Annotated in this window: 102 protein-coding genes, 2 tRNA genes, 1 pseudogene and 2 riboswitches (2 of these 107 cut by a window edge); of the genes and pseudogenes, 64 read left to right on the top strand and 41 right to left on the bottom strand. The window is 46.4% G+C overall.

The features are described from left to right. The 3 genes in view from ACM1ND_RS21125 to efeO are tightly spaced (at most 24 nt apart) and all read right to left on the bottom strand, a layout consistent with a single transcriptional unit that may run on beyond the window. Window positions 1–1758 carry the 5' portion of an FTR1 family iron permease gene (locus tag ACM1ND_RS21125; RefSeq protein WP_418026536.1) on the bottom strand. 72 nt of this gene lie to the left of the window's left edge, so the window shows 1758 of its 1830 coding nt (coding positions 1–1758); the start codon lies at window positions 1756–1758; its stop codon lies off the left edge, out of view. Between the two features lie 24 nt (window positions 1759–1782). Further along, window positions 1783–3147 carry an iron uptake transporter deferrochelatase/peroxidase subunit gene (gene efeB, locus ACM1ND_RS21120; protein WP_023990052.1) on the bottom strand — a complete coding sequence of 455 codons (1365 nt, stop codon included), beginning with the start codon at window positions 3145–3147 and terminating at the stop codon, window positions 1783–1785. Between the two features lie 4 nt (window positions 3148–3151). Continuing rightward, complete coding sequence (efeO, locus tag ACM1ND_RS21115) at window positions 3152–4030, bottom strand: iron uptake system protein EfeO (protein WP_023990051.1); 879 nt, start codon at window positions 4028–4030, stop codon at window positions 3152–3154. Between the two features lie 305 nt (window positions 4031–4335). On the opposite strand from efeO, the gene ACM1ND_RS21110 reads away from it, so the two are divergent. Then, window positions 4336–4563 (top strand): helix-turn-helix domain-containing protein, encoded by a 228-nt coding sequence (locus tag ACM1ND_RS21110; RefSeq protein WP_007431813.1) that lies wholly within the window; start codon window positions 4336–4338, stop codon window positions 4561–4563. Between the two features lie 216 nt (window positions 4564–4779). Here the strand turns inward: ACM1ND_RS21110 and ACM1ND_RS21105 are convergent, their stop codons facing one another. From ACM1ND_RS21105 to ACM1ND_RS21095, 3 genes are all read right to left on the bottom strand, one after another. Next, entirely contained in the window at window positions 4780–5028 is a 249-nt protein-coding gene (locus tag ACM1ND_RS21105; RefSeq protein WP_075154672.1) for a hypothetical protein, read from the bottom strand. A 304-nt stretch (window positions 5029–5332) separates the two neighbouring features. Then, window positions 5333–5554: a hypothetical protein gene (locus tag ACM1ND_RS21100; protein WP_235322313.1), complete on the bottom strand. Its 222-nt coding sequence runs from the start codon at window positions 5552–5554 to the stop codon at window positions 5333–5335. Then, complete coding sequence (locus ACM1ND_RS21095; protein WP_023990050.1) at window positions 5551–5811, bottom strand: hypothetical protein; 261 nt, start codon at window positions 5809–5811, stop codon at window positions 5551–5553. Before ACM1ND_RS21095 ends, ACM1ND_RS21100 begins: the two co-directional genes overlap by 4 nt. 491 nt (window positions 5812–6302) lie before the next feature. Here ACM1ND_RS21095 and ACM1ND_RS21090 point away from each other — a divergent pair, with 491 nt between their 5' ends. The 4 genes from ACM1ND_RS21090 (at window position 6303) to ACM1ND_RS21075 (ending at window position 8219) form a co-directional block, all read left to right on the top strand. After that, complete coding sequence (locus ACM1ND_RS21090) at window positions 6303–6785, top strand: hypothetical protein (protein ID WP_023990049.1); 483 nt, start codon at window positions 6303–6305, stop codon at window positions 6783–6785. 141 nt (window positions 6786–6926) lie between these two features. Next, on the top strand, window positions 6927–7418 hold the full coding sequence (locus tag ACM1ND_RS21085) for a hypothetical protein (RefSeq protein WP_013311697.1): 492 nt from the start codon (window positions 6927–6929) through the stop codon (window positions 7416–7418). 87 nt (window positions 7419–7505) lie between these two features. Then, entirely contained in the window at window positions 7506–7769 is a 264-nt protein-coding gene (locus ACM1ND_RS21080) for a hypothetical protein (RefSeq protein WP_023990048.1), read from the top strand. A 63-nt stretch (window positions 7770–7832) separates the two neighbouring features. Then, window positions 7833–8219, top strand: a complete 387-nt coding sequence (locus ACM1ND_RS21075; protein ID WP_176716863.1) for a hypothetical protein — start codon at window positions 7833–7835, stop codon at window positions 8217–8219. 73 nt (window positions 8220–8292) lie between these two features. Here the strand turns inward: ACM1ND_RS21075 and ACM1ND_RS21070 are convergent, their stop codons facing one another. The 5 genes and pseudogenes from ACM1ND_RS21070 to ACM1ND_RS21050 form a co-directional block, all read right to left on the bottom strand. Continuing rightward, window positions 8293–8907: a methyltransferase domain-containing protein gene (locus ACM1ND_RS21070; protein ID WP_226887829.1), complete on the bottom strand. Its 615-nt coding sequence runs from the start codon at window positions 8905–8907 to the stop codon at window positions 8293–8295. Window positions 8908–9030: 123 nt separating this feature from the next. Continuing rightward, window positions 9031–9162: pseudogene (locus tag ACM1ND_RS21065) on the bottom strand (putative RNA methyltransferase); the annotation flags it as partial. 243 nt (window positions 9163–9405) lie between these two features. Further along, window positions 9406–10761 (bottom strand): dipeptidase, encoded by a 1356-nt coding sequence (locus ACM1ND_RS21060; protein WP_418026535.1) that lies wholly within the window; start codon window positions 10759–10761, stop codon window positions 9406–9408. A gap of 189 nt (window positions 10762–10950) precedes the next feature. After that, on the bottom strand, window positions 10951–11127 hold the full coding sequence (locus ACM1ND_RS21055; protein WP_023990044.1) for a YjfB family protein: 177 nt from the start codon (window positions 11125–11127) through the stop codon (window positions 10951–10953). A 56-nt stretch (window positions 11128–11183) separates the two neighbouring features. After that, window positions 11184–13163 (bottom strand): methyl-accepting chemotaxis protein, encoded by a 1980-nt coding sequence (locus ACM1ND_RS21050; protein WP_418026534.1) that lies wholly within the window; start codon window positions 13161–13163, stop codon window positions 11184–11186. A 164-nt stretch (window positions 13164–13327) separates the two neighbouring features. On the opposite strand from ACM1ND_RS21050, the gene ACM1ND_RS21045 reads away from it, so the two are divergent. Next, window positions 13328–13744, top strand: coding sequence for a hypothetical protein (locus ACM1ND_RS21045; RefSeq protein WP_023990042.1), 417 nt, complete (start codon window positions 13328–13330; stop codon window positions 13742–13744). A gap of 215 nt (window positions 13745–13959) precedes the next feature. Here ACM1ND_RS21045 and ACM1ND_RS21040 read toward each other — a convergent pair whose 3' ends face one another. Then, complete coding sequence (locus ACM1ND_RS21040; RefSeq protein ID WP_340959534.1) at window positions 13960–15087, bottom strand: SGNH/GDSL hydrolase family protein; 1128 nt, start codon at window positions 15085–15087, stop codon at window positions 13960–13962. Window positions 15088–15344: 257 nt separating this feature from the next. Then, window positions 15345–16058, bottom strand: a complete 714-nt coding sequence (locus ACM1ND_RS21035; RefSeq protein WP_341057152.1) for a GT-D fold domain-containing glycosyltransferase — start codon at window positions 16056–16058, stop codon at window positions 15345–15347. A gap of 215 nt (window positions 16059–16273) precedes the next feature. On the opposite strand from ACM1ND_RS21035, the gene ACM1ND_RS21030 reads away from it, so the two are divergent. From ACM1ND_RS21030 to ACM1ND_RS21010, 5 genes are read left to right on the top strand one after another with little or no spacing between them, the layout of a single operon-like run. Then, entirely contained in the window at window positions 16274–16981 is a 708-nt protein-coding gene (locus ACM1ND_RS21030; RefSeq protein WP_068941740.1) for a glycosyltransferase family A protein, read from the top strand. Window positions 16982–17000: 19 nt separating this feature from the next. Beyond that, window positions 17001–17981 (top strand): polysaccharide biosynthesis protein, encoded by a 981-nt coding sequence (locus ACM1ND_RS21025; protein ID WP_341057154.1) that lies wholly within the window; start codon window positions 17001–17003, stop codon window positions 17979–17981. 2 nt (window positions 17982–17983) lie between these two features. Continuing rightward, complete coding sequence (locus tag ACM1ND_RS21020) at window positions 17984–19333, top strand: nucleotide sugar dehydrogenase (protein ID WP_418026533.1); 1350 nt, start codon at window positions 17984–17986, stop codon at window positions 19331–19333. Continuing rightward, window positions 19326–20201, top strand: coding sequence for a class I SAM-dependent methyltransferase (locus ACM1ND_RS21015; protein WP_418026532.1), 876 nt, complete (start codon window positions 19326–19328; stop codon window positions 20199–20201). Before ACM1ND_RS21020 ends, ACM1ND_RS21015 begins: the two co-directional genes overlap by 8 nt. Next, window positions 20198–21316, top strand: a complete 1119-nt coding sequence (locus ACM1ND_RS21010) for a glycosyltransferase (protein WP_418026531.1) — start codon at window positions 20198–20200, stop codon at window positions 21314–21316. Before ACM1ND_RS21015 ends, ACM1ND_RS21010 begins: the two co-directional genes overlap by 4 nt. On the opposite strand, the gene ACM1ND_RS21005 is transcribed toward ACM1ND_RS21010, so the two are convergent. Next, window positions 21308–22186 carry a DUF72 domain-containing protein gene (locus ACM1ND_RS21005; protein WP_418026530.1) on the bottom strand — a complete coding sequence of 293 codons (879 nt, stop codon included), beginning with the start codon at window positions 22184–22186 and terminating at the stop codon, window positions 21308–21310. The two genes, ACM1ND_RS21010 and ACM1ND_RS21005, sit on opposite strands and share 9 nt — an antisense overlap. Before the next feature lie 259 nt (window positions 22187–22445). Here ACM1ND_RS21005 and ACM1ND_RS21000 point away from each other — a divergent pair, with 259 nt between their 5' ends. From ACM1ND_RS21000 to ACM1ND_RS20980, 5 genes are all read left to right on the top strand, one after another. Continuing rightward, window positions 22446–23231 (top strand): class I SAM-dependent methyltransferase, encoded by a 786-nt coding sequence (locus ACM1ND_RS21000; protein ID WP_418026529.1) that lies wholly within the window; start codon window positions 22446–22448, stop codon window positions 23229–23231. A gap of 23 nt (window positions 23232–23254) precedes the next feature. Next, complete coding sequence (locus ACM1ND_RS20995; protein WP_418026528.1) at window positions 23255–24265, top strand: MBL fold metallo-hydrolase; 1011 nt, start codon at window positions 23255–23257, stop codon at window positions 24263–24265. Between the two features lie 75 nt (window positions 24266–24340). After that, a complete protein-coding gene (locus ACM1ND_RS20990; protein ID WP_418026527.1) occupies window positions 24341–24976 on the top strand; it encodes an NAD(P)-dependent oxidoreductase in 636 nt (211 codons plus the stop codon). Between the two features lie 218 nt (window positions 24977–25194). Next, window positions 25195–25833 carry a TetR/AcrR family transcriptional regulator gene (locus ACM1ND_RS20985; RefSeq protein ID WP_023990031.1) on the top strand — a complete coding sequence of 213 codons (639 nt, stop codon included), beginning with the start codon at window positions 25195–25197 and terminating at the stop codon, window positions 25831–25833. A gap of 105 nt (window positions 25834–25938) precedes the next feature. Continuing rightward, window positions 25939–26730, top strand: coding sequence for an SDR family oxidoreductase (locus ACM1ND_RS20980; protein WP_338532766.1), 792 nt, complete (start codon window positions 25939–25941; stop codon window positions 26728–26730). Between the two features lie 128 nt (window positions 26731–26858). Here ACM1ND_RS20980 and ACM1ND_RS20975 read toward each other — a convergent pair whose 3' ends face one another. Continuing rightward, the gene (locus tag ACM1ND_RS20975; RefSeq protein WP_023990029.1) at window positions 26859–27311 is read right to left on the bottom strand and encodes a GNAT family N-acetyltransferase; all 453 of its coding nucleotides are present in this window, start codon (window positions 27309–27311) and stop codon (window positions 26859–26861) included. Between the two features lie 57 nt (window positions 27312–27368). Beyond that, complete coding sequence (locus ACM1ND_RS20970; RefSeq protein ID WP_418026526.1) at window positions 27369–27926, bottom strand: phosphatidylglycerophosphatase A; 558 nt, start codon at window positions 27924–27926, stop codon at window positions 27369–27371. Between the two features lie 152 nt (window positions 27927–28078). On the opposite strand from ACM1ND_RS20970, the gene ACM1ND_RS20965 reads away from it, so the two are divergent. From ACM1ND_RS20965 to ACM1ND_RS20955, 3 genes are all read left to right on the top strand, one after another. After that, window positions 28079–29137 carry a GerMN domain-containing protein gene (locus ACM1ND_RS20965; protein WP_418026525.1) on the top strand — a complete coding sequence of 353 codons (1059 nt, stop codon included), beginning with the start codon at window positions 28079–28081 and terminating at the stop codon, window positions 29135–29137. Between the two features lie 92 nt (window positions 29138–29229). Further along, window positions 29230–29991 carry a ribonuclease PH gene (gene rph, locus ACM1ND_RS20960; RefSeq protein ID WP_013311675.1) on the top strand — a complete coding sequence of 254 codons (762 nt, stop codon included), beginning with the start codon at window positions 29230–29232 and terminating at the stop codon, window positions 29989–29991. Next, window positions 29991–30623: an XTP/dITP diphosphatase gene (locus tag ACM1ND_RS20955; protein WP_013311674.1), complete on the top strand. Its 633-nt coding sequence runs from the start codon at window positions 29991–29993 to the stop codon at window positions 30621–30623. Before rph ends, ACM1ND_RS20955 begins: the two co-directional genes overlap by 1 nt. 170 nt (window positions 30624–30793) lie before the next feature. Here ACM1ND_RS20955 and asnB read toward each other — a convergent pair whose 3' ends face one another. Beyond that, window positions 30794–32638, bottom strand: coding sequence for an asparagine synthase (glutamine-hydrolyzing) (gene asnB, locus ACM1ND_RS20950; RefSeq protein WP_028541532.1), 1845 nt, complete (start codon window positions 32636–32638; stop codon window positions 30794–30796). Between the two features lie 163 nt (window positions 32639–32801). On the opposite strand from asnB, the gene ACM1ND_RS20945 reads away from it, so the two are divergent. Continuing rightward, on the top strand, window positions 32802–33161 hold the full coding sequence (locus ACM1ND_RS20945) for a hypothetical protein (protein WP_013311672.1): 360 nt from the start codon (window positions 32802–32804) through the stop codon (window positions 33159–33161). A gap of 319 nt (window positions 33162–33480) precedes the next feature. Here ACM1ND_RS20945 and ACM1ND_RS20940 read toward each other — a convergent pair whose 3' ends face one another. Then, window positions 33481–33774 (bottom strand): DUF4870 domain-containing protein, encoded by a 294-nt coding sequence (locus tag ACM1ND_RS20940; protein ID WP_016324668.1) that lies wholly within the window; start codon window positions 33772–33774, stop codon window positions 33481–33483. Window positions 33775–33948: 174 nt separating this feature from the next. Between ACM1ND_RS20940 and ACM1ND_RS20935 the strand changes: the two genes are divergently transcribed. Continuing rightward, window positions 33949–34022: transfer RNA gene (locus tag ACM1ND_RS20935), tRNA-Arg, on the top strand. A gap of 122 nt (window positions 34023–34144) precedes the next feature. Here ACM1ND_RS20935 and ACM1ND_RS20930 read toward each other — a convergent pair. Beyond that, window positions 34145–34753, bottom strand: coding sequence for a TetR family transcriptional regulator (locus ACM1ND_RS20930; protein WP_069080426.1), 609 nt, complete (start codon window positions 34751–34753; stop codon window positions 34145–34147). Window positions 34754–34943: 190 nt separating this feature from the next. On the opposite strand from ACM1ND_RS20930, the gene ACM1ND_RS20925 reads away from it, so the two are divergent. Further along, window positions 34944–35918: a nitronate monooxygenase gene (locus ACM1ND_RS20925; RefSeq protein ID WP_023990023.1), complete on the top strand. Its 975-nt coding sequence runs from the start codon at window positions 34944–34946 to the stop codon at window positions 35916–35918. A gap of 95 nt (window positions 35919–36013) precedes the next feature. Here ACM1ND_RS20925 and ACM1ND_RS20920 read toward each other — a convergent pair whose 3' ends face one another. Continuing rightward, a complete protein-coding gene (locus tag ACM1ND_RS20920; RefSeq protein WP_076160797.1) occupies window positions 36014–37357 on the bottom strand; it encodes a 6-phospho-beta-glucosidase in 1344 nt (447 codons plus the stop codon). Between the two features lie 186 nt (window positions 37358–37543). On the opposite strand from ACM1ND_RS20920, the gene ACM1ND_RS20915 reads away from it, so the two are divergent. The 3 genes from ACM1ND_RS20915 to ACM1ND_RS20905 all read left to right on the top strand — a co-directional run bounded on the left by ACM1ND_RS20915 (window position 37544) and on the right by ACM1ND_RS20905 (window position 40655). Continuing rightward, on the top strand, window positions 37544–38518 hold the full coding sequence (locus tag ACM1ND_RS20915) for a LacI family DNA-binding transcriptional regulator (protein WP_075154663.1): 975 nt from the start codon (window positions 37544–37546) through the stop codon (window positions 38516–38518). Window positions 38519–38676: 158 nt separating this feature from the next. Beyond that, window positions 38677–40095: a helix-turn-helix domain-containing protein gene (locus tag ACM1ND_RS20910; RefSeq protein ID WP_069080422.1), complete on the top strand. Its 1419-nt coding sequence runs from the start codon at window positions 38677–38679 to the stop codon at window positions 40093–40095. Between the two features lie 392 nt (window positions 40096–40487). Continuing rightward, the gene (locus ACM1ND_RS20905) at window positions 40488–40655 is read left to right on the top strand and encodes an aspartyl-phosphate phosphatase Spo0E family protein (protein WP_071558335.1); all 168 of its coding nucleotides are present in this window, start codon (window positions 40488–40490) and stop codon (window positions 40653–40655) included. On the opposite strand, the gene thiE is transcribed toward ACM1ND_RS20905, so the two are convergent. The 5 genes from thiE to ACM1ND_RS20880 all read right to left on the bottom strand — a co-directional run bounded on the left by thiE (window position 40600) and on the right by ACM1ND_RS20880 (window position 45796). Beyond that, window positions 40600–41313: a thiamine phosphate synthase gene (thiE, locus tag ACM1ND_RS20900; protein WP_069080421.1), complete on the bottom strand. Its 714-nt coding sequence runs from the start codon at window positions 41311–41313 to the stop codon at window positions 40600–40602. The two genes, ACM1ND_RS20905 and thiE, sit on opposite strands and share 56 nt — an antisense overlap. Next, entirely contained in the window at window positions 41310–42140 is an 831-nt protein-coding gene (gene thiD, locus ACM1ND_RS20895; protein WP_069080420.1) for a bifunctional hydroxymethylpyrimidine kinase/phosphomethylpyrimidine kinase, read from the bottom strand. Before thiD ends, thiE begins: the two co-directional genes overlap by 4 nt. Then, the gene (thiM, locus tag ACM1ND_RS20890; protein WP_179086212.1) at window positions 42137–42979 is read right to left on the bottom strand and encodes a hydroxyethylthiazole kinase; all 843 of its coding nucleotides are present in this window, start codon (window positions 42977–42979) and stop codon (window positions 42137–42139) included. Before thiM ends, thiD begins: the two co-directional genes overlap by 4 nt. A 74-nt stretch (window positions 42980–43053) precedes the next feature. Next, the gene (tenA, locus tag ACM1ND_RS20885; protein WP_341062722.1) at window positions 43054–43743 is read right to left on the bottom strand and encodes a thiaminase II; all 690 of its coding nucleotides are present in this window, start codon (window positions 43741–43743) and stop codon (window positions 43054–43056) included. Window positions 43744–43879: 136 nt separating this feature from the next. Continuing rightward, a riboswitch (TPP riboswitch) is annotated at window positions 43880–43982 on the bottom strand. A gap of 92 nt (window positions 43983–44074) precedes the next feature. Beyond that, entirely contained in the window at window positions 44075–45796 is a 1722-nt protein-coding gene (locus tag ACM1ND_RS20880) for an NAD-dependent malic enzyme (protein WP_023990014.1), read from the bottom strand. Window positions 45797–46301: 505 nt separating this feature from the next. On the opposite strand from ACM1ND_RS20880, the gene ACM1ND_RS20875 reads away from it, so the two are divergent. Genes ACM1ND_RS20875 through ACM1ND_RS20860 form a run of 4 tightly spaced genes read left to right on the top strand, consistent with a single transcriptional unit; the run spans window position 46302 to window position 50774 of the window. Beyond that, complete coding sequence (locus tag ACM1ND_RS20875) at window positions 46302–47423, top strand: glycosyltransferase (RefSeq protein ID WP_028541542.1); 1122 nt, start codon at window positions 46302–46304, stop codon at window positions 47421–47423. A gap of 4 nt (window positions 47424–47427) precedes the next feature. Continuing rightward, on the top strand, window positions 47428–48693 hold the full coding sequence (locus ACM1ND_RS20870; RefSeq protein ID WP_418026524.1) for a transporter: 1266 nt from the start codon (window positions 47428–47430) through the stop codon (window positions 48691–48693). Then, on the top strand, window positions 48677–49903 hold the full coding sequence (locus ACM1ND_RS20865; RefSeq protein WP_104497869.1) for a glycosyltransferase family 4 protein: 1227 nt from the start codon (window positions 48677–48679) through the stop codon (window positions 49901–49903). Before ACM1ND_RS20870 ends, ACM1ND_RS20865 begins: the two co-directional genes overlap by 17 nt. Next, window positions 49863–50774, top strand: coding sequence for a glycosyltransferase family 2 protein (locus ACM1ND_RS20860; protein WP_023990010.1), 912 nt, complete (start codon window positions 49863–49865; stop codon window positions 50772–50774). Before ACM1ND_RS20865 ends, ACM1ND_RS20860 begins: the two co-directional genes overlap by 41 nt. Here the strand turns inward: ACM1ND_RS20860 and ACM1ND_RS20855 are convergent. Beyond that, complete coding sequence (locus ACM1ND_RS20855; protein WP_418026523.1) at window positions 50742–51446, bottom strand: response regulator; 705 nt, start codon at window positions 51444–51446, stop codon at window positions 50742–50744. The two genes, ACM1ND_RS20860 and ACM1ND_RS20855, sit on opposite strands and share 33 nt — an antisense overlap. Window positions 51447–51491: 45 nt before the next feature. Here ACM1ND_RS20855 and ACM1ND_RS20850 point away from each other — a divergent pair, with 45 nt between their 5' ends. From ACM1ND_RS20850 to ACM1ND_RS20840, 3 genes are read left to right on the top strand one after another with little or no spacing between them, the layout of a single operon-like run. Further along, window positions 51492–51941: a hypothetical protein gene (locus tag ACM1ND_RS20850; RefSeq protein ID WP_028541546.1), complete on the top strand. Its 450-nt coding sequence runs from the start codon at window positions 51492–51494 to the stop codon at window positions 51939–51941. Then, window positions 51938–53674, top strand: a complete 1737-nt coding sequence (locus ACM1ND_RS20845; protein ID WP_076264937.1) for an ATP-binding protein — start codon at window positions 51938–51940, stop codon at window positions 53672–53674. Before ACM1ND_RS20850 ends, ACM1ND_RS20845 begins: the two co-directional genes overlap by 4 nt. A 50-nt stretch (window positions 53675–53724) precedes the next feature. Beyond that, window positions 53725–58155 (top strand): hypothetical protein, encoded by a 4431-nt coding sequence (locus ACM1ND_RS20840; protein ID WP_075154657.1) that lies wholly within the window; start codon window positions 53725–53727, stop codon window positions 58153–58155. 42 nt (window positions 58156–58197) lie between these two features. Here the strand turns inward: ACM1ND_RS20840 and ACM1ND_RS20835 are convergent, their stop codons facing one another. After that, window positions 58198–58893, bottom strand: coding sequence for a response regulator transcription factor (locus ACM1ND_RS20835; protein WP_023990005.1), 696 nt, complete (start codon window positions 58891–58893; stop codon window positions 58198–58200). Between the two features lie 160 nt (window positions 58894–59053). On the opposite strand from ACM1ND_RS20835, the gene ACM1ND_RS20830 reads away from it, so the two are divergent. Continuing rightward, a complete protein-coding gene (locus ACM1ND_RS20830) occupies window positions 59054–60412 on the top strand; it encodes a sugar phosphate nucleotidyltransferase (protein WP_049827706.1) in 1359 nt (452 codons plus the stop codon). A 196-nt stretch (window positions 60413–60608) separates the two neighbouring features. Here the strand turns inward: ACM1ND_RS20830 and ACM1ND_RS20825 are convergent, their stop codons facing one another. From ACM1ND_RS20825 to ACM1ND_RS20810, 4 genes are all read right to left on the bottom strand, one after another. After that, the gene (locus ACM1ND_RS20825; RefSeq protein ID WP_023990003.1) at window positions 60609–61124 is read right to left on the bottom strand and encodes a thioredoxin family protein; all 516 of its coding nucleotides are present in this window, start codon (window positions 61122–61124) and stop codon (window positions 60609–60611) included. Window positions 61125–61380: 256 nt separating this feature from the next. Continuing rightward, the gene (locus ACM1ND_RS20820; protein WP_023990002.1) at window positions 61381–63237 is read right to left on the bottom strand and encodes a beta-glucoside-specific PTS transporter subunit IIABC; all 1857 of its coding nucleotides are present in this window, start codon (window positions 63235–63237) and stop codon (window positions 61381–61383) included. 230 nt (window positions 63238–63467) lie between these two features. Continuing rightward, window positions 63468–64310 carry a BglG family transcription antiterminator LicT gene (gene licT, locus ACM1ND_RS20815; protein WP_023990001.1) on the bottom strand — a complete coding sequence of 281 codons (843 nt, stop codon included), beginning with the start codon at window positions 64308–64310 and terminating at the stop codon, window positions 63468–63470. Between the two features lie 233 nt (window positions 64311–64543). Beyond that, on the bottom strand, window positions 64544–65515 hold the full coding sequence (locus ACM1ND_RS20810) for a LacI family DNA-binding transcriptional regulator (RefSeq protein WP_023990000.1): 972 nt from the start codon (window positions 65513–65515) through the stop codon (window positions 64544–64546). Window positions 65516–65727: 212 nt separating this feature from the next. Here ACM1ND_RS20810 and ACM1ND_RS20805 point away from each other — a divergent pair, with 212 nt between their 5' ends. Then, window positions 65728–67185, top strand: a complete 1458-nt coding sequence (locus tag ACM1ND_RS20805; protein ID WP_071558341.1) for a glycoside hydrolase family 1 protein — start codon at window positions 65728–65730, stop codon at window positions 67183–67185. 264 nt (window positions 67186–67449) lie between these two features. Beyond that, window positions 67450–67544: riboswitch (glycine riboswitch) on the top strand. Window positions 67545–67703: 159 nt separating this feature from the next. Continuing rightward, complete coding sequence (locus ACM1ND_RS20800) at window positions 67704–69122, top strand: alanine/glycine:cation symporter family protein (RefSeq protein ID WP_023989998.1); 1419 nt, start codon at window positions 67704–67706, stop codon at window positions 69120–69122. Between the two features lie 57 nt (window positions 69123–69179). Here the strand turns inward: ACM1ND_RS20800 and ACM1ND_RS20795 are convergent, their stop codons facing one another. From ACM1ND_RS20795 to ACM1ND_RS20775, 5 genes are all read right to left on the bottom strand, one after another. After that, window positions 69180–70352 carry an iron-containing alcohol dehydrogenase gene (locus ACM1ND_RS20795; RefSeq protein ID WP_053325982.1) on the bottom strand — a complete coding sequence of 391 codons (1173 nt, stop codon included), beginning with the start codon at window positions 70350–70352 and terminating at the stop codon, window positions 69180–69182. 151 nt (window positions 70353–70503) lie between these two features. Further along, window positions 70504–71331, bottom strand: coding sequence for a carbohydrate ABC transporter permease (locus tag ACM1ND_RS20790; protein WP_023989996.1), 828 nt, complete (start codon window positions 71329–71331; stop codon window positions 70504–70506). Between the two features lie 22 nt (window positions 71332–71353). Then, a complete protein-coding gene (locus ACM1ND_RS20785) occupies window positions 71354–72229 on the bottom strand; it encodes a carbohydrate ABC transporter permease (protein WP_034095207.1) in 876 nt (291 codons plus the stop codon). 31 nt (window positions 72230–72260) lie between these two features. Next, window positions 72261–73544: an ABC transporter substrate-binding protein gene (locus ACM1ND_RS20780; RefSeq protein ID WP_023989994.1), complete on the bottom strand. Its 1284-nt coding sequence runs from the start codon at window positions 73542–73544 to the stop codon at window positions 72261–72263. Between the two features lie 229 nt (window positions 73545–73773). Continuing rightward, window positions 73774–74646 carry a LysR family transcriptional regulator gene (locus ACM1ND_RS20775; RefSeq protein WP_023989993.1) on the bottom strand — a complete coding sequence of 291 codons (873 nt, stop codon included), beginning with the start codon at window positions 74644–74646 and terminating at the stop codon, window positions 73774–73776. Window positions 74647–74821: 175 nt separating this feature from the next. On the opposite strand from ACM1ND_RS20775, the gene ACM1ND_RS20770 reads away from it, so the two are divergent. The 7 genes from ACM1ND_RS20770 (at window position 74822) to ACM1ND_RS20740 (ending at window position 81971) form a co-directional block, all read left to right on the top strand. After that, window positions 74822–75685: an ACP S-malonyltransferase gene (locus ACM1ND_RS20770; protein WP_023989992.1), complete on the top strand. Its 864-nt coding sequence runs from the start codon at window positions 74822–74824 to the stop codon at window positions 75683–75685. Next, window positions 75682–77328, top strand: coding sequence for a malonate decarboxylase subunit alpha (mdcA, locus tag ACM1ND_RS20765; RefSeq protein ID WP_023989991.1), 1647 nt, complete (start codon window positions 75682–75684; stop codon window positions 77326–77328). Before ACM1ND_RS20770 ends, mdcA begins: the two co-directional genes overlap by 4 nt. A 4-nt stretch (window positions 77329–77332) precedes the next feature. Continuing rightward, window positions 77333–78157: a triphosphoribosyl-dephospho-CoA synthase gene (locus tag ACM1ND_RS20760; RefSeq protein ID WP_023989990.1), complete on the top strand. Its 825-nt coding sequence runs from the start codon at window positions 77333–77335 to the stop codon at window positions 78155–78157. Window positions 78158–78184: 27 nt separating this feature from the next. After that, window positions 78185–78484 carry a malonate decarboxylase subunit delta gene (locus ACM1ND_RS20755; RefSeq protein WP_023989989.1) on the top strand — a complete coding sequence of 100 codons (300 nt, stop codon included), beginning with the start codon at window positions 78185–78187 and terminating at the stop codon, window positions 78482–78484. Next, entirely contained in the window at window positions 78474–80147 is a 1674-nt protein-coding gene (gene mdcD / locus ACM1ND_RS20750) for a biotin-independent malonate decarboxylase subunit beta (protein WP_068941704.1), read from the top strand. Before ACM1ND_RS20755 ends, mdcD begins: the two co-directional genes overlap by 11 nt. Next, a complete protein-coding gene (locus ACM1ND_RS20745) occupies window positions 80141–80761 on the top strand; it encodes a malonate decarboxylase holo-ACP synthase (protein ID WP_068941702.1) in 621 nt (206 codons plus the stop codon). The genes mdcD and ACM1ND_RS20745 overlap by 7 nt, the downstream gene beginning before the upstream one ends. A gap of 79 nt (window positions 80762–80840) precedes the next feature. Next, window positions 80841–81971, top strand: a complete 1131-nt coding sequence (locus ACM1ND_RS20740; RefSeq protein WP_068941700.1) for an acyltransferase — start codon at window positions 80841–80843, stop codon at window positions 81969–81971. Window positions 81972–82112: 141 nt separating this feature from the next. Here the strand turns inward: ACM1ND_RS20740 and ACM1ND_RS20735 are convergent, their stop codons facing one another. Further along, a complete protein-coding gene (locus tag ACM1ND_RS20735; RefSeq protein ID WP_068941698.1) occupies window positions 82113–83591 on the bottom strand; it encodes a PTS transporter subunit EIIC in 1479 nt (492 codons plus the stop codon). A 316-nt stretch (window positions 83592–83907) separates the two neighbouring features. Here ACM1ND_RS20735 and ACM1ND_RS20730 point away from each other — a divergent pair, with 316 nt between their 5' ends. Both ACM1ND_RS20730 and glpK read left to right on the top strand, forming a co-directional pair. Continuing rightward, a complete protein-coding gene (locus ACM1ND_RS20730) occupies window positions 83908–84732 on the top strand; it encodes an MIP/aquaporin family protein (protein ID WP_053325980.1) in 825 nt (274 codons plus the stop codon). Between the two features lie 32 nt (window positions 84733–84764). Further along, complete coding sequence (gene glpK, locus ACM1ND_RS20725) at window positions 84765–86258, top strand: glycerol kinase GlpK (RefSeq protein WP_053325979.1); 1494 nt, start codon at window positions 84765–84767, stop codon at window positions 86256–86258. An 85-nt stretch (window positions 86259–86343) separates the two neighbouring features. Here the strand turns inward: glpK and ACM1ND_RS20720 are convergent, their stop codons facing one another. Beyond that, window positions 86344–87384 (bottom strand): LacI family DNA-binding transcriptional regulator, encoded by a 1041-nt coding sequence (locus ACM1ND_RS20720; protein WP_341057181.1) that lies wholly within the window; start codon window positions 87382–87384, stop codon window positions 86344–86346. Window positions 87385–87668: 284 nt separating this feature from the next. Between ACM1ND_RS20720 and ACM1ND_RS20715 the strand changes: the two genes are divergently transcribed. From ACM1ND_RS20715 to ACM1ND_RS20695, 5 genes are all read left to right on the top strand, one after another. Continuing rightward, window positions 87669–88997, top strand: coding sequence for an ABC transporter substrate-binding protein (locus ACM1ND_RS20715; RefSeq protein ID WP_028541562.1), 1329 nt, complete (start codon window positions 87669–87671; stop codon window positions 88995–88997). A 70-nt stretch (window positions 88998–89067) separates the two neighbouring features. Further along, window positions 89068–89961, top strand: a complete 894-nt coding sequence (locus ACM1ND_RS20710) for a carbohydrate ABC transporter permease (RefSeq protein WP_028541563.1) — start codon at window positions 89068–89070, stop codon at window positions 89959–89961. After that, entirely contained in the window at window positions 89961–90779 is an 819-nt protein-coding gene (locus tag ACM1ND_RS20705; RefSeq protein WP_028541564.1) for a carbohydrate ABC transporter permease, read from the top strand. The genes ACM1ND_RS20710 and ACM1ND_RS20705 overlap by 1 nt, the downstream gene beginning before the upstream one ends. Window positions 90780–90802: 23 nt before the next feature. Then, window positions 90803–92149, top strand: coding sequence for a GH1 family beta-glucosidase (locus ACM1ND_RS20700; protein ID WP_028541565.1), 1347 nt, complete (start codon window positions 90803–90805; stop codon window positions 92147–92149). Between the two features lie 18 nt (window positions 92150–92167). Continuing rightward, the gene (locus tag ACM1ND_RS20695) at window positions 92168–95401 is read left to right on the top strand and encodes a cellobiose phosphorylase (RefSeq protein WP_418026522.1); all 3234 of its coding nucleotides are present in this window, start codon (window positions 92168–92170) and stop codon (window positions 95399–95401) included. 88 nt (window positions 95402–95489) lie between these two features. Here ACM1ND_RS20695 and ACM1ND_RS20690 read toward each other — a convergent pair whose 3' ends face one another. The 3 genes from ACM1ND_RS20690 to ACM1ND_RS20680 all read right to left on the bottom strand — a co-directional run bounded on the left by ACM1ND_RS20690 (window position 95490) and on the right by ACM1ND_RS20680 (window position 97735). After that, on the bottom strand, window positions 95490–96254 hold the full coding sequence (locus ACM1ND_RS20690; protein ID WP_023989976.1) for an exodeoxyribonuclease III: 765 nt from the start codon (window positions 96252–96254) through the stop codon (window positions 95490–95492). A gap of 16 nt (window positions 96255–96270) precedes the next feature. Further along, on the bottom strand, window positions 96271–97350 hold the full coding sequence (locus ACM1ND_RS20685; protein ID WP_418026521.1) for a hypothetical protein: 1080 nt from the start codon (window positions 97348–97350) through the stop codon (window positions 96271–96273). 311 nt (window positions 97351–97661) lie between these two features. Further along, window positions 97662–97735 (bottom strand) — tRNA-Arg (locus ACM1ND_RS20680). A 257-nt stretch (window positions 97736–97992) separates the two neighbouring features. Here ACM1ND_RS20680 and ACM1ND_RS20675 point away from each other — a divergent pair. The 15 genes from ACM1ND_RS20675 to cobA all read left to right on the top strand — a co-directional run. After that, entirely contained in the window at window positions 97993–98901 is a 909-nt protein-coding gene (locus ACM1ND_RS20675; protein WP_023989974.1) for a hypothetical protein, read from the top strand. 143 nt (window positions 98902–99044) lie between these two features. After that, window positions 99045–100358 carry a trigger factor gene (gene tig, locus ACM1ND_RS20670; RefSeq protein ID WP_028541569.1) on the top strand — a complete coding sequence of 438 codons (1314 nt, stop codon included), beginning with the start codon at window positions 99045–99047 and terminating at the stop codon, window positions 100356–100358. 410 nt (window positions 100359–100768) lie between these two features. Further along, entirely contained in the window at window positions 100769–101359 is a 591-nt protein-coding gene (clpP, locus tag ACM1ND_RS20665; protein ID WP_016324659.1) for an ATP-dependent Clp endopeptidase proteolytic subunit ClpP, read from the top strand. A gap of 12 nt (window positions 101360–101371) precedes the next feature. Beyond that, window positions 101372–102628 (top strand): ATP-dependent protease ATP-binding subunit ClpX, encoded by a 1257-nt coding sequence (gene clpX / locus ACM1ND_RS20660; protein WP_023989972.1) that lies wholly within the window; start codon window positions 101372–101374, stop codon window positions 102626–102628. A gap of 110 nt (window positions 102629–102738) precedes the next feature. Then, on the top strand, window positions 102739–103857 hold the full coding sequence (ispG, locus tag ACM1ND_RS20655) for a flavodoxin-dependent (E)-4-hydroxy-3-methylbut-2-enyl-diphosphate synthase (RefSeq protein ID WP_023989971.1): 1119 nt from the start codon (window positions 102739–102741) through the stop codon (window positions 103855–103857). A gap of 217 nt (window positions 103858–104074) precedes the next feature. Continuing rightward, the gene (gene lonB, locus ACM1ND_RS20650) at window positions 104075–105802 is read left to right on the top strand and encodes an ATP-dependent protease LonB (protein ID WP_023989970.1); all 1728 of its coding nucleotides are present in this window, start codon (window positions 104075–104077) and stop codon (window positions 105800–105802) included. A gap of 110 nt (window positions 105803–105912) precedes the next feature. Then, complete coding sequence (gene lon, locus ACM1ND_RS20645) at window positions 105913–108249, top strand: endopeptidase La (RefSeq protein WP_023989969.1); 2337 nt, start codon at window positions 105913–105915, stop codon at window positions 108247–108249. Between the two features lie 18 nt (window positions 108250–108267). Next, window positions 108268–108879 carry a ribosome biogenesis GTP-binding protein YihA/YsxC gene (gene yihA, locus ACM1ND_RS20640; RefSeq protein WP_013311619.1) on the top strand — a complete coding sequence of 204 codons (612 nt, stop codon included), beginning with the start codon at window positions 108268–108270 and terminating at the stop codon, window positions 108877–108879. A 288-nt stretch (window positions 108880–109167) separates the two neighbouring features. Next, window positions 109168–109755: a hypothetical protein gene (locus ACM1ND_RS20635; protein WP_023989968.1), complete on the top strand. Its 588-nt coding sequence runs from the start codon at window positions 109168–109170 to the stop codon at window positions 109753–109755. 267 nt (window positions 109756–110022) lie between these two features. Beyond that, window positions 110023–110421 carry an adenosylmethionine decarboxylase gene (speD, locus tag ACM1ND_RS20630; RefSeq protein WP_053326605.1) on the top strand — a complete coding sequence of 133 codons (399 nt, stop codon included), beginning with the start codon at window positions 110023–110025 and terminating at the stop codon, window positions 110419–110421. A gap of 248 nt (window positions 110422–110669) precedes the next feature. Continuing rightward, entirely contained in the window at window positions 110670–112064 is a 1395-nt protein-coding gene (hemA, locus tag ACM1ND_RS20625; protein WP_013311616.1) for a glutamyl-tRNA reductase, read from the top strand. Window positions 112065–112080: 16 nt separating this feature from the next. Further along, on the top strand, window positions 112081–112908 hold the full coding sequence (gene ccsA / locus ACM1ND_RS20620) for a cytochrome c biogenesis protein CcsA (protein ID WP_023989966.1): 828 nt from the start codon (window positions 112081–112083) through the stop codon (window positions 112906–112908). Window positions 112909–112916: 8 nt separating this feature from the next. Then, the gene (locus ACM1ND_RS20615; RefSeq protein WP_028541572.1) at window positions 112917–113564 is read left to right on the top strand and encodes a precorrin-2 dehydrogenase/sirohydrochlorin ferrochelatase family protein; all 648 of its coding nucleotides are present in this window, start codon (window positions 112917–112919) and stop codon (window positions 113562–113564) included. 1 nt (window position 113565) lies between these two features. After that, window positions 113566–114492, top strand: a complete 927-nt coding sequence (gene hemC, locus ACM1ND_RS20610; RefSeq protein WP_023989964.1) for a hydroxymethylbilane synthase — start codon at window positions 113566–113568, stop codon at window positions 114490–114492. A gap of 4 nt (window positions 114493–114496) precedes the next feature. Continuing rightward, window positions 114497–115343: the 5' portion of a uroporphyrinogen-III C-methyltransferase gene (gene cobA, locus ACM1ND_RS20605; protein WP_023989963.1), read on the top strand. It continues 710 nt past the right edge of the window; the window shows 847 of its 1557 coding nt (coding positions 1–847); its start codon is at window positions 114497–114499; the stop codon falls past the right edge of the window.

Genomic DNA, 115343 nt, shown 5'->3' with positions numbered 1-115343 from the left:
TGGGACAAATGTTTCCCACGTTGGATACATTCCCAGCCAGCTAATGGACGGAAGCGAGGAGGCAGTGTGCCCCGGAAGCTTACCGGCCACCTGAAGCGAATGAATACTTTCGCCCAGGAATCGGAATACGAGATAGTAAATCAGTACAGTGGCAGTCAGGAAAAAGGCGCGAATTGGCAATCGTACACTGAATTTAATGATCGCAAACGCCAGAATGACCAGAATAATCGTCGCTGAGCCAATGCCGATCAGCAATTGTGAGGTTTCGATGGCTGGAGCCATACCGACATAAAAGATAGCTGTCTCGGCTCCTTCACGCAGAATTGCGAGCGCAGAAACCGCAAATAGCGACCACAGGCTTCCTCGTGCCAGTGCGTTGCCCACGCTGTTTTCCACAAAGCGGTTCCATGCGGCAGCGTTGGATTTGCTATGCAACCAGCTACCCACGGTCAGCATCAGCACGACCGCCACCAGCCCGGTGACACCTTCCAGCAGCTCACGCATGCTGCCTGATGCGGCAGCTGCCACCAGTGTGGTGAACAGCACTGCCAGAATTCCGCTCAGCACCAGCCCCGTTCCGGCTCCTGCCCATATCCAACGTCCAGCCACGGCTTCGCCGCTTTTTTTGGCATACGCCAGCAGAGCTGCGAGCACGAGGATGGCCTCCAGGCCCTCACGCAGCAAAATCAGCGCGGCATCCCACGCAGTGTAAGAACGTTCTTCCGTCAACGGACGGAGCCTGTTCAGCATCTGATCAAGAGTCTGAATGGCTTTGTCCGTATTCGGTGGAGAAGACAGCAGATATCCGGAAGTTTCGGTCATTTCATTTTCAATCGCAGTGTAAGACGTCGGATCGGAAATTTGTACATGTCCTTCGACGGAAGGCCACAGAGCGATAAACTGCACTACCTTATCAGCCGCTTGCTCTGATTGATTAGCTACAGCATCTTGGCGTGCGGATTCGAGCAAGGTGACTGCATCGGTCAGAGAAGCTGCCGAACCATTCGCCGTTCCCGTAGCCGTATTGCCTGTATCTGTTCCTTGGCCTGTGTTCGCAGACTTGCCCTGACTATAATCAGACAGCAGAGTCGTTAATTCCTGCATTTCCTTAAGAGCCTGTTCTTGGCGAATGGGCTCAGCTTGCATGGAGATGCGAATGAGACTGATTTTAGTTTCGAGCGAACTGTATACCGGAAAATTGTCCAAACGGATCGGTGTTTCTACCTGATACCAGGCTTTGACGATTCGATCGTAATCCACCCGGGCAGCAGCCCAATCGCCTTTTTGCATGGCGGCCAGACTGCCCTTCGCCATAGGAAGCAATTTTTCCGCTGCTTTGGCTCCAGCCGGGGCTGGTTTGTCCCCTTCGGCCGCAGTGACGTACTCATTGACCGAGCGCGCCAGCACGGATAAGGCAGCTTTCGCTGGTTCCCCGCCGCCACTGGCGAGTGTCTGCTCCGCATCGGTGAGTGCTTGATCTACAGCCGCGATGTGAGCTGAATCTCCGCCATTCGTTTTGGCGGCCTCCCACAGCGTGCGGAATTCTTTCAGATCCTTGGAGGCTTCCGTCCATTGAGCTTGTCCCGCCTCCACCAGCGCTCCGCCCACCACAGGCATTAGCTGATCATTGGTGACAGCTTTGGCATCCGTTTGTGCAAAAGCGACCGACCCGGAGCCGGACATGAACGGAGTGACGGTCAGCAGCAGAGCCGCCACCAGCACAAACACCCATCCCAAGCTTTTATTGCGCCGATTCATATAAATCCCCTTCCTTGCCTGCTGCTAAAATAACGTATCCCCGATGTAGCCGCCTTGCGATACACCCGGGAAGCAGGCGAACACCGCACTGCCTTTGTGTACAATGTATTCGTTCAGCTTGTCATTGCGTGCAAGCTTCTCCTGAATATGAACGAACTGCTTGAACAGATCACGCTGGTAGCTGATGAACAGCAGCCCGGCATCCAGCTGCCCTGTTTGCTTGTCCAATCCGCTTGAATACGAATAAGACCTCCGCAAAATATTAATGCTCCCGTCCCCATGAGCCAAAGCCACATGAGAGGTGGGAGGTGTAACTGGCTTGCCTTCCGGATTTTTGGCCGCCAGATCAAGCTTGTCGAACTCCTTGACCTTGCCGAGTGGGGCCCCGCTGCTGCGATGACGTCCAAAAGTATCCTCCTGGTCGCCCAATGTTGAGCGATCCCACACCTCTACCCGCATGCGTACACGGCGTACAGCCATATAACTGCCGTCGCCCATCCATGCTGGTCCGTCACTGGTCTGAGTCCACACCAGCCGATTCATCTCGTCTGCCTTGGAGGTGTCCGGGTTCCCCGTACCGTCCTTGAAGCCCAGCAAATTGCGTGGTGTGCTTCCCGCAGGATCGGCCTGTGCTGTTCGCTGGAAGCCTTCCTGCGTCCAGCGAAGCACCGCCGTTCCTCTGGCGATACGCGCCAAATTACGCAGGGCATGGAAAGCTACCTGCAAGTCATTGGCACATACCTGCACTCCGATATCGCCGCCGCACCATTGCTCCTCCAGGGCATCCCCTTGAAAACGGGGCAGCTCACGGAACTCGGCAGGTTTAAGCCCTGCCAGGCCGTATCGTCCATCAAAAAAGGATGGGCCCACACCAAAGGTGATCGTCGTGCGGGATGGCGACAATCCTGCCGCCTCGCCCGTATCGGAAGGAGGGAGGTTGAGATTTTCATTATCGTTGCCAAGGAGCACGCCAGAAGTCATTGTAGCGCTTGCTTCCGTCCAGGCTTTGAAGAGGCTACGCATCTGTTCCTTGTCGCTGGTTGTTAGATCGAAAGCGGCGAAGCAGATGAAATCCTGCGCCGGAGTCACAATACCTGCCTGATGCTTACCGTAAAAAGGGATTACATCTTTGGTATCCGCATCCGTCATCATGCTTTCGAGGCGTTGACCGGCTGACAGCACGGCTCCCACGCCCCCGCCGCCAAGCAGGAGGCCTAGTCCACCTACCCCGGCCAGCTTCAATAGGTCTCGGCGTGATACGGATTTGCTTTTTCCTGACGACTCATCTTCCACTAGCTTCGCATCCTTTTTTACCAGATCAGCCTGTTCATTATGGGATTCCGCATACTGCGGCTTTTCTTGCCCTTTTTGCCGCTTAAAGCCTTTCATATCATTACACTCCTAACAATTTCCCCATTTGGGACAACGGTTCTGCCAAGGCATCGAGGTTTTGGCTCAGCTTTTTAACTTCTTCCGGTTTCAGTTTTGTATACGATACATAGCCTTCTCCGTCTTTAAAAGGAGCCAACTCCTGCTGTAAGGCCGCAAAGCGCTCACCGATTTGTTTTTCCAATGCCGCATCTTTTTGGTTCAGATCTGTTTTCAAAATGTCATATATCTTTTGCGCGCCTTCTACATTGGCAGCAAAATCGTACAAATCCGTATGAGAATATCGCTCCTCTTCACCCGTCACCTTCGAGGTAGATACTTCATTCAACAACTCGACTGCACCCGTTACCATCAGGCTGGCGTCAATATTAACTGTTTCTACTTTGGCACGCAGCAGCTTGGCATCACTCAGCAGTCGGTCGGAAAACTCGTCCATTCCTTTGGTTGTGTTTTCTTCCCATAATGTTTTTTCAATACGGTGAAAGCCGCGCCAATCCGCTGCATCCACATCACCGTCACGTGCATCAATATTCGGGTCAAGATCACCCAGCGCTTCTGCAATCGGTTCAATCCGTTCATAGTACATACGTGCAGGGGCATATAGCGCCTTGGCTTTATCCAGTTCGCCAGCTTTGACCGCGTTCGTGAATTCTTCTGTCTTCTTCACAAATGTATCGCATTGCTCGATGGCATAGGTGCGGTAAGCTGTTACCGCTTGATCAAAATTGGGGGCAGAAGCGGCAGGAGTCGTTGTCTGTGTTGTGGCTCCTGCATCTTTGGTCGTTGCGGCAGGCTGCTGAGTAGCAGTTCCGGTTTGTCCGCAACCTGCGAACAGAATAGAAGAGACCAGCACTCCGGCCGGTACGGCATAACGTAGTTTCATAATCAATGAACACCCTTTCTGGCCAAACTGGCCCTGAACCATAGTCTGTTGCGCGATATCTATATCGAATTTTTATTTTGATAATGATTATCAGTCGCGGTTTTTCTTATCATAAGGCTGGCCCATATGCCTGTCAATACATAATTTAGACACAAAGTCCAACCCATCATTAAAGCAGCAAGTAAGGTGCCTATGCCCATTTTTATCCGCATATTGAACCATACCCGAGCACATGACATAAAATGTGTTGACTGTATCCCTTAACCTTGTTACACCACACAAAACCCGAGCAAGGAGGGGTGAAATTGACGAAGGGTAACGACCACAAAAACAAGTTTTTGTTAACTCACCGTGAACGTGAAGTATTTGAACTGCTCGTGCAGGACAAAACAACACGTGACATCGCCGGACAGCTATTTATTAGCGAAAAAACGGTCCGAAACCATATTTCCAATGTGATGCAAAAATTGAACGTAAAAGGTCGTTCACAGGCGGTCGTAGAATTAATCAGGCTTGGCGAATTAAAAATCTGACCTCTCGTTCCTTGCGGGGTACAAAGTCTTCTCGATGATCCTTCGACAGTGAAGGGTGGTCGGGAAGGCTTTTGTTTTGTGGTATGTTAGCTGATCAAACCTAGTAAGTTTATTCTATATTTCAAATTGAGGAGAGAAGCTGGGAAATCTATTGTAAACGTAAAACAAGCGAGTGTCATAGCAATGGACATTCGCTTGTTTTGATCGTTTTTTAGTTTAGAAACGATAATCCTGAAGCTGTTCCTGGCAGTTATCTATTCTTGCTAGCTCTGATTTGGGATAGCCCAGTCGTTTTGTTTTATTACTGCACATCCAGCAGGAACAATGGATTTTTCCTTTGGAGAATACACCATCAAATTTGACGACCCATCCCCGGTGTGCTGAAAGCCGTTTTTTACGCTGAATAACACGTTTTCTGTGGTGCCTAAAATAAGCTCGATACCGATTTTTTTGATTAGGTTTCATTACCATCACGCTCCCTTGGGCAAAGGCTCAGCCCGCAGGAGAAACCAAGGGTATAAGTAATACTTCTACGGGCTGAGCATGATGGTAATCAGATTTAAAGGAAGAGACATGTGGCCACCTGCTTGGAATTATTTTAAAGGTGAAAGTGGGGAGTGGATGTTCATTAAATCAAAGTCAACAATTAATTTTGTTTTTAGCATAAAATCAATGCCTAATATGCCATCAAATCCATACGGCTCTTGAATAGAGCTTAGTTGAATTGGAAATGTATCTAATTGAATATGCCCGATTTTTAGATGAGGAATTACCTGTTCGTAGCAAATTTTGTGCCGCCCACCCCGTACATCCGCTTTGCTCTCCCGTTAATGAAATCAATGTGAATGCCGATTTGGGCTAGTAAATCCGTATCAAACACTGTTGCAGCGCACCCTGTATCGAACAATACGTTTGGTAATAGAGCAGTTTGGTTGTGATGTCTCAAAGTTAAGGAAACAATTGGCAAACCATTATGGAGGTTAATCTTCATGTACGCTGCCGTACTCCTGAGAAAAACTCTTCTACAACCTCGACATCGGATCGACTGGTATGGAACACATACAGTTCGCGTGACGGATACAGTTTGTGAAAATGTTTATACCCGCTCCAAGCATCTTTCGGGTTGTCGTAATCCTGAATAACCGCCATGTCTTCAAGATTGCGCACGCGATTATTGGAACTGGCTTTTATAGCCTCAACCAACACAAATCGCCTCGGATGTGATTCGGCAATTTCTTCCCATTTCATCGACTTCACCTCGCTCTTTTTGCTTTATTTTATTATAACATAATCGGGGGGACGGCAAGGAAGCAGTAACCTCTACCATGTGATCAGTCCCGTAACCCTTTTAAAAAGGATGAAGGCTTTTGTTTTACAGAATAACCGCTGAAATATGTGGGAATTTGCGTGTAAATGATGTACTATATATAGAAGGAAGAAACTACCATTAGAGATCATAGTGCAACTAACAGGAGTGATCAAAACATAAGACTGTACCACAAAGTTATACTAAGATAGAAATGCATCTGGTGATAGTCTAAGAATATAAATCCCTACAAAGCAGTATTCAGCATGACGACAGGATGGAAGATGGATCAGGTTTTGAGCTATACTTTTATATATAGGTGTTGAAGAAGAATCACAAGGCAGAAAAAGCTCATTGCTTCAGGTAGTAGGAAGTAGCTTTTGCCTAGAGCTACCTGTGGTATATTCTTGATCGGAGGTGAACGTTAAGACATATGACACCCAACCAACACTTGATGACTTATACGCTGAACAGCGGTATAAAGGGAACTGTCGACCTAACCAGTAAGCAGGTGCAGGAATGGATCAAAGCATATCGAATTGGCAGCAAGTTTGTAACGGTTGTGGGGAAACAGTATTTTGGTTTAAACCCTGAGTTGGTAGCAGATTTCAAGGTACATAATGAATACTCGGAGCAGAGAGAACACATATCCATAATACAGCCTGTAATGGAACGCAAAGCTGTAGAGCTGGACCCACTGGTAGAGGCGTACAGCCAGTATAAAACATTAATTCAGGTAGAATGTAAATGTGGTGCTTCCTATATAGAAGAGTCACCGCATAAAAGAACCAAGTGGTCATGCAAGGAGTGTAATAACATTGTGTTCCTAGATCGTAAAAAGGGCATGGTGGATACGGATAAAGGCAAGGCGTGGTACATGACCAACAAATACTATGTGGAAAGACAAAGCAACTGACAGATTGTCAGTTGCTTTCTAACCATACACTCACACCTCTTATGTGCTTACCGAGCTATATTAAGTCTTTTGCCAAATAATAAAATTGATGTTTTTTGCGCTTTGTAGTACATTATCAAGTGTATTATAAGGAGGCTTCTCATGTACGGACATAGACAAGATGATACTTTATACATCATGACTTACACATTAAATAGTGGTATCAAGGGCACAGTGCCTTTGTCTAATCAACAGATACAGGAATGGCTTGAGTGTTACAGAATTGGCAAAAAATTCGTAACCGAGATCGGCAAAGAGTACTTTGGACTGCATGCGGAACTGGTGGCTGATTTTAAAGTTCATAATCAGTATTCAAGCTATCAGGAGGTTATTATCCCGATTCAACAGCCGGACACTGGCCTAAAAGAGTTGTCCCAGGCTTACAAATCAACAGAAACCTTAATTAAAGTAGATTGCAAATGTGGTACATCGTATGTAACAGAATCTCCCTTTAAGCGGACCAAGTGGTACTGCACCAAATGCCGGGAGATTGTTTTTCTCGACAACAAAAAGGGAATGGTGGATACCTCCAGAGGCAAGGCCCATTATATGACCAATAAGTATTTTGTGGAACGGGAAACAACTGGCGTATAAGCCGGTTGTTTTTTTGTTCGTAAGGTTTGTACATGTCCTGACTTTTCAAAGCCGATTGCGCTATAGTGAAAAAGGGGGCTTATGGAAATGTGGAGTATTTTGCTGAATCACGTTTTGTTGATAGGATTCCTGGCTGTTTTGATTCAACGGATTTACAAGCATCGCTTTCATCAGCAAAATGGTAGCAATTTTCTGCTATGCTTGTGGGGGATCTTGCTTAATCGGTACAATAGTTTGTTTGAACTGACAACGTTATATACGGTGTATACCGTTATTTTTGCAGTAGGAGCATTGTTGTTTGGAGGTTACTGGCTTGTGCAGCTATTGGAAAAGGGGAAAGATAAATCTTAATATAACGATAGTCAGGTGGTGAACGTCATCCGGGAAGATCATACGAATGGTACAAGAAACCGCATGAGCACGAACCATGTGTACATAAACGAAACGCTTCATTTGGAACAAATCATAAGTGACCTGCGGGTGATGGGCTATGTGGCTTTTCATCATCATCCGCAAATCACAGGTGAGATTGATGAGCTGGAGGCGTTAAAAAAGCAACTATTATCGTTTTTTCAACAGCATCATGTATTGTGGATTGAGCTTGATCCGCTAACGCAATATGTGGTGGTGAATAACATGGGGAAGGCAACGGTGCTCAAACTCATGGGTCGGAAATTGAACCCGCTACGGGATCTGAGAGCAAACGCTGCTTTGGCTGGACAGCCGCTGCATGAGTTGGATCGGGAGATAGAACGGCTCAATCGGCTAGCTCACCTGTTGCGCTACACCCGTTTTTCTTAAGCGACGGGACTAACGTAAAAAAAAGCATTCACGAAGCATGGATGGTTCCATGCTGTGAATGCTTTTTAGTATTCTATTTTTTACCGCATAAGATGAGCAAATCTACTGTGACATACGGTAAATTTATTTCCTGCACTTGCTGCCAGTCTGCTTCCGTAGCTCCCCACGATAAGGGAGTCATATGGAGCAAAGGTTTCATGAGGTCGGCATTTAACATAAAACGATAGGTTAACCGTTCGGCGGATAGAAGTTTAAAATGATCTTTAAATCGGCTTAATATATTGTCATTCGAATAAGCAGGCTTATTCTTTTTCTGTTCATACAAGCATCTCAATTCCCGAAGATAATATTGTTCGGGAATGACTTTCAGGACGCAGCCGTCCTCCGAAAGGATTCTTGTAAATTCAGCATAATTAGAAGGGGATAAAATATTGAATACACCGTCAAATTGTTGATTTGAAAACGGACAATGAGCCAGATCCGCAACACACCAGAGGGTATGAGGATATTCTTTGGCTGCGGCCACAATACCTTCTTTAGACAGATCCATACCTACGCTTGTAAGCTCAGTGATTCCCTTCCAGGTCAGCTTATCCTGAATGTGGCTCAAATGAGTGCCTTCCCCGCAACCTGCATCGAGCAAGTAAAGGTGTGATTTTTGATCAAACAGTGGCTTCATAAATTTCATTATAGTGCTGCTTATCGCTTCATTTAAGGGATCGAAAAATCCGTTATTGCACATCATTCTTCTGGAGGAAAATAGTTGTTTATCATATTTAGTCTTATAGGACCGGGCGGCTAAATGTAAATACCCGTATTTTGAGAGATCATAGCAATGCTGATTCGTACATAGGAGGCTTTTACCTTCCACCATACGCATCGGTTGAGAGCATAGAGGACACCTAAAGAGATGTTGATGCTTTCCAATCAGGTCAGCCTTCATCTCGTGTTTATTCCATTTGGACACAGAAAAGCACCCCGTTCATTCGTATTTGGTGAATGAAAAAAGGCACAGCCAAATAGACCCAACCCATTTTCGGAAAAATGGTTGAGTTTTCATGAACTGTACCTCACATTACCGTAAACGAATAAACTGAATAATCATATTATGTAGCGCTCCTCAAAAAAAATAGAAAGGGCTTTCGCCCTCTCTATTGTAACTTAGTCATAAGAAGTTGTCATGTGCTTACACCGATTTCAAAAACTCTACAATCGTCAGCAGACCCTTGTCAAAATTGTCCAAGTTAAAATGCTCGTTTGGCGCATGCAGGTTCTCATCTGGCAAGCCGAAGCCCATCAGCACGACTGGGGCAGTCAGCACACGGGAGAAGGTCTCCACGATTGGGATAGAGCCTCCATCCTTGGTAAAGAGGGCACGCACACCGTATACCTTCTCAAAAGCATCGGCCGCCGCTTGCAGAAACGCGTGTGACGGGTCGATGTTAAAGGCGTTCGCTTTTTCACCCTGTTGAATATCCAGGGTAGCTCCTGCCTGAACATGGGCGCGCAAATGGCGCTCGATTTTGTCCAGAATGTCTTGCGGATTCTGGTTAGCCACCAAGCGGCACGTGATTTTAGCATGAGCTTCTTTTGGAATGACCGTTTTCGTGCCTTCCCCTTGGAAGCCACCGTATACGCCGTTCAGCTCCAGTGTCGGACGTGCCCCAACACGCTCAACGAAGCTGAATCCTTCTTCGCCATAGAGAGAATCAAGTGCAAGATCTTGTTGCAGCTTGCTCTCATTGAAGCCTTGCTTCACGAATTCTTCTCTCATCTCTGCCGATAATGGAGCAACATCGTCGTAGAATCCTTCGACGCTTACGCCGCCTTTGTCGTCATGCAGGGTTGCCAGCAAGGACACCAGAGCATGCAGGGCATTCGGCACGCCGCCACCGAAAGAGCCGGAATGTAGATCTGTGTTCGCCGTGTGAATGGCGACTTCCAGTGAACATAGTCCACGCAAACCTGTGCAAATGGCAGGCTTCCCTTTTTCGATCAAGGAAGTGTCGGACACCAGTACAGCATCCGCGGCCAGACGTTCAGCTCCAGTTTGCAAAAACTCAAGCAAGTTCGGACTGGACACTTCTTCCTCACCTTCAATGCAGAATTTGATGTTCAGCGGCAATGTGCCTTCCTGCTTCAAAATGGCCTCAACTGCCTTAATGTGCAAGAAAACCTGCCCTTTATCATCTGTCGCTCCGCGCGCATACAATTTTCCATCACGGATGGATGGCTCAAACGGTGGCGTTTCCCACAGGTGAAGCGGATCTACGGGTTGTACATCATAGTGTCCATACACGAGGATCGTTGGTTTACCATGTGCGTGCAAATGATCCGCATATACCAGCGGGTGCCCTTTGGTTGGAATGATTTCAACGTTTTCCAGACCGGCAGCAGTCAGTTTGGCAGCGAGCCAATCAGCTGCTTGGTTAATGTCCTTTTTGTGCTCCGATAATGCTGAGATACTCGGAATGGACAACCACTCCTGTAACTCGCCCAGTTGTTGCTCTCTGGCTTTTTCAAAATAATCAGAATAACTCATATACTATGTATCCTCCTTTTTCAATGTAAATCGTGTGAATGTTGCGCTATCCTCCGAACGAGGTCGTGGACGATATGTCTAGTTTACTACGTTTTGTGCTGAACGAAAAATAGGGAGATAAAAAAACGATTCTACCCGGGTCTGTCCAGACCTGAGCAGAATCGCCCTTAACCAAGCATATGGATGTACTTATGCGCGAATGTCCAGTTGACCGCCAAGATGAGGCTGTACGCTTTTTTCCATCATCTGCACTAAAGCCTGTCCTTGTTCACTGGCCTGATCCTTAGCCATACTTAATACCTTCACACTTACGGCTTGAGCTAAGCTGGCCTGACTCATACCTGTTGATAATGCTGCGATATCCATGTTCCAACCCTCCCTCATTGTGAAGACTCTTTCTCTGTATTTATCGGTTGGAACGGTTATTTTGTTTCATCTAATTGGAATTGTGTCAGTAAATCTTGAAGCTGCTCCGCCAGACGGGTCAAATCTGCGGCAGACGAACCGATCTCTTCCATGGAGGCGAGCTGCTCCTCTGCGGCTGCGGACACGGTCTCCGTATGGGATGCCGCTTCTTCAGCGATGCGTGTAATTTCCTCCATGCTGCTGACGACTGAACTCGTTCCATCTGCGACTCCAGCGGTAGAAGCTGCGACGTTATCGAGCTGCTTCGCTGATTTGGCTACCGCTCTACGGATGCGAGAGAAGGAGCGACCGGATAGGTCAATGGAATTAATACCATCACTTACGCGTTCCTTGGCGGATTCCATAGCGACCAGGGCTTCAGATACACCGCTCTGTATCCCTTGAATCTGTTCACGAATTTGTTGTGCGGAATAAGCTGAGTTTTCAGCCAGCTTGCGGACCTCTGTCGCCACGACAGCAAAACCTTTGCCATGCTCCCCTGCGCGTGCTGCCTCAATAGAAGCGTTCAATGCGAGCAGATTAGTCTGGCTGGCGATTTCCGTAATGACGGTGACAATCGTTCCGATTCGTCCAGAGCGGTCACTCAAAGCACTGATGATGGTATCCAGTTCTTCCACGGTAGTGCGAATGCCATCAATGGAAACGACGCTGTTGCCGATATGCTCGCTGCCTGCATCCGACGCCTGAATGGCCTGTGCGGAGTAAGTGGTCATTTCAGCCATGGTTTCGGTCATAGCGGTAATGTCTGTTGCCATGCCGCTAATCCGTTCCTGATTATCTTTAGCGCTGCCCACTTGGCGTTCGCTGCCTGCAGCCACATCTTGAATGGCTATGGTCACATGCTCGATAGCCCGGGTCGTTTGTTCTGCACCTGCTGCAAGCTCTTGCGAGGATGCCGACAAATTGCCTGTCATCGCTTGAATTTCTTTAATCATGTTACGCAGGTTATCTACCATTTGTTGAAAATATCTTGATAATTCACCAATTTCATCTGTACTGGTCGTAGCCACGTTTATCGAAAGATTACCTTGGCTGATGGCATCCATAGAATTACGTAATCTTTGGATGGGCTTAAGTATACTGCTGATTAGCCACATTGCGAGCACACCAATGATGATGGCTGCAATCACCAACACGATGATCGTCGTGATAAGAATCGGTTGGGCGGAGGCACTGGTTTCTGCTTTGTCCATCGTTCCAGCAATTCTCCAGCCTGTCAGCGTATTGGTTTTGAAAATCAGGTGTTTATCTACGCCATTAATATCGTAACTAAAGCTACCTTCTTTGGAGGCAAATAATTCAGGTATCGTTTCCCCCATTTTGGTACTTCCGCTGACTTCTGTCGGGTGGGTAACGATACGTTTGGTACCATCTAATATCATAATATAGCCATTTTGTCCGATTTTTAAATTTGTGATTTCTTTTAAATTATTTAGGTTCAGCGAAAGACCGAGAACACCACTGTTGTCAGGAAGTGTACGTGAAATATATACAACGGGGACCTTAGCCGTATTGAGTCCGACAGGGCTGATTACGGTTTGTCCGGGTTTCTCCATGGCCTGTTTGTACCACGGACGTTCACGAGGATCGTTTGTGGAGCCTACGGCTTTGCCAATAATGAGTTTTCCTTCGGGAGTTCCTACAAACATATCAACAGCTTCCGCATGCATTTTTAAATACACTTGTAACCTTTTCAGGATGTCTTCATCTGCTTCGGCACTGTTATCACTAGCCGTCATCGTCGTAGAGTAATATTCGAGATCAGCGATTTTGGCTTGAATCGTTTGAGTAACTGCACGATCGGATGCGGTAACGCTAGTTGTCGCACTATCGAGTAATTGGCGGTCCGTCTGTTTATATGCTGCTTGATAAGAAAAAGAACTTACAATAATGCTTGGAACAAGCATGACCAGTAGAAATGCTGCTGTCAATTTCTTGCGTAGTGTTAATGTTTTGAGTCGTCTCAGTTGTTTCATCAAACCCCTGCTTTCTATCTACATATTCATTTCTAATATTTATACCATATGTATTTACTATCGGTTATTTTGAGCTGAATTGATAGATTTATTACTAATTTGTCCAATACGCTAAAGAATTTCTTGCATAGCATGGAGTATCTTGCAATTTGGAGGGATAAGGTATGGGTTTTTTTCTGGATATGAGAAGCTCCACCAATTCATCAAAAACAGGTGAGGGTCCCGATATACAGCTGGGTCCTATACCGGAGCGGTTCGGTTTGATCACCCTGCGGACCTTTCTTGTGCCGGGTCCGATTGTAACTTTTAGTGGTTCCATTGGCCTAATCGGTGAGCTTGGCGATACGTATGCGGTTGAAATCGTGCGTGGAGCCGACTATGATCCGAGTGAGGTAGTCTACCGCGCCGAGGGGGTACTGGGCGTGACTGGGGCTAATGAAACGCAAGCTTTTAATGCACAGGATCTATCTGCTCCCTGGGCAATACAAACAGTATATTCTTCTTATATTTCTGGTGTATCGACCACTGTTCGTAATGGTCCAGAGGTATTCACGGGCATTGCTTCGACTCCGTTTTTGTAAATATATCAGGTGATTATTTCTATAGTAAATGCTCGCTGCCTGTTCGTGGTTCTCCTAGGATAGTCCGCTGCGCTAACTAGCCACGAGCATAGACAGACATCTGCTGCAGACTCGTGGCTATAATTCTCAACAACAACACCCAGAGCACAAATGACCTAGTTGTTGTAATTTCCTTTATGAGCGTGTTCTACAGAGTTGATTGTGCTTCTCGGATTCTATTTCTTTAGAATCTCTCGCAAATACACTGTCAACTCATCTGCTGCTTTGGCATGGGCGGAGAGCCCGGGATGGCTGCGAGATCCTATCGTTTCTTCCGTCGTGTTAGGCAGTTGGAATACAGACACATTCCGATCCCTCGTTTTTTTCTTGTACGCGTCTACCGCTCGGTAGATTGAGGGCATCATCGGAGTACCCAGCATCCCATAGGCCCACACAATATGGGCAGCAGGATTGCAGGTCCGAAGCTTGACAAGAAAACGTACGATAGCGCTTTCAAAAGATTGTAAATCTTCTTCATTGAATGTGCCGTCCTCGTTCAAGCGTTGCTTGTACACTTTCCCGCTTGCTGGGTCCGTCCATGCAGGAGAATAAAAGGCTCCCCCGTCATTAGTCCCCAAATTCACTACGACCACGTCCGGCTGCCATGAGGTAAAATCATAATCTGAAAATGCCCCTAATGCTTCATTTCTCTCACCGGTCAGCACACCACATATCTGCTCATAATATGCCGGTATGTTCGCATGCGGATTATTATCCCAGCTTGTTAGGACACCCCATCCGCTTTGTGATAACACTCGGTAGTCCGCATTTAGTGCTTCGGCTGTTATGGCTGTATAATTGCGTAGTGCTGTGAACAGCATGGGAACCCAGTCTGTCTCCTCCTTCGCTCCAATCGTTCCTTCTCCCGAGGTAATGCTGTCACCGATAAATTCCACCTTGAGGGGCTTATCAGTGACTGGCAGCAATTCCCCATCAACCTTCAGGGCATGAATTTGCAACAAGCAGCGCGAGTCCGAACTCATAGGCTGGACATCCTTGACCACACGGACATTTTTGACCGTGTCAGGGTTCAACCCTCTCAAAAGACAGATCCAATGTCGTCCTGCGGTCACCATCAGGCGACTCATCGGAACCCCATTGATGACAATACTGATCCAGGGTTCAAACACCTGGTAATCGGCCTCAATTTCAATCCACAGCTCTGAGCCTTTGATATTCAATTCAATGCCACTGCCTGTCCAAAACAGAGTAAGAGGTGTACGTGTTTGCGTAGTTCGACCATGAACCTTTACATGCTTTGCTTTTGTAAGTGGATATGTCTTCAATCTCTTGTTATGTGACATTTCAACATCCTCCTCATAATTTCTAAATGAATGCTAGTTTCTGTAATATTGTAAAAGAAGTGACAGGAAATCTCAAATTCTATTTCTAAACAAGCAAGGGCCCAAGGCTTTATATGGATTATTCTTTTCGATCACGGACTTTAGGAAAATGTATGATAGCAAAAAGCACCAGCAAACTGAAATTTGCTAGTGCTTTTTTGATATACGGAGCAAAGATTACTTGTTAAGTGGATTTTTTCACAAATTATCTTTATTCATTAATTAGCTTTGCCGAACATGACGATATTAATCGCCTTGCCGAAGTCTATACCTACTTTGCCAGTTAGCTCTGCTGTTTTTTGTGCTAACACGACTGCATTGACACCACAAGAGAATAGCGCAATATCAAAGTCATCTTTGTGTGCTGCGATCCATTGGAGTGTTTCAGGCATTTGTTCATATTGATGAAATGCCAGCGTGTGCGCGATATTCAGCCTGTACGGATCGGCCTCAAGAACAGGCTTTACTTCAGTGGCCGTCCGGGTGACCAGCAGAATGCGTCGATTTTTCAGCATGTCCCAGAAAGCGGGTGTCTTAGCCAAATACCGATTCAGGCAGGCGTGGCAGGTCAGCGCGGGGGAAAGAGCATAGTGAGCAAAGACCTGATCGGTCAGCTCCCGCTTCATATAGGATGGTGCTTTAATAGATTCGTCATCATATGGCAAAATGCCAGCAATGCTAGCTTTGCTCACTGCCTCAGCCACCGCGTCCCGTAGTTCCGTATTCGGTAGAAACAGTCCCTTTTGACCGAGATTGGCTTTGACCGCCCAACGTTCCTGTAATACCTTTTCCATCGGCCAGACGGTGTCCTGCGACAACACCAAATTTTCACCATCCCCAATACGAATGAGCGAAAAGGACTGGTGCTGATCGAGTGCCAGCTTCAATCGTTTCAGTACCTCGTCAATCTCCAGATACCTTGGATTCGTCATAACATGTTACCTCCCTGTCGTTCCTGCTTGTTCAACTTTTCAGATGGAGCAAAAAACTTTGTATTCTATCATATGTCGAAAGCAAAAAGGTTTTTGTATGAACGGCTATTATTTTTGGATTCTACCTATTTTTACAAGATTCGTTGCATCTGTACGTGCCGTTTCAGAGGCGTCTTCATAACTTGAGAGAAGACGGTTGAAAGGGAGGAAGATCAATGAATCGCAAGATTGTAATTGAAATTAATTTTAATAACTATGGGATGAATCCCAACCGCCTGACACGTGAGTGGATCAGCGAGCGACTGGATATATTCAGAACCTTTACGCTGCGTAGTTTACTCAGTCAGACAAATACGGATTTCTTATCTGTCGTCAAGCTGGCGGGCGGATGCAGTGACATTGTGGAAGAGGAACTAGCCCGACATGAGCCCATTCCCGACCACATCCGTTTTGGTACGAGCATCGAAAGTAAACGTCGAATTCATGCGTACATCGAAGGCGCGGACGAACTGCTCATTGCTCGAATAGATTCCGACGATTTATACCACCAGTCATTTGTACAACAGTTACATGATTACAAGTTTCAACCGGAGACGGTTGCGCTGGTGAACCAGATGGGTTACCTGTGGGATGCGGTTGAGGGGCAGATGGCACCGGTGTTTCACCGTTCGCCTTCTTTTTATGTGTTTCGCTATCAAGTGGAGGATTTTCTAAATGATTACCGTGTCGTCATTCCTGGGAAGGGTACGCACGGATATGTAACGGAGCTGCCGCATGAGGTCATTCCACTTCGCAACTATGTGAACGTCATTCATGCCGCAAATACTTCGGTAAAAAAAGTGCCGGCGAAGGATCGGCTGTCAGAGAATGAAATGAATGCTGTGCTGGCTGAATTTCTGGGAACAGACATTGCCAATTCGTAACGGTCAGGAGGAGATTATATTGTTTAAAGGAAAAAAACTGCTAGTGACCGGAGGCACGGGATCTTGGGGGCAACGCCTAACGGCTGAATTGCTGAAGGAGGGACCGGCGGAAATCCGGATATTCTCACGCGGTGAATTTGCACAGATTGCCATGCAGCGGCAATTTCAATCTGATCCTCGCCTGAATTTCATGATTGGAGATATTCGCGATCTTCAGGCATTGCAGGAGGCATGTCGCGGAGTGGACTATGTGTTCCATTTGGCGGCATTAAAGCATGTCCCTGTGTGTGAGAGACAGCCAGAGGAGGCTTTCAAGACGAACGTACACGGTACGGAAAATGTGATCCGGGCCAGCATAGAGCAGGGAGTCGCCAAGGTAATTGATGTCTCTACAGACAAGGCGGTAGACCCGGTGAATGTATATGGCATGACGAAGGCGATCGGTGAAAGACTGATGATCCGCGCCAACACTTTAAGTGAGCGTACTCGCTTTGTGTGTATTCGCGGCGGCAACGTGTTGGGGACGAGTGGAAGTGTCGTGCCCCTGTTCAAGCGCCAGATCGCGGAAGGGCAGGAATTAACGCTGACGAGCCCAGATATGACACGCTTCTTCCTCACGCTCGGAGAGGCGATTGGCTTGCTGCTGAAGGCTTCTGTCACGGCAATTGGGGGAGAGACCCTTGTGATGAAAATGAAGGGCTGCAATATTGCAGATCTGGCAGAAGTGATGAAAGAACAGGCGGGACAGCCTGCGTTGAAAGTGAAGGAGATTGGTATACGTGGTGGGGAAAAGCTGCATGAGGTGCTGATTTCGCCCTATGAGGTGCCGCATACGTATCGCTATGATGACCGTTATTTTGTTATTCTTCCCCAGCAAGCAGACGAGCGCTTACTGAGCCAATATGGTGGATTGGAACGAGTGAGCTTCGATCAATATCGCTCGGACGATGAGTTAATGGATCGCGTTGGAATTGCTGAGCTACTGCGAGGCATGGAGTAACGATGAAAGAGGTGGGTATTTTGCAGCTTATGGAAAAAATAACTAAAGGAACTGTAAAGGTTGCGGTAATCGGCCTCGGTTATGTAGGGCTGCCCATGGCAGTGGAAATGGCACAGGCTGGTTATGATGTATATGGTGTAGATTCCGATCCTGTCAAAGTAGCCAAGCTGCTTCAAGGAAAGTCGTACATCATAGACATTGGCGATGATGCATTGGAAGGTCTGATCGGGCAGCAATTGCATCCAGTTACGGATATCAAGGTGCTGGAGCATGCGGATATCGTCGTGATTTGTGTGCCTACGCCGCTGACAGACGGACATCAGCCGGATACGTCCTATATTGAAACGGCTATTGATCAGGCCATACCTCATTTGCGTAGACAAACACTGTTGATTCTGGAAAGCACCACCTATCCGGGAACGACCGAGGAACTGATTCGGCCGGTGATAGAGCAGCGCAGGGGCTGGACGGTAGGTAAGGATTTCTATGTGTGCTTTTCACCAGAACGTGTTGATCCGGGCAGCGTTCATTTTAACATTCGCAACACACCCAAGGTGATCGGCGGTTGCACGCCGGATTGTCTGGCAGCGGGAGTGGGTTTTTATGGCTCCTTTTTGGACCAGATTGTTCCAGTCGGCTCGACAACCGTGGCGGAAGCCGCCAAGCTGTTCGAGAATACGTTCCGTAGTGTCAACATTGGAATGGTCAATGAGCTGACAGCCGCCTGTGAGAAAATTGGCATCAATATATGGGAGGTACTGGATGCAGCGGCAACCAAGCCATTCGGCTATATGCCTTTTTATCCGGGACCTGGCATCGGGGGGCACTGTATCCCGGTTGATCCGCTATACTTGTCATGGAAATCCGAGCAGCATGGTTTTCCACTGGAATTCGTGGACTTGGCAGATCGCATGAATCGGCGTATGCCGCTGTATATTGCGGAGCGAATTGAAGCCATGCTCGCTCATAAAGGTAAAGCCATAAACAAAGCCAAAATCATTCTGGCAGGTGTGGCCTACAAAAAGGACATTGATGATGTTCGGGAATCCCCAGCTCTTGTCCTGTTTGAACATCTAATAAAAATGGGAGCTTCGGTGAGCTTCACCGACCCATATGTATCGAGCTTTAAGCTGAACGGTGAAGCAATCCCATCTCGAACGGCAAATGCTCAGCTATGGGAAAGTGCAGATATCGTAGTCATCACGACAGACCATTCTGTGGTGGATTACCAACAGCTGGTCGACCATGCCCCGCTGGTCTTCGATACACGTAATGCGACCGCACATTGTACAGGTGGACATGTCGTGATCTTGGGGCATCCCGGTGATGGAGGGGGCGCCGCTGTTGGCTAACCGTGATCAGGTAAACGAACGTTATTACGGGCAGATCAATTCGGAGGAATCTCATGAAGCCACCCGCAATAGAATTCACTGGATTTGCCGCCATGTACAGGGGCGTACCGTGCTGGATGTTGGGTGCAGTCAGGGGATAACGTCCATTTTGCTTGGACGGGAAGGCTTTGAGGTAACGGCTATTGATTTGGAAGAGGGCAGCATTTCTTATGCAAAAAAAGAACTTCGTCAGGAATCCGCACCAGTCCGGGGAAGAGTCCACTTTCAGTTAAAGGACATTTCACAATTTGAGCGTCCTCCCGGTGGATTTGATACCATTATTTTAGGGGAGATTTTGGAACATTTTGCGCATCCCGACACCCTGCTGGCTCATGCTTACCGCTTGTTGAATAAAAAGGGAACGCTCGTCTTGTCTGTACCTTATGGATACCATCCTTTCCATGATCACAAGCGGACTTACTATGCTGGGAGCCTCTCCCGTGTGTTGTATCCTTATTTTGATGAAAAAGCGCTGGAGGTACATCACAAATATTTGTGCTTTGCAGGCCGCAAGAAGTCGAAAGAACTGCGTGAGGTCAAACCAGAGGTAGCGCATCTGAATGAGTGGATGAAACTGGACGAGGAACAATTTCGATTGGTGGAGCAGCAGCATGTTCGCAAAATGAATCAGCGAAAGGCCGCACTCGACAAGGCGGTACAGCGAATCCGGCATATGGAGGAACAACTTTTGCCGTTGGAAAGGTATGCACGTGTCGAACAGACAGACAAGACGCAGGCTGAAAGGAGAGGTGCATATACTGATGGCGAGTCTACCGGAAAAACGAACGCAGATTCAGCCAAAGGTAAAGGGGATGACGTGAAGTCATGACTGAGCATCCAATGACGACCATCAGCTTGTGCATGATCGTAAAAAATGAGGAGCAGATACTTGCTCGCTGTCTGGATTCGGTCGCAGACCTAATGGATGAAATCATCATTGTGGACACGGGATCGACGGATCAGACGAAGACAATAGCAGCCTGCTATACGGATCGGCTATATACGTTTGAATGGAAGGATGATTTTGCAGCCGCCCGTAATGAATCGTTTGACAAGGCGACGTGTTCCTACATCATGTGGCTGGATGCGGACGATGTGCTGCTGGAGCCGGACCGCGAGCGCCTGCGTGCCTTGAAGCAGCGTTTGTCTATGGATATCGACGCAGTGGTAATGCCACTTCATTTGGCAGAGGGGGAGCAGGGTGAACTGTTGTTCACCTCACGCCGTATCCGTCTCGTGAAGCGTGAGCGACAATATCGCTGGGAGGGACGTCTGCATGAGGATTTGGTGATACCTCAAGGGCAAATCGTTCATTCGGATGTGGCAGTAACTCACCGCCGAATGCAAGACCACACGCTCCGTAACCAACGTATTCTCGCCAGGTGGATCAGCGAAAGCGGCAAGCTGGAGGGGCGTCTGCTGTATTTGCATGCCAATGAATGTTTTGACCGTAAGGAATATACCGAGGCGGTAGAGGCGTTCAACCATCTGTTGGAGGAGCCGAGCGGCTACCGTGAGGATCGGATTACCGCTTGTGCGCGGTCGGCGGAATGCTATCTTCACCTCGGGAAGTCGGAGCAACAGCTGGATAGTCTGTTGCGCTCCTTTCGATACGGTGTGCCGCAATCAGACTTGTGCTGCATGATCGGTGACTGGTTTTTCACACGAAACGAATGGAGCACTGCCGCATACTGGTATGAAAAGGCATTGGAGCAACAGCATCACCTTCCGGGTATGCGACCTGTTCCGCTGCCATGCTACTCCTGGTTACCTCATTTGCGGCTCAGCCATTGCTACGCCCATGCAGGTAAGCTGAACGCTTCGTATGAGCATAACCAAACCGCTTTACGCTATTTACCTGACGACCCGTATTTACTGGATAATGCACGCAAGCTCAAAAAGGCTATTTCCAACTCCCCACCCTCAGCCTGTTCTTCAAAATAGTTCAAGCTGTTCCGGCCCGTTATCTTCTTCGGGTGGCTTGCGAGGTGGAAAAGGTTTAGGGTCCATGTCAAGCATGGTCATGAGCTGCTTGGCGTTAGCAGCGGCGTCTCCACCTGAGTTGTTGTTGAAAATAACGCACACCTCACGGCTTTGCTGCTCCAGCTCCAGCAATCTGTCTCTCCATTCGGTCAACTCTTGTTCATTGTACCGATACAGATAACGAACCTCCCGCCAATTAGGCGCGGAGCTTTGATTCCAGCCCGATATGTTCCGTCCGTGGAGACGTACGACTGTCAGATTACCATCTGTAGCCAACGGCACAATGGGAACTGACCCCGGTCCCGCCTGCGGCTCGTCGCATACGCTGTGTATCCAACCTTCTTCGCGCATGAATGCCAGCGTTTGTTTCCGAAAATCGGGTGTGAACCAGCTTTGATGTCTGAATTCAAGTACGGATGGGACCTCTCCCATCCTTTTTTTCGTGTCTCGCAGTACAGCGACATTCTCACGTGTACAGTCGAACCAGGGTGGGTACTGAAACAGTACGGCTTTAAGCTTGCCCGCTTCGCGTAGAGGCTGTATGGATGCATGCAGTGCTTCGTACATGGCAAATATTGTTTTGAAGTAAGGCTGCTTGCCGCGGGTATGTCCAGTCATGCCTTGATAGGCTTTGACGAGAAATGAAAAAGAGTCTGGGGTTTCCGCCGCCCAGCGTGCCATACGATCTGTGGGCTGCACCGCATAGAAAGAACTATCCATCTCTACTACCGGAAAATGGCTTCCATAGATGCTTAGTTTTTGGTTAGCTTTGGTGCCCGTTGGATACAAGTCATCGTGATCGCCCCAACCCGTAAGTCCAATTTGAATCATAACTTTGCTGCTCCTTTCTCTTATGAATACTTCTAAAGGCGTTCCCATGAATCATTTTAATGATAAAATGGGGTGGATCATGTACTCTTTATTAAAGCTACTGAAGGTATTATGAAATGGATTCAAATAACGATTATTGTAACATGTTTGTTGTTCAGGATTTTGTAAAACCCTTATTCGTAATGCTTTTGAGTTTCCAGTTTGAAAAAGCTAATATAGTATGTAATAGAGCGAAATGAGTTCATGGAGGAGAAACGATATGGCAGAATGGTACGAGCAAAGCTTTGGGGAAGATTATTTATTGGTATACAAGCATCGCGACTTTCAGGGGGCCTATCAGGAAGTGCAAAAAATGATCTCCTGGCTCAAATTACCGCAAGGCTCCAGCGTATTGGATTTATGCTGTGGGATGGGACGTCATTCGCTTGCGCTCGCAGATGCAGGTTATAAGGTGACAGGTGTGGACCTTTCCAATGTGCTGCTGAGAGAGGCTCGTGCAGCTGATTCCGAAGGGCGGGTAAGTTGGCATCAAGGGGATATGAGAGAGGTGCCGCTGGATGAAAGCTATGACGCGGTGATGAATTTGTTCACCTCCTTCGGTTATTTTGAAAAGGATGAGGAGCAGCTTAAAGTACTAAAGGAAATATATCGGTTGTTGAAGCCGGGAGGACGCTTTATCATAGATTATTTGAACCCTGCTTACGTAACCGCTCATTTGGTACCGCATTCGTCACGGGAGGATGAAGGAAATTGGATTGAGGAGCATCGGGTCATTGAAGATGGCTTTGTGAAAAAGCAAATTGCGATTCGGTCAGCCGCATCTGTTACGGCCACTGAGGCAGCCTCTGCTCTGGGTACGACTCCTACTGAGGGAGAACCCGCGCGCGTGTATCATGAACGAGTGAAGCTATATCCGTATGAAAAGTTCCGTGGATTGCTAGAGCAAGCCGGACTATCCGTAGAGCAGGTGCACGGAAGCTATAATGAAGATCAATATATCGACGATGCTTCGCCTCGAATGATTTTTGTCGGCGTGCGGGCTTGAAACAGAAAGGCGGATGGGAAGCCATGAAAATGCCAGAGCTTACACCGTGTGAGCGAATAGACGGAGGTTTTCAGGTCAAAATATCCATGTCCTTTCCGCTGCGCTGGGTGAATAGCTATGTGCTCAAGGGACAGCACGGTTTTACGATTGTAGACCCGGGGCCGCGCAATATGGACACCGAGGCAGAATGGGCGCATGTCTTCCAACAGCTGGGAATGTCCTTTGGGGATATTTCGGACATTGTGGTCACTCATCATCACCCCGATCATTACGGATTGGCGGGCTGGATGCAGCAGCAAAGTCAGGCTCGTGTACATATGTCAGCCCGAAGCCATAAGGAAGCGATGATGATGTGGGACGCTCCAGAATCGACGGTCGCTATGGAGAACAGGCTTCCCAGCTTTTTTGTCCAGCATGGCTTTCCTTTGGAGCAAGTGCCGGCCTTGGAATTACATATGCGGCAGGCTTATTTGCAAGTGAATCCACAGCCTGAGATTACCGTTATTCCTACCGGCACAGACGCTCGTCTGGAATGGGGTGGACGCAGTTGGCTGCCCGTCGAGACGGGAGGGCATGCGCCCGGACATATGTCCTTATATGACCCGAATAGCGGTGTTATCCTCTGCGGTGACGCAGTTTTGCCGCAGATTTCTCCTAACATCAGTCTGCTGCCGGGCAGTGATGCCCAGCCGTTGAGGTCTTATGTAGACGGCTTGCAGCGTCTAGGTAAGCTGGAGGTAGCGTGGGCATATCCGGGGCACCGCAATCCGTTTGGTTATTTTCGGGAGCGGACGCAAGCGTTGCTGGCACATCATGAAGAACGGCTGGATAAATTCCAGCAGCTGATCCAACCGGAGGGCAGCACAGCCTATGAGCTGTGCATTGCCATGTTCGGTGGCAAGCTGGGTATTCACCAGCTAAGGTTTGCCATGTCCGAGACGCTGGCTCATCTGGTGGAGCTGGTGCGCCGTGAACGGGCCTCTATGAGCGAGACGGACTCAATCACGCGCTTCTATCCCCTTTGCCGCCAATAGTCGCGGAAAACTACCCAACAAGTGACATGACGAAGCAACATGACAAGCGGCATGCATGCCGGAAAAGAGGATTTTATGAATTTGCTGCTGCTGGGAGCTACCGGACGCGTAGGACGGTATATATTAGATTATGCATTAGAGGAAGGTCATGCCGTTACTGTCCTTGTTCGTTCACCGGATAAGCTGGAGGATTACGCACCCGGATACGGGAATCAGCTGCAAATCGTACAAGGCGATGCCACTAATGCAGAGGACGTAGCACAAGCGCTGAAGGGGGGGGCGACGGCTGTAATCAGTGCGCTGAATACGGATGGAACGACTACCTTATCCGTTAATATAGCCCTGCTGGTCCGGCTCATGCAGGAGCAGTCCATTTCCCGGCTCATTACAGTAGGAACGGCAGGGATTTTGCAAAGCCGGACCGAACCGGACCTGTACCGGTACGAGTCCTCCGAGACCCGGCGACGCAGCACTCGTGCGGCCGAGGAACATCGGCGAGTGTACGAATTGCTGCGTGAATCGGTACTAGACTGGACAATCGTATGTCCAACCTATCTGCCGGATGGAGCGCGGACAGGGATTTATCGTGTGGAAAAAGATTTTTTGCCTGAAGGTGGCTCACAAATTACCACCGCGGATACGGCTGATTTTACCTATCGTCAATGCAAGAGTTACGAATTTATCCGTACACGGGTAGGCATTGCCTACTGATCGTGGAACGCCAAACATAGCTTCATTTTTAAGCATTCAACCAGAGCGCGGTAAGTGTACCTACTCATTGCGTTCTTTTTTATTTGACAAACACTCAGGCTTAGAATACTATGGTTCTTAACAGAAACAATGTTTCCTGAGATCTTGTGTAGATCTTTAATTTATTATAGTAGCATCAAGCAACAGTTTTTAATAAGCAAAAGGAAGTGCATTCAATCATGACCGAGCCATCGCATCCCTATAAAACCTATTCGGAAGTGAAGCTACAGCAGCAGCAATTGCTCCGTAAAAATGTCATTGACGCCGCATGTATCCTTCTTGCGGAAGAAGGGCCAGAGGCCGTGACCGTGCGGCGAGTTGCGCAGAAATTAAGCTGTTCCACCAAAATTATTTACAGTATTTTCGGCAGTAAGGATGGTCTTGCCAATGAGATGTACCTGGATGGATGTCGGCTATTGGCTGAATCCTTTCAGCAAGTACCCGTTACCGAAAGCGTACTCGCTGATCTTGAAGCTCTATGCTGGGCGTACTGGGAATTTGCGCAGCTTCATTCAGCCTATTACAAAATGATGTTTGGCGGGGCATTATCTGATTTCAAGCCGGATGAACAGAGCTTGGAGGGTACCACAACGGCCCTGTCTCAAATCCTGCAAACCGTCATACACGCTATGGAGCAGGGAGCATTGAAAGAACATGATCCGCTGCTGGTTGTCCGGATGTTTTGGTCTGCTTTACATGGAGTCATACATCTTCAGTTTGCAGGTCATTTTTCAGATGTAGATATGGCTCAAGGAGTGTATGCATTTACACTGAAGAATGCGCTCGTAGCATTTAAAACATCCTCATCTCCATCGTAAATATGAAGTGTACTGAGGTCGTCATAGTAGATGACTTCAGTTCATTATAGAGTAGTGGTAACGATGTTTCTTAAATAAAACAACAATACTATGGAGGTTGTCATCATGTTTATGTACGCAAATAAAATAGCTCTGATCACAGGGGCTTCATCCGGTATTGGCGAGGCCTTTGCCTATTCGCTCGCAGCTAAGAAATGTAATCTCATTTTGGTAGCACGCAATGAAACCAAATTAAAGACACTGGCTAAAGAACTCTCAGCTAAATATAACGTAAAAGCAACGGTGATTGCGTTGGATCTTTCCACACCAGGAGCACCCCAAGCATTGCATCAGGAGGTTCAAAAGCAACAGCTAAAGGTAGATCTCTTGATTAACAACGCGGGTTTTGCCACCTATGGATACTTTGAGCAGGTTTCAGGAGAACGACAGCATGAGGAAGTGATGCTCAATGTGGCTGCTTTAGTCGACATCACACATGCATTTATGCCTGATTTATTGCGTAAGCGGGATGGTGGATTAATCAATGTTTCTTCCACAGCTGCATTTCAGCCCGATCCTTATATGGCGGTGTATGGAGCAACCAAAGCATTTGTGCTTTCTTTTACTGAAGCGCTATGGGCCGAAAATCGGAAACGGGGGCTTAAAGTTCTGGCCCTTTGTCCAGGCTCAACGGAAACGCCGTTTTTTGATATTGTTGGCGCAAGTGAAGCGTCAATTGGAACTAGGGAAACTCCCCAAACCGTTGTGAAGAACGCGTTGAGAGCATTTGAAAAGGGGCGTAGTCACATCATTTCCGGTCGCCAAAACTATTGGGTAGCTCAGGTGTCCCGGTTCTTCTCTCGTCAATCCACGCTGGGAATTGTAGAACGTGCACTGCGTCCACAAAATGGATTGTAATTTATGAATAAAGGTAATCTGAGCTTGAAATGTTAGAAATGCTAATGAATAAGCTGTGAGTATTATGCACCGGGTCTGATCGTTTATAGCTCGACTTGAATCAGACCCGGTGCTCCTATTTGTATAGATCAAGCGTTAGATCCTAGTTCTAGTCCTCGGGAATATAGTAAAATTCCATCCCGTTTCTCCCAGCCGTTAGCTGACCAGAAGCGTTGACCCCCTGCGTTATGCTCCATCACAAACAGATGACATTTATCAATGCCTTCTCTCAACAAAGCAGATAACGCTTTATCCACCAGTCTGGGCGCGATCCCTTGACCACGATGTGCTGTGGCTACACCCAGATGATACAGAAACCCCCTGCGACTATCGTGACCCGCCAAAATCGTGCCTATGATGCTTCCATCATGCTCACAGACAAAGCTAAGTCCTTCGTTCCGTTGTAAAAAGCGTGCAATCCGCTCCGGTGAGTCGGCCTCGCTTAATCCCAATCCGTCTAAGCCATTCCAAAGGTCAATGGCCTGATCATAATCGTCAGCCTGCATCGTACGGAATGTATATCCTTCAGTTACGTTTGCCATGTCTAGTTCTCCTCTAACCCTGTATATATCTGTTGTATTCCAAGCGTTGTTTGTTATTTAACGTGTTGTATTCGGTGCACTTTCTTCCCCAAGCTCCTGCTCGCGCTCTGCCTGTTTGCGATGGGCGATGCGGCTGCTGGCCGAAGCTGCGATAGCGCCCACAATGTCGTCCAGGAACGTATGGATCGGCCCGAGGCTTTTATCATTCAGGCGTTCCAGCACACCCGGTTTGAGCTTATCGACATAACCGTAATTGGTAAATCCAATGCTGCCGTACACATTTACGATGGAAAAGGCCAGAATTTCATCCACACCGTATAATCCCTCATCATTCTCAATCATGTCCTGCAATGGGGGAAGAAGAACGCCTTGTTCAGCAAGGATATCCAGTTGGATGCCCGTGAGCACGGCATTTTGAACCTCGCGCTTCATCAGTACCTTGTCCACATTCTCCATACATTCTTCCATCGTTAGGGTCGGGTAATATTTTTTTTGTAAAAGCATGACCAGTTCTGCAATTTCAGTCAGGTTCACACCACGCTTGTGCAGCAACTCGCGGGTGGCATCGGCTACCTTTTTACTATTCAGGCTGTAAGGTGCTTTTTTCTTGTCCATAAAGTTGAAGTTCCCCTCCTCGTATAGATCCTGATTTCTACTGCAATTATGACCAGTGTGTCCAGTCTGCTGAAAAAGTAGTTATTTTTTACGCGAGGCTCGTATACATATTAGTACAATCTGTACAAAATTGTTAGGGAGGAACTTCACTTATGAATATAAAACACCCATGGCGTATGATCTCTGTAGCTGGACTGCTATCCCTACCCCTGTTGTTGTCGGGCTGCAGCCTTTTCGGCAACGAATCGGCATCCATTGACCCCCCGCCGTCCACGACAGAGCAGTCCATGATTAAGGCTGTAACCGGAAAAGCACCTGCCAGTACAGGTCAACTGAGAGCTGTTTTTTTGCAAGATCATAACGGTTTGCTGGCCCCGGTATCTTTACCGATTGCTACAGGTGATGTGCAGGCAGATGCCAAGTCAGCGCTGGAAACATTGGTTGAGGGCGGGCCGTATGCTGGATTATTACCAGAGGGATTTAAAGGTGTAATACCCCAGGGTACAGAAGTGAAAAGTGTGACGGTGGACAAGAACAACAAGCTGGCTGTTGTCGAGTTCAATAAATCTTTCGCGAACTATAAGCCACAGGAAGAACGAAAATTAATGGAGAGTTTGACCTGGACCCTGACCGACCGTCCCGATATTGAGAGCGTACAGATCTGGGTGGATGGCAAAAAACTGAACGAAATGCCTGTTGGCGGCACACCGCTGGATCATCCGTTGACGCGTGCAGTAGGTATTAATTTGGAGATTGGTCATGGCGTAACACCCCTGGATTCCAGTCCAGTCACCGTGTATTTCTCTTCATCTTCTCCTGCTGGAGTTCAATACTACGTACCTGTAACACGGTTGGTCAGCCCTGAAAAAGATCGTGTCCAGTCAGCGCTGCATCAATTGATTCAAGGACCGCAGACCAAGGATGGGTTACAAGAAGTGATGACAGGGGAGACGGCGCTGAAATCGGTAGAACGCTCCAAAGACAACGTAATTACGGTATCTCTTTCAGATGATATGTTTGCTAAAGGAGAAGCTGTGCCTGCTGAATTTTTGGAATCGGTTGTGCTGACAGCGGCAGACAATTCAGATGATGCGGTCAAAACAAAAATTCGGATTGAACTAAATGGTGAAAAAAGCGTAATTGGACAAAATAATCAAAATTATGGAGAGCCTGTAGCCAAGCCGCAACATATTAACGAAATCCCTCTTTAAGGGCGGGAATCGTCCTTGGGGTGCTTTTGCCTGCACACTTTGGTAAAATAAACATATAAGAACAGGTTGCATACGACGTAGGAGGAAAAAGCATGAGTAGATCTAACGGACGAAACGGTGATGAGCTGCGCCCGATGAAATTGACAGCAGGAGTAAATAAATACGCGGAGGGCTCTGTTTTTATAGAGGTTGGCGAGACGAAAGTCATTTGCACGGCTACTGTAGAAGAACGCGTACCACCCTTTATGAAGGGACAAGGAAAAGGCTGGGTAACCGCAGAGTATTCCATGCTTCCGCGTGCGACTCATAGCCGTAATCAGCGTGAAGCTGCGCGTGGCAAGCTGACAGGCCGTACCATGGAAATTCAGCGTCTGATTGGAAGAGCGTTGCGTTCGGTGGTCAATTTGCAGGCGCTTGGTGAACGGACGATTACGTTGGATTGTGACGTCATTCAGGCGGACGGCGGAACACGCACAACCTCAATTACCGGTTCTTTCGTAGCGTTGGCGATTGCGGTCAATAAAATTGCCACCCAGCACAAGCTGCCTGTTTTTCCAATTACCGATTTCCTGGCTTCCGTCAGCGTAGGGGTTGTTGGTGAAAAAGCATTGCTGGATCTGAACTATGAAGAGGATTCCAAGGCCAAAGTGGACATGAATCTTGTCATGACTGGCAGCGGAAAATATGTTGAGCTGCAAGGTACAGGTGAAGAAAGCCCATTTGACCGTAACGAATTGGATCAACTGCTTAGCTTGGGCGAACAAGGGATTCTGCAAATGATTGAGCGCCAAAAAGAAGTGCTTGGACCGATTGCTGATAAGATCGGTGCTGGACGTACAGGAGCTGGCGCCTAATGCGGCTGGATGGCCCGGTCGTCATTGTCGCTACGAAAAATAAAGGAAAGGTGCGGGAATTTGCGCATGCCTTTGCGCCGTTTGGCAAGGAAGTCAGAAGCATGTACGATTATCCCGACATTCCTGATGTCGTTGAAGATGGCAAAACCTTTGCCGAAAATGCACTGAAAAAAGCTAAAGCGGTTGGAGATGTGCTCGGATTGCCCGTGCTGGCCGATGATTCCGGCCTCTGCGTGGACTTGCTGGACGGTGCGCCGGGGGTATACTCTGCCCGTTATGCTGGAGAAGGTGCCAGCGATCACGAAAACAATATTAAGCTGCTCGACGTTCTGGAATCGAAGCAGCTGGGTGATGATACGGGACAGCCTTTGCTAAGCCCGGCTCAATTCGTCTGTACCTTGATTCTATATAATCCGCAGACTGGCGAGACGTTGGAATCGACAGGCTCCGTGGAAGGCTGGATTACTACTGAAACCGCCGGCAGCGGCGGGTTTGGGTATGATCCGCTGTTTTATTTGCCAGAGTTTGAAAAGACAATGGCCGAGCTGACGTTGGAACAAAAGCAGGCTATCAGTCACCGAGGGATAGCTCTGCGTGATTTGGCAACAAAGCTGGGTAATCCACAGGCATAGCTTGGTAACAGGGGAGAAATCATCCCCCCATTCACATAACGAAAAAAAAGGCTATCCGTCAGTCATGAGCTGCGGATAGCCTTTTTGGTACCTTCTGTTCCCCATATAGTACACAGCGAAAAATTGCCGCTGCCGCTTAGAAGCTCTATTGCTCCAGCATTCAGTGTAGCTTATCGAATTGCTACCTTGTAAGTGCGCAACCAGTTATCCACTTGAGCCAAGTAGGCAAACAACTGGGGACCCGACATCAGCTGACCAAACCAAGGCAGATTGGTGGATGCCTCCGGTGAGGCGGCAATATCGCGTACCTTTTGCGCATCGATCAGCTTGAGCAGTGGGGAAGAGGAATCATCCAGCAGCTGCAACGCCTGCTTTTTCACAGCCTCAAGATAGGAAGGGTTATGCGTTTTGGGATATGGGCTTTTTTTGCGATACAGCACATCATCCGGCAATACGCCCTCCAGCGCCTTGCGCAAAATACCTTTTTCACGTCCGCCTGTCATCTTGATACTCCACGGAATGTTCCATACATATTGTACCAGTCGATGATCGCAATATGGCACCCGCACTTCGAGTCCCGCTCCCATACTCATCCGATCCTTACGATCCAGTAGAGTAGGCATAAAGCGGGTGATGTTCAAATAGGACATGACGCGCATTTGCGCAGCTTTTCCTGTTTCCCCCGGTAGCTTCGGCACTTCTCCTACCGCGTCTGAGTAGCGATCGTTCAAATACTCCAGCGGCTTGATCCAGTCCCGTACCTCGGGAGACAACAGACTGGCTCTCATATCGGGTGCAACTGCCCACGGGAATGTACCCGAATTCAGCATATCCTCCCGGTGGAACCAAGGATATCCGCCAAAAACTTCATCCGCAGCCTCGCCGGAAATAGCGACCGTGGCTCCTTTTTTAATCTCCCGGCAAAAGAGATACAGCGACGAATCCACGTCCGCCATGCCGGGTAAATCCCGCGTTAGTGTGGAGTTGTTCAGAGCTGCTACGACTTCTGGCGTATCGAATTCAATCCAGTGATGATTTGTCCCTAATTCATCCACCATCCGCTGAATCCAGGGGGCATCGGCTCCGGGTTGAAACGCATGGGCTTTAAAATGCTTGTCGTTATCCACATAATCCACCGAATACGTATGAACTTGTCCTTGCCCGGTACGGTTGTAATAATCGACAGCTAATGCGGATAGAGCGCTTGAATCCAGCCCGCCAGACAATAAGGTGCACACTGGAACATCCGAAATGAGCTGCCGCTCCACCGTATCCAGCAACAGTTCTCGTACCTTGAGCGCCGTTTCTTCGGTGTTATCCTCATGCGCAATGCTTTCCAACTTCCAGTAGGCTTGAATGCGCACGCCGTCGCGGGTGTAGGTTAGCGTATGCCCGGGACGTAGCTCCTTCATGGACGAATAGACGCCGTGTCCGGGGGTACGTGCAGGCCCAATGATAAAAATTTCGGCCAATCCCTCTGCGTCCACTGCTGCTTCTACTGCTGGATGCTGAAGCAGTGCTTTGGGTTCTGAGCCAAATACGAATACTTCTTCGGTTTGGCTATAAAATAACGGCTTCACTCCCAGCCGATCCCGTGCCAGAAATACCTGCTCCCGCTCGCTATCCCAGACCGCAAACGCAAAAATGCCGTTTAACCGATCTACACATTCGGGGCCCCATTCGATATAGGATTCGAGCAGCACCTCCGTGTCGCATTGTGTACGGAAAAAATGCCCGCGCTGTTGCAGCTCTTTTTTCAGCTCAGGCGCGTTATATATTTCCCCGTTATATACAATCGTATAAGTGATATCCTCCAGCTGCCGGATCATGGGCTGAGCGCCATTTTCCGGGTCCATTACGCTCAGTCTTCGGTGTCCGAAGGCACACGGGTTGGATATCCAGGTACCCGCAGCATCCGGTCCGCGATCGGAGAGCGTTTGTGTCATATTCAGCAGCAGCTCAGATTGATGCATTAAGTCTCCGTTCCACTGTATGAAACCTGTAATTCCGCACATGTCTGTTCATCCTCTCTTTGTCGTGTTCATCCAGTGTTGGAATGAATCAAAAACTAAATCCCCAGTTCATCAGTATATATGCCGAAAAGAAGCATAAAATGTCTGTCCGTTCCGAAAACTACAGATGGGGAAACCCGTCTACTCGCAAGGAAGGAGGGAGACCATGTACTACATCAAGGATGCCAAAATACGCCGCTTCACTGAACTTGACGGAGTGCGCTGTGCTGAGGTAGAGGTGCGGCCCGGTGCCGCAGATGACCCGGAATTGCTGGTCTATATCACGGCCAAGGATCAGACGGATGGTCAGCATGACTATGACATGGTACGGATCATCCGCAATGACGCCGATCTGGAGCTGGATTGGTACGACAATAATCTGCATTCGGCATTTGAGGAAGTGACAGACAAGGCTTTTACCGACTCTACACACATTACTGCTGGTGAGGAGCGAGAGAAGTTTAAAAAAGAATTGCTCTCCTATGGGCAGCTCAGTACAGAGTTCGCCAAGGAGTTCGGGGCATGAGGATATGGTGTGCTATGCCTCGGCTTTTGTTGATTTGGGCTCCGGCGCCATCGCCGGATCAGCGTGAAAGGAGGGGGAAATCATAGACGGCAAAGCGAAGTATAAGAAAAACAAAGGCAGCAGTTATATTCATAACAATGAGTTCGCGGAAGAAGTGCTGGAGAAAAACGTAAGACATGAAGTACGGAAAAGTCCTAAACGCTTTGGGAATAAATAAGCAGCCATTGAACTAAATAGCAACAGCAACTCATCAAAAATGACCCTAAAGAAGCCTCCGTATCCCGCCAAATTTGCGGTATGCAGGAGGCTTCTTTTTGAACTAAGCCGCTTCACGCAGCGTCATAATCCCTTTGTAGATGTTATAAACAAAAACCCCGAGATAGACCACTACGAATAGCAGTACAAACCCGATCACTGAACCTGCATGATTCGCCGTAATAATAAAATACACTAGCGGAATTGCCGCAATAATGGGGAAAATATGCGATAAAATAGCCTTTTTTGCATGTCCCTGAACATATTCGTCCCGTACTGCAATCCACACAATGACAGGTACTAGAAAAGGTGCGAAGAAAATGCTGAAATAACAAAGTGACGACAAAAGACCTCTCACGGATTAACCCCTCCTTTATGCATGGTTCTTTGTACATAATACCCCGTTAGCGTCCAAATGATTCCTTTTGCAGCCAGCTTCCCTATATCATAAAAAAATGCTTTTGACAGTTGCCCGAAATGTGATATAATAATCAATGCGCTGAATACATAAGGTTTTATTGATCACTATCTTGTCCCAGTAGCTCAGCTGGATAGAGCAACGGCCTTCTAAGCCGTCGGTCGGGGGTTCGAATCCCTCCTGGGACGTATAGCAAAAAGCTTCCTACATGTAGGAAGCTTTTTTGTTTTTCAGTGCTGCCAAAGCGCTGCGCTACCTGCGCACATGGTGGATTTTATCCGGTGAAGCTAATGGAGAGGGTATTCCATGTTCATGGAGCTTGAAAAAAGGTATGATGCATTCCAAATTTGATATTATCCATAATAATATTTGCCACATCCTTTGGAGTCATATTTGGTGAATATTCATACCACCATTTAACCGTTGTCATTGCAGATGCTGCAAACAAACGAGTTAATAACTCCTGCTTTTCTGAAAGTTCCTTCTTCGTAATTTCTGTTCCATTGCTATTTTCACGAAGACATTCCCCGGTTCTCCTTTCAAATATGCGTGTCATATCTTCATAGACATATAACTCCATATTTTTATTCCACAATATAAGGTACCAATCTTTATGATCATACATAAATTGGAGTTGTTTTCTTAAAGCATTCAAGGATTCGATGTCATTATTCTCCAGATTAAAAGATGCTAGATTAATATTGTTTGAAAGTTCTTCTAATGTTGATTTTACCAATGATTCTCTTAGCTGATATTTATCTTCATAATATTTGTAGAATGTAGAACGATTAATTCTTGCAGTTGTAGTAATATCTTTTACGGAAATAGATGAAAAGTTTTTTTGACTAATACATTTAGCAAACCCATGTTTTATATTTTCAAGTGTTTTCACAACACGTAAGTCTGTTATCTCATTCAATATGTTCACACTCCAATTCACTAATTCTACATATTAAAAACAACAAAAGCTATCAGAACTGTTGTTTAAGCAACATTCAGGGTAAGCCTTACTGATATTCTGAATCTTTTTTCTTTATTATAATCTTAATATAAAAGAATATTTGTATAAATGGTATCCATTTTGTTCAATATGAAAAGGAGAATCTTTTATGTCTAACAATCGTTTATGTAAAGTTTTAGGAATTGAAAAACCAATTATTCAAGGACCTATGGCTTGGGTTTCAACAGCACCATTAGTTGCAGCAGTTTCTGAAAGTGGAGGTCTTGGTGTATTAGGAGTAGGATTTGCTCCTTTAGATTTTATTAGGGACCAGATTATTGCTACAAGAAATCTTACGAGTAAACCGTTTGGAATCAATGTAATTATGAACTCTGAATTATTAGATCATGTAACTAAAGTTGCTTCGGAGGAAAAACCACCAGTAATTTATGCAGATACGCTAGTGGGACTTGATTTTGAGTTATCCCGAAAATACTTTTCTATATGGCATGAATTAGGAATAAAAGTAATCGTAAAAGCAAGTACAATTCAAGATGCAATGACTGCGGAGAAAGCGGGGGCTGATGCAGTTATTGTAAAAGGCTGGGAAGGTGGCGGACATACTACTTATGAAGCAACAACGGTTCTTGTTCCACAAGCAGCGAACTGCTTATCTGTACCAGTGATAGCCTCTGGCGGTATTGCAGATGGAAGAGGAATGGCAGCAGCTATCGCTCTTGGTGCTGAAGGCATTGAAATGGGAACCATTTTTATGTGCGCAGAGGAAACAGTAGTACATGCAAATGTAAAAGATGCCATGTTAAAAGCTGGTGACATGGAGACTGTGATAACAGGATATTCTACTGATGAGCCATGCAGACAATTGAAGAACAAGCTTTCAGAGGAAATGACGGAAATTGAAAACAATTACAGCAAAAAAGAAGCAGCAGTAAAACTAAAAGAAGTTGCTGAAAGTTCTTTGAAAAAGGCGATGCTGGAAGGCGACGTTGAAGAGAAGGGCGCTGTTATGGTAGGACAAATAGTACCACTAATAACTGAGATTAAGAGTGTAAAAGATATCATAAATGATGTATTAGAAGGATACCATGAAACAATATCTAAGATGACTAAGTTTGAAGTTTAAAAGTTAATGTCATTATAAACGGCCGTGATCCCAACCGAAATGAGGGAGACGACCGTTTTTTCATACGTCCAGCATGAACAATCTGTTTTATAAATTTATACCGTCGCCTTCTCCTTATGAGCAAAGAATTGAGGTAGATGCTCTTTGTGTGCTTCTAGCAATTCATCCAGTACGGTTTGAGCAATGTCCCCGCTTGGTACGAGCGGATTCAGGGTGAAGGCTTGCAGTGCGGTTGCATAGTCACCGGTGACCGCCGCTTCAATCGTCAGCTCTTCCATTGCCTTCATTACTTGCAGCAAGCCCCGCTGTGCAGGTGGGAATTTGCCAAAGTTGACAGGTTCGGCGCCATGGGCGCGAATGACACTGGTCACTTCGATGGCGCTATCATAAGGAACATCATCAATCGCACCATTGTTACGTGTACTAACCACCATCAATGTGCCTTTGTTGTTATAAATGGAATTAATGATCTCACAGGCTGCATCGCTGTAATGCGCACCGCCGCGTTTGGATAGTTCCTCTGGTTTGTAATCCAGATTCGGATCTTTATACAATTCAAACAGACTTTCTTCCAGACGTTTGACGACTTGGCCCCGAGTTCCTTCGTTTTTGGCTTCCTCTAATTCTTCCTTGAGCATGTTATCCGTCATATAGTAATACCGATGGTAAGGACAAGGCAGCATTTTCAATTGACGAACTTGATCATACAGGAAGCGCATGTTTCTAATATTTTCAACGACCTTCTCCGGTTTTGCGCCAGGAGCGTACAGTCCTTCAATGACTTGCTCTGTTAATTCGGCCCCTGTTTTGTCATAAACTTTGTGCCAATGAAGGTGGTTAATCCCTGCAAATTTAAAGAACAGCTCTTCTTCCGGTTTGTCCAGCACAGCTGATGCACTCTTGATCGCGCCGATTGGAACATTACATAATCCGATGACTTTATCCCACTGACCATAACGAAGCACAGCTTCGGTGACCATACCCGCAGGGTTGGTAAAATTGATCAACCATGCATTCGGACACAGTTCTTTCATATCTTCGACGATATTGAGGATAACGGGTATGGTGCGAAACGCTTTGAACATTCCGCCGGCACCATTGGTCTCCTGACCGATCATGCCATGTTTTAACGGAATACTTTCATCCTTAATCCGGGCTTCCAGCAAGCCTACCCGAAATTGGGTCGTTACAAAATCGGCGTCCTTCAACGCTTCCCGACGATCCAGTGTCAAATGTACCTCACAATCAATGCCTGCGGCCTTCACCATCCGTTTGGCCATGGCACCTACAATCTCCAGTTTTTCACGTCCTGCCTCAATATCTACCAGCCACAATTCCCGAATGGGAAGCTCTGCATAACGTTTGATGAAGCCTTCTACTAATTCTGGTGTATAACTGGAACCTCCGCCAATGGTTGCAATCTTTATGCCTTTTTTCATGGTTAGTGCCTCCTAAGTATGTTTTTTTAACCGCTTTCTTAAGCACAAATTCACTGTAATCCCTGTAATGCATTACAGGTCAAGCGCTTTTAAAAAACTTATTTTGGGAAGGTGACAATTATAGGGCGGGCACTACGAACATGCTAAACACGAACATGCTAAAATAGGAAGAACGAGGTGAGAAAAATGGCGAATATTCATGAAATTGCAAAGCTGGCAGGTGTATCCTCGGCTACGGTGTCCCGTGTCATTAACAACCATCCGTATGTAAGTGAACCGACAAGACAGCGTGTGCAGGAGGTCATAGACCGACTGGATTATGTTCCTAATCTAAATGCGGTATCTTTAAAAAAAGGCATGACCAAGCTCATAGGGATTATTTCACTTTCTTTTAATGATTCATTGGGTTTATTTGTGCGTGGATTTACAATGTATGCTCAGGAGCATGGCTTTAATATAGCGCTGTTTATTACGAATGGGGAGAAGGGGCGAGAACTTGAAGCGCTGGAAATGTTGCGGAGAAAGCAACTGGACGCCTTGGTCTGTATGATTCGTGTTAATGAGTGGAGTGTGATTGAGCATTATACAAAATATGGTCCGATTGTGACCTGGCAGCGTGTAAACATTGAGGCAATCCCGTCTGTATTTATGGATCAGTATCAGGGCTATACGCTGGCGTTGGAACATTTGTACGCCCGAGGATATCGGAAAATTGTGAATGTGTACGGCAACATGCGGGGGTTGAACACAAAAGAACGCATTCGAGCTTATCATGACTTTTGCGAAAAATATGATTTGGATGCTGAGGCCTTCCCGCATTTTTATGATTTAAATTCAATAGAAGCTGGTGAACAAATAGCTCATTGGTGGGCAGAACGAGAACAAACAGATAGACCAGATGCCTTTGCCTGTTCTACTGATTATTTGGCAGCAGGTCTTTTGACTGAAGCACGGAGACTCGGTGTTTCTGTACCAAGGGATTTTGCAGTAGTAGGCTTTGATAACACCGAAATATCGCATTTGCTTGATTTAACAACGATTCATTACCCGATAGACAAGCAAGCGGAGAATGCGTTTATTATGATTTGCAATGCCCTTGAAGGGCTGGATGAAACGATACATCATCTGGAATTCAAATTAGTAGAGCGAGCGACCACCTGATTCCAAAAGGGACTTCTTGTTAGTGGTTATTAATTACCATATTCAAGTTTATATAGTAGGAATAATGGAAGAAAAATGTTGACACATGTTAATAATTGGTGAATAATTTGAGGTGAAAGTATAAAATTTGGATTTTTTGTATGAAGGGTGGTTATGACTTGGGACATACACCTACGATTTTGGCGAAGTTAGAGGATTATTTAGGGGAAAATAATTTGACGCTGGCACAATTTGCCGAACATTCAGGTGTTCATCAAAGAACACTTAATAATTGGATTGCCAAGCATCGTCCTGTCGCGATACATCAGCTAGATCGAATCACTTGGGCTATGGGACTACCAGAGGGTTTTTTTTACGAACTATACATAGATAACTACATCATTGAGCGCTCCCCGGATTGGAGGCGAATTGAGCCGTTGTTGTTTCGCTGTGCGGAACTGGACAAGTTGGATGCTATCCAGCTTGTAGTGGGACATATTATGGACAATCTTCTATATTCCCCAAAGTTATTTGATGCAGCAGAAAAATTATTCGCACAAGGTCAACACAATGCTGCATTGTTGCTCTACGAAGGGATTGCGGAAGGCGAGAAGTACCAGCACTCTGAACGCTTGGCTATCTGTCAGTATCGTCTGTTTACCATTCAGGTGGGGAACAATCAGATCCGAAATCTCAAGGCGGCTACACGATTTGAACCCTTTGTCGAACGTCTGAATGAAATAGATCAACTTGATGCGTTAAAAGATTTGGCGAATGTGTATCGTTCTCTGCGTGAATGGGACAAGCTCGATGCAACTGCTCGAAAAATGAGAGCCAAAGCGGAGATCCAATATTCTTTGAAACATCAACAGAAAAAGCGAGAGTGGGAGGAGTCTGAACAGAGGCTGAGTCGCCCGATGTTTGTGTACATTACCTATGCTGATTTACTGTGTGCGAGTGTCTGTGAAGCGCAAGGCGATTATCAGCAAGCATTACAATTTACGTACGCCTACTCTGATTTAGATTGGGTGATCGAGACAGACCAGGAAACCCAACACTGGGTCAACTTGTTCAAGCATTGGGCAGAAGGTAATACTTTTGTAAATAGACTCCTATCTGGAGATACCAATGTGCTTCCTCATTATGTTGAATATATTGCATCCACATCAATCACTACCGAGAATGAAAAGCTATCCAAGTTGCTGAACGTTATGATTGCTGCTAACCGATATGCAATAGATATCAATGATATCCTTTCACGTTTTGAAGTGGAGATTAATTCTTTTGCTCTGCTATCACAATCTACTGATATGTACACCCAACAAGTGATGCCGGATTATTTTGCATGGTTTGGTTACGAACTGGCTTATTACTATTTAAGGCGGGGAATGTACAATGATGGCTTTAAACACTTAATATATGCACTGGTAAAAGCCCACCTACTAAACAATGAGACTTATTTTATAAACTGTACAGGGCTTTTTGCACATTTCCAAGCACATGCGCTTCCCGAAACAAGGGAAGAGTATTTCAAACTATTAGAAAAGGTGTGGTTAGACAATGTTGAAAAAAATGATTCTGCTGGTCATCGCAGCTAGCTTCTTGTTTATTTTAGCAATGCCTGTTCAGTCGCATAACCAAAATCAAAGAATAACGCCTCACGTACAAATTGGAGGTGCTTAAACGGCTAGAAACAAAGACAATTCTCACCGACTAGTTCAAGTTTGGGGAGTTCAGCGACTATTAGAGATCAAACCAAATAAGGTTAATCTCTAGGTCAGAATTGGCATGTATGCTCTATATTCATTGGATTTCTTTATGAAAAGGGCCTCTGTTCCACTTAATTAGTGGAAACGGAGGCTCTTTTAACGTGGATTTAGGGGCATCTTTGTTTATGCAAACTTTTGGGATGTTCTTTTTTTGTTAGGCGCATCATTCGAAAATCCAAAAAACGTCTTTTTGTCATAAAATATGACATATAGGAGGGATCATGCTGATGAACCAAGGTGTGACTTTACTTTGTGTCGAACGAGCTAGGAAGAAACTGTACCAGGTCCAGAAAAAGTATGGATTTTTAACACATCCCAAAGTAATAGAACAATCTAAAAAGCTGGATGATCTGTTGAATCATTATCAAACATGTAGATCGGATCATTGAGAAATGATACCATATTTTTCTTTAATTCCTTGACCGCACCTCTAACCTGTTCTGACTGTGTCACGGCTGAAATCACCGCCACACCATCTGCACCTGCACGTGCGACTTCCTCAACACGGTCCACTGTAATACCTCCGATCCCAACAATCGGCACATCAATTCCCGCTTTACGCATCTCATATAAAATTGCCGGTCCCTGTACGGCATGGGCATCATCTTTCGAGATGGTGGGATAGATGGGTCCGACGCCGAGATAATCAGCACCTTGCAGGATGGCTCGACGTGCTTCCTCAATGGTATGGGCAGAGACGCCTAGAATTCGATTTCCGATTCGCTCGCGGACGGATTCGGCGGATTCATCGTCCTGACCGATGTGAACACCGTCGGCGTCGAGTTCAAGAGCCAGCTCCACATCGTCATTGATGATGAAGGGGACACCAGCGTGACGGCACAGTTCCTGTAGCTGGCGCGCAAGTTCGAACATAGGAACGCCCGTTAACGCGCCGAGACCCTTTTCCCGGAACTGGACCATGGTTGCGCCGCCAGCTAGAGCCTCTTGCACGACCCAGCCTGGTTCCGCGAGGCAATTCACGCTTCCAAGCACCAGGTACATCTGTAGCTGGCGGCGCACCACCTCTGACAACATTCTACCGCTCATAGCAGCACCTCCTGACGACGTTGGTAGGCCCAATGATTGGTGGGTCCATGTCCTTGTCCAAGCTGCAAAGGTTCCTCAATCGCTGCCTGGATGAAGGCTTTGCCATTCGAGATAGCCTCCGGTACAGACATCCCTTTCCCTAATTCCGCGGTAATCGCTGCTGAGAAGGTGCATCCTGTTCCGTGTGTATGAACAGTCCGTACTCGCTTGCCGCTCAGCTCTGTAAAGGCGGTTCCGTCAAAGAGTAGGTCCACAATCTGTTCGCTGCTCTCGCTCTCGTCAGCGTGGCCACCCTTGATCACAACGAATTTTGATCCCATACTGCTAATATGTCTCGCAGCCTCGCGGCGATCCTCCATCGTATGGATACTGATCCCTGTCAGGGCTTCCGCCTCCGGGATATTCGGTGTAACGACCAGGGCCAAGGGGAGCAGGTCGTCCTTCAGAGCCTGCATCGCTTCTGGCTGCAGCAGCTTTGCGCCTCCCTTGGCAATCATCACGGGATCGACGACAACCTTTTTCCAGCCGAACTTTCGAATCTGCTTGCTCACAAGACGGATGATGCCCGCATGAAACAGCATGCCAGTCTTCAGGGCATCCACTCCAAGGTCTAATCCTACAGCTTCGATCTGTTCCGCTGTTGCTTCCTGTGGCAGCGGATATACGCCGTGGACCCCTAAAGTATTCTGTACGGTAATGGCCGTAATAGCCGACATGCCGTAAACGCCAAGCTCCTGAAAGGTTTTGAGATCGGCTTGAATCCCGGCCCCGCCGCCACTGTCCGAACCGGCAATCGTCAGTGCTCTGGGTACACGAACGTCTGTCATCGCGCACCACCTGCTGTGGTTGTTCCGGCTTCACGGACAGTGACATGCCCCTCTAGCGAACCTGTATGTAGTTTGGCGAGCTCGTCGAGAAAGGCAATCTGGAAGCTGCCGGGCCCCAGCTCTGCGGTACGTGCTGCGGCTCGGGAAGCTGCTGCACCGTAAAATGCCAAGCCTGCTGTACCTGCGAGCAGCAGGCTGGGTTCAACAGCTGCAAAGGCACCTAACACAGAGGTCAGCAGGCAGCCTGCTCCGGTTACCTTCGTGAGCAGCGCGTCTCCACCGCTTATCATTCGTGCTTCGGCCCCATCGGTGATGACGTCCTCTTTTCCAGTAATGACAACCATTGTATTGAGCGTTTGAGCAGCCCGAATTGCCAGATCGACATTTCCGCTGTCAGCACTGTCACCAGCATCTACGCCTTTAATCTCACGCGCTTCTCCAACAAGATGCGCGACTTCGGCTGCATTGCCCCGCACCAATGAGATTTTGACTTCTCTCAGGATTCGCAGTGCCGATTCGGTTCTAAAGCTCGTTGCTCCCGCACCGACCGGATCTAGCAGGACCGGAACACCGTGTGCATTCGCCGATTGTCCAGCAATGATCATGGCATCCACCAGTTCGCGGTTCAGCGTACCGATGTTTAACACGACGGCTCCCGCTATTTTTGCCATGTCTGCTACTTCCTCGGGTGCATAGGCCATCACCGGGGAGGCGCCCAATGCATACAGGCCGTTGGCCGTAAAGTTAGTGACTACCACATTGGTCATATTGTGAACGAGGGGTTTGCTGTTTTGTACCTTCGTCAGGAGATCCGAATAACTTTTTTCCCATGTACTCATAATGATTATCCTCTCTATAGTTGGTGGTTCAACAGGGCATTAACTGTACTTCACGCATCGAATTGCCAGGCTGACTATTCCAAGACCGCTTCCTGTATCTGGACCGGCCATTCTTCCTGCTTATAGGCCATGTCCCAGAACTTATATTCCAGCTGGCAGCTCAGTATAAAATGCTCAATCATCCGCTCTCGCTCAGCAGCCGTTGCGCCTTCTGCCCAAGCATCTACACGTTCTCGGAACTTGAGTGTTGTATCATCAAGCTGGTCTCCATAGAAGCCCATCCATTCATAGAACGGATGAGACTCATCCGGCTTTACTTCATCCAGCAGCCTGCGACCAATCTCGGCATAGGTCCACATACATGGCAGCAGCACAGCCAAGATCTCGCCCAGGCTGCCCTCATGCGCAACCGTCAGCATGTGACGGATATAGTGATGGGCCGACGGAGCGAGCGGATATCCCTGCAACTCTTCATAGCTCACCCCTGCGACAGCACAGAAATTTTGATGCGGATGAACCTCGCTGTGGAGAATAAAAGAGATTTGTTCATTAAATACAGCCATGTCCTCCCGATTCGTGCATTTGGAGATTGCGATGCCGTATATCCGCATGTAGGCGTTCAAATATTCAAAGTCCTGTTTTACATAGTGAATCAGCTGTCCCCTTGTCAAACTTCCTTCAGCAATACCTCTCACAAAGGGATGCTCAAAAATCGCTTGAAAAATGCCGTCCGCCTGCCGACGGAGTTCTTGTGTAAAACTCAATTTCCCCACCTCCATTAAATTGAAGAGCAAGAAGTCCTGTAAGAATATAATTCCGGAACAACGCTAAAAAGCCGCCCCGGAAAAATGGAGCGGCTTCAACAATAGGCCCAATACGCAAAAAACGCTTGAAACCTTATATACGAAGGCTCCACTTTCCTACGCTAGTACGAACTAGATCAGGTTCAAAGGGTCCAAGATACGCTCTTGTCTCAGCCATAGTGGCTCCCCTAGTGGACTTCTATTCTTTTGACTATTACTGTACATTCGTTCATATGCTATGTCAAACATAGTGTACAAAATATTAAATTTCCTCTAGTTAGGTGTTTTGGGCTTAGTGAGGGTGATGAATTACACTTTCCACTGCTTTGACCTTGGCATATTTCGGTTTCCACATTGCATCTTGTATAGCTTGTTCCACATCTGAAATGTGCGCCTGCGCTACCTGATCCTGAATCGCGGCTTTTGCAACCGCAATCGCAACAGCGTACGAAACTTCGCGTAATTTTCGGATATGAGGGAGTAGCGCACCGCCAGGCGTATTCGAATCTACACCATTGGCAACAGCAACTGCTGCCGCTGTAAACATCGCAGGGGTAATCCTTTTGGCTTTAACCACAATCGCACCCAGACCCAGTCCCGGAAAAACAAAGGCATTGTTCGCCTGTCCAATCTCAAAATTTGTATCGTTATAGGTAACGGGCTCAAAAGGACTTCCGGTTGCGATCAGTGCTCTGCCATCTGTCCACCGGATCAAATCCTCGGGTACTGCTTCTGCAAGGTTTGTAGGATTGGACATGGGCATAATGATCGGGCGTTCTACATGCTTTGCCATCTCCTTGATGATTTCTTCAGAAAAGGCACCTGCTACACCGGAAGTTCCAATCAATATCGTAGGCTTCACCTGACGGATGACCTCCAGTAGCGGTATTTTGCCGTCACCCGACCGGGTCCATGAGCTGACTTCATCCTTTTTGCGCACATACGGTTTCTGATACTCCAATACGTCTTCCATATCTTCCGTTAACAGCCCGCGATAATCAAAGGCCCAAAAGGACTTGAATGAATCATCTACGGAAAGGCCATCCTCGATCATAGCGCCCCGAATTTGATCAGCGTTACCGATCCCTGCAGCCCCTGGGCCGAAAACAAGTATTTTTTGTTCACGCAGCGGAGTCTTGGTGACACCCACCGCCGAAAGAATCGCAGCCAGGGTCACTGCTCCTGTACCTTGTATATCATCGTTGAAGGTGAGTATGCTTTGACCGTATTTTCCTATAATATGGCGCGCATTTACGCTACCCACATCTTCCCAATGTAAAAGCGCCTTCGGGAATTGCGCTAACGTTTTGCTGATAAAAGTATCAATAAACTGGTTATAGGCTTCTCCGCGAACTCGTTTATGGCGGTTTCCGATGTACAGTGGATCATTCAGCAGCTTTTCATTATTCGTGCCTACATCCAGTACAATTGGCAGCACCCGCCCAGGATGAATGCCTGCCGCAGCCGTATATACTGCAAGCTTGCCAATAGCAATGTTAATCCCCCCGACGCCCCAGTCACCAATCCCCAAAATACTTTCGGAATCTGTCACGACAATCAGATCCACATCATGGCCGCTCAAACCAGAATTATGGAATGCTTGTCCAATACCGTTCGGGTTATCTATCGACAAATATACGCCTCCAGGGCGGTTGTACTCGTGACTATATTCTTGAATCGCGGTTCCTACGGTCGGCGTGTAGACTACGGGCAGCATTTCACTCAAATGATCGGTTAGCAGCCGGTAGTAGAGTACGACATTTCGGTTGTGAAGGTCGTTGAGAGAAGCATTTTTACGCAGCATGGTGGGTTGTGCGAGAAACTGCTGATATGCCCGTACGCTCTGTTTCTCCAATGAAAGGACGGTTGGAGGAAGGATTCCTTCCAAACCCAGCTCTTTGCGTTCTTCTTCTGTAAAAGCGACACCTTTGTTCAAAAGAGGATTTGCCAACACATCCTTTCCCCGTAATGGAGTAGATAATGACCCATCGCGATTGACATAAAATGCTTCCATAGAAAGACCTTCCTTCTCTTCATTTACATATTGTAAGGATTTCACAAAATTCGATTTCAGTCGCTCCGAAGTGCAAGATATAGACGAACTAAACCATTTCGATCTATATCTTGTTCATTGAAAGTCGCTTATCGGATTTTTGCAAAATCCTCAAGATGACATGTTGTCCATAGTATGGACGTGCGAATCTGTTTTATTCTTCTATTTATCTATGACAAAATAACCATATATTCTTCCCTCTGTTGATCTAAAAGAACTAATTTTCGATATGGATGCACTAACTTATTCTGATGGTTTTGGTTCTAATGAATCAGGTCTAAATACTCTGTTTTTATCAAATATGAAAATCAGTTTTTCTTCTCTTATATCCTTATATATCATGGAGTGTCAGCTATTTTGTTAAGGAAATATGAAGTATTTGGACATTAATTTAACTCCTATAAGCAAACATTCTTAATTCTTTTTCAACAAAATAGAACTATTCGGAGGAAAAGGAGAGGTTTGTGTGCAGGGACCTATAGCCATTTTTAGCGATAACGACAGGGCTATTGATTATCCCAATGTGATTTGTTTTTACCAATATATACAGTGCGAGGACACGGAGGCAGCTTCAGTCTACGAGAACGCATGTTGTTGCCTGATTGATTATAGGGAGCCGGGGCAGGCGGTGCGGAAAGCCAATCAGATCCGTAGCCAATTTCCGCAAATGCCATTGTTACTGGTGACGGATGTAACAATTCCGTTCAGTGATCAGCATATGGTGCAAATCACCGGAGTAGGCCGTTTGCGCCTGCTATTTTGGCAAGCCAATGACACCGAAGAAATGCTTTCGGAAATACAAAGCTTGCTCTATCCCGAGTATTCGACCAAAAGCCAACATATTGCATTTATCTTGTCTGTATATAACGAAGAGCAACGTTTTGTTCATGTCAAAACCTTTGCTGAACGACTGCAAGCCTTTATCCGCAGCCATATTATTGAAGGTTCGATTTATCTCATTGATGATGGCAGTCACGATGGTACCAATGCCTTGATTAAAGCGCTGGAGGCAGCAACGGACTTGTCCGTAAACAGGATTAATCAGAATCTTAGCCCGCTGCTTCAAACAAGGGAATTGGGACGCAATACACGTAAGGCAGGGACGTATCTGGAAGGGATGCGGACCATAGGTGCGGATTACTACGTATTTGTGGATGCGGACGACTCCTTTTTTATTGAGGATATTGCCAGAATGATTAATGTTGTTCAGCAGGGCTATTATGATGTCGTGATCGGAACCAAGGATATGACCGCCGAGAATCGATCTTTATTGCGATCTGTTGTCAGCTTTGGTAAGCGGGTCATTTCCCGTCCTTTTTTACCAACAGGTGTGGTAGATTCGCAGACTGGGCTTAAAGTGATGAGTTCGGTTGCAGTGAAACGGATGTTTCCGCATTTAAAGGAACAGCTCGGACTGGCGCTGGATCTAGAAATGATGTTTATTGCCAAGCGACTCCAGCTTCGTGTGCTGCAATTACCCGTCAAATGTATTGACCGCGATGGCTCGCACATCCATGTCTGGAAGGATTCTATTCGTTTTTTACGCTCTATCATTGATATTTGGCGACTGGATCGGCGGGTGAGATAACAACGTGAACAACCGATTGCGATCGTTGATGTTCCCTCTCTTTAATGTGCTGCTTAACGGATTTAATTTTTTCTTCCACATTGCAGCGAGTTGGTATCTTACGGGACAAGCTTATGGCCAGGCGAATGCGCTGCTGGCACTTTTTGCACTTTTATCCGTTTTGGGTTTATCCATCCAGCTATTAACCGCCAAACTGGTCTCTAAGGGAGACCAAAAGCTTGCGCTACGAAGCTTACCGCTCGGTTCTCTATTACTCAAAGCACCTTTGGTGCTAACCGTGCTTGCCATGATCATTTTACTCATCTTTCATCCGTTACTGCGTTCGCTATTAGGTGTCGAATCCGGTCCGCTGTTCATGCTGTATGGCTTGATTGGACTGCATATTCTTGTAAGTTCGTGCCGCGGAGATTTACAGGGCAGGGAACGCATGTTGGCGCTCAATGTGAACTATTACATTGAGGTATTAGGGAAGCTGAGCCTGTTTTTTGTTCTGGCTGCACTGGGGTTAAAGCTGGAAGCCCTACTGTTAGCAAGCTGTGGAGGAATGTTGCTGTCGCTGCTCCACGGCTGGATCGTTTCGGCTCGTGGCTTGTCCTTATTCACATACAGTGGAGAACATATCCCTTCTGGGTTATGGAAATCATTGGGTCAGGATTTCACCGATAGCCTTATGACGAATTTATTCATTTTGTTTTGTATCTCCATCGACATGTTGTATGTACAGCATTACTTTCCTGAGCAGGCCAGCAGCTATGCCATTGCGCTGAAGTACAGCCAGTTGGTCTATTACGTTTCGTATAGCCTAATTGCTGCTTTTATTCCAAAGATCGGTGCGCAGGGGCATGACCGCCAAGCTTTGGGCAAGTTGATTGCCGTCTATGCCGGTTTAATGGCTGTAGCTGCGATCTGTGTATATGTGGGCACAACCTTTGTGTTCCCATCCTCTATTCCCATATTATTCGGAGCCTCTTACCAATCGGCCGAGGCCTATATTCCATGGGGAGGATGGGTGTACTGGCTATTTTCCATCGTGCTGTTTTTTGTGCATGTGCACGTATTGGTGGGCAGACGAAAATTTATGTTCAGTCTGATGGCAGGAGCCGCGGCTTTATTAGTAGCCTTTCATATTGCCCACACAGATCCGGTAGATTTTTTGCTATCTGAGTTCATAGTTTACGGGGCTATGGCTCTCTACTTTGTGATAGACGCCTATGTGCATTTGTTCAAAATAAAGATAAAGGGGGATTTACCCCATGAATACCATACATGAACAGGACGGTAAAACCGTAGTTCTATTGCTTTCCTGGCGTGACATTCGTTCACCTAAAAGCGGGGGAGCAGAAATTTTTACCCATGAAATGCTTAAACGCTCACAGCAAGGACGTTTCCAGTTCATTCATTTTTCACCCCAATTTGAGGGGATGCCTGAGCATGAAGTTATTGACGGTATTACGTATATTCGAAAAGGGAACATATACAGTGTTATTTATTATGCGATGCGCTATTACCGTCGTCATCGAGGGAAGATCGACTATGTGATTAACCAGGCGAATACGCATCAATTCTTTACCCGATTTTGGGTGGAGGCATCCAAACGGATTTTTTTCATACATCAGCTAACAAGGGAAATATGGTTTGAGAACGCCAAATTCCCACTAAATGTTATTGGGTTTCATATGGAGCCCTTGATGCTTAAGCTGGCTCGTAAGGATCGGACGCTTACGGTATCTCCGTCTACTCGATATGATCTACTTAAGCTGGGCTTTCACCCGGATCGTGTTCATCTTTTACCGGAAGGCATTGAGTTTGATCATTGGCCGCGCGAACAATTTTTAACGAAGGAGCCTAATCCGACCTTCATGTATGCTGGGCGCTTCGTCAAATATAAAGGTATTGATCTGGTCGTTGAGGCCTTTGGGCAGCTCAAGGAAAAGTTCCCTCAGGCTATGTTATGGATTGCCGGAAAAACCGATAAAACCTATGTGGCAGAACAATTAGTGCCGATTATGAAACAGTATGGTTTGACATACGGAGAACCGGATGAACAGGGGCAATCGCAAGCCGATATTACCTTTTACGGATTTGTTTCAGCAGAGCATAAGCTGGAGCTGATGAGTCGTGCCCACGCGCTCGTATTTCCTTCCTTACGTGAAGGCTGGGGTTTGACGATTACCGAAGCGGCAGCCGTTGGAACCCCTAGCATTGTCAGCAATTCACCGGGTCTGGTGGATGCAACGGATTTTGGGAAGAGCGGGTATCTATGCTTTCACGGCGACATCCGAGGATTATCTGAACAAATGGAAAGAGCAGCAAAGGGCGGCGAAGATTACATGGCCATCCGTGAGCGGGCGTATCAATATGCGTTAAGATTCCATTTTGATCATACGGCTGCTGCGTTTGAGCAGTTGATGGAAGATTGGGTAGAGGAGGCGGAACAGAGTGGACAAAGTGGTCATTCTCTTCTCCACGTACAACAATGAACGGACGATAGAGCCTTGTTTGCGAAGCTGTATGGGGCAAAATTACAAGGATCTGCATATTGTAATTGCTGATGATGGCTCCAATGACCGGACCGTTGAGACGATTCGTATGCTGTCGGCAGGGAGTTCAGTACCCGTAACGGTATTGGAGCTTCCCCATGGGGAGCGGGGAGTCGCTAGGGTCAGGGCAGTTGAGGAAGCGAAACGCTTGGGTGCCGAATACATATTTGTATTGGATTCCGATATGATTTTAGCCGAACATCTGATTCAGCAGAGCATTGACTTTTTTGACGATCATCAGGATATTGGCGCCTTGGTCGTTCCGGAAGAGGCGTATTCGGAAGCAAATAATTTTTTTTCCAAAGTGAAAGTTTTTGAGCGAAATGTGATTAACAATGCGGGTGAGACCTTGGGAAAACGCTCCATTGAAGCGGCACGCTTCTGGCGAATGAGCGCTTACGAATCGACGGGCGGGTTTAATGCGGAGCAAATTGCTTTTGAAGAAATACAGCCGACCTTGCGTTATATAGAGTCTGGCGGAGTCATTCGCCGGGCGGTATTTACACGGGTATACCATGATGAAAAACAGGTGTATCTGCACGATGTATTACGTAAAAAAGCCTACTACTTTTCGGTGATGGATCGTACGATGTCATCTGAAGAGGGCGGATTGCGAAAAGCGCTGGAACGTTGGTACTTCTTCCGTCCGGTGCTGTATACATGGGGGAATTTGAAAAACTATATCCGTCACCCCTTGCTGACGATGGGGATGTTGTGGATGTATGTATGCCTGACTGTGATTGGGGTAGCCGCCGTGTTAAAGGGCGGCACCCGTCACTCAGGTGATCTCGCTAAGGCGGATAAGGCGTAACGATGAATGGCCGAGGGTCAGTGTATCCAGCGTGTATAAGTCGGGATCGGAAGATTCCGACTCCTCATACGGTATATATAATGAATGCGTGGTTAACTGAATACCTTCCCCGTCAGGATGACGTAGTGAGCAGCCGACAGGATACAGCTCAGCGAGTGCAATGTGTACAGCGGTTACGATATCTTGTTCATTCAGCAGCACATAGGGTCGGTACGGTGCATTCAAAATGCTGTCTATAAAAACTGACAGGTTGGAAGCTACGTTCTGGTCTGCATGTAGGCTGTTTCGGTTGAGTTTGGCCTGATCAAGCGCCTCATACAGTATTTTTTTTAGCGTATCATCATCCAGCTCCAGCGGTTTCGTCAAAAAACGGAACACACCGACTTGGTTAATCGCCGATAAAATGGACTGCGTATGCAGGTGACCAGACAAAATAATTCGTACGATATGTGGATAATCCTTCTTAATCATGCGAAGGAAGGTAATCCCATCCAGACCAGGCATGAGCAGATCGGAAACTACCACATCAATCGGGTGCTGTTCCAGCACTTGTAAGGCTTCTTTGGGCGTGTGAGCGGTATGTAAGGTGAATGCTTCTTGCGTCAAGGTCCGTTCAAGCAGGGACAGAACCATAGGGCTGTCGTCAACAAATAGAATGTTTTGGGGTGTCATAAGAACTGCGCAACTCCAATCAGGAAGTAAGAAATGAGGAACTACATGTATAATATCAGCGTTTTGGCATTTTTGAAAGATGTCAATACAGAACGGGCGTTGCGTCTTTTTTGTGAACGATTTGATTCGGCTGAACATGCCCTCTGGGAAAAAGGTATGCGTCTCCTTCATCAGTATCATGCTGCACGGCATACAGGAGTGACCCTGGCTGTCTCCAGCGCACTTCAGCATATGGACGATCGTCATGATATTTACGTTGTTGATCTGCGAGAATACGGTGAGGAAGAGCTGGATCGCTTATATATCGCAAAAACATGCGAGTTGATCCTACTGACGGACGGGGCAACGGAAACCGCTGCGAGGTTTGCTGCACTCCAGCGCCGTACTCCCCGGTTGCTGTGCGCACGGCTACCGCTGGTCAGCTACGAGCTGGAATGCCTGATGCAGGCTATTTTGAGCCGTCTTGAACAGAATGGGGGGGACAGGGGAGCATGAAGCAATGGGCTTTGTTGAAACCAGGTTGGCAAAAGCTGATCCTGTACCTGATCGTTCTGGGTGTGACATTGTTCTTGGCCGCTGTGCTTCAATGGTTTGTTGTGCGGCAATTCAGTGGTCACTTGGCGGAGATTCAGAACGAGCAGCTCCAGTATGAGGTACAGGAACTTTCCAGCAGCATAACCGAGCGTTATGCTGCATGGCAGACTGAACTGAAGGAGCTGTCGTCCAGTCTGGGCAGAGATATGCTGAATCAGGGAACACGCCAGTATCCTGAAGGGTTTAAGCGTGAAAGCGGCGGGGCCTTTTATGTGCTGGATGAGCAGTATCGTGTGATGGTCGGACGAGACAATCGTGAGATGAAAAGTGCGGTCCAGCAGATTAAATGGCTGCAAAATGGTTGTGCAGTAAGCTCTTTTGTGACAGAGGATCATCAGCCTGCCCAGTATATAGCATGCAGGATTCAAGGAGCGCAGATGGGCGGTTTTATGGTGCGCACGGTTGACGCTGATATGCTCAGCGGGATTATTAAAAGTAAACCAGTTAACCAGCATGAGACTTTATTTTATAACGGTCAATTTAAGGTCGTAGCTTCCCGAAGTACTCCGGATATTAACCGAACGGACATCACGGGCGTAACCCGTAGGCTGCTGGAGGGCAATACAGGTGTCATTGAAGATGACGGTGAGAAACACGGAATAGGATTCAGCCGGATTGGTGAAGAGGCCCTTTACATATCGGTTAAGGATGTCAGCGAGGATACAGCACAGCGAATCAGCTCCTTTCGCAAACAATTGTGGATGGTCATGGTTCTGATATTGTTCATTCTGTGGGCCATGCTCGTACAGTTCCGCAAAAGGATTGTAAAGGATGCCATCGTGAACAATCAGGTGCGTGACCAACGGCGCGATGAAGATATGCGACAGCAGCAGGACACATATTATTTGCCGTTAATGCAGACGATTGAGCAGCAGCTACAAGAGCTGCAAGAGCAGACTAGCCGTCTCACAGGCGGTGATGATTTGAAGCTGCTGGGATTTTATCATGATCTAGCAAACCGTTTTGAAGCGGCTTCCAGTCAGGGAAAAGGAGCCTCTCATGAGGAACTGGAGTATTTTCGCGAGTTGAATGAAAATTTCATCCAGGGTCGTCTCAGACAGGAATCCTCACTGGGAGAGTTACTGACGGGAGTCCGTAGCTTGCGCGATGAGCTGGAAGAGAAGATGCATGATAATAGTGGAATTAGCTTTACAGATATGAATGAAGTATTGTCTGAGTCGCTGAAATGGGCGAACCGTTCATTGAACATGAAGAACATTCAAGTGATCTTGCGGCAAGAGCCTGTTCCATCGATTGCAGCACAAGCACCCATGCTGTACAAAACGATTCAGGGGCTGCTGGAAAATGCAGTTCAGGCCATGGGCCAAGGTGGAGAGCAGCCTGAGAATCAGGAAAAGGGCCGAACAGGTCTGCGGTCCAAGCGGCAATCTCAAGTGCTTAAGGTTAGTTCACGGCTGGAAGAAGGAGAAATTATTATTAACATTGAAGACACGGGCGGCGGGATTGATGATAAAATGCGTTGGAGCTATTTCCAGCCAGACTATTCCCAAAACTCCCAGGAGCATGCGTTCAGCCTGTATCATATGGATGCATACCTGAAGACCATAGGCGGTCGTTTAAAGCTGCGTAATACCGATCAGGGCTTGCAGGCAATCGTTCGTTTGAGGAGATAGGCCCAAGATAACCGACAGATATACGAGAAGTTCAAGAGAGGGGGACAAGCATGAAAAAATGGATATTTCGCTACCGCTACGATATGGCGGCAATGATGTTGATGCTGATTGCGATTGTTGCATATCTTGCACCCATCTATGGACCAGGGCAAATTGTGTTTAGCGACATTGCTTTTGGAGCCACCTCTCATCGGTATCTGGAGGAAATAACCGGAGTATGGAACGAGCGATGGTCTACCTCGACCTTGTTCAATGCTCCACGTATCCTGTACATCTTGCCCTTCTATGGACTGTCACTCTTATTTGACGAAAGCGGCCCGGTCTTGCTCAAGTCGTTTATTACAGGCTTGTTATTTGTTTCGGCATTTTCGATGTATGCCTTTGCCAAGCGTCTGGTTAGCGTGTATTATTCACCAAGCTTTACGAAGACCCGTATTTTTGCCATCATGGTCGGCTCGTTGTTTTATGCGCTGAATCCGTGGGTTATTTTCCGCATTCAGCATATTTATTTGCTCTGTGGATATAGTTTGTTTCCGTTAATGCTGCGATTTTTTTTCAGTGCGGTGGACCCCAAGTTTCAAATTCAACAAATTAAAAACTATCATCCCCACAAGTTGTATCAGCGAAACTGGATCGACCTGTTCCTGTTGGCTGCGGTATTCACCGTTAGTGCTGCGGCAATTCATTATTTTTTCTTCGGTATGATTTATTTGGGATTGTTCACCATGTTGCTATTGATCAAGTTGACCTGGACCCATCGTAAGGCCGGTCGCACCTATTTGCAGCCGTTATACGGCAATTTTTTGCGTAAAGGGATCATTTTTGGCGTGTTTTTCGGTCTGCTCAGTTTTTATTGGTTGTCTCTATATGTCGGTAGCATGTTGATGGACGCTCAAGCGTCTCAGCATAATATCAACGTCGTGGATACGTTGTCTTTGTTCAGCCGTAACAGCAGCTTAGATAATGTGGGTTATTTACTGAGCTATTGGTGGCCCATGTTTTCCTTGTCCTCACTGCCTGGCATGTTTTATGTAGGAGGGGGATTTTTGTTGCTATTGATTGGGTATGCGATGGTGACACGTTCACATAAAAATCCGATCATTCTGATCTTCTCGCTACTTACGTTGCTGTTTCTGGTTGCAGCTACCGGGACGACGTTCCCATCCATTGCCAAGTGGTTTGTCATTTTGGTTACGAAAACCCCTGTGATTGGTTCGGTTTTCCGTGATCCTAACAAATTTATTGGACTGATTGCCCTTAATTTCGGGGTGTTGCTGACCTTCGGTGTTATTCAATTTATGGAATGGTTCGGATCATCCCCGTTGCAGCGTGTATATAAAAAGCTGGCGGTAGTTATTGTCGTTTTATGCCTGGGGATATATTTTGCTCCCTTGCGTACTCAGTTCATTGAGGGGTACTACAAGCCGGTACAAGTGCCGGAGGCTTATAGTCAAATGGCTGAAAAGCTGACTGACCCGGATCGTTTCGATAGCAAGGCATTATACTTTCCGATTGCTGACAATATGATTCAGAGCTATAACGGAGTAGCCACGCCCAAATGGAATAAAGGGAAGACCGCAAACGAAAAGGCAACCGGAGATTTTCAGGTATACTCTTCTCCTAAAAATACGATCTTTCATCATGAGGGGAATGATCCCGGCATTACATACTATATGAATTTTCTGCAGTATGTCATGGACAATGGATTAAGCTCCCGATTAGGCTGGCTGTTCTCTACCTTTGGGGTCAATCAGTTGGTCTACCATGATGAATATGTGGGGCAGGAGAAGCGGCAGGATTTCCACCTGTCTCAGCTGGAAGGTCAGACCGGGCTGAAACGTACGTACCAGAACGGGCTATTTTCCATATTCAATCTCGATCAGACACCGCCCTATATGAACATCCTTGCGAGTAAAATTGTAACACCTTACGGTTTTAGCCGATTGGAGAGCTACAGTCATCTGCCTGGTTTTGATTTTAGCCGCTTTGGGGTGCTGTTCAGTGCGTTAAAGCCTGAGCTAAAAACCATCCAGACGATTAACAAAGGGGATTATGTGGAAGCGGCGTCCTTTAATGACTTGTTGTTGTCACAGCTTCCAGCCGAGGATTACTTACGCCCTTTTGATGCCATTGAGGATGGTAATGCCTTTTTAAAATGGTCCAAAACCTTTGCCTCGACTAACGATTGGTTATGGTATTTATCCTCCCAAAATATACGGAACTTTCCGTTCGATATGGAAATGGATGCAGGGATTGCGGTCACCTTTGCCAGTAAGAAGCTGGATGTGGCCCCGTATCAGATGAGCAGTATCGAAGGGAAGACGGTCGTGGACTTTGATTCCATGTTGCGGACCGAAACCTTCTTCAAGCCGGATAATCCGCAGTTGTTCAGTGTGCAGGCTAATCCCCGTGAGGAATTGAATGATGTGCCAACTCTGCACGGCGAAATTATGAAGGGAGACCCGAGTAATATATGGCAGGTCGCTAGATCGGGTTTGCTGGAAGCCAAGGAAAATAATCCGTATCAGTTCCAAATTACTGTTTCCGGTCGCGGAACGAACAAAATGCATGTGAAAATGAGATTTTACGATAAGCAAATGCGTGAACTGGGGGTTAGCTATGTCGTGGCGCCTTCGGAGGGATATAATTTTGACAGTGTGAAATTTTACGGGGAATACGTGTCGCCGCCCGGTAGCTATTGGATGCGAATGGATTTGTTAACCCTACAGCGTCCACAGCAAAAAAATTACTGGTGGATTCATGATATCCAGCTGCGTGATTTGGGGCAATATAGCAAGCCTAATACGTTTACGATGCACAAAAAACTGGATCAACCTCAAACCTCGCATGTATATGCTAGAGTGTTTATGAATAAGGCAGGCGGGAAACTGCAAGTCACACTGCCGGACAAAGTGGTTAGTATCAAGACTCAGGATGATGGTTTAAACCAATTTCAATGGGTGGATCTGGGAGAACATGTTTTTCCAAAAGGAGATACTCCAGTCACGGTTAATAACCTGCAAGGCTTTAATGCGATCAATCAATTTGCGATTGTCCCTGTGGATCAGCTAGATCAGCTATCTTTTCCAGTGGAGCAGGCATTGAAGCGGGGCAAGCTTTTTTTCACCTTGGAGGCAGAGAGCGATTTTAACGCACAAGGGAATGTACAGACGGAACGTGCTTTACCAAGACTTAGTATGGGGCGGGGGATCAGCTATCAGAAGGGGACGTTAAGCAGGGATGTGGAAGTCGCCAAAACGGGAACCTATGCCACAGCTATTTTGGCTAATCTCCCCGCTGGGTACCAGGGGTCATTAACGATGAAGTGGACGAATGAAGAGACGGGAAAGGTGCTGACCAGAACGATTCGTACGAAGGAGTCGTATAAGCGGCTACCCGCGACCTCTTTATCCGAAAAGCAGGTTATTGAAACGGTGCCCGATCAGGATGGTTTTGCCAAGAAAATCATACAAATTCCCGGTCTGCTGAATGACTACGGCCGAGTCGAATTTAAAAATCTGTTCCTAACCAAGGGGAAGTATCGCTTAACCCTTGTGCTGGATAGTCAGGTGCCGTCATTGAGCCGTTTTGGAGATATTCATCGAATGGCTGCGCAGGAAGTGACGGTGATGCCGGGGGAGGATACGAAGGAATCATTGAGCACGACGGATGTCGGATGTGTGGCGGATATTCGACCTGGGCAGACGAATCTGTCAATCAAGGACGAAGGACTCTCTATCCGTTACGCACCTAGCTATTCCTGTGACTGGAATATTTATGCGTCCAAGAAAATGAAGGCAGAGCCGCTGCAAGAGTATGCCGTTCAGTTGGATGCGCGATCAGAACAAATTGGAAGTCGGCATATGAAGGTCATTTTTTTGAATAAAGCGTCCCAGGTTCTCCAAACCTCCTATATTGATGAGGTGGAGGAGAGAGATAAGGAACAATGGAATCATTATGATCAAATTGTGAAGGCTCCGGCAGGAACTGCCTTGATGCAGTTTCAGATTTTGGCGCATGCGCACAAGAAGCAGTCAGGCTTATTTCAAATGAAGCAATATTCCATCATCCCTTATCAAGCCATGATTACAGTGGATCAGTTTACGTTGTTTGAGGGATCGGATATGGATACCTTTTTTATGGCTCCACATGCATCGGAGAGCATTCAGGCAACTCGTGAAAATTCCATGGAACGCAGTTTTACGCTATATAATCCAACGCATGAACAGGTGCTGATCCGGGAGACCGAATCACCCAATCCACTGTGGGAGTTCAGGCTAGGTAGCGAAAATCAGCGAGCCCGTCTGTCCGTCAATGGAGTGACTACCGGATTCATTACCAATGGTAACGGGAACGGGAAAGTCGTCGTTATTCTGGCTTCCGCCTACCGTTTCGGCTGGGTACTGTTCCTCATAGGGATACTGGGTGGAGCAGCTTGTTTTCTTCCTTATCGGCGATGGAAGAAGCGAAATCTTTCATAAAAAGCAAGCTGCTCAGTGGGGAAATGGGTAGCCATGATACGGCTACATCTCATATTTGTAGCCTCTGCCCCAGACGGTACGGATATGCTGAGGATTTTTAGGGTCACGTTCTATTTTTTTGCGAAGGCTGGAAATATGTACGTCGATGGTACGATCCAGATAAGCGCCATCTCCGCCTTTGATCCGATCCATCAGCTCGCTGCGGGTAAAGACTTTACCTGGATTGCAGGACATCTCTTTTATAATGGAAAATTCAATTTGAGTGACTTCTATTTCTTGGTCATCGACTAACAGGCTATGACGGTAATCATTCACCCACACTCTTACCTTTTTAAGCTTTTGAGTTACCGTTTGCGATTCAATGGGCATGTTGGGGCCGCAGCGGCGCAGCAGGGCTTTGATGCGGGCATTTAACTCTATCAGGCTGAATGGTTTGCATAAGAAGTCATCTGCTCCGTCGTCCAGAGCCTTTATTCTTATATTCAGCAGGGTGTTATTAGAGATAACCAGCATAGGGACCGTAGTAAATTGACGGATTTGGCTGATCAGCGCACATTCGACTTTACCGGAAAACATTAGAGCGGTCACAATAATATCGGGCTTAAAACGCATAAGTGTAGGAATTGCAAGTTTAGAGTCATAGATAAGTTCGGTATGATAGCCTTCCTCCTGCAGATGAAGAGCAATCATATCTGCCAAACTTTTTTGATCTTCAATGATGAGTATTTTTATGGGCATGACTGACATCTCCTGTACGGATAAAGATACAATTACATTGCATAAGTATGTATTTTCCACGATAATACATACTTATGTATTCGGCAGAAATGCGAAAATCGAACAGTCCTATAATGAAAGAAAAATATTAATTTAGAGGAAGAAGGTTGCATCTTTGCGAATGATTTTATTATCTGGAGGTTCGGGTAAACGTCTATGGCCCTTATCCAATGTGAACCGCCCCAAGCAGTTTCTTTCTATTTTACGTCATGATGAACGTCCAGAAAGCATGCTGCAACGAATATGGAGGCAATTAGATGAGGCGAATTTGGCAGATGAGGCCTATTTTTCAACGAGTGGAACTCAGGCCGAGCTGATTCGGGGGCAAATTGGCGGAGATGCTGTAGTTATTGAGGAGCCGACTCAACGGGATACCTTCCCGGCCATTTCCCTGGCTACGGCCTACTTGCATGACGTTGCAGGTGCATCACGCGATGAGATCGTAGGGGTCATGCCTGTGGACGGGTATGCGGGGGATGAATTTTTCGAGCATCTGCGTAGGCTTCCTTCGATATTAGAGCAATCAGGAAGCCATATCGCATTAATGGGGGCTGCCCCAACGGAGCCCTCAGATAAATACGGATATATTGTGCCTTCAGCCTCTCCTTCACTTGACCAGCCATATTACAGGGTTAGTTCATTTGTTGAAAAGCCGGATCTGATCCGTTCAGAAGCGTTGATCCGTGAAGGGGCCTTATGGAATTGCGGGGTGTTTGCTTTTAGACTGGGCTTTTTGTTGGATATTCTGGAGCAAATGGGTTTACCAGCCGACTATGAATCTCTTTCGACAAATTACGCAGACTTACCTAAAACTAGCTTCGATATTGCGGTAGTAGAGCATACTCATAAGCTCTCCGTGCTTCCCTATCATGGAGAGTGGAGAGACTTGGGCACATGGGATTCTTTGGTACGGGAAGTAAGTTCGAAGCTGAGTGGCCCGGGATATATTTCAGAAGCTTCACATGACTCGCATATCATCAATGAACTGGAGATTCCGGTTAGCATCTGGAATGTTCCAGACATTATTGTCGTTGCTGGTCCAGATGGCGTGCTGGTTACGGATCGACAGTCGTCAACAGGAATTAAGGATATGGTGGCAGAAATTGAAATCGGCCCGCGTTTTGAGGAGCGCTTCTGGGGAAAGCAAACCGTATTATCCCATCAACAGGCGGCAAGTGGATTGCAGACAGTGACCAAACGCGTGGTCATTTCAAATGGGAGATTTATCAGCTATCATGAGCATCAGTTTCGTAAAGAAGTTTGGACTATAGTTTCTGGAACCGGGAGTGTCTCTATCAATGGCGTGACACAGACAGTCAGCCCTGGTGAGGTCATCGTCATAGAACCCGGTACAAAGCATTTTATAGGGGCAGTAGAGGGAGATTTAGAATTCATTGAGTCACAAATCGGACATATCGTATCCGAAACGGATATTATCCGATATGAATTTCCTGATTCGATTGACGATCATACTCTATGAAGTGTCTACAATATAGGGACTGATAGATACGAACGAGGTTTATCAGAAGGCAGTGAAGAGTAGTAGGAACTATTTTTTATTAGAGCTTAGATGACCTGTACATTCCTAAAAAAGGTATTCATGCGCTACACGAATGAATACCTTTTTTTGCATAAACAGTTCTTTGTGTGCGTAATGAAATGGATAGAAAAGAGACTTATAAAATAAGTTTCTTGGAGGTCAGCCACTCTTTTACAGCGTCTGTACTGAGATCTCTTTTAGGCGTCCATTCTATTTTATCAACCAGCTTGCCGTTTCTGAATTCTGCAATGGTGGGGGTGTATTTAACGTTGTAATCCTCTTTGAATTTATTCCATTGGGGCTTGTCCTTATGGATTTTGTGAACGTTCAAAAAAGTAATTTTAGAGCCTAGATTATACTGTTCGATCATCTTGTTAAAGTTAGGCTCAAACCGATTGCAGTCGCCACAACTCGGTCTGCCGACATAGACAAATACACTTTGATCCTGTTGAATCAAACTCTTAAAACCATCAAATGTAACCGCATTCAAGTGGTCATATATTTCTGGGTAATTGCTTTTGCTCGCTTGGATTTCTTTGTCTTTTTGTAGAACAACCTGCTCTAGGTCTTGAAATTTAACTACAGCTGAAATAGCGATACCAATGATAAGCAACACAATGACACTTAACCCGGCGATATATCCTTTTTTCACAGAAATCCTCCTTTTTTTACATTCTTACACTTACAATAAATGATATTTCCATTTTTCGCTGTAACACTTGTCTCATTATGTATAAAAAAAGAAGCTTTCCATGGGGAAAGCTTCTTTAATCAGCATTTTGCATAATTCGATTCCCAACGCTTGTAAGTACAGTATATAGACGAACTAAAGCGTTTCGATCTATATACTGCTGATTTGAAAACGCTCCTGGGATTTATGCAAAATGCTCTAGTCTGAAAGTTAAACGTTAGACCACAACAGTCAACAAGTAATCCTCACGCTTCACTTCAGTTTCCATTGTGTTCAACACATCCAGGTATTGAGCGGAATTTGTTACGATAATCGGCGTAGCCGTAGTATAGCCTGCTGCCTTAATTTGCTCGATATCAAATTCAAGCAACAGTTGTCCTTGCTTAACTATATCGCCTTCCTTGACGCGCTTGTCAAAGAATTGTCCTTTCAGCTTCACTGTATTAACACCCACGTGAATCAGAATTTCTGCTCCGTCATTGGAAGTAATACCGATGGCATGTCCGGTCGGGAATACTGTCGTAATCGTTCCATTGACAGGAGATGTCAGCACACCCTCTGTAGGATCAATGAGGATACCTTTCCCCATAGCACCTGAAGCAAAAGCAACATCAGAAGATTGTTCCAAAGGCAATACTTTACCTTGCAGTGGGCTTACGAGAATTTCTTTCTCGATTGCCACTTCTTTCTTTACGGGTGCAGCTTCTGTTTTTGCAGTTTCTTCTTTTGGATCATCAAAGCCCAAAATCATAACCAATACAACTGCAAGTACAAAGGCAACGAGCAAACCGATGACTACCCACAAGAATCCAGGTCCGAAATAAGTCGGCAACGCCAGTAGACCCGGTAATGCAAAGGATTGTGCGTGCGCTCCGCCAGAAGCGATAATCGCCCCGCCGATTGCCCCGGAAATACAAGCATAAATGAACGGCTTTTTCAATTTCAAAGTTATGCCATAAATTGTTGGTTCTGTAATCCCGAAAATAGCGGCCAGCGTAGAGGAACCTGCCAAAGCCTTCATCTGAGTGTTCCGGGATTTCAGGAATACCCCCAATGTTGCACCAGCCTGAGAAAGTACGGCTGCTGTAAGCATCGGAAGCATCGTGTCATAGCCCAATGTTGCAATATTCGACAGCATGACCGGAACGAAGCCCCAGTGTACGCCGAAAATAACAAACACTTGCCAGAATGCCCCGGCAACAGCCCCGGCAATTAGTGGGCTTAAATTGTATACCCATGTAAAACCGTTTGCCAAGCCCTGACTGATCAGGTTACCTACTGGACCAAAGGCCAGAAATGTTAACGGAATAACGACCAGGAGCGAAAGCATCGGCACGATAATGTTTTTAACCGATTGATGGATAAAGGAATTGAACCAGCGCTCCACATAGGACTGAACCCAGACCGCGAGAATAATTGGAATGACACTGGAACTGTAATTAATCAGAATGATCGGAATACCTAAAAACGCCAATCTTTCTGGGTTGCTTACCGCCGTTATAACTGCTGGATAGACCAGAGCTCCAGCGATTGCCACCGATACAAAGGTGTTTGTCTTAAATTTACGGGACGATGTAATAGCCAAAAACACAGGTAGAAAATAGAAAACACTGTCGGAAGCTGCACTTAGGATCAGGTACGTACCGCTTTTATCATTAATCCATTGAAAAGATAAAATTAACGCCAGTAGCCCTTTAAGCAAACCTGCCCCGGCAAGAGCACCGAGAATGGGAGAAAAAATGCTGGAAATGATATCGACCGCTTTGCCAAGAAAATTCGTTTTTTCAGAAGATTCTTCTTTTTTGGCATTAGGATTGTCTGCATCCTGCAAATTCGTTTCTGCCATCATATGCTCAAACACTTGACCTACATTGTTACCGATGACCACTTGAAACTGGCCGCTGCTTTCCACTACTGTAATGACACCAGGGGTTGCTTCCAGTGCGGCTTTGTCTGCTTTTGTACGATCATTTAATTTAAATCTCAAGCGTGTAGCGCAATGGAATACCGAATTGACATTCTCTTCGCCACCAACGAGGGTCACTATTTTTTTAGATAGTTCTTTATCACTCATGTTCAGAACTCCTTATGGGTTATTCTTGCTACTGATAGGATTTACTGTTTACATCTGTTGCTAAGATGCGCCGGCGTGCACCTTTTTAAACTTGTAAACAAGAAAAACCTAAACTCGTGGTGAAAACTACGCACTCTCCTATAGAGGAACGTCGATTTCACCATCAGTTTAGGTTTTGCCTGCCTTACCAGTCACAATCCATGAACGATGAGGATATGAAGTTGTTAATCTTATATGTTATTACGCTCAGTTACCCGATGAATATGGATAGTTAGATATACGTATTCATCCTTGCTTAAATATTGATCGTATGTTTTTTCCAGATACTCATTGATCTTTTGGGCACAAGCAAAAGCTTCGGTATACGTCTGCTTCACCTGGTTGTACAAAAATTCTTCACCACTGTGAATGACTTCTTTGCGAATCACTCGCATCGCAAAATATTGCAAATGTGTCAAAAATCTCGAATAGCTAAAAGAAGACTCATCCAGCACAATTCCGTAATGATACGTAATAATGTTCAATATATGTTGGACAATCTCGGTCATTTTCAGTGTAGATTTCATTTCGTTACCGTCGATCCGTGCATTCACCATATGCAATGCAATAAATCCCGCTTCATCTTCGCCCAATTTTACTCCGAGCGTATTTTCAATTTTTTGGAGAGCATCCAGTCCAACTGCAAATTCTTTTTTGTAAAAGCGTTTAATTTCATACAGCATCGCGTTTTGGAGTGCCAGTCCTTTTTCTTGCCGTTGTATGGCAAAATGAATATGGTCGGTCAATGTTAAATAAATATTATCGCTTAACTCCGTATCCAGCACTTCCGTTGCATGGGTTACGATTTCATTCACGACCTCCAGATGAGACACTGGAATATCGTTCAGCAGTTCAGTTAGTTTAGCCGTGAACTCGTTTTCATTTAACATGAAAATCTTATCTATTTTATCATCATCGACTTGATCGCCAGCCACCTTTTTGAAGGAAATACCTCTTCCCATCACGATGACCTCTTTGCCTTTATCGTTTTTAGTCAATAGGACGTTGTTATTGAGCACCTTCTCAATAATCATTGAAGTTCCCCCTCCCATCCTTTACCAATAAAAAATGCCTAAGCACAATTCAACACTATTGTTAGCAATAGCACTCAATTGAACTCAGGCATTGCCCGCATCACCGGTCACAATCCTTCGATATAGTGCTATTGTAGCACAAAAAAAAGCGATTTCAACATATTTTATTCTGATTCGACAAAAAATATTTCATATCAAGGCCCTTTTGCCTAATTTGCAAGTAAATCGTTACCTTACGTGGTCGTACGTTCAATGAGGCAGTACTCTAGCGAATGAAGCTCCATTTGGCGTCCAATCAGCTGAGGGGAAAGCATGAAAAAAGCATTTTGTGCTTGAGCCATGATGGGATTTTGAATCGTTGTAATCCCCATCGTATGCGCCAGCTCCGTGTTATCGAATCCGACAATCGCCAGATCTTCCGGTACGTTCAGCCGTTGTCTGCGTGCTTCGCAGAGAATGCCCACTGCTACATAATCGTTAGCACATAAAATAGCCTCTGGAAATTCTTCCCGACGCTGTAACAAATCCCGTACGACCTGTTCGCCATCACGGATATTATAAATAGAAGAGTGATTCCAGTGTTGCAACACTGGCAGATTGTGCTCACTCATGATCTGTTCGTAGGCTCGTTGTCTGCTATGGGTATTGATGCTGCTCGGACGACCAAAAGCATTGGCTATACGAGTATAGCCTTTTTGTATCAAATGTTTTAGCGCTAACATATATCCTTCATACTGATCCATAGCGACGGAGCGAATATCGGTATGCTCCATTCGTTGCCACGAAACGATCGGGCCATATTTGCAATAGGTACTCAAAAAATCAGTGTCATTCACGCAGGAAATGATGACCAGCGCATCGACTCTTTTTCTTTTTAAATCCTCAAAGGCTTGAAGCTCTTTCTTTTTGTCTTCTCCCGAAGTATAAATAATGGTTTGGAATTCATACTGGCCGGCTACTTCCACAAAGCTGTCCAGAAAAGCGAGAACAATTTCATTAATAGTTGAAGTAATGATACCGATCTGAAGCGTCTGACCCTTGGATAGAGAAATGGCATTCCGATTAGGAACATAATCCAATTCCTGCATGATTTTCAAAATCTTAGTTCTTGTTTCGTGACTGACATGGGGTGACTGATTTAATACTCTGGATACCGTAGCTTTGGAAAAGCCCGCCAGTTTTGCAATTTGATCAAGATTCGACATGGTGCTTCTCCTCACATAAGAAAAAATACTTGACATGAAACGCGTTACAACGATTAGGATGCTTATGAAGGCATTACGTCTATTTTAAAGCATCTGTCAATCCTTTTCAAAGGAAGAACGGTTACCGTTAGGTATTGATTCACATTTGCAGCACTTGATGGGATTACTTGACCAAAGTAAATATCTTAAATACGGAAAGAGGTTTTTATACCATGACGAAGACGCTAAAAGGATTTCCGAAAAACTTCTTGTGGGGTGGTGCAACCGCAGCCAACCAATTGGAAGGTGCTTTTGACGTAGATGGAAAAGGATTGTCCAGTGCCGACATGGTTGCCTATGTACCCAAAGCAGAGCGCAAGAACGATCATGCTATGGAGATTTCGTCCGAGCGACTCGAAGACATTTTGGCAGGCAAAGTCAATGCCCGTTTTCCAAAACGTGAAGGTGTGGACTTCTTCCACCACTACAAAGAAGATATTGCATTGTTCGCGGAAATGGGCTTTAAGGTATTTCGTATGTCCATCAACTGGTCGCGGATTTTCCCAAATGGCTATGATGCCGAGCCGAATGAAGCGGGACTGCAATTCTACGACAATGTATTTGATGAGCTGCGCAAATATGGTATTGAACCGCTGGTAACATTGTCACATTATGAGACACCGCTGGGTTTGACTCAGAAGTATAATGGCTGGCTGGGTCGTGAAGTTATACAGCACTACGTAAATTATGCCGAAACTGTGTTCACGCGTTATAAGGATAAAGTAAAATACTGGCTGACCTTTAATGAAATCAATGTAATGACCATGAGTCCGTTTACCGGTGGCGGGGTGGTCATTGACCGCGTAGAAAACAAGCAGCAAGCGATATATCAAGCACTGCATCATCAATTTGTAGCTAGTGCACTGGCGACAAAACGAGGACATGAGATCATCCCGGGCTCTCAAATCGGCTGTATGCTGGCTCGTTTGGAAAGCTACCCACATACGTGTAATCCAGAGGATATACTGAAAGCCCAGCATGAAAATCAGATGAACCTGTTCTTTACGGATGTGCATGCCCGTGGGGAATATTCCAACTACATGAATCGTTATTTTGAAGAAAATAATGTTGTTATACACACAGAACCAGGCGATGCCGAAATTTTAAAAAATAACACGGTCGATTATATCTCATTCAGCTACTACATGACCTTGACCGTATCTGCAGGTCCAGAAGGCGAAAAAGCAGCAGGAAACCTGATTGGCGGCGTGAAAAATCCATATTTACAGTCCTCTGACTGGGGATGGCAGATCGATCCGATCGGCCTGCGTGTTACGCTGAACACGTTTTATGACCGCTACCAAAAGCCGCTGTTCATCGTGGAAAATGGTTTGGGTGCGTATGATAAGGTGGAAGAAGACGGCTCTGTGCATGATACGTATCGCATTGATTACTTGCGTCAGCATATTGTCCAAATGAAGGAAGCGATTGCCGACGGTGTTGATCTGATTGGTTACACCAGCTGGGGTCCTATCGACCTTGTGAGCATGTCTACTTCCGAAATGTCCAAGCGCTACGGATTTATTTACGTTGATCTGGATGATGACGGTAACGGAACGCTCAAACGCTCCAAAAAGGACTCATTTAACTGGTATAAAAATGTGATAGCAACCAATGGTGAAGAATTGTAATTCCAAATTTTCTCGGGCGGGTATAGCAGAGGACATCCTAAGGATGCAATCTGCTGTACCCGCTTTTTTTGATAGACATAATAATAATGTTTCAGAGGGCTTCACAAACTTTTCACTTGTAATAAGCTGAAAGTTTTCTGTATAATAAATAAAAATTTCATATGTCTGGTTGATGTTTGCGGGAGATGGAACGAAAGTTCCGACCGAAGGGGCAAAACTCTCAGGTGCTTAGGCTGATTACAGCAACAAGCGGGGACCGTAAACGGACAGAACTCTGGAGAGACCCTTAATTGGGCGCCGAAGGTGCACCGCAGAGAACATCTGCTTAAACTCTCAGGCAAAAGGACAGAGACGCGAATAACCTGTGACAGGGAATGCCCTAGGCTTTTTTATAAGCTATTAGAGGCAGAAACCTGCGCAAGATGGTTGTATTTTTTCGTGCCTTTAACCTCTCCAGGAGTCGAATCAGCGGATTTGACTCTTTTTTGTTTTCTAATATGCTGGAGGAGCGGGTTGAAATGAATTTGGTACATGTGTTAGAAGCGATTAGCAGTTGGATATGGGGGGCGCCTCTCATCATTCTTGTCATGGGAACGGGGTTGTGGCTGACCATACGTTTGAAGATGCTGCAGGTATTCCGCCTGCCCCTGGCGATCAAGCTGATCGGTAAGGCCCCGAATGAAGGCAGCGGGGATGTAAGTAGTTTTGCGGCTTTGAGTACAGCGTTGGCGGCTACAGTTGGCACAGGAAGTATTGTCGGCGTAGCGACAGCCATTAAGCTGGGCGGGCCGGGTGCCTTGTTCTGGATGGTCGTTGCAGCCTTTTTTGGGATGGCGACGAAATATGCGGAAGGTGTACTTGCGGTAAAATACCGGGTGAAGGATCGGAATGGGCAATTTTCCGGCGGCCCGATGTATTATATTGAGAAAGGTCTGGGACGCCGTTTTAAACCGCTGGCGATGCTGTTTGCTTTTTCGGGCATGCTGGTAGCGTTGTTCGGGATTGGAACGTTTCCGCAGGTCAAAGCGATTGTATCTTCGACCGAAAACAGTTTTGGCGTTCCGCCCATTGTAACGGCACTGATTATTGCTATCCTTACAGGACTTGTTACTATTGGAGGACTCAAAAGCATTGCCAAGGTATCGACGAAGGTCGTTCCTTTTAAAACAGGCTTGTACGTACTGATCTGTCTCATCGTACTGATTCGGTTTGCTGACCAACTACCTGCCGCAATTGCGCTGGTGCTCCATTCGGCATTTTCAACTACATCTGCAACGGGCGGATTTGCCGGAGCTACGATTATGCTGGCGATGCGAAGTGGGGTAGCCAGAGGTATTTTTGCCAATGAGGCCGGATTGGGAAGCGCACCGATTGCAGCCGCAGCTGCCAAAACCAAATGGCCTGCGGAGCAAGGGCTAATTTCCATGACAGGCGTGTTTATTGATACGATGGTTATTTGTGTGATGACCGGGTTGACGCTACTGGTTAGTGGTGTGTGGAGCGGGCCTACCGATGCGGGCCTGATGACTCAGCAAGCATTTTCCAGCGCATTCCCGCTGGGGGCAGAACTGCTCACAATCATTCTGATTATGTTTGCGTTCACCACCATGCTCGGCTGGAACTATTACGGGGAACGCTGTGTTGAATATTTGCTTGGGGTCAAGTGGATTAAGCCATACCGCTATCTGTTCATCCTACTGGTTGCCGGGGGCGCGTTCATTAAACTGGATGCGATTTGGCTGCTGGCAGATATCTTTAACGCAATGATGGCTTTCCCGAACCTGATTGCCCTGCTCGGCTTATCAGGAATTGTAGTCGCAGAAACCCGAACCTATATGGATTCTCTGAATTCTAGTAAGAAAAAGGGCATTCTTGCAGGTGCCAGTGTAGGGGCAGCTATCCAAGTAGAAGAAAAAGGACAAACGGTTAATTCATAAATTCCAAAAGGGAGTGCCCTCAGTCATCACAGGCTTGAGGACACTCCCTTTTGAATGTTATAACGATGCGTGCAAAATAGCTGAAATATCTTCTTGGTTCAGCTTTTTATAATTACCGAAGCCTCCGTATTCCATTTCACGGGCTGCAATGTTTGCGACTTTTTCCAATTGCTCATCATTAATATTGTAATCGGCCAGGGTGGAAGGGGCACCGAGACTTGTCCAGAATGCACTCAGGCGATCAATCCCCTCCAAAGCAATTTCCTTATCCGTTTTACCAGTGGTATCTAAATCAAACATGCTGAGCATCAGCCGCTTCATGCGTGCAGCATCCTGATCCACCGTATGTCTCATCCAGTTGGGGAACAGGATCGCCAGACCGCCAGCATGAGGAATATCATATACAGCGGATAATGCATGTTCAATCGTATGCGAAGCCCAGTCCCCGAAGTAGCCCATTTGTAGTGTTCCGTTAAGGGCAATCGTTCCGGCATATAAAATCGTTTCACGATGCTCGTAGTTGTGCAAATCCTCCAGCAGCTTAGGTGCAGTTTCGATCACGGTTTGCAACACGGAAAAGCACATACGATCTTGCAACGGTGTATTTTTAACATTGTGAAAATATTGTTCAAACACATGGCTCATCATATCCACCATGCCATATACCGTCTGATCACGTGGCACAGAGAAGGTGTTTTTTGGGTCCAGAATCGAGAATTTCGGATGCGTTACCGCGCTGCCCCATACGTATTTTTCGTTCGTTTCCCAGTTGGTGATAACAGAATCCGGATTCATTTCTGAACCGGTGGCGGCGAGTGTGAGGATGGTGCCGAATGGCAGAGCCTGGGTCGGCATGTGCTTTTTGTTGATAATATCCCACACATCGCCGTCATATTCAGCCCCTGCTGCGATGGCTTTGGTGCAATCAATAACGCTTCCACCGCCTACAGCAAGTAAGAAGTCGATTTTTTCATTTCGGCAAATGTCGATACCCTTCTTAACGGTGGACAAGCGCGGATTCGGTTCTACGCCGGACAATTCATGAATGTTCAGATGTAGCGGTTCTAACGCGTTTAATACCTGGTCATATAGACCATTTCGTTTGACACTTCCGCCTCCATATACCAGCAAAATGTTTTTGCCGTAATTCAGCAGTTCCTGCTGGAGTTCTTCAATTTGATTGTCTCCAAAAATTAATTTGGTGGGGTTATAATATGTGAATTTGTTCATCTGGTAAGTTTCCCTCAGTTCTTCATTGTTCATGTTCAAATCGTAAATCGCTTAACCTGATTGCCTGTTGGATACCTAACTTCATCATGTAAGCTATTTGAAATGACGATTAACTATTATACATGAAATGAATAAGGGAATTCAAGTAAATCTAATCTTTGACCGCTCCGGCGGCAAGATCGGAAATAAACTGGCGGCTAATGAAAAGAAATAAAATAATAAGTGGCAGTACAGCCAGCAGGGTGCCCGCAATGACCATCGCATAATCCGTATTGTAAATCCCGTTCAATTGTGACAGTGCAATCTGGAGCGTGAATTTACGCTCATCCGTTAAGACGATTAGCGGCCATAAATAATCATTCCAGGCTCCTATAAAGGTAAACGCGCCGAGAAAAGCGAACGCAGGACGTAGAATAGGCAGTGCTACATTCAAGTACAGTCGAAAAAAGCTGCATCCGTCCATCCGGCCCGCATCCAGCAGTTCCTTTGGAATGGATTCTTCCGCATATTGACGAATCCAGAAAATGCCGAAGGCATTTACCATCCCCGGGATGATAAGCGCTTTGAACGTACCTACCCATCCAAAGGAGGCCATCATGACAAAGGAGGGGACAAGCGAAAGTTGTGAAGGGACCATCATCGTAGCTAGCAGAACGATAAATAGCACTTTTTTGCCCGGAAAATCAAACTTGGCGAATGCAAAACCTGCTAGTGAATCGAAAAACAGAACCAATAGGGTAACAGAACCGGCTACAAAAAGGGTATTAAAAAAGGCTCCGGCAAAATTAATCTGTTGTAATACTCTCGTTATGTTATCCAAGAAGTGGCTGCCAAACCACAATTGTGGTGGAAAACGATAGATGTCTGAGGTTGTACGGGTTGCCATGACGATCAGCCAGTAAAATGGAAACATCGACAGGATGATTCCCACCAACAATCCAGCATATAAAACAAAGGATTTTGCGCGTGTCTGCATCATGTTGTGAAGCTCCTTCCCATCGTTATTTTTTACCTTGAACGAGTTTCCAGTTTATGATGGAGAATAGAGCAATGATGAGGAACATGCCCCATCCGACGGCTGCACCATATCCAAAATAGTTGTTAATGAACGACTCGCGATACAGGTATAAAACGATGGTCATGCCACTTGCCCCGGAACCGCCGTCATTACCGACCAGGACCTGTGGCTCGGTGAAGAGCTGCATACCGCCGATGGTGGACGTAATCACCGTAAACAGAATGACTGGGCGTAGCATGGGGATAGTGATGCGGAAAAAAGCTTGCGCTCCGGTTGCCCCGTCTATTTTGGCGGCCTCATACAGCACATGCGGAATACTCTGGAGTCCAGCCAGATAGATGATTGAGTTATAGCCCATCCATCTCCATACGACCATAGAAGAAATGGCGATTTGGATACCCCATGGCACATTCAGCCATTGAACCATGGGTAGCCCCATGAGTTGCAGAAGGTAGTTGAGAAATCCAAAATTGTTGGCAAATAAGGCACCGAATATGATGGCAACAGCCACAATAGACGTCACATTTGGTAGGAAGAATCCGACTCGCCATAAGGTGCGCATTTTCACAAAAGGGGCATAAAGCAGAAAGGCAATAATCAGTGCGAAGAATAGCATCGGAATCGTTGCATACACCCAGATCACAAAGGTGTTGCCTACAGCCTGCCAAAATTCATGATCTGTTACAAGGTAGCGAAAGTTGCCCCAGCCGTTGTAGGTCATGTCTCCGATCCCGTCCCATTTGTGAAACGCTAGATATAATGAAAAACCAATCGGAAACAGTCCAAAGATGCCAAACAGTAGATAAAACGGCGAGATCGCAGCATAAACGGCACGGTGCTTCCAGATTTCTCTCAGCATAATGTCCACACGCCTTTTTTGAATTTTGTTTTTACCGCTGTAATTCCCGTTCGATTCGATCCATTGTTTCCGTCCATAATGCATCGGAATTGGCATCCTGCTTGGCGACATTAGCAAGACGACGGGTCACAATGCCGTGGATGACAGGATAGCGCTCGCCGAAATAGCTGCTTTTCACATTACGTGCGGAGGTGGCAAAGATGAGTCCGGTGGCCTGACCACCAAAGAAAGGCTCGGGTGTCCCCATGATAGGATCGTTATAGACGCCGGGAGTGGACGGGAACAGTCCGATTTTGTGGTAGGCTTCCAGCTGGTGTTCCGGGTTTTGCAGCCAGGTCAGCACTTCAAAGGCTTCTTTGGGATGTTTGCTGGATTTGAGGATAGAAATGAAAGAACCACCCAGGTTGCCGTCTCCTCCAGGAGCACGGGCGACTCTCCATTTACCCGCTGTATCCGGCGCGGCCTCTGTGAGAACTTGCTTCATCCAGATAGCCCCTACAAAAGAGGCGATTTTGCCGTTATTGACTGAAGCGTTCCATTCGGGAGTCCAGCCATCCGCATTGGCGAGCAGATGCTTCTTGTGGAAATCGACAGCGGTTTTCCAGCCCAGACGGATGTCAGGAGATTGATTGCCGATATAGCTGCCATCTGGCTTGAAGTAAAGGTTTGTATGCTGAGCGAGTACCTGATTGTAAACGTTTACAATATTGTCAGCCAAAAATGAACGGCTTCCGAATTTCTGGCGAAGTTGTTCTCCGGCCGCCATGTAATCATCCCATGTGCGAATGGAGGCACTAACCTTTTCAGGATCACTAGGCAAGCCTGCTTGTTCAAACAGATCACTTCGGTAGAAGAGGGCGGTAGGTCCTGTATCCATGGGAAATGCGATCATTTTACCATCAGGAGTGATCCCCTGATTCCATTTCCATTCCAAATATTGATCCTTTAAGCGGTCTGCTCCGAGTTCCCTTAAGTCATAAAAACGATCCGCACTGGGGAACAGCTCCACCATCCAATCGTTCAGAGCTACGATGTCTGGTTCACCGGAACGAGCTGCGAGCGTTGTCTTCAGTTTGGCTTTGAAGTCACCGCCTATTTTTTGAGTTTTTAATTCAATGTTGGGAAATTGTTTTTCCGCCTGGGCGAGTAGTTCATCGTCAATGGAACGGTTCCAGTACCACAATGTAAGCGTTATCTTTTTTCCGTTTGACAAATTAGTTTCAGATGATTGACTTTCAGAGAACGAGGGTCCACTACAAGCACTGAACATCGTGAGAAAAGCAAGACATAATACCAGCCATTGTACTGTTTTCACATCATTTCCCTCCTTGCTGTCTGAGATAATCTGCCTGCTAAACAAGTTGTAAATGGTTTAGCTCCATCATATGAAGCTGTTACCCATTTATGTGCATTGACTTAACCAAAAACAAAAAAATTGAAACAAAGCATGTATAGAAATTAAATACTCTAAAGATATTGATCTTACTAATCCGAAGAATGATAAAACAATAAGGCAGATATTATGTCAAAAGGTATCTAAATCGTCAATGCTGAGCAATATCTTGGAAAAATCTAATGATGAATTCGAAGAACGATTTCTCTATATCGGTGTGCAGTTCCCCAGTAGGAAAGGACAGATAGATTGTTCGCGTACATCGAGGCTCCCTGATTTGAAGCAGCTTAATGTCTTCGGTTACGACGTTCCTCCACAGGATAGAAGGAATAAAGGAGATGCCAAGTCCTGTTTGAATCAACCCTCTTACCGTAGCCGGATCATCACTTTCAAAGACGATGTTGGGTTCAAAAGGGATGTGAGTAAAAAAGAGGTCCGTTGTTTTCCTAAGCGAATTACCAGGTGTAAGGCTGATAAACTTCTCATGCTCTAGATCTTTCAGGAATACGGTGTCCTGAACGCTCAGAGGGTGAGATTTTGGTACGCCAAGCAAAATTTCCTCCTCCAGCAGGATCGCATGCTCGTTGTCCGCCAACTCTTCGGACGTAATCGCAAAATCGTACGCCGGTCCTTTCTTCATCTTCGCAGGGTGCTGGGTCAGGTTGAATCTAATTTGAGGATAGAGATCGCGAAACTTGCCGACAAGGTTGGGCAATAGCATAGAGCCGACAGCGACGTATAACGTGATGACCTCTACCTTTTCGTTCTTCATTTCTTTGACTTCGGATACGCCTTGCTCTAGCGCTGATAGCGACTGGTTCACTCTTTTCAGGAACTTCTTGCCATATTCATTCAGCACGATATGTTTTCCTTCGCGGTCAAATAGCTGCACACCCAATTCCGTCTCCAGGTTTCTAATCATTTTACTTAAGGCAGGCTGTGAGATAAACAACTCGTTCGCGGCACGTGTGACATGCTCATACTTCGAGGTCACTTGAAAATACTTAAGCTGCAAATAATCCATAGTGAAAAATCTCCTTTATAACCACTAGGTTATCGATCATATGTGAATATATATATTTTACAGGTATTTACTCACTTCTTACAATTAACAATGTAAAGAAAATGAATCCGCTAAAGGTGGTGAGATTCTGAACATCGTTTTTACATTTCCCGGCCAGGGGTCACAGGTTCCTGGAATGCTCCAAGATGTACCCGAGTATGTGAAAAAGGCAACAAGTATCATCGGAACTGAACTGCGTGATGATGAGGAGGCTATGGGCTCAACGGTCTGGATTCAGATGGCACTCTTCGTTAAGGAGACGGCAATAGCCTACCGGTTGATCGAGCAGGGTATCCGGCCCCAATTCGTGGCAGGGCATTCCATTGGTGCATTTCCTGCGGCGGTCATCGCGGGAGTTCTCTCGTTCGAGGATGCGCTTCGGATCGTATGGCTCCGTGCCCGGTTGATGGAAGAAACCTTTCCTGAAGGCTATGGAATGGGTGTGATTATTGGGCTTACGCAGGCCGAGGTTCAACAAGCCGTGCTTCTCTCCCATAGTGAGGCGACGCCAGTCTACCTCTCGAATATAAACGCAGAGCAGCAAATCGTCGTATCCGGATCATTGGTAGGGTTAAATAAAGCATTTATGCATGTGAAAGAGCTTGGGACCGCTAAAACGGCGTTTCTGAAGGTTCCGATTCCTTCACACTCCCTGCTGATGTCAGAGGTAGCCAATAAGCTATTGCTGAAAATACACACTTTTTCTTTGCGGGACGCTCAAATACCATATTTGGTGAATCATACGGGCAGAAAGACGAAAGCCAAGGAAAAAATCGCGGAGGACCTTGCACTAAACGTAGCATATCCCGTTCGGTGGATGGATATGGCGGCTGTCTGCGTCGAATCGGGAGCTGACTGTTTCATCGAGATGCCGCCGGGTCATACTCTTTCCAGACTTGTCAAGCAAGCCCACAAGGATACCCGGCAAATGGCCGTGGACGAGATCGGTCTGGAAGCGACTCAGTATCTGATTAGAAAATGGAAGGAGCAAGAAGAATGAATAAAGTACTGCGATCCTGGTCACAAAAACGTGATAAAAAGCAGGAAAAGTTAGGAAAGGTGGAAAAGTGGCTCGACGGAAAATACATCGACTCCTCCCGAATTGTCGACCTGATGGAGGCGCTAATTGATCCAGGCGCGAAGGTCGTCCTGGAAGGAGATAACCAGAAGCAAGCGTCTTTCCTTTCCCAGAAGCTGCTGGAAGTCGATCCTGGCAAAGTGCATGATTTGCATATGATTATGTCCAGCATTTCAAGACCCGAACATTTGGATATTTTCGAGAAGGGCATCGCCGGGAAGCTGGACTTCTCCTACAGTGGCTCCCAAAGCCTGCGTGTTGCGCAAATGATTGATGACGGGATACTTAAGCTCGGTGACATCCATACGTATTTGGAATTGTTCGGACGTCTCTTCATTGACCTTATTCCAGATGTGGTGCTGGTAGCGGCAGACAAATCAGATCGCGAGGGCAATCTGTATACCGGAAACAATACGGAAGAAACTCCGACGATCGTGGAAGCAGCGGCTTTCAAGGATGGGATCGTAATCGTGCAGGTTAACGAAATCGTGGATGAGCTGCCGCGAACCGATATTCCAGCGTCCTGGGTCGACGTCATTGTACAGGCCGAAAAACCGTACGCACTGGAAGCACTGTTTACCCGTGATCCGCAGAATATTACTGAACTGCAAATCCTGATGGGCATGATGGCGATCAAGGGTATTTATGGAAAACATCAGGTGCAGTCGCTTAATCACGGCATTGGCTTTAATACTGCAGCGATTGAGCTTTTGCTGCCGACCTATGGTGAACAGCTTGGCCTGAAAGGGAAGATTGCCAAGCACTGGGCCCTGAATCCGCATCCAACTTTGATTCCGGCGATTGAATCGGGTTGGGTCGAAAGCATTCACAGCTTTGGAGGCGAGGTCGGTATGGAGAAATACATTGCGGCTCGTTCAGATGTGTTCTTCGTCGGCAAGGACGGATCTATGCGCTCCAACCGCGCGATGTGTCAGGTTGCAGGCCAGTTCGCTGTAGATATGTTTATCGGATCAACGCTACAAATGGACTGTGCAGGTAATTCGTCTACCGTTACTTCCGGCAGATTGTCCGGTTTTGGAGGAGCGCCGAATATGGGGCATGATCCTCGGGGGCGGCGACATGCGACTCCTGCCTGGCTTGACATGATCGAGCGCCCGACGGAACTCTCCAAAGGCCGGAAATTGGTCGTGCAGATGGTTGAAACATACGGTGCCAACAAAAAGCCAGTATTTGTAGATTCGCTAGATGCCATCAAGGTGAAGGATGAATCTGGTCTCGCCATTACGCCAATTATGATTTACGGGGATGATGTCACCCACGTCCTTACCGAGGAAGGCATTGCATACCTCTACAAGACGGACAGCATAGAGGAGAGAAAGAAGGCTCTCGCGGCAATCGGAGGCGTAACACCTTTAGGAATGGAAAGTAATGAAAGCGATGCAAGCCTGTTGCGTGACAGAGGGATCGTGGCCTATCCGGAGGATCTTGGGATCATGCGCAGACAAGCCAAGCGCTCGATGCTGGCAGCACAGACGATTAACGATCTCGTAGATTGGTCAGACGGATTGTATGATCCACCGGCTAAATTCCGGAGCTGGTCTTAAAGCCATGCTCACGATGAATCATTCAGCTTTCGCGGCTTCTCTGGCTGCCAAAGCTGTAAAGGCACTGATGGAAGAGGCTCTTCTTACGCCCAAGCCTGGACTTGTCGATGCCAGAGACAATGGCTCTCATACTGATATGTCCATCGATCTTATGCTTGCATCCGCAAGAGCATTGGAGGATACGTTTCGGGAAATAGCCATTGTGTCATACCTTCACCCGGTGGACCAGACTTTGCGTGAGCAGATCGCTCTAATCGGGCGGGAGGGCGAGAAGGTGATGCTCAGTGCAACGAACGGTGTCAATACACATAAGGGTGCCATTTGGGCCCTTGGGCTTTTAACAAGTGCACGGGCAGCCTTTCCAAGGGAGCGGGACCCACATCAGATTATGAGCATTGCAGGAAGAATTGCATCGTTCCATGACCGGTACCGTCCGATGCAGCAGACGAATGGACGAACGGTTAAGAAGAAATACGCGGTAGTGGGGGCAGAGGAAGAAGCGAAGCTAGGCTTTCCGCACATCCGGGACGAAGCTTTACCTGCTTTGCTGCGCGCTAGGGCTTGTGGGAAGACAGAGGTCGAAGCACGCTTAGAAGCTTTATTGGCCTTGGTGGCATGTGTGGATGATACCTGCATCCTACACCGCGGTCAGTTGACGGATCTGATGGCGATTCAGAGTATGGCCGCAGCCTTCCTTGCAGCAGATGGATTAAGAACCCAGTCGGGCAGAAAGCTGCTCTACCGCTTGTCCGAGTATTGTAATGTTAGACAACTCTCACCCGGAGGTAGTGCCGATCTGCTAGCTGCCACATTATTTCTAATCGATTGATACTTTAATTGGAGGTGTTTCTGAAGGATGGAAAAATTACAGTTTCAATACCAGACTACGAAGCCCATCTGTAAGCCGGCACATATCGGTGTTGTCGGTTCGGGAGATTTGGAGATTATTGTAGAGCCTGTAAAAGGCCAGACCACCAACGTCAGCATTTTAACAGGCAGTGAAGGATTTGAACAAGTATGGGAGAATGTTCTGACCCGTTTTTTTAACCGTTATCCGATTACTGCCAATATTACAGTTCATGACTTCGGAGCTACTCCGGGTGTAGTAATGCTTAGATTTACGCAAGTGCTGGAGGTGCTGGATTATGCAGAATAGTTTTGTGGAGCTGAATGGACGCGAGAGAGCTAAAGCGCTGCTGGACGAAGGGACTTTCCGTGAGATACTTGGGCCGTTAGACAAAATCCAATCCCCCCACCTAGAGCCGCAAGGCATTGTTCCTCAGAGCGACGACGGGATTATTCTGGCTCTTGGCGAAATACACAAACAGAAGGTCTTGATCATTTCGATGGAAGGCGCTTTTCAAGGGGGGGGGATTGGAGAAGTCAGCGGGGCCAAAATTTCCGGAGCGCTCGAACTGGCACTGGAAGAGAATAAGAGAGGGAACAAACTATATCCCGTCATGATCTTCGATACAGGGGGTGTTCGGCTACAGGAAGCGAACTATGGATTGTTGTCGATTTCGGAGATTGCTACCCAGATCGTTGCCCTGCGTAAATACGTTCCTGTTATCGGACTGATCCCGGGCCGCGTAGGGGCATTTGGGGGAATGTCCATTACTGCAGAATTGTTTACCACTCTGATTGCTACGAAGAAAGCGCGCCTCGGTCTGAACGGGCCGGAGGTCATTGAGCAGGAAGCAGGGGTCATGGAGTTCGATGCAAGCGACAAAGCCTTGATTTGGAACACAATCGGAGCTAACCAGCGCTTCCAAACCGGATTGATTGACGAAATGGTGGAAGATACGACGGATGCAGTTGTCGAAGCGATTGATACTGCGCTCAAGGCACCGGCGAAGCCTGCTAAAACAGAGCAAATCGATTTCTATCTGACCCTGTTAAACACTCTTGATCCTACAGAAGCTTGGACACCTGAGCGCTATCGCGAATTTTACACGCAGATACAGCCTGTGCAGCAGCCTGTCCCGCTGGCAAAAGAGGGTGCGGCCGACATGTCGGATAGTAGAGGTTATCGCTGGTTCTCCCGCTTGACGGGCATTGCTCACCCAATCAGCGATGTTCCTTCAGTGCTTGCGGCAGACGTGGATAAGAACGGACAACTGTGCAGATATATCGCCATTGTTCCGAATGCCTCCAACCGATTCCCGCGTGTCAGAAACGGTGAGGTTGGTATGCTTGAAGGCTGGACGGTGGCTCAAATCATCAGGGACGCAATCCGTCAAGATGAGAAAAAAGAAACCAAACGTCCGATCATTGCCATCATTGATGTACCCAGTCAAGCCTATGGCTATAAGGAAGAAATGGTCGGTATCAGTCTTGCCCTGGCTGCAAGTGCAGATGCTTACGCAACCGCTAGATTAGAAGGCCATCCAGTTATCGGTGTGATTGTCGGTAACGCGATTTCCGGGGGCTTCCTCGCGCATGGGCTGCAATCGAATCGTTTGATCGCACTGGATGACAGCAAGGTCAATATTCAGGCCATGTCCAAGGCTTCTGCTGCTCGGATTACCAAGCGGACGATTGCCGAGCTTGAAGAAGCTACCAAGAAAGTTCCAGCTATGGCCTACGATGTTCGTAGCTACAGTACTCTGGGGGCATTATATCAGATGCTGAGCGGTATCCATGCAGACGATCCACAGAGTAGTGATGTAGCCATCGTGGAAAAGACCGTTTCCGAGGCAATCGAGAGTACAAAAGGAGCGCCCCGCGACCTTAGCTTCCGATTGCAGACCAAGGAAGCTATGGCGGGCGGGCGGACTGCAACCCGTGGCGTTCGAGATGCGCTTTTGGAGCAATGGTAATCCATCCACATGATCTGATTGAAGTGTCCAATTTGAAATATCTCTCCTTATATGAAGACAAGGAGTGGGTAACCGCCTCGCTGAGGCGGACCCCCTTTGTGGTCGTTCGCCGAGCCGATCCGTCGGCGGATGGTTGTATTCCCGTCGGAGTACGTGGACAGGAGCGAAATCAACGGGAAGCTGCATTCCTGGACCCGAAGGGGGTGTCCCAGCTCGTGTCTCCCTATGCGATAGTGAAACGTCAGATGTGGAACTCCTTGCCTACAGAGAGACGGCAGCAGCCTGTTCTTCAGTTGATGGACTTGTTAGCAGAAATGATGGCGGATTGGCGCTGGGGGCCAGCGGGGAGCGCAGGATTCGAAATAGTAACGCAATACCCGACTGTGAAGGAAACGAGTGATCTTGACCTTGTTATAGATGGTTCAGAGGTTATTGATTATGCAGTAGTTGAAAGACTTGTGCACAAGTTGGAGCATCTGGGTGTTCGAATTGACATTCAATTGGAGACAAGAGACGGTGCCTACGTCCTGCGCGAAATTCTTGAGAGACGGGCCAGCACTGTGGTGCTGCGAACTTCTTCGGGTCCCAAGCTCGTTCGTAATCCTTGGCAATAAGGAGCTATAATCAACGGCAAAAGGGAGGAATGCACGACCATTTGGCTTCAGGCAAGCTGTCAAAGGGGAAGTGCGTATTATGGAAAACACTGAAGAGCGGAATATTAATATTAATGAGAGCGACATCTTAAAGGTGTTTGCCGTCAGCGGAGCGATCTTGCAAAGCGTTCTGGGGATGTTTCTGAAGTATGCACACACTAACGATAACCTAGCCTTATTAGGCGTCATTTTCAATATAGTAAAGTATACTGCGCCAGTCTTTATTTTTGCCATTGTATATGGGATGGTGAAAAATAATCAGCATACGAAGGTATCCCATTTTTACAAGGAAAAATTCGGGGAGCTCGTGATCCCTTATTTACTGTGGGCAGCGGCTGGCTTAATTTTCTTCCCGGAAATTCAGGTTAATCAGCACGTTGCATCATTCCGGACGCTCATCGAGTCATTTGTGCTCGGTAATGCATCATCACAGTTTTGGTACACGGTGATGATGTTGCAATTTCAATTGCTGATGCCAGTCCTTATTTTCATCTGCTACAAATACTTGGCTAAGCCTAAGCGGGTCATTCCGCTGCTTATTGTGAGCTTCGTGATCTTCGGAGCGTGGCTATGGATGTACGATACCTTCGTATTCCAAGGAGCATATGCGATTAGTCTGCGTTACCTTGACCGCTTTTTCGTTAGTTATTTTATTTATGCTTTACTAGGTGGAATCGCTTGGGTATATAAGAAACAGTTCGACGGAGTGCTTCGCCGGATTCAGTTCATACTCATTCCGGTAATGCTTCTTATTCTCATTTGGACAAATCACGAATTTTTCGGTTTTGGATTTGAGGATATGTCCTTCGGAAATCTGATTTATCTGAAGCCGTCCATGACCTTGTACAGCTTGGTAGTGATTTTCCTGATTTACATGCTGGCAAGACATTTGATCAGCGTAAATTCCCGTTCACTTCCCTATTACAAATGGTTATCTACTTATGCGTACCGGGCCTTTACAGCGAACGTATTTATTTTGGTCATCGTGCTGCGCTTGGTCGGTGATTTGGTAAGTCAGCTTCCTTTATTTGTGGCACTGCTTTTGGTTTATCTGACGACTGTAGCATGCTCCTTCGGCATCGTCTATGCCTTTGCGCAGATAAAGGTAAAGGTATGTCGTGAATGGTTATTGTTGAAACAAAAAAGAGCGCAAAGCACCGATCTAAGATAAATGCCTAAAAGAAATAATACAGATAACAACGTATATATGACATCCTAATTTAGGCGTATCTAAGTTATTGGCGTATTGACGGCAACCCCAAAGGGTATCTCGATGATTGAAGAGATACCCTTTTTGTGAACCTGAACTTACTTACATCAATCGCTGTATTTCATCTTTCAGAATTTCGGACCGAGTCCCGAAAATAACCTGCAGGGTACCGTTACCAAGCCTGATGATTCCCGACGCTCCGAGCTGCTTGAGAGCTTGATCATTAACCGCTTTGTCGTCTTTGACGACAAGACGCAGCCGTGTGATGCAGGCATCAATGCTTTGGATATTGTCTGAACCGCCGAGATAGGTTAGTATTCTGCCTGCCTGACTGGACTGAGTATCGGATGTGGTGCTTGCCTTTCCATCGGGTATAGTTTCGTTAACCTCAGACAGGAGACTGTCTTCTACATCATCTTCACGCCCAGGAGTTTTTAGGTTGAATTTGAGAATGATAAATCGGAACAGAAAGTAATAGATGAGGGCAAAGACAAGCCCAACCGGGATCATTCGCAATGGGTGGGTGGAGAGTTTCATATTGACCAGATAGTCAATGAGTCCTGCTGAAAAAGAAAAGCCGAGTTTGACATCCAATAGGTATACGACCAGGCCGCTCAGGCCTGTCAGCAGAGCATGAACGCCGTAAAGCAATGGTGCAATGAACATAAACGAAAATTCGAGGGGCTCGGTAATTCCGGTCAGGAACGATGCCAGTGCAGAACCGATGAAAATGGAAGCGACGGCTTTACGTTTTTCCGGTTTGGCCGTATGGATGAATGCGAGGGCTGCTGCTGGGAGAGCGAACATCATAATGGGGAAGAAGCCGGACATGAATATACCCGCCGATGTATCGCCTGCGAAAAAACGCGTCAGGTCACCATGAACGACCTCACCGGCAGCATTGGTGTAGTCACCAATTTGAAACCATGCGATCGAGTTCAACACATGATGCAAACCGAGCGGGATCAGCAGCCGATTGGCAATCATGAATATCATTGATCCGATTCCGCCAAAGCCGACAATCCAGTTGCCGAAGACTGCAATCCCATCTTGTATCGGACTCCAGATCATACCGAGCAGAATGGCCAGAATCATGGTCGTAAAGGCGGTGATCATGGGGACAAAACGTTTGCCCGAGAAGAAGCCAAGCCAATCTGGGAGCTGAATATTGTGATATTTTTTAAACAGAAAAGCAGACCATCCACCGATAAAAATACCACCCAATACGCCCATGTCCAGCTTGACGTCGTCTGGAATATATGCAAATATACCCGGCACTGCCGCCAAAATACGGGTCAGCACCATATAGGCAATGACTGCCGATAATGCGGCTACTGCGTCGCCTGCCAGACCAATGGCAACACCGATGGAGAAAATGAGCGCAAGGTTACCGAAGATGGCCCCCGCCCCCTCGTTCAGAAAAGGAGTGACATAATGATTCAGAAATCCGCCAACTCCGGGACCAAGTGGTATATCCGTTTCATAATTAATCAGTGCTAATCCTTGCAAAATCCCTGCGGCGGGTAGAGTGGCTACTGGAAGCATTAACGACTTGCCGATTTTTTGCAGAAATTTCAGCATAACATTCTTCCCTTCTTCATCGAGTTTGGGAGTGTCGTATTCATCCTGAAACCCTTACATTAAACCATTTTTTTACATCATAAATCGGAGAATCTAACATGGTCAACGATTATTTTAAGCTATGAAAATACGTAAATCCGTAGTTGACATCGCTTACATGCTTATATAGTATCAAATTTAAGTTAATAATCGTGACGGAGACAAGAGAGCCACGCAGACACCCATGGTACAGCACAGGGTTGGTTTGTGATGGCTTTTCTTTTTTTGCGCGATGAAAGCGATCGAAATCGGATGATCTATTGAGGAGGTAGGTTGTATGTCGCCATACGCAGCCGAATTCATAGGGACAATGATTCTTATTGCCCTAGGTGGCGGAGTGTGCGCAGGGGTGTCCCTGAAAAAGTCATTTGCTCACGCTTCCGGCTGGATTGTGATTGGAATGGGATGGGGGCTCGCGGTTGCTATTGGGGTGTATGCAGTGGGTGAAATCAGCGGAGCGCATTTGAATCCGGCAGTGACACTGGCGTTGGCATTTCAGGGCATTTTTCCGTGGCAGGACGTTCCCGGCTATATTGTGGCTCAGCTTCTCGGGGCCATGGCGGGTGCGATAATCGTGGTTTTGCATTATTGGCCTCACTGGAAAGAGACGGAGGACACAGCAACCAAACTCAGTGTATTTGCGACAGGACCGGCTATTGATCATCCATTTGCCAACGTTCTTAGTGAAATGATAGGTACTTTCATCTTTATTCTTGCTCTGCAGTCATTTGGTGCCAATTCATTTACAGGGGGCTTGAAACCGCTGATTGTGGGTTTTTTGGTTGTCAGTATCGGTTTATCCTTTGGAGGCACAACGGGCTATGCCATCAATCCAGCGAGAGATTTTGGGCCGCGTCTGATGCATTATTTACTACCGATTCCCGGTAAGGGAGCATCCAATTGGAAATATGCCTGGGTGCCCATTGTAGGGCCGCTGTTGGGTGGATCTTTCGCAGGGCTATTTTATCAGGCTGTTTTTAAGGGGAGTGTGACTCCGGCTTTCTGGATTTTACTAGGGATCATCGTGATTGTACTCTTGATTACCTTCCGTATGAGTCGTACTTATAAAAATCATAAAACGGATCACAAACTTACAGCGTAAAAACGATGGATTTACACGGGGAGAGATGAACAATGGGAAAATATATTTTGTCACTAGATCAGGGAACGACAAGCTCAAGAGCGATTTTGTTCAATAGCGAAGGAGATGTAGTGTACTCGGCTCAGCGAGAATTTCCACAATATTTTCCTCATCCCGGCTGGGTAGAGCAGAATGCGAATGAAATCTGGAGCTCTATTCTCGGAGTCATTGCCTCCTGTCTTTCCGAATCCGGTGTAAAAGCAAATCAAGTGGCTGCCATCGGCATTACCAATCAGCGAGAATCGGTGGCTGTGTGGGACAAAAATACAGGAGTGCCTGTGTATAACGTACTCGTATGGCAATCACGCCAAACCTCGGACATCTGTGAAGAATTGAAGCGGCAAGGGCACGAGGAGCTGTTTCACAGCAAAACAGGGCTGTTGATCGACCCGTATTTTTCAGGCACTAAAGTAAAGTGGATACTGGACCATGTGGAGGGCGCTCGGGAAAAGGCAGAACGAGGTGACCTGTTATTCGGTACGATTGACTCGTGGCTGATCTGGAAATTATCCGGCGGAACGGCACATGTAACAGACTACTCCAATGCAGCTAGGACGCTGATGTACAACATTTATGAACTAAAGTGGGACGAAGAGCTGCTGGACATTCTGGGTGTTCCGAAAATCATGCTACCTGAGGTAAGACCTTCTTCCGAGGTATATGCGCACACCGTGGATTATCATTTCTTTGGTCAGAATGTACCAATCGCCGGTGCAGCAGGTGACCAGCAGGCAGCTTTGTTTGGTCAGGCATGTTACGAAAAAGGGATGATCAAAAATACTTACGGCACAGGCTGCTTCATGCTGATGAATACGGGGAATCAGCCTGTTGAATCCAAGCACGGCCTGATTACGACCATCGCTTGGGGACTGGAGGAAGGCAAAGTACAATATGCACTCGAGGGGAGTGTGTTTGTAGCGGGGTCGGCGATCCAGTGGCTGCGAGACGGGCTGCGTATGTTCCGTGAAGCGAAGGACAGTGAGCCTTATGCCGCCCGTGTTTCGTCTACAGAAGGAGTGTATCTTGTACCCGCTTTTGTCGGACTGGGCAGCCCCTACTGGGATAGCGAGGTGCGCGGAGCGATGTTCGGTTTGACACGCGGGACCACGAAGGAGCATTTTATTCGCGCCACATTGGAGTCACTTGCTTATCAGACCAAGGATGTGCTTACAGCCATGGTGATTGATTCAGGTATTGCAGTGAAGACGCTGCGGGTGGATGGAGGAGCTGTATTGAACAATTTTCTGATGCAATTCCAGAGCGATATTTTGGATGCAACAGTGGAGCGGCCAGTTATCCATGAGACGACGGCACTGGGGGCTGCATGTCTGGCAGGTTTGGCTATTGGATATTGGAAGAGCACGGATGAACTTCGCAAGCGGGTGAGGGTGGAAACCTCTTTTGCCCCGGATATGGATGAATCAACACGTGAAAGCTTGTATGAAGGCTGGAAAAAGGCTGTGAATGCGACGATGGCCTACAAGTAATAGATTAAGCGTTGGGTCTCTGAATATTAAACTGCAAAAAGATGACTTCTGAATTTATCAGAAGTCATCTTTTTTAAGGCATATGCTAACTCTTGACCTTCGTATGGTTCCAATGTTGCCGGGCTCCGCAGGAGCTACGAATGACTAGTTCCGGCTCTACTTTAATACATTTCGTGTTCATTTGTTTATTCATCAGGTCAAACAGCACCATAGCGGCTAGACGGCCTATTTTTTGCTTGTCTTGTTTTACCGTCGTCAGTGGAGGTTCGGTATAACGACAGGCTTCTATATCATCACATCCCACTACAGCAATATCCTCGGGTACCCTCAAGCCGCTTTCCTTGAAAGCACGTATGGCACCAAAAGCAAGTAAGTCGGTAGCCGCAAAAATAGCTTTTGGTAAATTTCCTTGCTGTATCCACGCCTTCGCGATCTGGTATCCATCTTCTGCCGCGTAGTCCTTACCATACACGATCCATTCAGGTCTGACATCAAGACTAAACCGTTTTAGTGAAGCAATAAAAGCCTCCTCTCTCTCTTTAATAACCAAGGAGGGGCGTTCAATGCCTATAAAACCCATTTCGCGGTATCCATTCATGTAAAAGTGCTCAACAACCTTCATTGAAATCTTCTGATTGTCGGACATGATATAGCAGGAACTAGCTCCGGTTAGCTCAATATCGACACCGATGCAGGGGATAGGGCTGGCGTCGAGATCAAAAACACTCTTCTCCACCTCATCTCCAGCAATAATAATGCACCCGTCCACTGAAAAATATTTCGAGCGAGCCAAATAGTCCTCTCCATTATCCAGAAATTTCTCATTTGAAAAAAACAGCAGATCGTAACCGAGCAAGCCAATCTGTTTTTTGAAGACATTAATGATATCTACAAAAAAAGGATGACTAAAATCAACATTCAGCTTGCCGGCAAATATAACGCCTACCAGATTAGATTTTTTGGTAGCAAGCGTTTTAGCCGAGGAGGAGGGTCTATAGCCTGTTTCCTCCATGATTTTAAGTACCCGCTGCCGGGTTTCCTCACTGATGTCCGTGTAATTGTTAATGATTTTCGAAACCGTTGCCACTGAAACGCCTGCCATGCTAGCTATTGTTTTTATATTCATGGAATCCTCCGTAACTAAACTGATTTAGTTAAATTGACTTTGCTTTTCAAACTTAATGATTACTCGTATTCTATGCTACCTCATAGAAGTGAGTCAACAGTGTGAATAAAGGATATTGCCTAATATTTCAAGGAGTAATAACGGTGATTTATGTTTTATTTGATAATTTACAATTCTCTATTTACAAATACAGGCTATCCGATACATAATAGTAGCTGTAATTAACTAAACCGCTTTCGTAAAAGTGAATGCATTTATTCTAAGAGTACAGGGGGAATTTTGCAATGCTGAAAAAGTGTTTTTCTTTACTTGTTGTAACCGCTTTAATAGTGGTATTGGCTGCTTGCGGCAAAGGTGGTGAAGCTGGACAGAACGGGAATAAAAAGGTCACGTTAAAGATTATTCATTGGCAGCAAGAAAATATTAATAACTATATAAAGGAATTTAATAAAAAGTTTGAAGAGAAGTATCCCGATGTTCAGGTGGAGTATACGACGGTTCCTGCTGATTCAACTTATGATCAACTGATGCAAACGCGTATGAATGCTGGTTCAACCGGTGATGCAGACATTATTCCTTTGAAATTCAGCTTCGTAGGCGCACCGCAGGAATGGTCTAAGGGAGCAGCTGATCCGATGTGGAAGCAGTGGATTGAGGGAGGACTCATTGCAGATCTGTCGGATCAAGCTTTTATCAAAAACTATAATCCTACAGATGTCAAAAATGCCATGACCTACAACGACAAAGTATACGGTGTAAACATGGGAAAGGTGGCCCTGACAGGTCTGTTTTACAACAAAGAGATTTTTGAAAAATATAATCTTACTGTGCCAACGACATGGGACGAACTGGTGAATGTGATGAAGGTGCTCAAGGATAATGGCGTAGAACCGCTTGGTTTTGGCGGTAAGGATGTATGGCCTATTAACCTTGCTGTCCAAGGGCTTCAAGCCTCTATCCATGATGATCAGCTGGAATATATCAAAGGGTTGTGGACAGGTAAGACGAAGCTGACAGACCCCGTCCAGCTCGAGGTTTTGGAAAAATCACAAATTTTGATGAACAACGCCATTAGTGGATTTATGGGGATTGACTATGGAACCTTGCCAAGCTTGTTTGCTTCAGGTCGTGTGGCCATGATTGCGGATGGTACATGGGATGCAACTACGATTCAGACAGCCAATCCAGAGATGAAATTTGGATATTTCCCGATTCCAGGTAGTAATGATCCTGCCAAAAATAAAAATCTAGCAGGAAAATACGATATGACATGGATGGTTCTGGAAAAATCACCGAATAAGGAATATGCGATTAAATGGCTTGAAATGCTTTCTGAGAAGCAGAACTATACCGATTTCGTGAACGTTGCTGGATTTTTGCCAACACAGCCTGATGTGAAGATAAAAAGTGATTTTGTTGCTGAAATTCAGCCGTCACTTGAAAACTTCAAGCTCTCTTGGGATCAGTTGTTTATCAACCGTAAGAATGCTGGGCAATACGTTAAGGATGCCAGTGCACATGCAGAATTCTTGGCTCCTGCTGGTCCGATAAAGACGCCTTTGGAACTTGCTCAGAAATCTCAGGCTGACTGGGATGCGGCTGCTCCTAAATAATGCATAGATTTTACAGGAAAACAATTGGGCAACTGCAAGACCTTAAATAATGTAAAAAGGTGTGAGGCACATGTATCCCTTCGGAAAGGGTGCGGCCCGGATAATGCCCTATCTTTTGCTGGGTATACCGGTTCTGCTCTATTTGCTTCTTGGTTTTGGACCCTCTATGGTAACGGTGCTTTTTTCCTTTACAGATGCTACCGGGGTTCCGGGACAGACATGGAGTTTTATCGGATTCGAGAATTACACAACTTTCTTCACCTCCTCCGATTCTGGAGATCGTCTCGCTTCTATAGGACGTTCCTTGTATTTTGCCGTAGCGGTGGTTGTAATTCAAAATGCGGTAGGGCTGTTCATGGCCGTCCTGATTAATAAAAAGCTTAAAGGGGATATGTTATATCGCTCTGTATTTTTCCTCCCTGTTGTACTCGGGGTAACGGTATCCGGCCTGATCTGGCAGCTGCTTGCCAATCCGCTTGGGGGTCCTGCGCAAGCCTTGATGAACTTTTTTGGAACGAGCTCTAACTTCTTCGGGGATTACAATATTGCATTTGAGTTGATTATTTTTGTGCAAATTTGGATGTATATGGGTTACTCGATGACTATTTTCTTAGCCGGACTCCAATCTATCCCCAGTGACTTATATGAAGCAGGGTATATGGACGGTGCCTCTGGATGGAAAGCGTTCAAAAATATTACCTTTCCGATGATTGCACCGTCCTTTACCGTCAATATGCTGCTGTCCATTATCGGCGCCTTGCAGACCTTTGACATTATTTATGTGCTGACAGGTGGTAAATTCAACACAACAACCCTGGCGTTTGATGTATATGCAACAGCCTTTGGTACTGGAACGTCAGATTACGGTCTTGCTTCCGCAGTTGCTATGATCCAGTTCGTGTTCGTATTTACAGTATCGATGATTGCCTTGTATTACTTACGTAGAAGAGAGGTGGAAATGTAATGAGCAGTACCAAAGGGACCAAAATACTGAGCTACATCATCGTACTGCTCATGCTTTCGTTATATGTGTTCCCTCTTTTTTACCTTTTTAATGTATCCATGAAGACTCAAAGTGAGTATTTGATGAATCCTGTAGCTCTAGCCAAGAGTCTACATTTGGAAAATTTCATGGATGCTTGGGAGAAAGGGAACTTCTCTCAATACATGTGGAATAGCATTTTGTATACAGGCGTATCTACGTTATTAACACTGATTATATCCGTGTTCGCAGCTTTTCCGTTGGCACGGGGATACGTTAAGTTCAGTACCTTCTTTTATGTGTTTTTCCTGATATCTATGTATCTCCCGAATCCTCTGATTCCGCAATTTGCTCTTATTAATAGTCTGGGACTTTACAATACACAGCTTGGTTTTATCTTACTGAAAACAACAGGTACCGGCATCGCCTTCCTGATGTTTGTAGGGTATATCAAGTCTGTCTCCCGAGAGCTGGATGAAGCGGCTGCAATGGACGGGTGCGGATATTCACGATATTTGTTTACGATTCTTGTCCCGCTGATGAAGCCAGTGTTGGCGACAGGCATTATTTTGACAGCTATTGGGGCGTGGAATGACATTATAGGTCCTACTATTTATTTGTCTGATCCTGCTTATCAGCCAGTGACCAAGGGATTGTTCTCCTTCTACGGACAATACATGAACAACTGGCCGCTGCTCGCTTGCGGCATTCTGATTGTTACACTACCGCTCGTGATTTTGTATATTTTCCTCCAGCGCTTTATTGTCGGCGGTGCAATGGCCGGAGCTGTGAAGTCTTGATACCTGAAAGGATGATACCGAGTATGAGTGAGAATACCTATACATTCCCCACCACGTTTATGTGGGGAACTTCGACCTCTTCTTATCAAATTGAAGGTGGCGCGGATGAGGAAGGGAGAACGCCTTCTATTTGGGATACTTTCTGTCGAGCACCCGGGAAGGTGATAGGAGGGGACTGCGGAGATGTGGCTTGTGACCATTTTCACCGCTTTAAGGAAGACGTGCAATTAATGAAGCAACTTGGCTTTTTACATTACCGTTTTTCCGTGGCCTGGCCGCGCATTATTCCCGCACCCGGTGTGGTTAACGAACAGGGGCTACTCTTCTATGAGCGTCTGCTGGATGAGATTGAGTCGGCCGGGCTAATTCCAATGCTGACGCTGTATCATTGGGATCTACCGCAGTGGATTGAGGACGAGGGCGGTTGGACGCAGCGAGAGATTACCCAACATTTTAAAACGTATGCCTCTGTAATCATGGATCGATTTGGACAGCGTATAAGCTGGTGGAATACGATAAATGAGCCCTACTGCGCCTCTATTTTGGGCTATGGTACAGGCGAGCATGCCCCCGGCCACGAGAACTGGAGGGAAGCCTTTACTGCCGCTCATCATATTCTGATGTGTCACGGGATAGCCATGAACTTACACAAGGAAAAGGGCCTGACGGGCAACATCGGTATTACGCTAAACATGGAGCATGTCGATGCAGCCTCTGAACACCCCGAAGATGTAGCCGCTGCTGTCCGGCGGGATGGTTTTATTAATCGTTGGTTTGCCGAGCCATTGTTTAACGGGAAATACCCTGAGGATATGGTGGAATGGTACGGGGGGCACTTGAACGGATTGGATTTTGTACAGCCTGGTGATATGGAGCTGATTCAGCAGCCAGGGGATTTTTTGGGCATCAACTACTACGCCCGCAGTATCATTCAAGCGACTACAGACGCTTCGTTGCTTCAGGTCGAGCAGATTTCCATAGAGGAACCGGTAACGGATATGGGATGGGAGATTCACCCTGAATCCTTTTATAAGCTGCTAACGCGGATTGAGAAGGATTTTACCAAGGGATTACCTATCCTGATTACGGAAAACGGAGCAGCGATGAAGGACGAACTGGTGAATGGAAAGATTGAGGACATTGAGCGTCAGCATTACATTGAGGAACATTTAAAGGCATGCCATCGCTTTATTGGGGAGGGAGGTCAGCTTAAGGGCTATTTTGTCTGGTCATTCCTCGATAACTTTGAATGGGCCTGGGGATACAGCAAACGTTTCGGTATTATACACATCAATTACGACACACAGGAACGGACTCCCAAACAAAGTGCGCTGTGGTTCAAACAAGTGATGGCGAATAACGGGTTTTAAATAGAAAAGGGGGATACGATGCAGCAGTATTATTTTGACAATCAAGGACGTTTTGTGATTGAGAATTATGCGCAGGCCAAGCCCTTTTCCAGTTTTCTACCCGGTATTGCTGGGGTTCAGGGGATTCCTCTGTGGGCGTATTATGTTAATCGTGGGCAAGGAATCGCAAGCTTTGGTGTAGAGGATAAGAATGGAGCAATCATGGAGTTTTTTCCGGCCAACCGCAGCTATAGTCTTGTGCCGATACATGGCTTTCGAACGTTTTTAAAGGTGAAGATGCAGGGGAAGTGGAGCTATGTGGAGCCATTTTCGGCTGTGCATCCTGTGGAGCGTGAACAGCAAAAAATGCTGATATCCCGCCACATGCTCGAAATACACAGCTCTAATCCAGACACAGGGCTTGAGGTACGTGTGCAATATTTCACGCTTCCTCATGAAAGTTACGCTGCTTTGGTGCGCAAGGTGGAGATTGTCAATCATTCCGCTCAAGAGCTTGAACTGGAGGTGCTGGACGGCATGCCTGCCGTGCTGCCCTTCGGTATTGATAATGCGGCATACAAGGAGCTTGGACATACACTGAAAAGCTGGATGGATGTGTATAATCTCAACAATAGCATTCCTTACTATAAGGTACGTGGAAGTACAGCGGATACAAGTGAGATTCATCAAATTGAAGCGGGACATTTTATGTACAGCTTTGTGGAGGAGGAGGGCAAGACCAGGCTATTGAGTCCAATTGTCGATCCGTCCGTAATCTTTGGTGAAAATACGGCACTGACCTTCCCGGATCGCTTTATCCATTCACGCGTCGAAGACTTGGTTTCACAGCAGCCTGTGACGACGAATAAAGTGCCTTGTGGGTTTAGCGGCTACACAGCACGACTAGCGGCAGGTACTGCCGTCAATCACTGTACGATCATCGGGCATGTGAATGATATTCACTCTATCAATGAACGGATTACGGAAATTGCAACCATGTCTTATATTGAGCGGAAGGCGGAGGAAGCCAAAGCGTTGATCGAAGAGTTGACGGATGAAATGGCAACGCGGACATCCATTCCGTTATTTGACGAATACTGCCGTCAGAACTATCTGGATAACCTGTTACGCGGTGGTTATCCATTGCTGCTGGACAACGGCACCGAGCAACCATTTGTATATCATGTATTTTCGCGCAAGCATGGGGATCTGGAACGGGACTATAATTTCTTTAAGCTCCAGGCGGGATATTATTCTCAAGGAAATGGTAATTTTCGAGATGCGAACCAGAACCGGAGAAATGATGTGTGGTTTAACCCCAGCATAGGAGATTTCAATATCCGTTTGTTTATGAGCCTGATTCAGCCAGACGGCTATAATCCGCTTGTTGTAAAGGGGTGTAGCTTTCAAATACGAGAGCTGGAACCGTTGCTAGGACAGGTGGAGGTGGCAGATCATTCGTCTTTGCGTGCTTTTTTCCAATCGTCGTTCACCCCGGGTGAGCTGATTCAACATATCATTCATGACAACATCGCGCTAAAGCAAACGGTTGAGACGTTTGTAACCGAAGCTCTCAAGCATTCCGAACAATGCTATGAGGCTGATTTTGGTGAAGGTTTTTGGATCGACCATTGGACTTATAACATGGATCTCATCGAAAGTTATCTAAGTATTTATCCGGACAAACAAGAGGAACTCTTGCTCGCGACCCGAGAGTACATGTATTACGACAGTCCGGCATGGGTACAGCCACGTCGAAACAAATACGTGCAGATGAAGGACGGACGTATCCGTCAGTACGGGGCGGTCGTAGAGAGCAAGGAGAAAGAAGCTCAGCTGCACGCCCGGGATCGCGATGTTCATTGGGTTCGAACCGAACATGGAAGCGGAGAGATTTATAAGTCCAATTTATATGAAAAGCTGCTGTCATTGGCAGCCATCAAGCTGTCCACGCTGGACCCGGAGGGCTTGGGAATTGAGATGGAGGCGGGCAAGCCGGGATGGAATGATTCCATGAACGGACTTCCGGGGCTGTTTGCTTCTGGATTCAGTGAACTGTGTGAATTACAGCGACTCGTAAGATTTTTAATACATGCACAGGTGAAGCTTTTGGGCGATTCTGTGCTACGGTTGCCGCGAGAAGTTGCTAAGTTAATCCAACAGCTGAGGCTCACAATGGAGGAATACTACCACGCTTCTGATGAGGCTGATTACAGGAATGAAAGCAAGGATTACAGCTTCTGGTCACGAATTTCCGATGCTAGAGAAGCGTATCGAGAAACAGTTCGTTTTGGATTTGAAGGGGTAGAAACACCACTAGCGTTTGATGATGTGCTGGTGTTTTTGCGCCAGGCTGAACGTAAGCTCCAACAGGGGATGGATAAGGCTCTGCTTATCGGTGAGGGGATATACCCAACCTTCTTTTATTATGAAGCCAGAGAATTCGAGGTACAGGAGGATGACTGCGAAGACAAGCTCGTAAACATACATTCCTTCGAACGTAAGGATACACCATATTTTCTGGAGGGACCGACCCGGGCTATGAAAGTGGTTGGTGACATTGTAAATGGGCAGAAGCTGTATCGGCAAATCAGGCAGAGTGGACTTTACGACAGGAAGCTGGGCATGTATAAGGTGAATGAAAGTCTGGCGGGGCAGCCATTCGAACTCGGTCGTTCCAGAGCTTTTACACCGGGTTGGCTGGAAAATGAATCTATATTTATGCATATGGAATACAAATATTTACTTGAATGCTTAAGGGCGGGTCTATACACTGAATTTTTTTCAGACATTAAAAAAGCGTTACCGCCTTTTATGGACCCAGAGGTCTACGGAAGAAGCACGCTGGAGAACAGCTCCTTTATTGCTAGTATTGCTAATCCTGATGCAAGTTTGCATGGAACGGGATATATTGCGAGGCTGAGCGGATCTACGGCAGAATTTATTCATATGTGGATATGGATGATGACCGGCGGGCAACCGTTTGGCTATGATCATAGGGGCCTATCCTTGAGACTGGAGCCCAAGCTGCCAGGCTGGCTGTTCACAGCTACAGGTGAGCTATCTTTCTGTTTTCTCGGAAGCTGCCAGGTGACTTATTTTAATACGGATCGCAAGGATACTTATGCACCGGAATGCATAGTGACCCAGTATGTACTGCATTACGCCAGTGGCGAAAAGAAGACGATAAGCCAGGCTGTATTAGATCAAAAAGAGGCGCAAGATGTGAGAGAGCGGTTGATTTCCCGTATCGAGGTATATTTGGGGAAATAGCTCCATTAATTAAAGCCGTCATGCTGCAATAACAGAGCATGACGGCTTTTTAAGACTTCATAAATCCTTGTGCCAGGCAGGGGGGGGGCTATGCTGAAATATCTTGCAACTCCAATATCACAGGACAGTGGTCACTGCCTGTAATATGACAATCAATGCTCGCATCCATCAATAGCGGACGAAGTCTCTCCGAGACGAGGAAGTAATCAATCCGCCAGCCGATATTCCTTTCTCTCACCTTTAGCATGTAGGACCACCAGGAATAAACATCCGTCCGGTCAGGATAAAAGTATCTGAAGGTATCTATAAATCCGGCGTCTAGCAGCTGTGACATGCGTTCCCGTTCCTCAGGCGTAAATCCGGCATTTCCGTAGTTAGCTTTGGCATTTTTGAGGTCGATCTCCTGATGAGCTACGTTCAAGTCTCCACAAACGATGACAGGCTTCAAAGCATCCAGTTGTTGCAGGTAGCTGCGAAAACGGTCTTCCCATTCCAGTCTGTAGGGCAGTCGGGATAAGTCCCGTTTGGTATTTGGTGTGTACACATTGACGAGATAAAATTTTTCGAATTCCAAAGTAATGGTTCGGCCCTCCGGTTCTTCATTTTCTTCAAGTCCATAATGCACAGAGAGCGGCTTGATTTTGGTGAAAATAGCCGTGCCGGAATATCCTTTTTTCTCAGCATAATTCCAGTATTGTGTGTATTCCTCCATGTTCTCCATGAGGATTTGACCTTCTTGAAGCTTCGTTTCCTGTACGCAAAAAATATCGGCATTTGTTTCTTTTAGATAAGTATAAAACCCTTTGGTCACACAGGCTCTTAAGCCATTTACATTCCAAGATATTAATTTCATTTGATTAATCTCCTTGCTAATTCACGCGGTCAAGCGATGTGATTTGTATATCCTTTGTTGACATAAGTTTATAAATGTCTTCTATCTGGACTTCATAGGTCTTTTCATCAAAATGGTCCTGACCAAACATATAATCGTTTATTTCTATTGCCTTAAGGTTTTGTTTGGTATTCATAGTCGAAGGGAAGTATTCGATATCTAATGAGGCTTTATTTCCGGCCAACACTGTCTTGAGAACTTTCGCGGTTTGTAATACTCGTTCTTTTTCCAATGGCAATCCTGAGTCAGTTAGATCCTCGAATACAATTATACGAATATACTGATCGCCGACCGCTTTGGGATTCAGTTTAAAATCGTCGTATTCTTTGATCATTTTATCCGTAGTCCCTTCTTGCACCCCAGAATGAACAGCGGCTGAATCATCGTAAAGCTTCTGTATAACGGGTTTGAGCTTCATGTCCAGTTGACTCTCCCAAAGGGCGTTAAGATAATTTTCTCTAAATGGGACATCCTCATAAGGACGCTTAGTCATGTTAAAGAGGACGGAAGGATGACGATTAGAGATCACCTCCATGGTATATTCAGTAGAGGGAATACTATGATAGCTAATATTTTGAATTTGAAAGTCCTCTCCATATTTCTGCTCCAGATATTGCTCTGATTCTGCGGCTACGTTGCGTTTATTTTCACCTGTTTGTGTAAAAGGCTCGATAATATCTACGTATTTCATTGTGACTGCAAGAAGTAGAAGTGTAGCTCCCAAAGCGAGACTGAGTAAAGTGCGCCATTTGGATGGCAAGGATACACCTGTCGGTGCTCTCTCCGCATGGTGTGGAATTTGAAAAGATCGTACTGTAAAAACAATGCCTAAAATGTGAAAAAAAATGGCCAACGGTCCCGAGATAATAAGCAGGTATCCGAGTGAAAACATTGTAAAATAGATCAGAATTCCCTGTGTGATGATAAGAGCCGCTCCTCCAATCATATAGGAAGGAATGGCGAGATAAAACATACCCAATCCAGTACCTAATATAGAAAGCAAAGTGGCAAGAAAACGATGAATTTCCCGCGACTTTTGGAGGTTATTCGTAATCAAGGGAGTCAGTCTACCTCCTTTACTTAAAAATGGTGCAACATGATAGATGATAGCAATTTCTGCGTTTTTTTGAAAGAGTAGAGACTTGAAACCAGCGCCTAAAGTAGCGTTGGGCAGACTACTCTTTCTACATTATTTATAATGAAAAAAAGCTCCCTTGCGGAAGCTTTTTTTGGTGTAATATATCAGGAGAGAACTCTCCTATGGTCGACTGCGAAGTATAGGCTAACGATGCCGATGGCCCGACGTTCCCCCGTGGTTTATCTCATGAGAACAAAAAAAGCCTCCATTATGGAAGCTTCTTGTTATGACGTCCCAGGAGGGATTCGAACCCCCGACCGACGGCTTAGAAGGCCGTTGCTCTATCCAGCTGAGCTACTGGGACATAAAATTCAAGCGAATATTAATATATCATATGGATAAAAGAAATTCAAGTCTTATTTTGCATATATCGCTTATTTAAGCTTTATACAGCATAAATTCTGAGTAGACGTAGTTTTTTTTGCCTTATAAAAGGGTATGTTAGAATACAGGTGAATATGTGTAAGACGAGTGGTTGGACTTCGGCTACTGTTTCTCATATAATCTACAAATACTTGAGCTTGCGAAGGAGAGGGGGTGCCTTGAATAAAGGACTCCAAGGTGACGACAAAAGAAAATAATATTGTATTGTTTCCGAAGACACTGGACTATTATCAAATTCAACTTACTGTGATGCTTGAAAACGAACGTTACGGAGAGGCGATGGCGATGCTGCGTTTTTTAATGCAGTGTCAGGGACAGGAGCAGAAGCAGTACGATGAATGGAACGCTCTATTACAATGGCTGGAAGCTGCATTTCCACAGTACGCTGACAGTGGGGCGGTAACGGACGCTGTGGAAGAAGAAGTCAGTGAAGTAGAGTTAGCTCGCCGTCATGCACGCTTTAAGCAGGAGCAGGATGCAGGCTACGGCAACAAGCTATTGCGGATGGCTATGGATGAACCCTTATCCGAACAGACGATTTTAGCATTGGAGCAGTTGTCCTATCTGGAACTCCCAGAAATCGACGATGCCTTGCTTCGCTGGATTACGGAACGGGAAATCCATCCTTTACTTCAATTCCGTGTTCTACAGACCATGCGACGACGCGGAACGGAAGGGACGATAGAAATCAGACGGGGTGATGAACAAGCGGAAATCGACATTGAAACGGTTCCGTTACAGCCAGGTGATTTTCCAGAGTCGATTATGCGTATTTTGGAACGGGTGGCCGATCAGACTGAGGTGCACGAGCCTACACTATTCTATTTTGCACAGGAGCTGTGGTCACAGTTTGTGATGGCAGTATACGGTACGAAAGATTATAGATCAATGTTGGTGGAAGAGGACGGAATGCCGGATATTTGGGCTGCAGCACTCCACCAGACAGTTTCGGAAAGTTTGAACGGAAATAATAATGAGGAAGAAACCCGTGCTATATATGGCATTACAGATGCGTTGCGTTTCCGTTTTGAGCAGGCGTATCGCTCGATGCGACTATTCGTAGCGGCGGGAATGAACACTCCTTAATGACCGGAAACGTTTACCTGTGAAGCATTCAAAGGGCTGCTCTTGAAAAAGACAGTAATGTTAGATATACTATAGTGGTTATTTTGTGTGCGTTGATTGTAATGAAAACTAAGTGAAGATTTTGTTGGAGGGGAAAGCATAAAATGAAAGCAACTTGGGAGAAAATAGAGAAGAACCTTGGGGTTCTTGAAGTTGAGGTTGACGCGGATCGTGTAGCCGCTGCACTCGACAAAGCTTTTAATAAAGTGGCAAAACAAGTAAGTGTACCAGGATTCCGTAAAGGTAAAGTACCACGTCCTATCTTTGAAAAACGCTATGGTATTGAAAGTCTGTACCAGGATGCAATTGACATCCTGTTGCCAGAAGCTTACAGCCAAGCTGTAGAGCAAACGGACATCTTCCCGGTTGACAGCCCTGACGTTGAAATTGATCAATTTGCTAAAGGCGAATCTTTCAAGTTCAAAGCGAAGGTTACTGTTAAACCTGAAGTGACTTTGGGCGATTACAAAGGCGTAGAAGTGCCTGTAAGCAAACTCGAAGTAAGCGACGAAGAATTGGCTCAAGAACTGGAGCGCCTGCAACAACGTCATGCTGAATTGGTTGTCGTTGATGAAGATGCTGCTCAATCCGGTGATACAGCTATTATTGACTTCGACGGTTCCGTGGACGGTGTGCCGTTCGAAGGCGGACAAGCTGAGAAGTATTCTTTGGAACTGGGCTCTAACACATTTATCCCTGGTTTTGAAGAGCAAGTGGTTGGTTTGCACACTGGCGATTCCAAGGACGTTGAAGTAACGTTCCCTGAGAACTACCATTCTGCTGACCTCGCTGGCAAACAAGCGGTATTCAAAGTGAAAGTTCACGAACTGAAACGCAAAGTTCTTCCTGAACTGGACGATGAATTTGCTAAAGATGTAAGCGAATTTGACACACTGGCTGAATTCAAGGAAGACTTGAAAAAGCAATTGTTGGATCGTAAGGAAAACGAAGCTAAAGCAGCCCGTGAGGGTGCTGTAGTGGAGAAAGTTGCTGAGAATGCAACAATCGACATTCCTGAAGCAATGGTGAAGAGCGAAGTGCAAAACATGGTTCGCGATTTCGACAACCGTTTGCGTAGCCAAGGTATGAACCTTGAAATGTTCCTCGGATTCTCTGGTCAAAGCAAGGAAGACCTGGAAGAGCAAATGAAAGCTGATGCTGAGAAGCGCGTACGTAACAATCTCGTGCTGGAGCAAGTGGCTAAAGCAGAAAACATCGAAGTTTCCGAAGCGGAAATTGATGAAGAACTGAAAAACATGGCTGAAGCTTACAAACGTTCAGTTGAGGAAATCCGCAGCATTCTGGAAGGTAACGGCTCGTTCGCTAACCTGAAAGAAGAAATTTCACTGCGCAAAACAATTGCTTTGTTGGTGGAAAACAGCAAAGAAGTAGAAGCGCCAGTTGAAGCTGCTGAATAATTCAGACGATAAATATACGGAGTATGCTGTAACAAGCTGCAACGTAGCAATTAGATAGGGATAAGGCACGTAGTGAAAGTTACGTGCCTTATTTTTACCTTTGGTAACCCAAATTTTAGTCGTTTATGGAAAGTGCTGTGAGTCGTGTTTTCTTGTTTTACATAAGTCACTACCGTATATTTGCACATACATACGAAACATGGTTAAATATGAGAAGGTCTCGGCAGAGTGTACTTTAAACAGCCCGCACTGCATATATGAGCGCATGCAAATATGACACGAGACTCTGAACATGTTAAAATATTTTGTAAGGTGTTCACGTTTCATGCTTGCTGCTTCCGTTTTAATGGGACATAAGGAAGCGGATGAATACAGGTGTTCATTTTAATAAAGAAAAGAGGTTGGTCGTGATGAGTCTCGTCCCTATGGTTGTGGAACAAACGAATCGAGGAGAACGATCTTACGATATTTACTCGCGGTTGCTTAAGGATCGTATTATTTTCCTAAGTGGCCCGATTGATGACGATGTCGCCAATCTCGTCATTGCACAACTATTGTTCCTTTCTGCGGAAGATCCAGAGAAGGATATTAATTTGTACATTAACTCGCCAGGCGGTTCTGTAACTGCGGGCATGGGTATATATGATACAATGCAATTCATTAAGCCGGACGTATCGACGATCTGTGTAGGCATGGCTGCAAGTATGGGTTCGTTGCTGCTAACAGCGGGTGCACCAGGCAAGAGATACGCACTTACCAACAGTGAAGTCATGATCCATCAGCCGCTCGGTGGCATTCAGGGGCAAGCCTCCGATATGCTGATTCATGCGGACTGGATTATCAAAACACGTGCTAAGCTGAATCAAATCTATGTAGAGCGTACGGGTCAGCCCCTCGAAAAAATCGAACGTGATACTGACCGGGATTTCTTCATGGAAGCGGAAGAGGCAAAAGCATACGGTATCATTGACCAGGTGCTGTCTAAACCGATTAATCTGTAAAGGGGTGGCTCTATGTTTAAATTTAATGATGAAAAAGGACAATTGAAATGTTCTTTCTGCGGTAAATCTCAGGATCAGGTTCGCAAGCTTGTTGCTGGACCGGGCGTATATATATGTGACGAATGCATTGAGTTATGCACGGAGATTGTAGAAGAGGAATTGGGTCATGAAGAAGAAGTAGATCTGAAAGACATTCCGAAACCAATGCAAATCCGTGACATTCTGGACCAATATGTCATTGGTCAGGATCAAGCGAAAAAATCGTTGTCTGTAGCGGTATATAATCACTACAAACGTATTAATACTCAAAACAAAATTGATGATGTGGAACTGCAAAAAAGTAACATTTTGATGCTTGGACCTACAGGTTCGGGTAAAACGTTGCTTGCGCAAACCATGGCTAAAATTTTGAACGTTCCTTTTGCTATCGCAGATGCCACTTCCCTTACGGAAGCAGGTTATGTGGGTGAAGACGTTGAAAATATTTTGCTGAAACTGATTCAAGCTGCTGATTATGATGTGGAAAAAGCCGAACGCGGCATTATCTACATTGACGAAATTGATAAAGTAGCCCGCAAATCCGAAAACCCGTCCATTACGCGTGACGTATCGGGTGAAGGTGTACAGCAGGCGTTGCTTAAAATTTTGGAAGGCACGGTTGCTTCTGTACCTCCGCAAGGCGGTCGCAAGCATCCACATCAAGAGTTCATTCAAATTGACACCACGAATATCCTGTTCATTTGCGGTGGTGCCTTTGATGGTCTGGAGCAAATGATTAAACGCCGTATCGGTAAAAAGGTCATCGGCTTTAACGCTACTAGCGAACAAAAAGATCTGAAACCAGGCGAATATACTTCAATGGTATTGCCTGAGGATCTTTTGAAATTCGGTCTGATTCCGGAGTTTGTAGGACGTTTGCCGGTTATTTCTACGCTGGAGCCGCTTGATGAGAACACATTGGTTCGTATTTTGTCTGAGCCGAAAAATGCGTTAGTCAAGCAGTATCAGAAGATGCTTGAACTGGATAATGTTACTTTGGAGTTTAAGCAAGATGCTCTGGAAGCCATTGCCCGTGAAGCCATCAAGCGTAACACGGGTGCCCGTGGTCTTCGTGCGATCATTGAAGGCATTATGCTGGATGTGATGTATGAGGTTCCTTCCCGTGATGATATCACTACTTGCGTCATCAATGAGCAGGTTGTAAAAGATAAAATCGCACCGGAACTCGGTGGTACAGATAAGGATAAAAAACAAGAAGAGAGCGCCTAAGGATTGATACTTCGCGATCTCTAAAACATGAGAAGCCGGATCTCCACTTCACTAAACCTGTATGAGGTTTTAAGGGGTGGAGGTTTGGCGTTAATGGGAGAGAAAAGTACATGTTCTTAAGACAAGACACACGTCCCGTAAAAGTCGGGAATCTGACGATTGGCGGCAGCAATGAAGTCATCATCCAAAGCATGTGTACAACCAAAACAGCAGATGTGGAAGCAACTGTAGCCGAGATTCTTCGTTTGGAAGAAGCCGGATGTCAACTGGTGCGGGTTACCGTCAACAATGAGGAAGCTGCCGCAGCCATTAAGGAAATAAAAAAACGGATTCATATTCCGCTGGTTGCAGATATTCACTTTAATCACAAGCTGGCTCTACTGGCAATTGAAAATGGAATTGATAAGGTTCGCATTAATCCAGGTAACATTGGACGACGTGAAAAAGTGGAAGCTGTCGTTAAGGCATGTAAGGAAAAAGGGATTCCAATTCGGATTGGTGTGAACGCCGGGTCGTTGGAACAGCATTTACTTGATAAGTATGGCTACCCTACGCCAGAAGCGATGGTAGAAAGCGCACTGTATCATATCGGGATACTGGAAGAGCTTGATTTCCATGACATTATCGTGTCATTGAAGGCGTCTGATGTTCCTATGGCGATTGCCGCTTACACGAAGGCAGCTGAAATTATTAAATATCCGCTCCATCTGGGTATTACCGAAGCTGGGACGCTCTTTACGGGTACGGTTAAAAGCGCGGCAGGTATGGGCGCTTTGCTGGCATCAGGCATCGGCTCCACAATGCGTATTTCGCTCAGCGCCGATCCGGTGGAAGAAGTGAAGGTAGCACGTGAGTTGCTCAAGACGTTTGGATTGATCACAAACGCAGCTACACTGATTTCTTGTCCGACTTGCGGACGTCTGGATATTGATCTGTTCTCTATTGCTAACGAGGTAGAAGACTACATTGCAAAACTCAAGGTACCGATTAAAGTATCAGTACTGGGTTGTGCAGTGAATGGCCCGGGTGAAGCGAAGGAAGCTGATATCGGAATTGCCGGAGCGCGCGGTGAAGGCCTTTTGTTCCGTTATGGAAAAATGATTCGCAAAGTACCTGAGGCTGATATGGTCGAGGAATTGAAAAAAGAAATTGATATCATCGTCAAGGCATATGAGGAAACAGGGAAAATCCCTGGACGTGAAGAACGTCATACCGCCGAGAAGGTGTAGGCAAAAGCAGTTATTATAAAGAGGCATAGTCATAATCTATTGTCATCATTTATACGCCGTGGAGAGCAGCTCTGCTACAGAACTGTTCTTCGCGGTGTTTTTGTATTTCTCTCTGATCTTTTGAAAGACCGCCGTTTAGCTATCGCGGAAAAGGAAATACTGTTTTTCATAGAGCGGCATTTTTCAAATTGCTGAGATGAGAAACGGAGGAAATACGATGGACTTGACTATGATTTTGTTATTGGTGCAAATGTTTTTCGGGATTGTTATTGGTCTGTATTTCTGGAACCTCCTGCGGAGCCAGAAAACGAACCGTAGTGCGGTGGATCGAGAATCCCGGAAGGAATTAGATAAGCTACGCAAATTGCGTTCAATTTCACTTACCAAACCATTGGCTGAACGCACACGTCCTGCCACATTACAGGATATCGTGGGTCAGAAGGACGGATTGCGCGCGCTCAAGGCGGCGTTATGTAGTGCGAATCCGCAGCATGTCATTATTTATGGCCCGCCGGGTGTAGGGAAGACGGCTGCTGCACGCGTGGTGTTGGAAGAGGCGAAGAAGAATCTGTCATCCCCGTTCAAGGGAGATGCCAAATTCACGGAGATTGATGCCACGACGGCCCGCTTTGACGAGCGCGGTATTGCGGACCCGCTGATAGGTTCAGTACATGATCCAATCTATCAAGGGGCAGGAGCGATGGGGGTGGCGGGTATCCCGCAGCCTAAGCCTGGAGCTGTAACGAAGGCACATGGGGGTATGCTGTTCATTGATGAGATTGGTGAGCTGCATCCAACGCAGATGAATAAACTGTTGAAAGTGCTGGAGGATCGCAAGGTATTTTTGGAAAGTGCGTATTACAACTCGGAAGATTCGCATACTCCTGCTTATATCCACGATATATTCCAAAACGGTTTGCCAGCGGATTTTCGTTTGGTAGGTGCGACGACCCGTTCGCCGCATGAGTTGCCACCTGCGATTCGCTCCCGGTGCATGGAAATTTATTTCCGTGCCTTGCAGCCACAGGAGATTGCCCGTATTGCTGAGGATGCTGTCCACAAGCTAGGCTTTGGTCCTTGTCCTGAGGCGGTAGAAGTTGTACAGCGTTACGCCACTAACGGCCGGGAGGCGGTCAATATGATCCAGCTTGCTGCTGGTTTGGCACTTACCGAGAAAAGGGAACGTCTCAATGCTTCCGACGTGGAATGGGTAGCGGGCAGCAGTCAAATTCAGCCGCGTCCTGACCGAAAAATACCGGGCTTGCCGCAAATCGGATTTGTTAACGGATTAGCTGTATATGGCCCAAACATGGGAATGCTGCTGGAAATTGAAGTTACCGCGGTTCCGGTTCCTGAGGGGAAGGGAAGCTATAATATTACGGGGGTCGTGGACGAGGAAGAAATCGGAGGTGGGTCCCGCACACTGCGCCGTAAGAGCATGGCTAAAGGTTCTGTGGAAAATGTTCTGACCGTTTTGCGTACGCTCGGATTGGCTCCGTCGAATTACGATCTGCATATCAATTTCCCCGGGGGTACGCCGGTAGATGGCCCGTCCGCAGGAATTGCGATGGCAACAGCTATTGCTTCCGCGATGCGGGGAATTCCGGTGGATCATGAAATTGCTATGACTGGCGAAGTTAGCATCCATGGTCGTGTCAAACCGATTGGTGGTGTGTTAGCCAAGGTTGAAGCCGCTTTTCAGGCGGGAGCCAAAAAAGTGATCATTCCGCAGGATAACTGGCAAGCTCTTTTTGATAGCATTGAGGGTCTAAAAGTCATCCCCGTACAGTCGGTTACAGAAGTGTTCCGACATGTGTTTGGGGAAGAGATGACGTCGGATTTGCCTGTACATGCGCCAATTGAGACTTTTCGCCCATCCCAATCTTCCTTGTTACAGGCTGATGGAACGCATAACGGGACGATATCAGATACAGGATCTTGCTGATAAACCACCCTTTCATTGGTTTTTTCATAAAACATTTGATAAAATATGAAAGATAGCAACGTGAGGATTGTAAAATCCGGAACCTGAGAATCACTGGAGGTGCGAAAGCGATGGGACCCACCAAGACAAAAGGTCGTCGTTTTCCTTTGCTGCCTTTAAGAGGGCTTCTGGTCTACCCGAGCATGGTTCTGCATCTCGATGTGGGCCGGGAAAAATCGGTCAAGGCTTTGGAAAAAGCGATGGTTGAAGACAATTTGATTCTCCTGTGTTCTCAATCAGAAGTAAATATTGAAGAACCCACACAAGAGGACATCTTTCGAGTCGGCACGGTAGCCAAGGTACGTCAGATGCTCAAGCTTCCTAATGGAACCATTCGAGTATTGGTGGAAGGGCTGGAACGCGCCGAGATTATTCAATATACGGACAATGAAGAATATTACGAGGTAATGGCGAAGGAGCTGCACGAGGCAGAAAACGTACAGCCTGAGACGGATGCGCTTATGCGCACTGTATTAACTCAGTTCGAGCATTATATCAACTTGTCCAAAAAGGTAACACCAGAGACTCTCGCTGCGGTATCCGATATTGAGGAGCCAGGACGGCTTGCAGACGTGATCACAAGTCACCTGACGCTCAAAATTAAGGAAAAGCAGGATATACTGGAGACGATCGACGTTACTCAGCGTCTGGAGAAGCTTCTGGATATTTTGAACAATGAGCGTGAAGTACTGGAGCTGGAACGTAAAATCAACCAGCGTGTGAAGAAGCAGATGGAAAAGACGCAGAAGGAGTATTATCTGCGTGAACAAATGAAGGCAATTCAGAAGGAACTTGGTGAGAAGGAAGGTCGCGCAGGAGAAGTTGAAGAACTACGCAACCAGCTAAGTGAACTGGAGTTGCCTGTTCCGGTGAAGGAGAAGGTTGAAAAGGAAATCGACCGTCTGGAAAAAATGCCAGCAAGCTCTGCCGAGGGTGGCGTCATCCGTAATTATGTTGATTGGTTGTTAAGCTTGCCATGGAACAAGTTTACCGATGATGATCTGGATATCGTCAAAGCTGAAGAGGTACTCAATAACGACCACTACGGACTGGATAAACCCAAGGAGCGTGTATTGGAGTATTTGGCTGTACGTAAGCTAGTGAAGACCATTAAGGGACCGATTCTGTGTCTTGTAGGTCCGCCAGGGGTCGGCAAGACCTCGTTGGCCCGTTCGATTGCCAAATCCATGGGTCGGGAATTTGTTCGCATCTCTCTCGGAGGTGTGCGGGATGAAGCGGAAATCCGTGGTCACCGCCGGACTTATGTTGGCGCGATGCCGGGGCGGATCATTCAAGGGATGAAGACCGCAGGAACGTCTAATCCGGTATTTTTGCTGGATGAGATTGATAAAATGGCTTCCGATTTTCGAGGGGATCCATCGGCGGCATTGCTCGAAGTGCTTGATCCTGAACAAAATAATACGTTTAGTGACCATTTTGTCGAGCTGCCGTTTGATCTGTCCAATGTGATGTTTGTAACGACAGCCAATGCTGCGCACAACATCCCGCGTCCGCTAATGGACCGCATGGAGACATTATATATTCCTGGCTACACCGAACTGGAGAAGCTGGAAATCGCCAATCGGTATTTATTGCCCAAGCAGAAGAGAGAGCATGGCTTGGACGAGGAACAACTGGTTATCGGGGAGGATACGCTACTGCGTGTCATTCGCGAATATACCCGTGAATCCGGTGTACGGAATCTTGAGCAGCAAATGGCTTCTCTGTGCCGCAAGGCGGCGAAGTCAGTTGTATCTGGTGGCGAAGGCCCGATTCAAATCACACCGGATAATCTGAAGGATTATCTAGGTATCGCTAAATTCCGTTACGGTGTTGCAGAACTGGAGGATCAGATCGGTACGGTTACAGGCTTGGCATGGACAGAGGTCGGTGGTGAAACATTGATGATTGAAGTGACGGTCGTACCTGGTAGCGGTAAACTGATTCTTACGGGTAAACTGGGAGACGTTATGAAGGAATCTGCACAGGCGGCATTCAGCTACACTCGTTCGAAAGCAGTTGATCTGGGCATTGAACTGGACTTTTACGAGAAAAATGATATCCACATTCATATTCCTGAGGGTGCGATTCCGAAGGATGGCCCATCTGCGGGAATTACTATTGCTACCGCATTAATTTCAGCTTTGACCAACCGTCATGTATCCAAGGATGTGGCTATGACGGGCGAAATTACTCTGCGCGGCCGTGTATTGCCGATTGGTGGTTTGAAAGAGAAGTCGCTGGCTGCCCATCGGGCAGGCTACAAAAAAATTCTGCTTCCCAAAGATAATGAACGGGATTTGAAGGATATTCCCGACAGTATCCGGCAGGATGTTGAATTTGTCCCCGTTGCCCATATGGATCAGGTGCTAAAGCATGCTTTGGTTGAGCAGGCAAGGGTACATTAGAGAGGAATTAAGGACACAATGAAAGTAACAAAAGCAGAATTTATAATAAGTGCGGTTGGTCCCGATCAGTTTCCTGTGGACGCTTTGCCAGAGATTGCTCTGGCGGGGCGCTCCAATGTAGGAAAGTCTTCACTGATTAATCGGTTGATTAACCGTAAAAATTTGGCGCGTACCAGTTCTACGCCAGGTAAAACCCAGCAACTCAATTATTACCGGATTAATGATGATCTCTATTTTGTCGATTTTCCCGGTTACGGTTACGCCAAAGTATCCAAAACGTCCCGCAAGGCTTGGGGGCAGATGATTGAGTCTTATTTGCTGGAGCGTGAGCCACTCAAACTGGTGCTTCAAATGGTAGATTTACGCCATCCGCCGTCCAAGGATGATATCATGATGTATGATTGGCTGCGTCATAATGGGCTTCCCGTATGTGTTGTAGGCACGAAGGCAGATAAGATCCCTAAAACGCGACGAGAAAAGCATTATAAAGTAATCAAGCAGGAACTCGGAATACTTCCCGGGGGATTGTTTATCCCCTTTTCATCCGAAGAAGGTATGGGCAAGGAAGAGCTGTGGTCTGTCATCTCCAGCTATATAGAGAATGACGACGAAGAGCAGACGGAATTGTAAGGCTAGGGACGTCCTTAAGGGCGTCCTTTTTTCATGATTCGGGCTTCGGGAAAATAAGCTTACTAAAATGGTAGGAATAATATATAATAACTAAAGGAACTCGTGGACTTTAAGCAGAAAAGTGAGTGTATATGGAGGATAATGCAGTCTCAACCTCATTATTTTCTGTTTTTTTCGATGTATGGCGGAAATTTATGATTGATGTGCAAGAAAAGCACTGTAGGTCTGATGTATAATAAAGCATAAAGCTTAAACTTATAGGTTCAGGAAAGAATTGAGGAGATTGGTATGGCTCAGCGGTTAGCCACAGAGTATGTTAAAACCACATTGACCTTGTCGGAAACTCAAATGGACGAATTTTTGCGGGCAGTGGATGATCCGCAGGTGCATTACCACATTAAAGTTCTGGATAACGGAAGTCAGGAAATCGTTCTGGAGCATAGTGCGGGTGAGGAAGTTCATTTGTTTTTTGAAGCCAAAGAGGGAGCATTAGTGTGTGAATTGACTTGCCGCTTAATTCATCCGCAACTAACCCTATTTATACGCAAACTTTTTGTTCGTTTTAAGGGTGAAGGCATCGTTTACCGAATGTATCAAGGATTCACTATGGTGTATTTTTATAATGAAGGTACGGTTCGTAAAATTATGGAGAAGAATGCCGCAGGCTCTAAGCTGGTATTTGAATATAAAAATACGGTACAGGAACTGCAACAGCTTTTTCAGCATCAGAACGTCGAAAATGAAATATCAGACGTATATCATCTCATTAATTCGTTGCTTGACCAGCGGAATTTGGCGCGCACTTTCTCGGAGTTGGAACAGATTGACCACAAGCTTCGAATGAGTTGCTCGAAATTATTTGCACTTGAAGCTTAATAAGGCATGAATATATGGAATGAATCGTTATGCAGTGTAGTCCCTTTCTTTACCGAAAGGGGCTTTTTTATTCCAAAAAAATGATTGCATTTGCTGCACATAGATGTTATTTTTAATCTCGTTGAAAATGAATATAGGAACCAGGATTCACTCAGGACATTGAATGTTGCGAGAGGTTATTCCCTCGGGAAGTGAATGACGTAGGTCCTAGCGGATGAAATTTTTTCAAACATTTTATTCCTAGGAAGGGGGAACCGAAAGATGGAATTGGAGTACTCAACTTTCGGAAGACACGTTGCCGTAGATACTTGGGGTGTTGAGTTTGAATTGCTGAATGATGCGCAGCTTTTGGAGGCTCAATTAGTTGAAGCAGCTGAAGCTTGCGGAGCAACGGTGATGTCCGTTCAATCCAAGCAATTCGAACCACAGGGAGCTACCGTGCTTGTACTGTTGTCGGAGAGTCATCTCTCTATTCATACGTATCCTGAGAGAGGATTTGCCGCTATTGATTGTTATACTTGCGGTGAGACTGTCGATCCGCAGCTGGCTATTGATTACCTGGTATCCGTTCTAAAACCGAAAAAAACATATGCGAAGAAGCTGATTCGCGGCTTGGGAGAACTTCAGGTGGAATCACCGGAGTGCAAGCTGGCCGAGTTAGTGTAAATCGTTCTTTATGGAGCCATTTGTGCGTCCTATATTATAACCATGGAACATTTCCATGGTTATTTGTTTTAAAAGTGGTTTACACTAAATCAAATCATACAGAACGTGCTAGATGTTCATGAAAGCCATCCAATTTTCATAAACAATTCATAAAACAGCCGGAGGAGATTCGGACTTCTGTGATATAATTAACATAGTTTATGATAACAGTGGTTATTCTTATTACAGTTTAGGCAGGTGAATTTGCAATGCACATCGTCGTTGTTGGGTTGAATTATCGTACGGCGCCTGTGGAAGTCAGAGAGCGTTTTACATTTGCAGAACAAGATTTGCCAAAAGCGCTGGAACAACTCAAACTTACCAAAAGTGTGTTGGAAGGCGTAGTTGTCGCAACCTGCAATCGGACTGAAATATATGTTGTGGTGGACCGCCTTCACATGTGCGGTTATTTTATACGCAGTTTTATGGAGCAATGGTTTGGCATTCCGCGTGATCAATTTACACAACATTTATATATATATGAGGACGAGCAGGCGATTCGGCATTTGTTCCGTGTGACTTGTGGTCTTGATTCTATGGTAATCGGAGAAACACAAATTTTGGGACAGGTAAAGAACGCTTTTCTTCAGGCTCAATCCCAGAAAATTACGGCAACGTGGTTTAATATGTTGTTTAAGCAGGCCGTCACATTGGGCAAGCGTGCCCATTCGGAGACGTCTATTGGAGAAAGTGCCGTATCTGTCAGCTATGCAGCAGTTGAGCTGGGCAAACGGATTTTCGGGATGTTTACCGATAAAAAGGTACTGATTCTCGGTGCTGGTAAAATGAGCGAGCTTACTGTTAAGCATTTGTACAGCGGCGGAGCAGCCGAGGTTATTGTAGCAAACCGAACCTTGTCCCGTGCGGAAGACCTTGCCTCCAAGTTTCATGGAACGCCGGTTACGATGGAGGAAGGCATGAATCGGTTGGCGGATGTGGATATTGTTATTAGCTCGACAGGTGCCCAGGGTTATATTCTGGATCGGACTCGGGTTGAAGCAAGTATGAAACGTCGACAGTCCCGTCCTTTGTTTATGATTGATATTGCGGTTCCGCGTGATCTCGACCCGGCTATTGGTGAATTACAGAATGTTTTCCTGTACGATATTGATGATCTGGAAGGGATCGTGGAGAGCAATTTGGAAATGCGCCGTACCGAAGCTACAAAAATCGAGCATATGATCGAAGATGAGCTTAGCGAGTTTTATCAATGGTTGAAAACGATGGGAGTGCGTCCGGTGATTCGTGCATTACAGGAAAAAGCGGAGTCTGTACATCAGGATACGTTGGAAAGCTTGTTCAATAAGCTTCCCGAGCTGGATGAACGGCAACGCAAAGTGATTAGCCGCTTGACGAAGAGTATGCTGAATCAGATGATGCATGATCCGATCAATCGGGTAAAGGAACTGGCTGTCCAAAAGCAGGGAAATGAGGCCCTAGACATGTTTAGCCACATTTTTGCTCTGGAGGATCGTTTGGATGACGCCGCTCAGAAAGTAGATAAAAGCGATGCATCTGCGTTAATGAAACCGGAAGCCGGTGTTCATGAAAAGACCGTTCAGGCTCAGGCTTTGCCAGCGTCGTTTGCGCCGGCCAGCCTGTAAAGGTGGGTGAACAGACGTGGCTTCAGGCATGCTTATATATGATTCAATGATTTATGTTTTTGCCCTGAGCCTTCTGTTTGTATTCTCGGATGGGATTCGTCGCAATGCGAATGCTAAACGGACAGGTACAGGGCTTCTTGTTGTCGTTCTGGTGCTCCAGCTTGCTTATATGGGGATAAGAACCTGGAATGAAGGGCATCTTCCTATTTTCGTGACCTATGATTTTCTATTTCTGTTCTCAGTTATTTTGGTACTGATTTCTTTGATTCTGACACGTTATCAGCGATCCGAATTTGCGGTATTGCTGCTTAATATTATTAGTTTTGCAGTGCTAGTGCTCAACAATATATGGATGAAGCCTCTCGACAACCCGCTTGGAAATTGGCATACAGTGCATGGGCTGCTCCTGATTCATATTGCGCTGGCTAATCTTGGTTTTGTAGCAATGACGGTAGCGGCTGTATTTTCGGGGTTATATCTGTTTTTGCATCGTAAATTGAAAGTAAAGAAATGGAATGACACGATCAGGCGCCTGCCGAGTCTGGAAATGATGGATCGGTATACGCATATGGCGCTGTTGATTGGTACTCCTTTGCTGGGAGTCTCTATTGTAGTTGCCGTTATTTCTATTATTGCCGAGGAACGCTGGCGTCTCTTGCTCGATACCAAGGTGCTGATGACAGCGATTGCCTTGTGCGTGTATATTGTATTTTTAGTGAGCAAAAGATTGAATCAGCGTTCAGGGCTTGTGATGGCAAAGTGGGCATTGGTGGGCTACACGCTATTGATTCTTAATTTTTTGCTGAATTCCTGGTCTGTATTTCATCAGTGGACGGGAGAGTGAAAAGCCTTTTGCAGCATTTTGTCCCGATTTCGTTGAATTGTAAGAATAGGATCTGTTGTGTTGTAGGTGGCGGTAGGATTGCGGAACGAAAGGTAAAGGGGATGATGGAAAGTGGGGCATTCATTACCGTCATTAGCCCGAATATAACGCCGGATTTACAGGTTCTGGCGGATCACAAGCAGCTCCACTGGGTAAATCGCGTATATCGCGAGGGTGACCTCCAGGGAGCCTTTCTTGTATATGCGGCGACGAACCAGAGAGAAGTGAATTATGAGGTTGCGCATGAGGCCAGACAAAGGGGTATACTGGTAAATGTGGCGGATCGATCGGAAGATGGAGACTTTATAACGCCGGGTATCATTCGACGAGGAAGATTGACGATTAGTATTTCCACAGAAGGGGCTGGCCCTGCTGTGACCGCTGATATTACATCAGCTTTGGATACGTTGTTTGGTAGCGAATACGAGCCATATCTGGATTTCATGCACGATATGCGACAGATCATCAAACATAAGATAAGTTCTCCACAGCAAAGGACCAAACTACTGAGGCGCTTGGCGAGTAGCGGAATTTTGGATCAAATACGCCGTCATGAATTTATGGCTTGGACCGAAAAAGAAATAGACCTATGGATTGCGCAAAATCAGGAGGAATAACATGCGAACAATTGTGGTAGGCAGCAGACAGAGTGCGCTGGCGTTAACTCAGACCGGGCATGTCATTGAAGATTTGAACGCGCTGTGCGCGGAGCATGGAATGGATTTGCAATTTGTCGTGAAGAAAATCCTGACCAAGGGTGATCGAATATTGGATGTAACCTTGTCCAAAGTGGGTGGCAAAGGGCTTTTTGTCAAAGAAATTGAACAGGCCATGCTGGCTGGTGAGATTGATATGGCAGTACATAGTATGAAGGATATGCCTTCCGAATTACCGGAAGGGCTTGTCAACGGCGCTGTGCCGCGCCGTGAGGATCCACGTGATTGCCTGATCACATTGGGCGCCAAGAGCCTGGAGGATTTGCCTCAAGGGGCAAAGGTGGGCACGAGCAGCCTGCGCAGAGCCAGTCAAATCAAGTCCATGCGACCTGATCTACAATTGGAGCCTGTGCGTGGTAATATTGATTCCCGTCTGAAAAAGCTGGAGACGGAAGGTTTTGACGCTATCATTTTGGCGGCAGCAGGCTTGCATCGGATGGGCTGGAAAGAGCGAATTACGTCCTATATACCGGAAGAAGACTGTTTGCCGGCGGTTGGGCAGGGAGCGCTGGGTATTGAATGTCGTGCGAGCGACGAAGAGCTATTGGCCTTGCTGCGCCTTTACAACGACCGGGATACCTCGGCTACCGTTGCGGCAGAACGAACCTTTCTGGGCGTGTTAAATGGGGGATGTCAAGTGCCGATCGGGGCTCATGCGGTCTGGGCTGGTCAAGAAATCAGCCTCACGGGCATGGTAGGATCGCCAGATGGCGAGTTTATTTTGAAGGAAACGCTCCAGGGAAATGATCCGCAAAAGCTGGGAGAAGCGGTGGCGGCCAGTTTGATAGCCAAAGGAGCGGAACAGATTCTGGCGCAGGTGAGGGGATGATAGCATGGCAGGAAAAGTATATTTGGTAGGTGCAGGACCCGGAGACGCAAGATTAATTACGGTCAAGGGTTGGGAATGCATTCAATTGGGCGATGTCATTGTGTACGACAGGCTGGCAAGCCCACGCCTCTTGGGACTGATGAAGCCAGGTGCCCAAAAAATATATGTCGGCAAGTTGCCAGATCGTCACACCATGAAGCAAGAGGAAATTAATCAGCTGCTGGTGGATTTGGCCTTGGAGGGCAAAACAGTTGTTCGTCTTAAAGGGGGAGACCCCACTATATTTGGACGAGTCGGCGAGGAAGCTGGGCTATTGCGTAAACACGGTATTTCCTATGAAATTATACCCGGCATCACATCAGCGATCAGTGTGCCCGCCTATGCGGGCATTCCAGTCACACACCGAGATATGGCCTCATCGCTTTCTATCATTACAGGTCATGAAAGTCCGGATAAACTCGACAAAAGTATTCATTGGGATAAAGTGACGAACGCAACGGGCACACTGATCTTTATGATGGGTGTAGCAAAGATCGGCTATATCAGTGAACAGCTCATAAAACACGGCAAGCCGTCAGATACTCCTGTTGCCTTGATCCGTTGGGGGACCCGCGCCGAGCAGGATACGCTGGTGGGTACGCTGGCGGATATTGAAGCTAAGGTGAAGGCCGCGAATTTTCAGCCTCCCGCCGTCATCGTTGTCGGAGAAGTGGTCAATCAACGTGAACAGTTAAAATGGGCTGAGGACATGCCTTTGTTTGGCAAGCGGATTTTAGTTACTCGCGCGCGTGCGCAGGCCAGCAGTCTGGTTCACCGGATTGAAGAGCTTGGTGGCGAGCCTTATGAATTTC

It is taken from the genome of Paenibacillus sp. JJ1722 (genome assembly GCF_048282685.1).
GTDB classification, from domain to species: domain Bacteria; phylum Bacillota; class Bacilli; order Paenibacillales; family Paenibacillaceae; genus Paenibacillus; species Paenibacillus polymyxa_B.
This window is presented reverse-complemented; position numbering and strand designations above follow the sequence as displayed.

What these genes read in the sequence shown, in the direction of transcription:
- efeB (WP_023990052.1), bottom strand. Translation starts at nt 3,147, where the DNA reads ATGAAAGGCTTTAAGCGGCAAAAAGGGCAAGAAAAGCCGCAGTATGCG.
- efeO (WP_023990051.1), bottom strand. Translation starts at nt 4,030, where the DNA reads ATGAAACTACGTTATGCCGTACCGGCCGGAGTGCTGGTCTCTTCTATT.
- ACM1ND_RS21105 (WP_075154672.1), bottom strand. Translation starts at nt 5,028, where the DNA reads ATGAAACCTAATCAAAAAAATCGGTATCGAGCTTATTTTAGGCACCAC.
- ACM1ND_RS21100 (WP_235322313.1), bottom strand. Translation starts at nt 5,554, where the DNA reads ATGAAGATTAACCTCCATAATGGTTTGCCAATTGTTTCCTTAACTTTG.
- ACM1ND_RS21095 (WP_023990050.1), bottom strand. Translation starts at nt 5,811, where the DNA reads ATGAAATGGGAAGAAATTGCCGAATCACATCCGAGGCGATTTGTGTTG.
- ACM1ND_RS21090 (WP_023990049.1), top strand. Translation starts at nt 6,303, where the DNA reads ATGACACCCAACCAACACTTGATGACTTATACGCTGAACAGCGGTATA.
- ACM1ND_RS21085 (WP_013311697.1), top strand. Translation starts at nt 6,927, where the DNA reads ATGTACGGACATAGACAAGATGATACTTTATACATCATGACTTACACA.
- ACM1ND_RS21080 (WP_023990048.1), top strand. Translation starts at nt 7,506, where the DNA reads ATGTGGAGTATTTTGCTGAATCACGTTTTGTTGATAGGATTCCTGGCT.
- ACM1ND_RS21075 (WP_176716863.1), top strand. Translation starts at nt 7,833, where the DNA reads ATGAGCACGAACCATGTGTACATAAACGAAACGCTTCATTTGGAACAA.
- ACM1ND_RS21070 (WP_226887829.1), bottom strand. Translation starts at nt 8,907, where the DNA reads ATGAAATTTATGAAGCCACTGTTTGATCAAAAATCACACCTTTACTTG.
- ACM1ND_RS21060 (WP_418026535.1), bottom strand. Translation starts at nt 10,761, where the DNA reads ATGAGTTATTCTGATTATTTTGAAAAAGCCAGAGAGCAACAACTGGGC.
- ACM1ND_RS21055 (WP_023990044.1), bottom strand. Translation starts at nt 11,127, where the DNA reads ATGGATATCGCAGCATTATCAACAGGTATGAGTCAGGCCAGCTTAGCT.
- ACM1ND_RS21050 (WP_418026534.1), bottom strand. Translation starts at nt 13,163, where the DNA reads ATGAAACAACTGAGACGACTCAAAACATTAACACTACGCAAGAAATTG.
- ACM1ND_RS21045 (WP_023990042.1), top strand. Translation starts at nt 13,328, where the DNA reads ATGGGTTTTTTTCTGGATATGAGAAGCTCCACCAATTCATCAAAAACA.
- ACM1ND_RS21040 (WP_340959534.1), bottom strand. Translation starts at nt 15,087, where the DNA reads ATGTCACATAACAAGAGATTGAAGACATATCCACTTACAAAAGCAAAG.
- ACM1ND_RS21035 (WP_341057152.1), bottom strand. Translation starts at nt 16,058, where the DNA reads ATGACGAATCCAAGGTATCTGGAGATTGACGAGGTACTGAAACGATTG.
- ACM1ND_RS21030 (WP_068941740.1), top strand. Translation starts at nt 16,274, where the DNA reads ATGAATCGCAAGATTGTAATTGAAATTAATTTTAATAACTATGGGATG.
- ACM1ND_RS21020 (WP_418026533.1), top strand. Translation starts at nt 17,984, where the DNA reads ATGAAAGAGGTGGGTATTTTGCAGCTTATGGAAAAAATAACTAAAGGA.
- ACM1ND_RS21010 (WP_418026531.1), top strand. Translation starts at nt 20,198, where the DNA reads ATGACTGAGCATCCAATGACGACCATCAGCTTGTGCATGATCGTAAAA.
- ACM1ND_RS21005 (WP_418026530.1), bottom strand. Translation starts at nt 22,186, where the DNA reads ATGATTCAAATTGGACTTACGGGTTGGGGCGATCACGATGACTTGTAT.
- ACM1ND_RS21000 (WP_418026529.1), top strand. Translation starts at nt 22,446, where the DNA reads ATGGCAGAATGGTACGAGCAAAGCTTTGGGGAAGATTATTTATTGGTA.
- ACM1ND_RS20995 (WP_418026528.1), top strand. Translation starts at nt 23,255, where the DNA reads ATGAAAATGCCAGAGCTTACACCGTGTGAGCGAATAGACGGAGGTTTT.
- ACM1ND_RS20990 (WP_418026527.1), top strand. Translation starts at nt 24,341, where the DNA reads ATGAATTTGCTGCTGCTGGGAGCTACCGGACGCGTAGGACGGTATATA.
- ACM1ND_RS20985 (WP_023990031.1), top strand. Translation starts at nt 25,195, where the DNA reads ATGACCGAGCCATCGCATCCCTATAAAACCTATTCGGAAGTGAAGCTA.
- ACM1ND_RS20980 (WP_338532766.1), top strand. Translation starts at nt 25,939, where the DNA reads ATGTTTATGTACGCAAATAAAATAGCTCTGATCACAGGGGCTTCATCC.
- ACM1ND_RS20975 (WP_023990029.1), bottom strand. Translation starts at nt 27,311, where the DNA reads ATGGCAAACGTAACTGAAGGATATACATTCCGTACGATGCAGGCTGAC.
- ACM1ND_RS20970 (WP_418026526.1), bottom strand. Translation starts at nt 27,926, where the DNA reads ATGGACAAGAAAAAAGCACCTTACAGCCTGAATAGTAAAAAGGTAGCC.
- ACM1ND_RS20965 (WP_418026525.1), top strand. Translation starts at nt 28,079, where the DNA reads ATGAATATAAAACACCCATGGCGTATGATCTCTGTAGCTGGACTGCTA.
- rph (WP_013311675.1), top strand. Translation starts at nt 29,230, where the DNA reads ATGAGTAGATCTAACGGACGAAACGGTGATGAGCTGCGCCCGATGAAA.
- ACM1ND_RS20955 (WP_013311674.1), top strand. Translation starts at nt 29,991, where the DNA reads ATGCGGCTGGATGGCCCGGTCGTCATTGTCGCTACGAAAAATAAAGGA.
- asnB (WP_028541532.1), bottom strand. Translation starts at nt 32,638, where the DNA reads ATGTGCGGAATTACAGGTTTCATACAGTGGAACGGAGACTTAATGCAT.
- ACM1ND_RS20945 (WP_013311672.1), top strand. Translation starts at nt 32,802, where the DNA reads ATGTACTACATCAAGGATGCCAAAATACGCCGCTTCACTGAACTTGAC.
- ACM1ND_RS20925 (WP_023990023.1), top strand. Translation starts at nt 34,944, where the DNA reads ATGTCTAACAATCGTTTATGTAAAGTTTTAGGAATTGAAAAACCAATT.
- ACM1ND_RS20920 (WP_076160797.1), bottom strand. Translation starts at nt 37,357, where the DNA reads ATGAAAAAAGGCATAAAGATTGCAACCATTGGCGGAGGTTCCAGTTAT.
- ACM1ND_RS20915 (WP_075154663.1), top strand. Translation starts at nt 37,544, where the DNA reads ATGGCGAATATTCATGAAATTGCAAAGCTGGCAGGTGTATCCTCGGCT.
- ACM1ND_RS20905 (WP_071558335.1), top strand. Translation starts at nt 40,488, where the DNA reads ATGCTGATGAACCAAGGTGTGACTTTACTTTGTGTCGAACGAGCTAGG.
- thiE (WP_069080421.1), bottom strand. Translation starts at nt 41,313, where the DNA reads ATGAGCGGTAGAATGTTGTCAGAGGTGGTGCGCCGCCAGCTACAGATG.
- thiD (WP_069080420.1), bottom strand. Translation starts at nt 42,140, where the DNA reads ATGACAGACGTTCGTGTACCCAGAGCACTGACGATTGCCGGTTCGGAC.
- thiM (WP_179086212.1), bottom strand. Translation starts at nt 42,979, where the DNA reads ATGAGTACATGGGAAAAAAGTTATTCGGATCTCCTGACGAAGGTACAA.
- ACM1ND_RS20880 (WP_023990014.1), bottom strand. Translation starts at nt 45,796, where the DNA reads ATGGAAGCATTTTATGTCAATCGCGATGGGTCATTATCTACTCCATTA.
- ACM1ND_RS20865 (WP_104497869.1), top strand. Translation starts at nt 48,677, where the DNA reads ATGAATACCATACATGAACAGGACGGTAAAACCGTAGTTCTATTGCTT.
- ACM1ND_RS20855 (WP_418026523.1), bottom strand. Translation starts at nt 51,446, where the DNA reads ATGACACCCCAAAACATTCTATTTGTTGACGACAGCCCTATGGTTCTG.
- ACM1ND_RS20850 (WP_028541546.1), top strand. Translation starts at nt 51,492, where the DNA reads ATGTATAATATCAGCGTTTTGGCATTTTTGAAAGATGTCAATACAGAA.
- ACM1ND_RS20845 (WP_076264937.1), top strand. Translation starts at nt 51,938, where the DNA reads ATGAAGCAATGGGCTTTGTTGAAACCAGGTTGGCAAAAGCTGATCCTG.
- ACM1ND_RS20840 (WP_075154657.1), top strand. Translation starts at nt 53,725, where the DNA reads ATGAAAAAATGGATATTTCGCTACCGCTACGATATGGCGGCAATGATG.
- ACM1ND_RS20835 (WP_023990005.1), bottom strand. Translation starts at nt 58,893, where the DNA reads ATGCCCATAAAAATACTCATCATTGAAGATCAAAAAAGTTTGGCAGAT.
- ACM1ND_RS20830 (WP_049827706.1), top strand. Translation starts at nt 59,054, where the DNA reads ATGATTTTATTATCTGGAGGTTCGGGTAAACGTCTATGGCCCTTATCC.
- ACM1ND_RS20820 (WP_023990002.1), bottom strand. Translation starts at nt 63,237, where the DNA reads ATGAGTGATAAAGAACTATCTAAAAAAATAGTGACCCTCGTTGGTGGC.
- licT (WP_023990001.1), bottom strand. Translation starts at nt 64,310, where the DNA reads ATGATTATTGAGAAGGTGCTCAATAACAACGTCCTATTGACTAAAAAC.
- ACM1ND_RS20810 (WP_023990000.1), bottom strand. Translation starts at nt 65,515, where the DNA reads ATGTCGAATCTTGATCAAATTGCAAAACTGGCGGGCTTTTCCAAAGCT.
- ACM1ND_RS20805 (WP_071558341.1), top strand. Translation starts at nt 65,728, where the DNA reads ATGACGAAGACGCTAAAAGGATTTCCGAAAAACTTCTTGTGGGGTGGT.
- ACM1ND_RS20800 (WP_023989998.1), top strand. Translation starts at nt 67,704, where the DNA reads ATGAATTTGGTACATGTGTTAGAAGCGATTAGCAGTTGGATATGGGGG.
- ACM1ND_RS20795 (WP_053325982.1), bottom strand. Translation starts at nt 70,352, where the DNA reads ATGAACAAATTCACATATTATAACCCCACCAAATTAATTTTTGGAGAC.
- ACM1ND_RS20790 (WP_023989996.1), bottom strand. Translation starts at nt 71,331, where the DNA reads ATGATGCAGACACGCGCAAAATCCTTTGTTTTATATGCTGGATTGTTG.
- ACM1ND_RS20785 (WP_034095207.1), bottom strand. Translation starts at nt 72,229, where the DNA reads ATGCTGAGAGAAATCTGGAAGCACCGTGCCGTTTATGCTGCGATCTCG.
- ACM1ND_RS20775 (WP_023989993.1), bottom strand. Translation starts at nt 74,646, where the DNA reads ATGGATTATTTGCAGCTTAAGTATTTTCAAGTGACCTCGAAGTATGAG.
- ACM1ND_RS20770 (WP_023989992.1), top strand. Translation starts at nt 74,822, where the DNA reads ATGCTCCAAGATGTACCCGAGTATGTGAAAAAGGCAACAAGTATCATC.
- mdcA (WP_023989991.1), top strand. Translation starts at nt 75,682, where the DNA reads ATGAATAAAGTACTGCGATCCTGGTCACAAAAACGTGATAAAAAGCAG.
- ACM1ND_RS20760 (WP_023989990.1), top strand. Translation starts at nt 77,333, where the DNA reads ATGCTCACGATGAATCATTCAGCTTTCGCGGCTTCTCTGGCTGCCAAA.
- ACM1ND_RS20755 (WP_023989989.1), top strand. Translation starts at nt 78,185, where the DNA reads ATGGAAAAATTACAGTTTCAATACCAGACTACGAAGCCCATCTGTAAG.
- mdcD (WP_068941704.1), top strand. Translation starts at nt 78,474, where the DNA reads ATGCAGAATAGTTTTGTGGAGCTGAATGGACGCGAGAGAGCTAAAGCG.
- ACM1ND_RS20745 (WP_068941702.1), top strand. Translation starts at nt 80,141, where the DNA reads ATGGTAATCCATCCACATGATCTGATTGAAGTGTCCAATTTGAAATAT.
- ACM1ND_RS20740 (WP_068941700.1), top strand. Translation starts at nt 80,841, where the DNA reads ATGGAAAACACTGAAGAGCGGAATATTAATATTAATGAGAGCGACATC.
- ACM1ND_RS20735 (WP_068941698.1), bottom strand. Translation starts at nt 83,591, where the DNA reads ATGCTGAAATTTCTGCAAAAAATCGGCAAGTCGTTAATGCTTCCAGTA.
- ACM1ND_RS20730 (WP_053325980.1), top strand. Translation starts at nt 83,908, where the DNA reads ATGTCGCCATACGCAGCCGAATTCATAGGGACAATGATTCTTATTGCC.
- glpK (WP_053325979.1), top strand. Translation starts at nt 84,765, where the DNA reads ATGGGAAAATATATTTTGTCACTAGATCAGGGAACGACAAGCTCAAGA.
- ACM1ND_RS20720 (WP_341057181.1), bottom strand. Translation starts at nt 87,384, where the DNA reads ATGAATATAAAAACAATAGCTAGCATGGCAGGCGTTTCAGTGGCAACG.
- ACM1ND_RS20715 (WP_028541562.1), top strand. Translation starts at nt 87,669, where the DNA reads ATGCTGAAAAAGTGTTTTTCTTTACTTGTTGTAACCGCTTTAATAGTG.
- ACM1ND_RS20710 (WP_028541563.1), top strand. Translation starts at nt 89,068, where the DNA reads ATGTATCCCTTCGGAAAGGGTGCGGCCCGGATAATGCCCTATCTTTTG.
- ACM1ND_RS20705 (WP_028541564.1), top strand. Translation starts at nt 89,961, where the DNA reads ATGAGCAGTACCAAAGGGACCAAAATACTGAGCTACATCATCGTACTG.
- ACM1ND_RS20700 (WP_028541565.1), top strand. Translation starts at nt 90,803, where the DNA reads ATGAGTGAGAATACCTATACATTCCCCACCACGTTTATGTGGGGAACT.
- ACM1ND_RS20695 (WP_418026522.1), top strand. Translation starts at nt 92,168, where the DNA reads ATGCAGCAGTATTATTTTGACAATCAAGGACGTTTTGTGATTGAGAAT.
- ACM1ND_RS20690 (WP_023989976.1), bottom strand. Translation starts at nt 96,254, where the DNA reads ATGAAATTAATATCTTGGAATGTAAATGGCTTAAGAGCCTGTGTGACC.
- tig (WP_028541569.1), top strand. Translation starts at nt 99,045, where the DNA reads ATGAAAGCAACTTGGGAGAAAATAGAGAAGAACCTTGGGGTTCTTGAA.
- clpP (WP_016324659.1), top strand. Translation starts at nt 100,769, where the DNA reads ATGAGTCTCGTCCCTATGGTTGTGGAACAAACGAATCGAGGAGAACGA.
- clpX (WP_023989972.1), top strand. Translation starts at nt 101,372, where the DNA reads ATGTTTAAATTTAATGATGAAAAAGGACAATTGAAATGTTCTTTCTGC.
- ispG (WP_023989971.1), top strand. Translation starts at nt 102,739, where the DNA reads ATGTTCTTAAGACAAGACACACGTCCCGTAAAAGTCGGGAATCTGACG.
- lonB (WP_023989970.1), top strand. Translation starts at nt 104,075, where the DNA reads ATGGACTTGACTATGATTTTGTTATTGGTGCAAATGTTTTTCGGGATT.
- lon (WP_023989969.1), top strand. Translation starts at nt 105,913, where the DNA reads ATGGGACCCACCAAGACAAAAGGTCGTCGTTTTCCTTTGCTGCCTTTA.
- yihA (WP_013311619.1), top strand. Translation starts at nt 108,268, where the DNA reads ATGAAAGTAACAAAAGCAGAATTTATAATAAGTGCGGTTGGTCCCGAT.
- ACM1ND_RS20635 (WP_023989968.1), top strand. Translation starts at nt 109,168, where the DNA reads ATGGCTCAGCGGTTAGCCACAGAGTATGTTAAAACCACATTGACCTTG.
- hemA (WP_013311616.1), top strand. Translation starts at nt 110,670, where the DNA reads ATGCACATCGTCGTTGTTGGGTTGAATTATCGTACGGCGCCTGTGGAA.
- hemC (WP_023989964.1), top strand. Translation starts at nt 113,566, where the DNA reads ATGCGAACAATTGTGGTAGGCAGCAGACAGAGTGCGCTGGCGTTAACT.